The organism is Achromobacter sp. GbtcB20 (assembly GCF_019091095.1).
Classification (GTDB): Bacteria; Pseudomonadota; Gammaproteobacteria; order Burkholderiales; family Burkholderiaceae_B; genus Achromobacter; species Achromobacter mucicolens.
In genome coordinates, this window is the sequence record NZ_JAGXJZ010000007.1 from 1 (window position 1) to 111,336 (window position 111,336).

Annotated in this window: 106 protein-coding genes and 1 tRNA gene; 31 read left to right on the forward strand and 76 right to left on the reverse strand. The window is 65.9% G+C overall.

Annotated features, from left to right (window positions below; genetic code table 11):
- Positions 1-202: 202 nt before the first annotated feature.
- Positions 203-278: transfer RNA gene (locus tag KVT32_RS11455), tRNA-Phe, on the reverse strand.
- A gap of 324 nt (positions 279-602) precedes the next feature.
- Between KVT32_RS11455 and hemA the strand changes: the two genes are divergently transcribed.
- The 5 genes from hemA (at position 603) to KVT32_RS11480 (ending at position 5,059) form a co-directional block, all read left to right on the forward strand.
- Complete coding sequence (hemA, locus tag KVT32_RS11460) at positions 603-1,877, forward strand: glutamyl-tRNA reductase (RefSeq protein ID WP_056319920.1); 1,275 nt, start codon at positions 603-605, stop codon at positions 1,875-1,877.
- A gap of 85 nt (positions 1,878-1,962) precedes the next feature.
- Positions 1,963-3,045 (forward strand): peptide chain release factor 1, encoded by a 1,083-nt coding sequence (prfA, locus tag KVT32_RS11465; RefSeq protein WP_056319917.1) that lies wholly within the window; start codon positions 1,963-1,965, stop codon positions 3,043-3,045.
- A gap of 10 nt (positions 3,046-3,055) precedes the next feature.
- The gene (gene prmC, locus KVT32_RS11470; protein WP_152382830.1) at positions 3,056-3,889 is read left to right on the forward strand and encodes a peptide chain release factor N(5)-glutamine methyltransferase; all 834 of its coding nucleotides are present in this window, start codon (positions 3,056-3,058) and stop codon (positions 3,887-3,889) included.
- Positions 3,890-4,165: 276 nt separating this feature from the next.
- Positions 4,166-4,492 (forward strand): Grx4 family monothiol glutaredoxin, encoded by a 327-nt coding sequence (gene grxD, locus KVT32_RS11475; protein WP_056319914.1) that lies wholly within the window; start codon positions 4,166-4,168, stop codon positions 4,490-4,492.
- A 6-nt stretch (positions 4,493-4,498) separates the two neighbouring features.
- Positions 4,499-5,059, forward strand: coding sequence for a UbiX family flavin prenyltransferase (locus tag KVT32_RS11480; RefSeq protein ID WP_056319911.1), 561 nt, complete (start codon positions 4,499-4,501; stop codon positions 5,057-5,059).
- A 44-nt stretch (positions 5,060-5,103) separates the two neighbouring features.
- Here KVT32_RS11480 and KVT32_RS11485 read toward each other — a convergent pair whose 3' ends face one another.
- Complete coding sequence (locus KVT32_RS11485) at positions 5,104-6,177, reverse strand: tetratricopeptide repeat protein (protein ID WP_152382829.1); 1,074 nt, start codon at positions 6,175-6,177, stop codon at positions 5,104-5,106.
- Between the two features lie 171 nt (positions 6,178-6,348).
- Here KVT32_RS11485 and KVT32_RS11490 point away from each other — a divergent pair, with 171 nt between their 5' ends.
- Positions 6,349-7,143, forward strand: coding sequence for a MetQ/NlpA family ABC transporter substrate-binding protein (locus tag KVT32_RS11490; RefSeq protein ID WP_152382828.1), 795 nt, complete (start codon positions 6,349-6,351; stop codon positions 7,141-7,143).
- Between the two features lie 15 nt (positions 7,144-7,158).
- On the opposite strand, the gene KVT32_RS11495 is transcribed toward KVT32_RS11490, so the two are convergent.
- Positions 7,159-8,121 carry a LysR family transcriptional regulator gene (locus KVT32_RS11495; protein ID WP_142052555.1) on the reverse strand — a complete coding sequence of 321 codons (963 nt, stop codon included), beginning with the start codon at positions 8,119-8,121 and terminating at the stop codon, positions 7,159-7,161.
- A gap of 101 nt (positions 8,122-8,222) precedes the next feature.
- On the opposite strand from KVT32_RS11495, the gene KVT32_RS11500 reads away from it, so the two are divergent.
- Together KVT32_RS11500 and KVT32_RS11505 are read left to right on the forward strand one after the other, a co-directional pair.
- Entirely contained in the window at positions 8,223-9,320 is a 1,098-nt protein-coding gene (locus KVT32_RS11500; protein ID WP_217618225.1) for a mandelate racemase/muconate lactonizing enzyme family protein, read from the forward strand.
- A gap of 100 nt (positions 9,321-9,420) precedes the next feature.
- Complete coding sequence (locus KVT32_RS11505) at positions 9,421-10,413, forward strand: tripartite tricarboxylate transporter substrate binding protein (protein WP_217618226.1); 993 nt, start codon at positions 9,421-9,423, stop codon at positions 10,411-10,413.
- A gap of 22 nt (positions 10,414-10,435) precedes the next feature.
- Here the strand turns inward: KVT32_RS11505 and KVT32_RS11510 are convergent, their stop codons facing one another.
- From KVT32_RS11510 to KVT32_RS11525, 4 genes are read right to left on the reverse strand one after another with little or no spacing between them, the layout of a single operon-like run.
- A complete protein-coding gene (locus tag KVT32_RS11510) occupies positions 10,436-11,248 on the reverse strand; it encodes an SDR family NAD(P)-dependent oxidoreductase (protein ID WP_152382825.1) in 813 nt (270 codons plus the stop codon).
- On the reverse strand, positions 11,245-12,033 hold the full coding sequence (locus tag KVT32_RS11515; RefSeq protein ID WP_217618227.1) for a citryl-CoA lyase: 789 nt from the start codon (positions 12,031-12,033) through the stop codon (positions 11,245-11,247). The genes KVT32_RS11510 and KVT32_RS11515 overlap by 4 nt, the downstream gene beginning before the upstream one ends.
- Positions 12,030-13,535, reverse strand: coding sequence for an AMP-binding protein (locus KVT32_RS11520; protein WP_217618228.1), 1,506 nt, complete (start codon positions 13,533-13,535; stop codon positions 12,030-12,032). Before KVT32_RS11520 ends, KVT32_RS11515 begins: the two co-directional genes overlap by 4 nt.
- 17 nt (positions 13,536-13,552) lie before the next feature.
- A complete protein-coding gene (locus tag KVT32_RS11525; protein WP_217618229.1) occupies positions 13,553-14,542 on the reverse strand; it encodes a tripartite tricarboxylate transporter substrate binding protein in 990 nt (329 codons plus the stop codon).
- A 102-nt stretch (positions 14,543-14,644) separates the two neighbouring features.
- On the opposite strand from KVT32_RS11525, the gene KVT32_RS11530 reads away from it, so the two are divergent.
- On the forward strand, positions 14,645-15,439 hold the full coding sequence (locus KVT32_RS11530) for an IclR family transcriptional regulator (RefSeq protein WP_056319887.1): 795 nt from the start codon (positions 14,645-14,647) through the stop codon (positions 15,437-15,439).
- Positions 15,440-15,549: 110 nt separating this feature from the next.
- Here KVT32_RS11530 and KVT32_RS11535 read toward each other — a convergent pair whose 3' ends face one another.
- From KVT32_RS11535 to KVT32_RS11550, 4 genes are all read right to left on the reverse strand, one after another.
- Positions 15,550-16,095 carry a DUF934 domain-containing protein gene (locus KVT32_RS11535; RefSeq protein WP_056319884.1) on the reverse strand — a complete coding sequence of 182 codons (546 nt, stop codon included), beginning with the start codon at positions 16,093-16,095 and terminating at the stop codon, positions 15,550-15,552.
- A complete protein-coding gene (locus KVT32_RS11540) occupies positions 16,088-17,830 on the reverse strand; it encodes a nitrite/sulfite reductase (RefSeq protein WP_217618230.1) in 1,743 nt (580 codons plus the stop codon). The genes KVT32_RS11535 and KVT32_RS11540 overlap by 8 nt, the downstream gene beginning before the upstream one ends.
- 307 nt (positions 17,831-18,137) lie before the next feature.
- On the reverse strand, positions 18,138-18,329 hold the full coding sequence (locus tag KVT32_RS11545; RefSeq protein WP_217618231.1) for a DUF2970 domain-containing protein: 192 nt from the start codon (positions 18,327-18,329) through the stop codon (positions 18,138-18,140).
- 73 nt (positions 18,330-18,402) lie between these two features.
- The gene (locus KVT32_RS11550; protein ID WP_217618232.1) at positions 18,403-19,338 is read right to left on the reverse strand and encodes a LysR family transcriptional regulator; all 936 of its coding nucleotides are present in this window, start codon (positions 19,336-19,338) and stop codon (positions 18,403-18,405) included.
- 231 nt (positions 19,339-19,569) lie between these two features.
- Between KVT32_RS11550 and KVT32_RS11555 the strand changes: the two genes are divergently transcribed.
- Complete coding sequence (locus KVT32_RS11555; protein WP_128829098.1) at positions 19,570-20,904, forward strand: DUF3100 domain-containing protein; 1,335 nt, start codon at positions 19,570-19,572, stop codon at positions 20,902-20,904.
- Between the two features lie 181 nt (positions 20,905-21,085).
- On the opposite strand, the gene KVT32_RS11560 is transcribed toward KVT32_RS11555, so the two are convergent.
- Together KVT32_RS11560 and KVT32_RS11565 are read right to left on the reverse strand one after the other, a co-directional pair.
- Positions 21,086-21,667 carry a hypothetical protein gene (locus KVT32_RS11560; protein ID WP_217618233.1) on the reverse strand — a complete coding sequence of 194 codons (582 nt, stop codon included), beginning with the start codon at positions 21,665-21,667 and terminating at the stop codon, positions 21,086-21,088.
- A gap of 87 nt (positions 21,668-21,754) precedes the next feature.
- Positions 21,755-22,588: an oxidoreductase gene (locus KVT32_RS11565; RefSeq protein WP_217618234.1), complete on the reverse strand. Its 834-nt coding sequence runs from the start codon at positions 22,586-22,588 to the stop codon at positions 21,755-21,757.
- Between the two features lie 151 nt (positions 22,589-22,739).
- Here KVT32_RS11565 and KVT32_RS11570 point away from each other — a divergent pair, with 151 nt between their 5' ends.
- Positions 22,740-23,648 (forward strand): AraC family transcriptional regulator, encoded by a 909-nt coding sequence (locus KVT32_RS11570; RefSeq protein ID WP_217618292.1) that lies wholly within the window; start codon positions 22,740-22,742, stop codon positions 23,646-23,648.
- Positions 23,649-23,687: 39 nt separating this feature from the next.
- On the opposite strand, the gene KVT32_RS11575 is transcribed toward KVT32_RS11570, so the two are convergent.
- The 10 genes from KVT32_RS11575 to KVT32_RS11620 form a co-directional block, all read right to left on the reverse strand.
- Positions 23,688-24,287 carry a glutathione S-transferase gene (locus KVT32_RS11575; RefSeq protein ID WP_056319865.1) on the reverse strand — a complete coding sequence of 200 codons (600 nt, stop codon included), beginning with the start codon at positions 24,285-24,287 and terminating at the stop codon, positions 23,688-23,690.
- 24 nt (positions 24,288-24,311) lie between these two features.
- The gene (locus tag KVT32_RS11580) at positions 24,312-26,018 is read right to left on the reverse strand and encodes an FAD-dependent oxidoreductase (protein WP_217618235.1); all 1,707 of its coding nucleotides are present in this window, start codon (positions 26,016-26,018) and stop codon (positions 24,312-24,314) included.
- 5 nt (positions 26,019-26,023) lie between these two features.
- Complete coding sequence (locus KVT32_RS11585; protein WP_056319860.1) at positions 26,024-26,752, reverse strand: SDR family NAD(P)-dependent oxidoreductase; 729 nt, start codon at positions 26,750-26,752, stop codon at positions 26,024-26,026.
- Positions 26,753-26,761: 9 nt separating this feature from the next.
- Positions 26,762-27,514: an SDR family NAD(P)-dependent oxidoreductase gene (locus KVT32_RS11590; RefSeq protein ID WP_063955923.1), complete on the reverse strand. Its 753-nt coding sequence runs from the start codon at positions 27,512-27,514 to the stop codon at positions 26,762-26,764.
- A gap of 19 nt (positions 27,515-27,533) precedes the next feature.
- Entirely contained in the window at positions 27,534-28,253 is a 720-nt protein-coding gene (locus KVT32_RS11595; RefSeq protein WP_062839023.1) for an ABC transporter ATP-binding protein, read from the reverse strand.
- Complete coding sequence (locus KVT32_RS11600; RefSeq protein WP_217618236.1) at positions 28,246-29,010, reverse strand: ABC transporter ATP-binding protein; 765 nt, start codon at positions 29,008-29,010, stop codon at positions 28,246-28,248. The genes KVT32_RS11595 and KVT32_RS11600 overlap by 8 nt, the downstream gene beginning before the upstream one ends.
- Complete coding sequence (locus tag KVT32_RS11605; protein WP_056319852.1) at positions 29,007-30,008, reverse strand: branched-chain amino acid ABC transporter permease; 1,002 nt, start codon at positions 30,006-30,008, stop codon at positions 29,007-29,009. The genes KVT32_RS11600 and KVT32_RS11605 overlap by 4 nt, the downstream gene beginning before the upstream one ends.
- Positions 30,005-30,907: a branched-chain amino acid ABC transporter permease gene (locus KVT32_RS11610; RefSeq protein ID WP_217618237.1), complete on the reverse strand. Its 903-nt coding sequence runs from the start codon at positions 30,905-30,907 to the stop codon at positions 30,005-30,007. The genes KVT32_RS11605 and KVT32_RS11610 overlap by 4 nt, the downstream gene beginning before the upstream one ends.
- 67 nt (positions 30,908-30,974) lie before the next feature.
- Entirely contained in the window at positions 30,975-32,189 is a 1,215-nt protein-coding gene (locus KVT32_RS11615) for an ABC transporter substrate-binding protein (protein ID WP_217618238.1), read from the reverse strand.
- Between the two features lie 83 nt (positions 32,190-32,272).
- The gene (locus KVT32_RS11620; protein ID WP_217618239.1) at positions 32,273-33,067 is read right to left on the reverse strand and encodes an SDR family NAD(P)-dependent oxidoreductase; all 795 of its coding nucleotides are present in this window, start codon (positions 33,065-33,067) and stop codon (positions 32,273-32,275) included.
- 205 nt (positions 33,068-33,272) lie between these two features.
- Between KVT32_RS11620 and KVT32_RS11625 the strand changes: the two genes are divergently transcribed.
- Positions 33,273-33,950: a GntR family transcriptional regulator gene (locus KVT32_RS11625; protein ID WP_056319843.1), complete on the forward strand. Its 678-nt coding sequence runs from the start codon at positions 33,273-33,275 to the stop codon at positions 33,948-33,950.
- A gap of 54 nt (positions 33,951-34,004) precedes the next feature.
- Here the strand turns inward: KVT32_RS11625 and KVT32_RS11630 are convergent, their stop codons facing one another.
- Together KVT32_RS11630 and KVT32_RS11635 are read right to left on the reverse strand one after the other, a co-directional pair.
- The gene (locus tag KVT32_RS11630; RefSeq protein WP_152382816.1) at positions 34,005-34,655 is read right to left on the reverse strand and encodes a carbonic anhydrase; all 651 of its coding nucleotides are present in this window, start codon (positions 34,653-34,655) and stop codon (positions 34,005-34,007) included.
- A 187-nt stretch (positions 34,656-34,842) separates the two neighbouring features.
- Complete coding sequence (locus KVT32_RS11635; protein WP_152382815.1) at positions 34,843-35,187, reverse strand: FxLYD domain-containing protein; 345 nt, start codon at positions 35,185-35,187, stop codon at positions 34,843-34,845.
- Positions 35,188-35,404: 217 nt separating this feature from the next.
- Between KVT32_RS11635 and KVT32_RS11640 the strand changes: the two genes are divergently transcribed.
- On the forward strand, positions 35,405-35,731 hold the full coding sequence (locus KVT32_RS11640; protein WP_062839027.1) for a PsiF family protein: 327 nt from the start codon (positions 35,405-35,407) through the stop codon (positions 35,729-35,731).
- A gap of 72 nt (positions 35,732-35,803) precedes the next feature.
- On the opposite strand, the gene KVT32_RS11645 is transcribed toward KVT32_RS11640, so the two are convergent.
- Genes KVT32_RS11645 through KVT32_RS11670 form a run of 6 tightly spaced genes read right to left on the reverse strand, consistent with a single transcriptional unit; the run spans position 35,804 to position 39,662 of the window.
- A complete protein-coding gene (locus KVT32_RS11645; RefSeq protein ID WP_193725334.1) occupies positions 35,804-36,844 on the reverse strand; it encodes a cyclase family protein in 1,041 nt (346 codons plus the stop codon).
- Positions 36,845-36,849: 5 nt separating this feature from the next.
- A complete protein-coding gene (gene pcaD / locus KVT32_RS11650) occupies positions 36,850-37,629 on the reverse strand; it encodes a 3-oxoadipate enol-lactonase (protein WP_056319832.1) in 780 nt (259 codons plus the stop codon).
- Between the two features lie 57 nt (positions 37,630-37,686).
- A complete protein-coding gene (locus KVT32_RS11655) occupies positions 37,687-37,983 on the reverse strand; it encodes a YciI family protein (protein WP_056319830.1) in 297 nt (98 codons plus the stop codon).
- Between the two features lie 12 nt (positions 37,984-37,995).
- The gene (gene catC, locus KVT32_RS11660) at positions 37,996-38,271 is read right to left on the reverse strand and encodes a muconolactone Delta-isomerase (RefSeq protein WP_056319828.1); all 276 of its coding nucleotides are present in this window, start codon (positions 38,269-38,271) and stop codon (positions 37,996-37,998) included.
- 60 nt (positions 38,272-38,331) lie between these two features.
- On the reverse strand, positions 38,332-38,976 hold the full coding sequence (locus KVT32_RS11665; RefSeq protein WP_056319825.1) for a 3-oxoacid CoA-transferase subunit B: 645 nt from the start codon (positions 38,974-38,976) through the stop codon (positions 38,332-38,334).
- The gene (locus KVT32_RS11670; protein ID WP_056319823.1) at positions 38,973-39,662 is read right to left on the reverse strand and encodes a 3-oxoacid CoA-transferase subunit A; all 690 of its coding nucleotides are present in this window, start codon (positions 39,660-39,662) and stop codon (positions 38,973-38,975) included. The genes KVT32_RS11665 and KVT32_RS11670 overlap by 4 nt, the downstream gene beginning before the upstream one ends.
- Positions 39,663-39,857: 195 nt before the next feature.
- Here KVT32_RS11670 and KVT32_RS11675 point away from each other — a divergent pair, with 195 nt between their 5' ends.
- Entirely contained in the window at positions 39,858-40,640 is a 783-nt protein-coding gene (locus KVT32_RS11675; protein ID WP_142052616.1) for an IclR family transcriptional regulator, read from the forward strand.
- 50 nt (positions 40,641-40,690) lie between these two features.
- Here the strand turns inward: KVT32_RS11675 and KVT32_RS11680 are convergent, their stop codons facing one another.
- The 4 genes from KVT32_RS11680 to ppc all read right to left on the reverse strand — a co-directional run bounded on the left by KVT32_RS11680 (position 40,691) and on the right by ppc (position 47,816).
- Positions 40,691-41,419 (reverse strand): SDR family NAD(P)-dependent oxidoreductase, encoded by a 729-nt coding sequence (locus tag KVT32_RS11680; RefSeq protein ID WP_152382811.1) that lies wholly within the window; start codon positions 41,417-41,419, stop codon positions 40,691-40,693.
- 142 nt (positions 41,420-41,561) lie between these two features.
- Positions 41,562-42,902, reverse strand: a complete 1,341-nt coding sequence (locus KVT32_RS11685) for a short-chain fatty acid transporter (RefSeq protein WP_056319815.1) — start codon at positions 42,900-42,902, stop codon at positions 41,562-41,564.
- A gap of 170 nt (positions 42,903-43,072) precedes the next feature.
- Positions 43,073-44,008, reverse strand: coding sequence for a 3-hydroxyacyl-CoA dehydrogenase family protein (locus KVT32_RS11690; RefSeq protein ID WP_152382810.1), 936 nt, complete (start codon positions 44,006-44,008; stop codon positions 43,073-43,075).
- Between the two features lie 958 nt (positions 44,009-44,966).
- Positions 44,967-47,816: a phosphoenolpyruvate carboxylase gene (gene ppc, locus KVT32_RS11695; RefSeq protein WP_152382809.1), complete on the reverse strand. Its 2,850-nt coding sequence runs from the start codon at positions 47,814-47,816 to the stop codon at positions 44,967-44,969.
- Between the two features lie 166 nt (positions 47,817-47,982).
- Here ppc and queC point away from each other — a divergent pair, with 166 nt between their 5' ends.
- On the forward strand, positions 47,983-48,702 hold the full coding sequence (queC, locus tag KVT32_RS11700) for a 7-cyano-7-deazaguanine synthase QueC (protein ID WP_152382808.1): 720 nt from the start codon (positions 47,983-47,985) through the stop codon (positions 48,700-48,702).
- Positions 48,703-49,263: 561 nt separating this feature from the next.
- Here queC and KVT32_RS11705 read toward each other — a convergent pair.
- Both KVT32_RS11705 and KVT32_RS11710 read right to left on the reverse strand, forming a co-directional pair.
- Positions 49,264-50,505 carry an MFS transporter gene (locus KVT32_RS11705; RefSeq protein WP_152382807.1) on the reverse strand — a complete coding sequence of 414 codons (1,242 nt, stop codon included), beginning with the start codon at positions 50,503-50,505 and terminating at the stop codon, positions 49,264-49,266.
- A complete protein-coding gene (locus KVT32_RS11710) occupies positions 50,502-51,047 on the reverse strand; it encodes a GNAT family N-acetyltransferase (protein WP_062841295.1) in 546 nt (181 codons plus the stop codon). Before KVT32_RS11710 ends, KVT32_RS11705 begins: the two co-directional genes overlap by 4 nt.
- A 156-nt stretch (positions 51,048-51,203) precedes the next feature.
- Between KVT32_RS11710 and KVT32_RS11715 the strand changes: the two genes are divergently transcribed.
- From KVT32_RS11715 to KVT32_RS11740, 6 genes are all read left to right on the forward strand, one after another.
- Positions 51,204-52,103 (forward strand): LysR family transcriptional regulator, encoded by a 900-nt coding sequence (locus KVT32_RS11715; RefSeq protein ID WP_152382806.1) that lies wholly within the window; start codon positions 51,204-51,206, stop codon positions 52,101-52,103.
- On the forward strand, positions 52,100-52,909 hold the full coding sequence (locus KVT32_RS11720; RefSeq protein WP_056319794.1) for a helix-turn-helix domain-containing protein: 810 nt from the start codon (positions 52,100-52,102) through the stop codon (positions 52,907-52,909). The genes KVT32_RS11715 and KVT32_RS11720 overlap by 4 nt, the downstream gene beginning before the upstream one ends.
- 106 nt (positions 52,910-53,015) lie before the next feature.
- A complete protein-coding gene (ilvD, locus tag KVT32_RS11725) occupies positions 53,016-54,884 on the forward strand; it encodes a dihydroxy-acid dehydratase (RefSeq protein ID WP_063954592.1) in 1,869 nt (622 codons plus the stop codon).
- Between the two features lie 230 nt (positions 54,885-55,114).
- Positions 55,115-55,375 (forward strand): helix-turn-helix transcriptional regulator, encoded by a 261-nt coding sequence (locus tag KVT32_RS11730; protein ID WP_152382803.1) that lies wholly within the window; start codon positions 55,115-55,117, stop codon positions 55,373-55,375.
- Positions 55,376-55,377: 2 nt separating this feature from the next.
- Positions 55,378-56,733, forward strand: coding sequence for a type II toxin-antitoxin system HipA family toxin (locus tag KVT32_RS11735; protein WP_152382802.1), 1,356 nt, complete (start codon positions 55,378-55,380; stop codon positions 56,731-56,733).
- 19 nt (positions 56,734-56,752) lie between these two features.
- On the forward strand, positions 56,753-57,634 hold the full coding sequence (locus KVT32_RS11740) for a LysR family transcriptional regulator (protein WP_217618240.1): 882 nt from the start codon (positions 56,753-56,755) through the stop codon (positions 57,632-57,634).
- Between the two features lie 80 nt (positions 57,635-57,714).
- Here KVT32_RS11740 and lpdA read toward each other — a convergent pair whose 3' ends face one another.
- From lpdA to KVT32_RS11790, 10 genes are all read right to left on the reverse strand, one after another.
- Positions 57,715-59,112 carry a dihydrolipoyl dehydrogenase gene (gene lpdA, locus KVT32_RS11745; RefSeq protein ID WP_152382800.1) on the reverse strand — a complete coding sequence of 466 codons (1,398 nt, stop codon included), beginning with the start codon at positions 59,110-59,112 and terminating at the stop codon, positions 57,715-57,717.
- A gap of 8 nt (positions 59,113-59,120) precedes the next feature.
- Complete coding sequence (locus tag KVT32_RS11750; RefSeq protein ID WP_152382799.1) at positions 59,121-60,479, reverse strand: pyruvate dehydrogenase complex dihydrolipoamide acetyltransferase; 1,359 nt, start codon at positions 60,477-60,479, stop codon at positions 59,121-59,123.
- A gap of 10 nt (positions 60,480-60,489) precedes the next feature.
- Complete coding sequence (locus tag KVT32_RS11755; RefSeq protein ID WP_180097422.1) at positions 60,490-60,978, reverse strand: VOC family protein; 489 nt, start codon at positions 60,976-60,978, stop codon at positions 60,490-60,492.
- Positions 60,975-63,158 carry a thiamine pyrophosphate-dependent enzyme gene (locus KVT32_RS11760; RefSeq protein WP_180097425.1) on the reverse strand — a complete coding sequence of 728 codons (2,184 nt, stop codon included), beginning with the start codon at positions 63,156-63,158 and terminating at the stop codon, positions 60,975-60,977. Before KVT32_RS11760 ends, KVT32_RS11755 begins: the two co-directional genes overlap by 4 nt.
- Before the next feature lie 39 nt (positions 63,159-63,197).
- On the reverse strand, positions 63,198-63,986 hold the full coding sequence (locus tag KVT32_RS11765) for an SDR family NAD(P)-dependent oxidoreductase (protein WP_152382796.1): 789 nt from the start codon (positions 63,984-63,986) through the stop codon (positions 63,198-63,200).
- A 36-nt stretch (positions 63,987-64,022) separates the two neighbouring features.
- Entirely contained in the window at positions 64,023-64,742 is a 720-nt protein-coding gene (locus tag KVT32_RS11770; RefSeq protein ID WP_152382795.1) for an ABC transporter ATP-binding protein, read from the reverse strand.
- Positions 64,739-65,491, reverse strand: a complete 753-nt coding sequence (locus KVT32_RS11775; protein ID WP_142052660.1) for an ABC transporter ATP-binding protein — start codon at positions 65,489-65,491, stop codon at positions 64,739-64,741. Before KVT32_RS11775 ends, KVT32_RS11770 begins: the two co-directional genes overlap by 4 nt.
- Positions 65,488-66,768 carry a branched-chain amino acid ABC transporter permease gene (locus KVT32_RS11780; RefSeq protein WP_217618241.1) on the reverse strand — a complete coding sequence of 427 codons (1,281 nt, stop codon included), beginning with the start codon at positions 66,766-66,768 and terminating at the stop codon, positions 65,488-65,490. The genes KVT32_RS11775 and KVT32_RS11780 overlap by 4 nt, the downstream gene beginning before the upstream one ends.
- Entirely contained in the window at positions 66,765-67,706 is a 942-nt protein-coding gene (locus KVT32_RS11785; protein ID WP_217618242.1) for a branched-chain amino acid ABC transporter permease, read from the reverse strand. Before KVT32_RS11785 ends, KVT32_RS11780 begins: the two co-directional genes overlap by 4 nt.
- A 146-nt stretch (positions 67,707-67,852) precedes the next feature.
- On the reverse strand, positions 67,853-69,088 hold the full coding sequence (locus KVT32_RS11790) for a branched-chain amino acid ABC transporter substrate-binding protein (RefSeq protein ID WP_217618243.1): 1,236 nt from the start codon (positions 69,086-69,088) through the stop codon (positions 67,853-67,855).
- A 493-nt stretch (positions 69,089-69,581) separates the two neighbouring features.
- Between KVT32_RS11790 and KVT32_RS11795 the strand changes: the two genes are divergently transcribed.
- Together KVT32_RS11795 and KVT32_RS11800 are read left to right on the forward strand one after the other, a co-directional pair.
- Positions 69,582-70,319, forward strand: a complete 738-nt coding sequence (locus KVT32_RS11795; protein WP_217618244.1) for an SDR family NAD(P)-dependent oxidoreductase — start codon at positions 69,582-69,584, stop codon at positions 70,317-70,319.
- A gap of 152 nt (positions 70,320-70,471) precedes the next feature.
- Complete coding sequence (locus KVT32_RS11800; protein ID WP_056320473.1) at positions 70,472-71,218, forward strand: FadR/GntR family transcriptional regulator; 747 nt, start codon at positions 70,472-70,474, stop codon at positions 71,216-71,218.
- Positions 71,219-71,232: 14 nt separating this feature from the next.
- Here the strand turns inward: KVT32_RS11800 and KVT32_RS11805 are convergent, their stop codons facing one another.
- From KVT32_RS11805 to KVT32_RS11830, 6 genes are all read right to left on the reverse strand, one after another.
- Positions 71,233-72,570, reverse strand: a complete 1,338-nt coding sequence (locus KVT32_RS11805) for an NAD(P)H-dependent oxidoreductase (protein ID WP_175234831.1) — start codon at positions 72,568-72,570, stop codon at positions 71,233-71,235.
- An 81-nt stretch (positions 72,571-72,651) separates the two neighbouring features.
- Entirely contained in the window at positions 72,652-73,212 is a 561-nt protein-coding gene (locus KVT32_RS11810; protein ID WP_056320478.1) for a 5'-3'-deoxyribonucleotidase, read from the reverse strand.
- A 36-nt stretch (positions 73,213-73,248) separates the two neighbouring features.
- Entirely contained in the window at positions 73,249-73,779 is a 531-nt protein-coding gene (gene thpR, locus KVT32_RS11815) for an RNA 2',3'-cyclic phosphodiesterase (RefSeq protein ID WP_175156464.1), read from the reverse strand.
- A 64-nt stretch (positions 73,780-73,843) separates the two neighbouring features.
- On the reverse strand, positions 73,844-74,725 hold the full coding sequence (gene cheD / locus KVT32_RS11820; RefSeq protein ID WP_175156463.1) for a chemoreceptor glutamine deamidase CheD: 882 nt from the start codon (positions 74,723-74,725) through the stop codon (positions 73,844-73,846).
- A gap of 363 nt (positions 74,726-75,088) precedes the next feature.
- Positions 75,089-75,997, reverse strand: coding sequence for an ABC transporter permease (locus KVT32_RS11825; protein ID WP_063954607.1), 909 nt, complete (start codon positions 75,995-75,997; stop codon positions 75,089-75,091).
- Positions 75,994-76,749: a cell division ATP-binding protein FtsE gene (locus KVT32_RS11830; protein WP_056320486.1), complete on the reverse strand. Its 756-nt coding sequence runs from the start codon at positions 76,747-76,749 to the stop codon at positions 75,994-75,996. Before KVT32_RS11830 ends, KVT32_RS11825 begins: the two co-directional genes overlap by 4 nt.
- Before the next feature lie 292 nt (positions 76,750-77,041).
- Here KVT32_RS11830 and KVT32_RS11835 point away from each other — a divergent pair, with 292 nt between their 5' ends.
- From KVT32_RS11835 to KVT32_RS11855, 5 genes are all read left to right on the forward strand, one after another.
- A complete protein-coding gene (locus KVT32_RS11835) occupies positions 77,042-78,058 on the forward strand; it encodes an amino acid ABC transporter substrate-binding protein (RefSeq protein WP_062841275.1) in 1,017 nt (338 codons plus the stop codon).
- A 168-nt stretch (positions 78,059-78,226) separates the two neighbouring features.
- Entirely contained in the window at positions 78,227-79,417 is a 1,191-nt protein-coding gene (locus tag KVT32_RS11840) for an amino acid ABC transporter permease (protein WP_142052683.1), read from the forward strand.
- Between the two features lies 1 nt (position 79,418).
- Positions 79,419-80,519: an amino acid ABC transporter permease gene (locus tag KVT32_RS11845; RefSeq protein WP_063954610.1), complete on the forward strand. Its 1,101-nt coding sequence runs from the start codon at positions 79,419-79,421 to the stop codon at positions 80,517-80,519.
- Positions 80,520-80,580: 61 nt separating this feature from the next.
- Positions 80,581-81,321: an amino acid ABC transporter ATP-binding protein gene (locus KVT32_RS11850; RefSeq protein WP_056320495.1), complete on the forward strand. Its 741-nt coding sequence runs from the start codon at positions 80,581-80,583 to the stop codon at positions 81,319-81,321.
- 164 nt (positions 81,322-81,485) lie between these two features.
- Complete coding sequence (locus KVT32_RS11855) at positions 81,486-82,502, forward strand: tripartite tricarboxylate transporter substrate binding protein (RefSeq protein WP_056320497.1); 1,017 nt, start codon at positions 81,486-81,488, stop codon at positions 82,500-82,502.
- A gap of 638 nt (positions 82,503-83,140) precedes the next feature.
- On the opposite strand, the gene KVT32_RS11860 is transcribed toward KVT32_RS11855, so the two are convergent.
- Positions 83,141-83,500 (reverse strand): hypothetical protein, encoded by a 360-nt coding sequence (locus KVT32_RS11860; protein ID WP_217618245.1) that lies wholly within the window; start codon positions 83,498-83,500, stop codon positions 83,141-83,143.
- A gap of 52 nt (positions 83,501-83,552) precedes the next feature.
- On the opposite strand from KVT32_RS11860, the gene KVT32_RS11865 reads away from it, so the two are divergent.
- On the forward strand, positions 83,553-83,915 hold the full coding sequence (locus KVT32_RS11865) for a glyoxalase superfamily protein (RefSeq protein ID WP_217618293.1): 363 nt from the start codon (positions 83,553-83,555) through the stop codon (positions 83,913-83,915).
- A 9-nt stretch (positions 83,916-83,924) separates the two neighbouring features.
- On the opposite strand, the gene KVT32_RS11870 is transcribed toward KVT32_RS11865, so the two are convergent.
- The 12 genes from KVT32_RS11870 to gtdA all read right to left on the reverse strand — a co-directional run bounded on the left by KVT32_RS11870 (position 83,925) and on the right by gtdA (position 95,278).
- Entirely contained in the window at positions 83,925-84,617 is a 693-nt protein-coding gene (locus KVT32_RS11870; RefSeq protein ID WP_056320504.1) for an ABC transporter ATP-binding protein, read from the reverse strand.
- Positions 84,617-85,369 (reverse strand): ABC transporter ATP-binding protein, encoded by a 753-nt coding sequence (locus tag KVT32_RS11875; protein ID WP_152382788.1) that lies wholly within the window; start codon positions 85,367-85,369, stop codon positions 84,617-84,619. Before KVT32_RS11875 ends, KVT32_RS11870 begins: the two co-directional genes overlap by 1 nt.
- A complete protein-coding gene (locus KVT32_RS11880) occupies positions 85,366-86,328 on the reverse strand; it encodes a branched-chain amino acid ABC transporter permease (RefSeq protein ID WP_152385372.1) in 963 nt (320 codons plus the stop codon). Before KVT32_RS11880 ends, KVT32_RS11875 begins: the two co-directional genes overlap by 4 nt.
- A gap of 134 nt (positions 86,329-86,462) precedes the next feature.
- Complete coding sequence (locus KVT32_RS11885) at positions 86,463-87,377, reverse strand: branched-chain amino acid ABC transporter permease (RefSeq protein WP_152382787.1); 915 nt, start codon at positions 87,375-87,377, stop codon at positions 86,463-86,465.
- A 79-nt stretch (positions 87,378-87,456) separates the two neighbouring features.
- The gene (locus tag KVT32_RS11890; RefSeq protein ID WP_217618246.1) at positions 87,457-88,635 is read right to left on the reverse strand and encodes an ABC transporter substrate-binding protein; all 1,179 of its coding nucleotides are present in this window, start codon (positions 88,633-88,635) and stop codon (positions 87,457-87,459) included.
- Positions 88,636-88,739: 104 nt separating this feature from the next.
- A complete protein-coding gene (locus KVT32_RS11895) occupies positions 88,740-89,963 on the reverse strand; it encodes a 3-hydroxybenzoate 6-monooxygenase (protein ID WP_175156214.1) in 1,224 nt (407 codons plus the stop codon).
- A 17-nt stretch (positions 89,964-89,980) separates the two neighbouring features.
- On the reverse strand, positions 89,981-91,333 hold the full coding sequence (locus tag KVT32_RS11900) for an FAD-dependent oxidoreductase (RefSeq protein WP_152382784.1): 1,353 nt from the start codon (positions 91,331-91,333) through the stop codon (positions 89,981-89,983).
- Positions 91,334-91,385: 52 nt separating this feature from the next.
- Positions 91,386-92,411: a tripartite tricarboxylate transporter substrate binding protein gene (locus KVT32_RS11905; RefSeq protein WP_227741317.1), complete on the reverse strand. Its 1,026-nt coding sequence runs from the start codon at positions 92,409-92,411 to the stop codon at positions 91,386-91,388.
- Positions 92,404-92,787 carry a chorismate mutase gene (locus KVT32_RS11910; protein ID WP_152382783.1) on the reverse strand — a complete coding sequence of 128 codons (384 nt, stop codon included), beginning with the start codon at positions 92,785-92,787 and terminating at the stop codon, positions 92,404-92,406. The genes KVT32_RS11905 and KVT32_RS11910 overlap by 8 nt, the downstream gene beginning before the upstream one ends.
- Complete coding sequence (gene maiA, locus KVT32_RS11915; protein ID WP_152382782.1) at positions 92,784-93,422, reverse strand: maleylacetoacetate isomerase; 639 nt, start codon at positions 93,420-93,422, stop codon at positions 92,784-92,786. Before maiA ends, KVT32_RS11910 begins: the two co-directional genes overlap by 4 nt.
- Positions 93,423-93,437: 15 nt before the next feature.
- Positions 93,438-94,136: a fumarylacetoacetate hydrolase family protein gene (locus tag KVT32_RS11920; RefSeq protein WP_152382781.1), complete on the reverse strand. Its 699-nt coding sequence runs from the start codon at positions 94,134-94,136 to the stop codon at positions 93,438-93,440.
- A 74-nt stretch (positions 94,137-94,210) separates the two neighbouring features.
- Entirely contained in the window at positions 94,211-95,278 is a 1,068-nt protein-coding gene (gtdA, locus tag KVT32_RS11925) for a gentisate 1,2-dioxygenase (protein ID WP_180097463.1), read from the reverse strand.
- A gap of 184 nt (positions 95,279-95,462) precedes the next feature.
- Between gtdA and KVT32_RS11930 the strand changes: the two genes are divergently transcribed.
- Together KVT32_RS11930 and KVT32_RS11935 are read left to right on the forward strand one after the other, a co-directional pair.
- A complete protein-coding gene (locus tag KVT32_RS11930) occupies positions 95,463-96,398 on the forward strand; it encodes a LysR family transcriptional regulator (RefSeq protein ID WP_217618247.1) in 936 nt (311 codons plus the stop codon).
- A complete protein-coding gene (locus KVT32_RS11935) occupies positions 96,395-96,943 on the forward strand; it encodes a hypothetical protein (RefSeq protein ID WP_217618248.1) in 549 nt (182 codons plus the stop codon). Before KVT32_RS11930 ends, KVT32_RS11935 begins: the two co-directional genes overlap by 4 nt.
- A 55-nt stretch (positions 96,944-96,998) precedes the next feature.
- Here KVT32_RS11935 and KVT32_RS11940 read toward each other — a convergent pair whose 3' ends face one another.
- The 10 genes from KVT32_RS11940 to tssF all read right to left on the reverse strand — a co-directional run bounded on the left by KVT32_RS11940 (position 96,999) and on the right by tssF (position 111,311).
- A complete protein-coding gene (locus KVT32_RS11940; RefSeq protein WP_193725333.1) occupies positions 96,999-97,874 on the reverse strand; it encodes a DUF6708 domain-containing protein in 876 nt (291 codons plus the stop codon).
- A 3-nt stretch (positions 97,875-97,877) separates the two neighbouring features.
- Positions 97,878-100,889, reverse strand: coding sequence for a T6SS effector BTH_I2691 family protein (locus KVT32_RS11945; protein WP_152382778.1), 3,012 nt, complete (start codon positions 100,887-100,889; stop codon positions 97,878-97,880).
- 89 nt (positions 100,890-100,978) lie between these two features.
- Positions 100,979-101,794, reverse strand: a complete 816-nt coding sequence (locus KVT32_RS11950) for a DUF4123 domain-containing protein (RefSeq protein ID WP_217618249.1) — start codon at positions 101,792-101,794, stop codon at positions 100,979-100,981.
- Positions 101,795-101,826: 32 nt separating this feature from the next.
- The gene (locus KVT32_RS11955; RefSeq protein ID WP_152382776.1) at positions 101,827-103,953 is read right to left on the reverse strand and encodes a type VI secretion system Vgr family protein; all 2,127 of its coding nucleotides are present in this window, start codon (positions 103,951-103,953) and stop codon (positions 101,827-101,829) included.
- A gap of 32 nt (positions 103,954-103,985) precedes the next feature.
- Complete coding sequence (gene icmH, locus KVT32_RS11960) at positions 103,986-104,861, reverse strand: type IVB secretion system protein IcmH/DotU (RefSeq protein ID WP_152382775.1); 876 nt, start codon at positions 104,859-104,861, stop codon at positions 103,986-103,988.
- A gap of 1 nt (position 104,862) precedes the next feature.
- A complete protein-coding gene (tssK, locus tag KVT32_RS11965) occupies positions 104,863-106,200 on the reverse strand; it encodes a type VI secretion system baseplate subunit TssK (RefSeq protein ID WP_152382774.1) in 1,338 nt (445 codons plus the stop codon).
- Positions 106,197-107,204 (reverse strand): type VI secretion system lipoprotein TssJ, encoded by a 1,008-nt coding sequence (gene tssJ, locus KVT32_RS11970; protein WP_152382773.1) that lies wholly within the window; start codon positions 107,202-107,204, stop codon positions 106,197-106,199. The genes tssK and tssJ overlap by 4 nt, the downstream gene beginning before the upstream one ends.
- Positions 107,201-108,565 carry a type VI secretion system-associated FHA domain protein TagH gene (gene tagH, locus KVT32_RS11975; protein WP_152382772.1) on the reverse strand — a complete coding sequence of 455 codons (1,365 nt, stop codon included), beginning with the start codon at positions 108,563-108,565 and terminating at the stop codon, positions 107,201-107,203. The genes tssJ and tagH overlap by 4 nt, the downstream gene beginning before the upstream one ends.
- A complete protein-coding gene (gene tssG, locus KVT32_RS11980; RefSeq protein WP_217618250.1) occupies positions 108,562-109,581 on the reverse strand; it encodes a type VI secretion system baseplate subunit TssG in 1,020 nt (339 codons plus the stop codon). The genes tagH and tssG overlap by 4 nt, the downstream gene beginning before the upstream one ends.
- Complete coding sequence (gene tssF, locus KVT32_RS11985) at positions 109,545-111,311, reverse strand: type VI secretion system baseplate subunit TssF (RefSeq protein WP_152382770.1); 1,767 nt, start codon at positions 111,309-111,311, stop codon at positions 109,545-109,547. Before tssF ends, tssG begins: the two co-directional genes overlap by 37 nt.
- Positions 111,312-111,336: the final 25 nt, after the last annotated feature.

The window sequence follows — 111,336 nt, forward strand, 5'->3', positions numbered from 1 at the left end:
CCTGGGGCGGAATCGAACCACCGACACAAGGATTTTCAATCCTCTGCTCTACCGACTGAGCTACCAGGCCAACGAAGCCCGCCACTATACACAAAATGTCGGGACAGGTGGAGGCGCACACGCCGCCGCCCACAAAAAACTCAACAAAAAACCCAGCGCGAGGGCTGGGTTTTTCGTGGGAACCGAAGTTCCCGAATGCTTTTGGTGGCCTGGGGCGGAATCGAACCACCGACACAAGGATTTTCAATCCTCTGCTCTACCGACTGAGCTACCAGGCCAACGAAGTCCGCAACTATACACAATTTTTCAGGCTTGTGCCAGCCGGGCGGGCGTTGTGCCACTTTTTTCTGCGCAACTCGGTTTCGCTGCCCGGGCGTTACCGCAGACTGTTGGCTTCACGGCACGAAAAGGCGTCAACTGACGGCAATCGGGGGCAGAAGTGGCCTGGGGATAACCCGCAGGAGTATAATCGTCAGCGGTTTTGTTGTTACAGCCGGATGCTTTCCCGCCTTTGACGCGAGACAAGCGGGCTGCGACACATTGTTCTTATAGTGGCAGTTCTTAACGCTTAGCCGCGGGTGGCTTTCCGCCATCCCTCACACATGTCGGTAGCTGTCCTTGCCTTCGGTCTGAATCACACGTCCGCGCCGGTATCGGTCCGCGAGCGCGTGTCCATGCCCGTCGATCTGGTCAAGCCCGCCCTCGAAGGCTTGCGTTCGGCGTTCGGCGGCTCTGTCCGCGAAGCCGCCATCCTGTCCACCTGTAATCGCACCGAGATCTACTGCGCGGCCGACGGCCACGTGGCGGATCAGTTGCCCGCCTGGCTGGCCGAACACAACCGCCTGGACGCCGGCACGCTGCGCCCGCACCTGTATCGCCATCATCAAGACGACGCCGTGCGTCACGCCTTCCGCGTGGCGAGCGGCCTGGATTCCATGGTGTTGGGCGAAACCCAGATCGTGGGCCAGATGAAGGACGCGGTGCGTGCCGCCGGCGAAGCCGGTTCCCTGGGCACCTTGCTGCATCAGATGTTCCAGCGCACCTTCTCGGTCGCCAAGGAAGTCCGTTCGCAGACCGCCATCGGCGCCGAGTCTGTCTCCATGGCCGCCGCCGCGGTGCGCCTGGCCGAGCGTGTGTTCGGCAATCTGGACCAGGCCCGCACGCTGTTCATCGGCGCGGGCGAAATGATCGAATTGTGCGCCACGCACTTTGCCGCGCAGCGTCCGCGCAGCATGGTGGTGGCCAACCGCACGGCCGAACGCGCCGAACTGCTGGCCAACCGCTTCTCGGCCAGCACGATGAAGCTGTCCGACCTGACCGAGCGGCTGTCCGAATTCGACGTCGTCGTTTCCTGTACGGCAAGCTCCCTGCCCATCCTCGGCCTGGGGATGGTGGAACGGGCCACGCGCCTGCGCCGTCACCGCCCGATGGTCATGATCGATCTGGCCGTGCCGCGCGACATCGAACCCGAAGTCGGGCGCCTGGACGACGTGTACCTGTACTCCGTCGACGATCTGGGCCGGCTGGTGCAGACCGGCACCGACGCCCGACGCGCCGCGGTGGTGCAAGCCGAAGCCATCATCGAAACCCGCGTCCAGGGCTTCATGCACTGGATGCAATCCCGCGAAGTGGTGCCCGTCATCCGCGACCTGCACCAGGCCGCCGAAGACGTCCGCGCCGCCGAACTGGAACGCGCCCGCCGCCTGCTCGCGCGGGGCGAATCGCCCGAAGCCGTGCTCGAACAACTGGCGCACGGCCTGACGCAAAAGTACCTGCACGGCCCGCTCGCGGCGCTGAACCGCAGCGAAGGCGACGACCGCAAGCAACTGCTTGCCTGGATGCCGCGCCTCTTCCCCGGCCGCGATTCCCGCCGTTAGCGGCTCTGCCCCACGCCCCGCCTCATGGCGGGCGTTCGCTTTGTGGGCGCCCGCTTTTTCTGTCTTCTCCTTGGGTCTTCCCCTCATGAAATCTTCCATGCGCAGCCGGCTGGAGCATTTGTGTCATCGCCTGATCGAGGTCGATGCCTTGCTCGCCGAACCGGAAACCGCGTCCGACATGGACCGCTTTCGCAAGCTTTCCCGCGAGCGCGCCGAACTGGAACCGGTGGTCGAAGCCTTCACCGCGTTCGCCCGCACCGAGGAAGACATTGCGACGGCGCAGGAGATGCTGTCCGAGCCCGACATGAAGGCGATGGCCGAAGAAGAGATCAAGACCGGACGCGGCAAGCTGGAAACGCTGGAAGCGGCGCTGCAACTGCTGCTCTTGCCGCGTGACCCCAACGACGGGCGCAGCGTGTTCCTGGAAATCCGCGCGGGCACGGGGGGCGACGAAAGCGCGCTGTTCTCGGGCGACCTCTTGCGCATGTACACGCGCTACGCGGAACAGCGCGGCTGGCGCGTGGAGCTGATGTCCGAAAGCCCGTCCGAGCTGGGCGGCTACAAGGAAGTGATCGCGCGCATCGACGGCGACGGCGCGTATGGCCGTCTGAAGTTCGAATCGGGGGCGCACCGGGTGCAGCGCGTGCCGGCCACCGAGGCGCAGGGCCGCATCCACACGTCGGCCTGCACGGTCGCCATCATGGCCGAAGCCGACGCCATGTCCGAGATCGTCATCAATCCCAGCGACCTGCGCATCGACACCTTCCGCGCCAGCGGCGCGGGCGGCCAGCACATCAACAAGACGGATTCGGCGGTGCGCATCACCCACTTGCCGACCGGGCTGGTGGTCGAATGCCAGGACGACCGTTCGCAGCACCGCAACAAGGACAAGGCCATGCAGGTGCTGGCCGCGCGCCTGAAGGACAAGGAAGAACGCGAGCGCCAGAGCAAGGAAGCGGCCGAGCGCAAGAGCCTCATCGGCACGGGCGACCGCTCCGAGCGCATCCGCACCTACAACTATCCGCAGGGCCGCGTGACCGATCACCGCATCAACCTGACGCTGTACAAGCTGCAGCAGATCATGGAAGGCGACCTCGAGGAACTGACCGGCGCGCTGATCGCCGAGCACCAGGCCGAGCAGCTTGCCGCGCTGGGCGACGACATCTGAGGCCGACGCGATGACCGCGCCCCAGATCAAGAGCCTGCTGCTGGACACGCGCCTGCCGCGCCTGGAAGTGCGCATGCTGCTGGAGCACGTGCTGGACAAGCCGCGCGCCTGGCTGCTGGCGCACGACACCGATGCGCTGGCGCCCGAGGTGGCGGCGGCGTACGAGGCCCTGGCGCTGCGCCGGCTGGCGGGCGAACCCATGGCTTACCTGCTGGGCCATCGCGAGTTCATGGGGCACCGGTTCCGCGTGACGCCCGACGTGCTGATTCCCCGGCCCGACACGGAAGTGCTGGTCGAAACCGCGCTGGAGTGCATTGCTGGCGTCACCGGGCCGATGGTGCTGGACCTGGGCACGGGCAGCGGCGCGATCGCGGTGTCGATCGCGCTGGCGCGGCGCGACGCGCGCGTGATGGCGTCGGACGTCAGCGCGGCCGCGCTGGCCGTGGCTGCCGCGAACGCGTGGGAGTTGACCGCTGCCGTGCGCTTTGTCGAAGGCAGTTGGTACGAGGCCGTGCCGGCTGGCGAGGGCTTTGACCTGATCGTGTCCAATCCGCCGTATGTGGCCAGCGACGATCCGCATCTGGACCAGGGCGACCTGCGCTTTGAGCCGCGCGGCGCGTTGACCGATGGCGCGGGCGGGCTGGAGGATCTGGCGCGCATTGTCGAAGGCGCCAGCGCCCACCTGAAGCCCGGCGGCTCGCTCTGGATGGAACACGGCTGGGATCAGGCGGAACAGGTACGCGGCATGCTGCGCCAGGCCGGGTTTGCAGACGTGCACAGCCGGCAGGATCTGGCGGGGATCGAGCGGATCTCGGGCGGGCGTTTGCAGGTCGCAGGTGTCTGACACCCGCGATGCGCCCGTTCAAGGCATAGAACCTCTCGTCGGGGTGTCAGACACCCGGGCCTCTGGTGTCTGACACCCTGGATATGCCCGTTCAGGTTGCCGCGCCGCCACCCGGGTGTCGGACACCTTCCCGACACCTTCCCGCGCAGCTCGCCCGGTCCGACACGTGTTGTTGCGTTTGCCCGGATATACCGGCCCCGCGCCGGGGTAATCGGGCGGTTTTCCCGGCTGTACCTATAATTGAGCAATTCCGTTTTGCCAGTCCAAGAGACCACCATGAGCGACGTTCAAGAATTCATCCGTGAAACCGTTACCCAGCACCCCGTCGTGCTGTTCATGAAGGGCACCGCCCAGTTCCCGCAATGCGGGTTCTCCGGCAAGGCCATTCAGATCCTGAAAGGCTGTGGCGTGAAGAAGCTCGTCACGGTCAATGTGCTGGAGGACGACGAAGTCCGCCAGGGCATCAAGGAATTTTCCAGCTGGCCCACCATTCCGCAGCTGTACGTGTCCGGCGAGTTCATCGGCGGCTCGGACATCATGAATGAGATGAACGAGTCCGGCGAACTGAAGACGCTGCTGGAGCAATCCGGCGCCACGGCCTGACGCATCATGCGGCGGCTCGTCGTCGGCATCACGGGCGCCACCGGCGCGCTCTACGCGGTGCGCATGCTGCAGGCGCTGCGCAACGTCGAAGACGTCGAGACGCACCTGGTGGTGTCCGCCTCGGGCGTGCTGAACATCAAGCATGAGCTCGATGTCAGCCGCCACGACGTCTATGCGCTGGCCGATCATGTGCACAGCGTGCGCGACGTGGGCGCCACGCTGGCCAGCGGCGCGTTCCAGACCGCGGGCATGGTGATCGTGCCGTGCTCCATGCGCACGCTGGCGGCCGTGGCCCACGGCCTGTCCGACAACCTGATCACCCGCGCCGCCGACGTCACGTTGAAAGAGCGCCGCCGCCTCGTGATGATGGTGCGCGAGACGCCGTTCAATCTGGCGCATCTGCGCAACATGACGGCGGTGACTGAAATGGGCGGCATCGTGTTTCCGCCGCTGCCGGCGTTCTATCACCGTCCCGCGTCCATCGAAGAGATGGTGGATCACACCGTGGCGCGCGTGCTGGAGCTGTTTGACATCGTCGTGCCCGGGCCGCATTGGGAAGGCACGTAGGCGCTAGCCTCCCGTCCTGTCCAAGCGGGCAAGCCCCGCCGGCGCTACTCCACCAAGCCCAGCCCGTTCAACGCCGCCAGGTTTTCCGGCCATTTGCGCGCGCGCGCGTTCTGCAGTTCGATGCGCGCCCAGGCCATCCATCCGGCCCACTCGATGCGCTTGTCCCACGCCGTGCCCCAGGCCTGCAGCGCGGCCAGGCCGGCGGCGGCATGCTGTTCCGCGGCCTCGAATTCTCCTGACGTCAACGCCAGTTGCGCCAGCAGCAGGCGCGGTTCGCCGACCCACGGGTTGTGCTCCACCGCGGCTTCCAGCATGTGGCGGGCGCTGTCCATTTCGGTCAGGGGATGCATGCGCGTGATGACCTGCCAGTACAGCGCGCTGGCCGCCGCTTCGTCGCGCGGGCTGAGCGTGACGCGGCAATTGTCGAAGGCGGGCGGCAGCGGAATGCCGGTGTCCTGCGGCATGCGCGACAGCGGCGCCAGCAGATGCGACAGCATCGACAGGATGTTCGACGGCGGCTTGAGCGGGCCGGGCCACAGCGACGAGGCCCAGTTGGTCTTCAAGTCGCGGCGCTGCTGCTGCGGATAGCAGGCAAAGATCTCGTCCTGCCAGCTATGCCATTGCTCGCCCATGTCGGCGGCGGACACCACCGTGAATGCGGCGACCTGGCGCGGCGTGAACGTGAACACCTGCCCGTCGGCGCCTTCCAGCGTCAGGCCTTCCGGTCCCGTGCCCTGGCCCTGCAGGATGGCCTGCACGAATCGCGTGCGCGGCATGGCGCAAAAGAGGCTGACCCATTCTTCGGCTTCGGCGCCGAGCACATCGCGCAACGTGTTGCGCTCGCGTTCACGGTCAAAGAGCGTGAGGTCCACGTATTCGTTGCCGTACACGCTGTGAAACAGGCCCAGCAGGCGGACCTCGCGCGGCTGGTTCCACAGCGCCAGCGTGCGGTAGACGCCCAGCAGGTGATGCTTGAACGTGCCGGCCTTGTGCCAGTCTTCGCCGGCGCTGCGCGCAAACAGCAGGTCGAGCAGGGCGGGAAGGTCGGCGTCGACGGCGGCGTAATGGTCAGCCAGCAGCGCGCGCGCATGCGGATGGAGTTCGGTAGTCGTGGACATGGAGGCGGGTGGGTTGATGAAAGCAGGCTCTATTGTGTCCGCATGCGCCGGCGCTGTCATCGCGGTCTTTATATTGAAATCCACATATCAATATGAATATTCATCGCTTCCGGTTTTGAGGCGGCGTCTCTAGAATCCGGGGTCTCATTACGACTACCTCTAGAGATCCTCATGCGCCTTCGTCATTCCCTGGCCGTTCTTGCCACCCTTATCGGTTTTGCCGGCACCTCGGCGATGGCGCAGGACGGCGAGCTGAAGGTGGGCGTCACCGTCGGCCCGCACGCGCAGATCGGTGAAGTCGTGCAGCAGGTGGCCGCCAAGGAAGGCCTGAAGGTCAAGCTGATCGAATTCAGCGACTTCATCCAGCCTAATGCCGCGCTGGACGCCAAGGAGCTGGACGTGAACATCTACCAGCACAAGCCTTTCCTGGAATCGCAGAACAAGGCGCGCGGCTACAAGCTGGTGCCGGTGGCGACGGCCGTCGTGCAGCAGATGGGCATCTATTCCAAACGCGTGAAGTCGCTGGACGATCTGCCGCAGGGCGGCAAGGTGGCCATTCCGAACGATCCGACCAACGGCGCCCGCGCGCTGCTGGTGCTGCAGGCCGCCAAGCTGATCAAGCTGAAGGACGGCGTGACGGTGACGGCGTCGATCTTCGACATCGCCGAGAACCCCAAGAACCTGAAGTTCGTCGAGATCGAGGCCGCGCAGCTGCCGCACTCGCTCAAGGACGTGGATGCCGCCGCCGTGAATTCCGCCTACGCCATCCCCGCCGGCCTGTCGCCCGCCAAGGACGCGCTGGTGCTGGAGAGCAAGGACGCGCCGTTTGCGGCCGTCGTGATCGCCGCGCGCGAGGACAACAAGAACGATCCGCGCATCGCGCGCTTCATCAAGGCCTACCAGTCCGACGAAGTGAAGGCTTTCGTGGCCAAGCAGTTCCCCGGCGCTTACACGACCTCCTGGTAAGTCGTCCCGTCTGGTTCATGCGGCCGGGCGCGTGCGCGTCCGGCCTCGCGCCGTCTGGCGTTCGTCAGCCGCGGCCTCCCCGCGCGACAGCCACATGCGCGCCTCGTTTGCCAAGCCTTCCTGCAGCACCTGCGCCGGCGCGCTCATCGCGCGGTCGCGCGACCACACCACCGCCAGCACCGGGTCTTCCAGCGCCAAGAGGCGCCGCGCGGCCAGGCCCTGCCGCTCGGCGTAATGCGCGCCCAGGCTTTCCACGATGGCCACACCCAGGCCTTGCGCGGCCAGCGCGCACGCCGCCGATGATTGCGCCGCCTCGATGATGGGGCGATAGGGCAGGCCGCGTGCCTCCAGCGCCTGACGCGTCGCGCGCCCGGCGGGCAGGGCGGGGGCCAGCACGATCGGACCGGCTTCGGCGACTTCGTCGAGCGTCAACGTGGCCTTTCTTGCCCACGGATGGTCCTTCGGCATGACGGCATGCAGCCCCAGGGGCGCCAGCCGCAGGCTGGACACGCGGTCGATGTCCGGCGGCGAACCGATGATGATGCCCAGGTCGATGCGATGGTCCACCGCCATCTCGATGATTTCCAGGGCGGTGCCGGCGCGCACGGTCACGGCCACGGACGGATGGGCGCGGCGCACGCCGGCCAGGGCCGGCGGCAGCAGACTGGACGCCGCAATGGCGACGGCAGCGACATCCAGCCGTGCCAGCGCGCCCTGGCGGATGTCGACGGCCAGCCGGTCCACGGCCTCGATGCCGGCCAGCGCATTGAGGACTTCCGGGATCAGCGCACGGCCCTGGCTGGTCAGGTGCAGCCGCCGGTTCTCGCGGCTGAAGAGCGCAAAGCCCAGCCGCGTTTCCATGTCGCGCAAAAGCGCGCTGGCGGCGGGCTGCGTCATGTTGACCGATGCCGCCGCGGCGGTGACGGTGTCGTGCCGGTACATGGCGCGCAGCAGCAGGAGTTCTCGTCGGTTGAACATATGAAATTCATATGGAAATAGTCAATTCATCTATTTGACCATATGAACCGGCGGCCGCCAGAATAGCCCATCGCATTTTGCATCCCGACCTCCGCGCCGCCATGCCCGCCAACACCATCGTTTCCGTCACCTGCATTCCCTTGCGCCTGCCGTTTCATCACTGGAGCCCGTCGCCGCTGTTCGCCGGCCGGCCGCGCGACAAGCTCGACAGCGCGCTGGTGCGCGTGCAGACGGAAGACGGCACGGTGGCGTGGGGCGAGTCGTACTGCGTGGAGCCGCGCGCCTTGCCCGCCATCTTCGAAACGCTGATTGCCCCGCTGGCCTGCGGGCGGGACGCGGACGACGAAACCTTGCTGCCGGGCATGCAGCGCACGCTGCACAACCTGGGGCGGTCCGGCCCCGTGGTGCACGCGCTGGCCGGGCTGGACATCGCGCTGTGGGACCTGCGCGCCAAACGCGCGGGCGTGCCGTTGTACGAACTGCTGGGCGGCAAACGCCGCGAACGGGTGCGCGTGTATGCGTCGCTGCTGCAGTACTACGGCAACGCCGAGCGCCTGGACGCGGTGACCACGCGCGCGCTGAACGAAGGCTATACCGAGATCAAGCTGCACGAGCGCACGGCCGATGCGCTGGCTGCCGCGCGCCGCAGCACGGGGCCGGGCGTGCCCATCATGGTGGACACGAACTGCGCCTGGCTGCCCGGCGAGGCCGAAGCCGCCATCGAGGCGATGCGCCCGCACGATCCGTTCTGGATCGAGGAACCCTTGTGGCCGCCGGAAGACGACCGCGCGCTGGCCCGCTTGAAGGATGCCTGCGGCATTCCCCTGGCGGTGGGCGAGAACGCCGCCAGCGCGACCGACCTGGAACGCGTGGTGGACACGGAAGCGGCGCAGTATGTGCAGCCCAGCGTCATCAAGCTGGGCCTGACCGCCGCGTGGCGCATCGCGCAAAAGTGCGCGGACACGCGCGTCGTGTGCGCGCCGCAGGTGGCGTTCTTCGGTCCCGGATATCTTGCCAGCCTGCACCTGATCGCCGCACAGCAGGCCGAGGTATCGCTGGAACGCCTGTACGTCGAACTGGCGCACGTGCCCTACGGGCGCAGCGTGCCCATCCAGGACGGCTGGGTCGACGTGCCGGACGCGCCGGGATTGGGCGCGGACCCGGAGGCGGAACTAGCCGAGGGCCGCTACAGCAGCTGAAGCACACGCATCCGCGCCCACGCATCAGCTACGAAAGACACACCGAAATACGAACCGGCCCTCAAGAGGCCGCACCGCACATGAACCTGGAGACACCCCCATGCACCCCTCACGCAGAGCGTTCCTGATCAATGGCGCGGCCCTGGCCGCCGGCGCCGCCGTGTTGCCGTGGTCTTTCGCGGCGCGCGCCGCGCAGTATCCGGACAAGGCGGTCCGCCTGACCATCCCGTATCCGCCGGGCGCGGCCACGGACACGCTGGGCCGCATGGCGGGCCAAGTGTTTGCCGAGGCGCTGGGCCAGCCCTTCGTCGTGGAGAACCGTGGCGGCGGTGGCACCACGATCGGCACGCGCGCCCTCGCGGTGTCGGCGCCCGATGGCTACACCATCGGCATGGTCGACTCCACGTTCACGATCAATCCCGCGCTGCTGGGTGATCGTCAACCGTACGACGCCATCAAGGACTTCGCGCCGATCTCGCTGATGGCGACGGCGCCTTTCGTCATGGTGGTGCACCCCTCGGTCAAGGCGACGGACATCGCGTCCTTTGTGGCGCTGGCCAAGGCGCAGCCGGGCACGTTGTCGTTCGGGTCGGCGGGCGTGGGCAGCGGTCCGCATCTGGCCGGCGAGCAACTGCGCCAGCAGGCGGGCGTGGACGTGCTGCACGTGCCGTACCGCGGCGGCGGCACTGTGATCACCGACCTCCTGGGCGGCCAGGTGCAGTTCGGGTTTGCCACCGTGCCCACGATGCTTGAACACATCAAGGGCGGCAAGCTGCGGGCGCTGGCGGTCACCAGCCCGCAGCGCGTGAGCCAGCTGCCCGACGTGCCCACCTTTGCGGAAGCGGGCCTGCCGGGCGTGGACATCTCGCCGTTGTTCGGCCTGGTTGCGCCGGCCGGCGTGCCCGCGCCGATCATCGAGCGCCTGTCGCAGACGCTGGCCGAATCCGTGCAGCGCGGCGCGTTGCGGGACAAGCTGACGGGGATGGGCTTTCAGCCCGTCGGCAGCACACCGGCGCAATTCGCGCAGCGCATCCAGGACGACGTGGCCAAGTGGACGGGCGTGATCCAGCGCGGCAACATCAAGGCCGAGTAGGCGCGTCAGGCGTACTTGCCCTTCAGGCGTACTTGCCCGTCAGGCCGCCATCGACCAGCAGTTCGGTGCCCGTGATGTAAGACGCGTCGTCGGAAGCCAGAAAGGCCACCGCGTTGGCGACCTCCCAGGGCGTGCCCATGCGGCCCATCGGCACCTGCCTGTCGCGCGCCGCGCGGGCGGCGTCCAGGTCGTTGGCATCGAACATCCTGGCGACGTTGCTGGCCACGCGCGGGGTGTCGATCAGCCCGGGAATCACCGTGTTCACGCGGATGCGGTCGGCGGCATATTGCTGCGCGGCCATGCGCGCGAAGTGGATGACGGCGGCCTTGCTGACGCTGTAGGCCAGATGCGGATAGCCGGTGTACCGGATTCCCGCGATCGACGACACCGCGACGATGGCCCCGCCGCCTTGCGCGCGCATCAGCGGGACCACCAGCCGTGTCGCGATCAGCAGGCTGGTCACGTTCACCTGCTGGATGCGGTCCCAGTCTTGCAGCGAGATGTCTTCGGGGCCGCCCACCTTGCCGATGCCCGCGTTGGCCTGCAGGACGTCGATGCGGCCGAAGCGGCCCAGCGCCGCATCCACCGCGGCCTGCATCGCAGCGGGGTCGGCCACGTCGGCCTGCACCGGCAGCGCGCTGCCGCCGGCCGATTCGACTTCGTGCGCCGCTTCTTCGGCAGCGGTCAGGTTGGCGTCCAGCGCAATGACGGCCGCGCCGTGGCGCGCCAGCGTCACGCAACTGGCCTTGCCGATACTCCAGCCGGGCGCCGACGTGCCCGCGCCCGCCACCAGCGCGACCTTGCCGGCCAGGCGCCCGCCGGATGCCGCCGTCATGATTGCCCGCCGTCTTGCTGATGGGACTTGCCCTTGCCCACGTACGGAATGGCGTGGTCGATGGTTTCCCAGATAAACCGCCCGGAAGGGCTTTGCTGCTCTTCGGCAACGTGCGACACCAGGCCCGCCGCGCGCGAGATGACGGCAAAGCCGCGCATCAGGTCGGTGGGCACGCCGATTTCGCTGAGCAGCGCGGCCACGGCGCCCGTCGCATTGATGGTGATGTGCTTGCCGTACGTCTCGTCAATGGCGCTGGCCAGCCAGCGCAGGGCCTGCACGGACTCGCCGCTCAGCTCGCTTTCCGCCTCGGCCAGCGCCAGCAGCTTGATCGCGCGCGGATCGTCCGGCTTGTGCAGGTGATGCCCGAAGCCGGGCAGCGGGCTGCGCGAGGCGCGGTGCTCGCGTGCGATCGCCAGCGCCTCTGCGGGGCCGTCGGCAGCCTGCCGGATGCGGTCCAGCAGGCGCGAGCAGTTCTCCATGGTGCCGACGAACTGGCTGCCCACGGCCATCAGCCCGGACGCCACAGCGCCCTGCAGGTTCTCGGGGGCGCTCATGTAGATCAGGCGCGTGGCGATCGCGCTGGGCGTCATGCCGTGTTCCATCAGCGTGACCAGCACGGCGTCCACGATGCGCATGTCCACCGGGTGCGCATCGCGTCCCAGGATCTGCATGATCATCACCTCGGTGAAGGACTTCTTGCCGATCAGGTCTTCGACCAGGTCGACGTCGCGGTACGACATGCCGGTCAGGTGGTGGGCGCACAGGCGGGTTTCGGGCGTGTTCATGGCGTCTCCTTCATTGCGGCGTCGCGCACCGCGTTCTTCAGCACCTTGCCCACGCTCGAGCGCGGCAGGCTGTCGTGGAAATGGATCTGCTTGGGCGTGGCCACCGGGCCCAGCAGCGTGCGCACGTGCGCCTTCAGTTCATCGTCGCTCGCTTGCGCGCCGGGTTGAAGCTGAACGGCCGCGTGCACCGCCTCGCCCCATTTGTCGTCGGGCACGCCGAATACCGAGCACTCGTAGACGGCCGGATGCGCGGACAGCGCGTTCTCGACGTCCACCGGGTAGATGTTGAAACCGCCGGTGATGATGACGTCGCGCAGCCGGTCCTTCAGGAACAGATAGCCGCGCGCATCGATGAGGCCGGTGTCCCCGGTGTGCAGCCAGCCGTCGACCACGGTCTCGGCCGTTTTCTCGGGCAGCCGCCAGTAGCCGGTCATGACCAGGTCGCCCTGGACCACCACTTCGCCGATCTCGCCGCGCGGCAAGAGCGTGCCGTCGGGCGCCATGATCGCCACGTCCGACAGCGGCGTGACCCGGCCGACCGACGCGCGGTTCTCAGGCGCTTCGAGGTCGGCGGGACGCAGCACGGTGACGATCTGCGGCGCCTCGGTCTGGCCGTAGGTCGTACCCAGCACCGGACCGAAGAACGCGCGCGCACGCTCGATTTTTTCGACAGGCATGGGCGCGCCGCCGTAGATCAGGTTGCGCAGGCGCGGGAAGTCCGCGCGCGACACGCCAGGCTGCGCCATCAGCATGTAGATCAGTGTGGGCGGCATGAAGCTCAGCGTGCCGCCCCGCTCGCGAAACGCCGCCGTGATGGTGGCGGGCGACACGCTATCCAGCAGCAGATGCGCGCCGCCTTGCGCCAGCACCGGCAACAGATACGTGCCCGTGCCGTGCGTGATGGGCGCGGACACGACATAGCGGTCGTCGGCCGTGAGGCCCCAGTTGAGGATCTGGTTGACGATGCCGGCGTTCCACGCGTGATACGGCTGCATCACGCCCTTGGGCAGCCCGGTGGTGCCGCCCGTGAACTTGATGGCCTGGGTGGCATCGCGGGGCAGCGCGTGCCGCAGCGGCGCACGGCCCGCGAAACCGGCCAACAGGCCATCCAGCGTCAGGTCTGCCGCCGCGTCTTCCAGCTCGACGCGACGCGCCGGGCCCACGGGCACAAGCGGCCCGCCCACGCCGTCCACGATCACGATGGTCGGCTCGGTGGCATCCAGGATGCGGCCGATCTCGCGCGCGGTGCTGCGGTAGTTGAGCGGCACCCACACCTTGCCGCTGGCCAGCACCGCCAGCAGCGCCAGGATGTGGCGCGCCGAGTTGCCGGCGCAGATGGCCACGCGCGTCTGCGGCGCCGGGTCCAGGTCCTGCAGGGCGGCGGCCAGCGCGCGGGTGTCGGCCGCCAGCCGCGCGTAGGTGACCTGCCCGTCGGGACCATCAAGCGCCACGCGGTCCGGATGCAGCTCGGCCGCGCGGAAGAAAAAATCAATCGGGTACACCGTGGCTCCTTGGATCGCTAGTTGGCCTTGAGGTTGGCGCTTTTCACGACCGCACCCCATTTGTCGATTTCGCTGGCGATCTTCTTGGCAAAGGTCTCCGGCGTGTTGGGCGGCTGCGGCGGGAAGAATCCGCCCTGCTTGTACGACGCCTGCAGGGCGGGGCTGGCCAGCGCCTTGTTCACTGCCTGATTCAGGCGGTCGATGACGGGCTTGGGCGTGCCGGCCGGCGCCACCAGGCCAAACCACGATTCCACGTCGAAGCCCGGCAGGCCGGATTCGGCCAGCGTGGGCACATCGGGCGTGGCGGGCAGGCGCTCGGGCGAGGTCACACCAATGGCGCGCAGCTTGCCCGCCTGCACGTGGGGCAGGGACGAGGGCAGGTTGTCGAACATGGAATCCACCTGGCCGCCCAGCAGGTCCGCCACCGCGGGGCCGCTGCCGCGATAGGGCACGTGCAGGATGTCGGTGCCGGTCTTCATCTTGAAGAGTTCGCACGACAGGTGAATGGACGATCCGCTGCCGGACGAGGCGCAGGTCAGCTTGCCGGGGTTCTTCTTGGCATACGCGATGTATTCCTGCACGGACTTGATCGGCAGCTTGGGATTGACCACCAGGATGTTCGGAATGGTCGCCAGCAGGCCGACCGGCTCGAAGCCTTTGACGAAGTCGTAGTTCAGCTGGCTGTACAGCGTGCGGTTGATGGTGTTGGCGATGGACCCGACGTACAGCGTGTAGCCGTCGGGCGCGGCGCGCGAGACGATTTCTGCGCCGATGTTGCTGTTGGCGCCGGTCTTGTTCTCGACCACGACCGTCTGTCCCAGCTCTTCGGACAGCGATTTGGCCATCAGGCGCGCCACGATGTCGGTGGCGCCGCCGGCGGCGTAGCCGACGACGAGGGTGATGGGGCGTTCGGGATAGGGTTTGGCCGCCCAAGCGGGGGCGGCGGCCACGAGGGCGCCGCTCAAGGCCACCGCCGCAGCGGTCCAGCGCTTGCCGAATGTCTTCATTGTTGTCTCCGTCCTGTTTGTCTAATAATTGGACAGCTCTCCGTCTGTCCGCCTTCATATTCGGCTTTGATGGAGGCCCTATCAACGCAAGGTGTCCAGAAATTGAACAAACCGGATTCCGAGGGTTCCGGTCCGCGCATCCTGCGGCGCGGGCTGAAGGTGCTGGGCGTGTTGCGCCAGGCCGGCGCGGCCGGCATGCACGTGGTGGACATCGCGCGGGCCGCCGGCATGCAGCGGTCCACGGTGTACCGCTACCTGGATGTGCTGGTCGAAGAGGGCTATGCCCTGCGCGAATCGGGCGCGCCGCGCTGGCGCGTCGCCGAACTGGGCGTGATGATGGCCGGCGATCCGCACGCGCAGGCCGTGCGCAGCCTGCGGCCGTTGCTGCGCCAGATCAGTGATGTCAGCGGCGATTCGGCGTTTCTCATCTGCCGGGCGGCGAACGATTCGCTCTGCCTGCACCGCGAGGTCGGCAACTATCCGGTGCAGGTGCTGGCCGTGACGGTCGGGCATCGCCAGCCGCTGGGCGTGGGCGCGGCGGGTCTGGCGCTGCTGGGCGCATTGCCCGCTGCCGAAGCCGACGAGGTCGTGGCGCAGAACGAGCAGGCGCTACGCGCTTATGGCGGCATGACGGTGGCGCAGATGCGGCGGCTGGTCGAGAACACGCGCGGGCGCGGCTGGGCCGTGGTGGGCAACGCGGCGGTGCCGGGGGTGTTGGGCGTGGGGGTGGCGCTGTGCGATGCCGGCGGGTATCCGCGGCTGGCGGTCAGCGTATCCAGCCTGATCAGCCGGATGCAGGCGCCGCGCCAGCGCAGCATTGCCGATCTGATCCGTGCGCAACTGGCGCAGAGCGGGTTCGGCATGCAGCTGGGGGCGGCGCCCGGCGAAGGGGACTGAGGCCGCAGGGGGCCTCGTTCTGGCGGCCTCGTTCAGGCGGCCCGTTTTTGCGACCCGTTTTTGCGACCCGTTTTTGCGGCCCGTTTATGCGACCCGTTTTTGCGACCCGTTTATGCGGCCGCGGGCGTGGGGACGCGGTACGTTTTCTGGTAGTGCACCGTGAACGTCTTGAAGGCGGCCAGCGCCTTGTGCGGATCGTGTCCAGGCTTGACGAGAAAGCTGTCAAAGCCCACGCGCGCCTGGTAGTGGATGGTGTCGATCATCACGTCGCCGACCGCGCGCAGCTCGCCCTGCCACTGGTAGCGCGTGCGCAGCAATTGGGCCAGCGAGTAGCCGCGGCCATCGGTGTAGACCGGAAAGTCCACGGCGATGAAGGCAATGCCTTCGGGATGCAGCACGCCGTCTGCGTCCGCCAGATCGGTCAGGTCGGCATCGGGGCCCAGCAATACCGCCACGGGGTGCTTGTGGCGGCGCAGCGTGGCGCGCGATGTTTTCCAGACGGACAGCGGGACGATCCAGCCGGGCTCGTCGGCGGGCACCTGGCCTTCGGCCGGCACTTCGGGTTCGGGCACGAAGGGGCGCGACGTGTCGGCCTCCAGCTTGCCGTTGCGGATCAGGTGCGGGCCGGGCGCGTCATGGGCGTAGATCTCAGACATGGGCGGGCTCCGCGTGCTGCATGGGTTTGGCGAAGGCAGGGTCCGCGTACACGTCCTGCTTGAAGGGGTCGATGCCGACGCGGTCGACCACGTCGATGAAGCGCTCGGCCTCGCTGTCGCGCAGGCCCAGGTAGGTGCGGATCAGGCGGTCGACCACGCCGGGCACCTGATGGCGCGCGAACGACGGGCCGATGATGCGGCCAATGGCCGCGCCGCCGCCGTGCGTGGATTCAAGGTCGGGCAGCGGCTTGGCGGCGCCGTTCTGGCGGCCGCCCACCGTGACCTGGTACCACTCCTCGCCGGCCTTATCGACGCCGAGGATGCCGATGTGCCCGACGTGATGGTGGCCGCAAGAGTTGATGCAGCCCGAGATGTTCAGGTCCAGTTCGCCGATTTCGAACAGGTAGTCCAGGTCGTCGAACTGGCGCTGGATGGCTTCGGCCACGGGAATGGAGACGGCATTGGCCAGCGCGCAGAAGTCTCCGCCCGGACAGGCGATGATGTTGGTCAGCAGGCCGACGTTGGGCGTGGCGAGGTTCAGGGCCTCCAGCTTTTGCCACAGTTCATGCAGGCGCGAACGGCGCACGTCGGCCAGGATCAGGTTCTGTTCGTGCGACACGCGCAGTTCGCCATAACCGAAGTCGTCGGCCAGGTCGGCCACGGCGTCCATCTGGTCCGCGGTGATGTCGCCCGGCGGCACGCCGGTGGGCTTGAGCGACACCGTGACCGCCGCGTAGCCGGCGACCTTGTGCGCATGCACGTTGGTGCGCAGCCAGCGCGCAAAACGCTTGTCGCCCGCGGCCAGCGCGGCGGTGTTGTCGACGTCCGCCGCGGCGGCGGCATCGTGCTGCGGCCAGACGAAGCGCGACTTGATGCGGTCCACGAATTCCTGCGTGATGGTGTCGGGGCCGCCCTTGATGCGCTGCCATTCTTCATCGACCTGCTGCGCGTAGACCTCGGGCGTCAGGTCCTTGACCAGGATCTTGATGCGCGCCTTGTACTTGTTGTCGCGGCGGCCATGCAGGTTGTACACGCGCAGCGCGGCTTGCAGATAGGTCAGCAGGTGCTGCCATTCGACGAACGGATTGATCAGCTTGCCGACGATGGGCGTGCGGCCCAGGCCGCCGCCGATCCACACGCGGAAACCCAGCTTGCCGTCGCGTTCGACCGCCTGCAGGCCGATGTCGTGCACGCCCACGGCGGCGCGGTCTTCCACGGCGCCGCTGACCGCGATCTTGAACTTGCGCGGCAAAAAGGCGAATTCAGGATGCAGCGTGGACCACTGGCGGATGATCTCGCACCAGATCAGCGGATCAACGAGCTCGTCCGGCGCGACGCCGGCAAAGTGATCCGTAGTGGTGTTGCGGATGCAGTTGCCGCTGGTCTGGATGGCGTGCATCTGCACCGTGGCGAGTTCCGCCAGGATGTCCGGCACGTCTTCGAGCTTGGGCCAGTTGAACTGGATGTTCTGACGGGTGCTGAAATGCCCGTAGCCGCGGTCCCATTTGCGCGCGATGTGAGCCAGGGTGCGCAACTGGCGCGACGCCAGCAGGCCATACGGAATCGCAACGCGCAGCATGGGAGCGTGGCGCTGGATATACAGGCCGTTCTGCAGGCGCAGGACGCGGAAATCGTCCTCGGTAAGCTGGCCGTCGAGAAAGCGGCGCGTCTGATCGGCAAACTGCGCGACACGCTGCTCGACAAGCTGTTGATCGACGGGGTCATACACGTACATGTCTACTGCCCTTGAAATCTTCTCGGTCTGAACCCCGGAACGGGGCAGGCGCACGGCGCCGGAAAAACGGGATTCATAACCGTAACAGGCAGCCGTAAAGACCGTCTAAGTCATTCTGGTAATAAAGAAATAAGAGCCCCCACGCCGCGCGCGCTCCGCGCGCTAGCTGCCCCCCCGAGGGGGCTGCCCCGCCTTCGGGCGGCCGCGCGGCGGGGCGGCTGTTTTTGCGGAGGGCGTGCGCGGCGAATCGATAGCCTACGCGTGCAAAGGAAAACCTGGCTTGCCCCAGGACAAGCTTTCAGCGCAGCTACAACGCCGCGTTCACTGCCCACCGCGCCACGAACACCAGAATGATGACCAGGCAGGCCGCGAGCAGCAGGCCGGTGGCGATGAGGGGGCCGGGTTTGTTGCGGGCAATGTCGGCGTCGTAGCCGCGGCCGCGCCGCACGCCGAAAAAGGCCCACAGCACGGAGCGGACCGTGCGCAGGAAACCGAGCATATGCGCCTCCGGGCAGATTCTTGACCGTCCACTGTAGACGTTGGACTGCGGCGCAGACAGAGGCAGATCCGGTTCAACCGACCGTATCAGTTGGCGCGGCGGCATGCGCGCCGATGCCGCGCACGATGTGGTCCAGCAGTTCGCGCGCGGCGGGCGAAATGTGGCGGCCGGCGCGGCTCAGGACGTGCAGGCTGCCCTGATTCAGGATGGGATTGGCCAGCGGCAGGCTGGCCAGCCGCTGTGCCTGCATGTCGGCGGTGACGGCGATGGGAGGCGTGAGCGCGTAGCCGATGCCGGCGGCCGCGAATTGCCACAGCGCCTTGAAGGACGAGGTGGTCAGCACGTTGTGCAGCCGCACCTGCTCGCTGATCTCGGCGGCCTGGATGTGCTGGCGCACGCCAAAGCCTTCCTGCATGGACGCGCCGGGGTAGTCGGCCAGGTCGGTCAAGAGCAGGGGGCGGCGCAGCCGCGTCAGCGGATGATCCTGGCGCACGATGGCGCGTATCGGTTCGGGCCGCGAGTAATGCGTGCGCAGCCGCGCGTCGTTGGGCGGCTGGAACACCGGCCCGATGTAGGCGCGGTCATCGACGATGCGCTGCACGATCTCGGAGGTGCGGGCCACGTCGATGTCTAGCGTGACTTCCGGGTGGCTACGCCAGTAACCCGGCAGGACGCGGTCGAACATGAGTTCGACAAAGCCCTCGCCCAGCACCAGATCGATGTGGCCGCGCTCGGCCTTGCGCAGGCTGTCGATCTCGGAAAAGAAGCTTTCCTGGATGTCCTGCTGGCGCTTCACGTAACGGGCAAGGATGTGGCCGGCATCGGTGGGCACCAGCCCGCGGCCGCGGCGCTCGAACAGCGCCATGCCGCAGTCGCGTTCCAGCGCGGCGATGGCACGGCTGACGGCGGACGGATCCATTTCCAGCGCTTCGGCCGCGCCGCGCACCGAGCCCCGGCTCATGACCTGCATGAAGTAGTGCGTGCGGCGGGCGTCGAGTTGTTCATCCATGGCGGCGGCTCCGGGCGGGAATGCGGCGGATTTTCCACGCGCACAATTAAGGGTTTACCCTTAACGAACGCTGTCCCGTGCAAAAATTTCCCAGGAAAAGGCAATTCGTTGCATTTTACGCAACGTTTCTCGGCGGCGGGTGTCATGGTTGCCCGCCAACGGGCAGAGCGAAAATTGCGCAGTCCGAACCGGCGCGCCCGTTGCGCGCCGTTCGTCATCAGGGGAAAAACAATGTCTCATGCCAGCGCCAGCCTGGCCTTGCCTTCCATGCCGCTATCGGGGCGCGTGCGCATGCTCGCCGCCATCCTGCTGGTGGTCGTCATCTCCGAAGCGATCGGCAGCGTGACCTTCTCGGTCGGTCCCGGCAAGATCGTCCTGCAACCCATGCTGTGGGCCATTTTCATCGGCGCGGTCGTGGCGGCTTTCGGTCAGCGGCTGCCGTCCGGCATCGGCATCGACAAGGCCATGCAGACCCGCATCAGTGGCTACCTGCAATATGCGTTGCTGCCGTTCCTGGCCAAGCTGGGCCTGATGGTCGGCGGCGCCTTGCCGCAGGTGCGCGAGGCCGGCTGGGCGCTGGTGTTCCAGGAGTTCGGCCACTTCTTCGGCACCATGGCCATCGGCCTGCCGCTGGCGCTGCTGCTGGGCATCAAGCGCGAAGCGATCGGCGCTACGTTCTCGGTGGGCCGTGAGCCCAGCCTGGCGATCATCGGCGAGCGCTACGGCATGAATTCGCCCGAAGGCCGCGGCGTCATGGCCGAATACATCACCGGCACCGTGATCGGCGCGCTGTTCGTGGCGCTGATGGCCGGCTTCATCACTAGCCTGAACATCTTCGATCCGCGCTCGCTCGCCATGGGTGCAGGCGTGGGCTCGGGCAGCATGATGGCCGCCGGCGTGGGCGCGATCGCCTCGCAGCAGACGCCTGAAATGGCGCATCAGGTGGCTGCGCTGGCTGCTGCCGCCAACCTGCTGACCACCGTGGTGGGCGTGTACTTCACCCTCTTCATCTCGCTGCCCACGACGATCTTCCTGTACGGCAAGCTGGAGCCCGTGCTGGGCCGCTTCTCGCGCGGCAAGAACGAGGCCGTGGTCGACGACAGCGTGTCGGAAGACGTGCCCGCGCACGGCGCGAAGATGGGCTTTGGCGACCGCCTGACCGCCTACGTCATCTGTGGCCTGTTTGCGTTGGTGGGCAACCGCCTGGGCTACAACGTGCCGTTCGCGGACGCGCTGCCCGGCATGGGCATCATCGTGCTGCTGGTCGTCATCACTGACCTCATCCTGCGCGTCGTGCCCAAGCTGCCGGCGGTGTTCGTGCTGTCGCTGATCGCCATGACGGCCGGTTGCCCCGGCGTGCTGCCGTACTCGGACCAGATCATCGCAATGGTCGGCAAGGTCAACTTCCTGCCGTTCACGACGGTCATCCTGGCCATGGCCGGCCTGTCGATCCTGAAAGACCTGCCCGCCTTCCGCAAGCTGGGCTGGAAGATCGTGGTGGTGTCGCTGGCCGCCAACGCCGGCACCTTCATGGGCGCCACGATGATCGCGGAATTCTTCCACTGATCGTCTTCGCGCCACGAGAAAGCCGCCTTTTCAGGCGGCTTTTTTCATGGACCGGCTTGGGGGCGGTGTCAGACACCCGTCGAGACGCCGTCGCCAATTGACGGGTGTCTCATTTGGGTGTCTGACACCTGGGTCAGCGCAAGGATCCTTCGGCTGCCTGACACCTGGGTCAGCGCGGGAATCAGGGCGCGGCGCCGGGCCGGTAGCGCGCGTTGTCGGTCACGTTCTCGGTGGGGCCGATGTTGGCCACCGCCGGAACGACAGCACTGGCTGCCTTCATGACAGCCGCGGCCTGCAATTCGACTTGCGGATTGCCCATGGCGACACGATAAGGTTGCAGCGGCGCCAGGCCTTCGATGGTGCCCCAGTCGTTCGCGGCCTGGGCGCGTTGGGCCACCGGGTCGGGCCGCGCGGCAAAGTCTTCGACCGCGCGCCGCATGCGGGCGTCCGCGTACAGGTCGCGCAATTCATCGATGTTGAGGGCGGGGGCGGCAAGAGCAAGGGGCGCGGCCGCGGGGTCAGCGTTTTCTCTGACGCGCGGGGCGTTTTGCTCGGCCCTGGCCAATTTGTCGGCCTGGGCGCGTTCCAGGCGCTGGGCTTCGCGGGCGGCCTGGGCCTGGGCGGTGCGCTGCGCCTGGCGGGCCGCGAAGTTCTGCGCGGCGCGTTCGGCTTCCCCGGCGGGGCGGTTCTCATCCAGCATCGATACGCGCGCCGGAAAAGGCGCGGCGACGTGGGGGATGGCGGAGATCGCAGAAATGGCCATGCGGGCGCTCCTTGTCGTGATTGACCTTTGGGTTGGTCTGTCAGGGGAGATGCACGTTCACTGTAGCAAAGCCTTCTGCGCAGGGGTTTATCCATCTGTGGATTTCGTAACCGTCTCCCACGCCGCCAATTCCTCCTGCAAGGCGGCCAGCTTGCCCCGGACCAACCCGAGCGCATCGCTGCCCAGCAGCAGGTGCGCGGGCGGATGATCGGCGGCGATGGCCGCCAGCATGGCGCGCGCCGCCTTGCGCGGGTCCCCCAGCTGTCGGCCGCTTTTCTCTTCGCGCGCCTTGCGGATGGGATCGAAGATGGCGTCGTAGTCTGCAATCGCGCGTGGGGTACGTGTCATGGATCGGCCCGCCCAGTCAGTGCGGAACGATCCCGGCGCCACGGCGGTCACGGCGATACCCAGCGGCTGCACTTCCTTGCCCAGGGCTTCGGAAATCCCCTCCAGCGCGAACTTGCTGCCGCAGTAGTACGCGATACCCGGCATGGTGATGTGGCCGCCCATGGACGTGATGTTCAGGATGTGGCCGCGCCGGCGCTGGCGCATGAACGGCAGGACCGCTTTCATCATCGCGACCGCGCCAAAGACGTTCACGTCGAACTGGCGGCGCATTTCCGACAGCGGCGACTCTTCCATCACGCCTTCGTGACCGTAGCCCGCGTTGTTGACCAGCACATCGATGGCCCCGACGCTGGTTTCGATATCGGCCACGACGCCGTCGATGGCGTCGAAGTCGGTGACGTCCAGGACGCGCCCGATGGCCGCGCCTGGGGACAAGGCCTCGAAGGCGATCCGCGCGGGGTCGCTGCGCACGGTTCCAACCACGCGATGGCCGGCGGCCAGGGCCTCCTCGGCCAATGCGCGGCCGAAGCCGCTGCTGACGCCGGTGATGAGCAGGGTTTTGGGGGAGGTCATGGAGTCCGCTCCAAAGTCAGTGGAGAATGCATGGTAGTCTCGCAAAAACGCGCGGATAAGCCGTACTCCGCTACTTATATTGCATAAAACTATGAATGGAATTTCCCCGGGCGTAGACGGCGCGGCAGGCCGCGCTCTTGCCGAGAGCCGCATGGCCGAGCTGCTGCGCGGCTTGGCGCCCCATGAGGGCTACAACCTGACGGCGTTGCCCAGCGTGCGCGTGCTGCGCGCCAACCGCGCGCTGGCGCGCACGCCCGTGCTGTATGACCCCGGGATCGTGATCGTGTGCCAGGGCCGTAAGCGCGGATATTTCGGCGATCGGCTTTACCTGTATGACGAGCAGCACTACCTGGCCGTCTCCGTCCCAGTTCCTTTCAGCATGGAGACTGAAGCCACGTCCGAGCGGCCGCTGCTGGCGCTGTACCTGCACCTGGATTTTGTGTTGGCGGCGGAGTTGGCGTCGCAGATCGACGGCGCCGGGCACGCGGCGCCTGCGCAGGCGCCGCAAAGCATGATGTCGACCCCGATGGATGAAGCGATGCGTGCATCGGTGCTGCGCTTCATCGAGGCGATGGCAAAGCCGTTGGAAGCCGCAGTGCTGGGAGCGGGCCTGCTGCGCGAACTCTATTTCCGCGTGCTGACCGGCCCGCAGGGCAGTTCGATGCGGGAAGCGCTATCGCTGCGTGGGCAGTTTGGCCGTATTGGCAAATCCCTGCGTGTCATCCATGCGGAGTATGCCCAGCCGCTGGATGTCACCAGGCTGGCGAATGAGGCGGGCATGAGCGTGCCGAGCTTTCACAGCCATTTCAAGGCGGTGACGCAGGTTTCCCCGATGCAGTACGTGAAATCGACCCGCCTGCACCAGGCGCGCCTCTTGATGGTGCGGCAGGACCTGACGGCCGAGACGGCGAGCCAGGCGGTGGGCTACACGAGCCCGTCCCAGTTCAGCCGCGAGTTCAAGCGCCTATTTGGCCTGACGCCAGCGGCAGAGGCGCGGCGCATGCGTGAAGGCTTCGCCATGCCAGCCTTCGCGCAAGCCGCGTTCGTGTCGTCGCATTGATGCCGTCGCACTTACCGGCGCAAACCGCCGGCGGCCAGATCAGGGCTTGGTGGCCTGCATCGAGGGGCGCTGGCTGAAATCCTCGTACCAGGCAGCCGTGGCCGGGTGCGAGGCGCGCCAGTCCAGGTCAGGGAAGCGGAAGTCCAGGTAACCCAGCGCGCAGCCGATGGTGACGGTGCCGATGTCCAGGCGGCCCGCGAGGCCCGCGGCGTTCTTCTCGATGAGCGCAAGGCCATCGCGCACCTTGCCCAACTGGCCCTCGACCCAGCCATCCCAGCGCAAGGCCTCGGGACGCAGCACGGTCTCGTAGCGCGCCAGCAGCGCCGCGCCCAGCATGCCGTCGGCCATTGCCTGTTCGGTCAGCACGGGCCAGCGGGCCTTGCCGGCAGGAAAGAACGATCCGCCGCCCAGATCGTTCAGGTACTCGCAGACAACGCGGCTGTCGAACAGCGCCTGGCCTTCATCGGTGATGAAGGTGGGCACCTGGCCCAGCGGATTGCTCGGGATGATGGTCTGGTCGCGGGCGACGGGACCGGCGGCGCTGGGCAGCTTTTCAATCCGGTCGGCCAGCCCGAGTTCGTGGGCGATGACCATGCACTTGCGTACGAAGGGCGAAGCGGGCGAGAAGAAGATTTTCATGGGGTTCCCTGTCGGTGAGAGGCGTCAGTGTTGCGCATGGGCCAGGTGCTGTCCAGCCACCCAGCCAAAGGTCAAGGCGGGGCCGAGCGTGATGCCCGGCGCGGGGTACGCGCCGCCCATCACGGACTGCATGTCGTTGCCCGCCACGTAAAGGCCGGGGATCGGCGCGCCGGCGGCATCCAGCGCCTGCGCATGGGCGTTGGCGGCAATGCCGCAGGCGGTGCCGATGTCGCCCGGGTACACCTTGACGGCGTAATAAGGCCCATCGCCAAGCGGCGCGAGGCATGGATTCGGCTGGTGCTGCGGATCGCCCAGATAGCGGTTGTAGGCCGTGCTGCCCTTGCCAAAATCGGGATCGGTTCCTTGCTCGGCGTGACGGTTATAGCGTTGGACGGTGGCCTGCAGCGCGTCGGCGGGTACGCCGAGCCGGCCGGCCAGCGCCGCCAGCGTGGACGCCTGCAAAAGGTAGCCCTGGTCGATCAGGTGTTGGCGGGGCCGGCCGCCAGGCAGGGCCAGCCCAAGGCCCCACGTGTCGATGAACCGCTGGTCGCAGACCAGGAACGCCGGGATGCTTGGCACGGACTCGTTGCTGCGGTACATGGCCTGCACGAACTCGTGGTACGAGGTCGATTCGTTGACGAACCGGTTGCCCGCGCCATTCACGGCGATCAGGCCGGGCTTGGCGCGGTCCCAGACCAGATGCGGGTAATTGAGCGGCGTGCCGGTGCCGGTATCCAGCACGGAGACCGGCGCCCAGAACGCCGGACTGGCATGGCCGCTGCCGAACGCCGCGCCGGCCTGTTCCGACAGCCGGATGCCATCACCGGTATTGCCGCGCGGGGACATCGACCAGCCGCCGGTCGGCTGCGGGTAGGTTCGCGCGCGCCGTTCCGGATCCCACGGGAATCCGCCCGTTGCCATCACGACGCCACGGCGTGCGCGCACGTTGACCGTCTTGCCGTCCCGCGACAGGGCGGCGCCCAGCACGCGCCCCGCGGCGTCGCGGTGTAGCGACAGCGCGGGCGTTTGCAGCCAGAAGTCGATGTTGCGGGTCAAGAGCCCGTGAAACAACTGGGCCGCCAGCGCATTGCCCAGCAGCAGCCGCGTGCCGCGGTGATACCCGCGCGCGCGGTCCGAGGCGTAACGCAACACCAGCTTCATGCTGTGGCGCCAGGCCGCGAACGAACGCGTGGCGCCAAGCAGGTGCCGCACGTCGGTGATGTTGACCATCATGCCGCCGAGCACGGTGAATTCCTTGAGCGGGTCGCGCAGGAGCCGCATGCGGCTGCCCAGCTTGCGGCCGTCGAATTCGACCGGGTCGAGCGAGCGGCCGCCCATTGCGGCGCCGGGCCGGTCAGGGTAGTAATCCGGCGAGGCGGTGCGCGCGGCAAGCTGCAAGAGGCCGCGCGACACCAGGTAATCCATCATGCGCGGGCCTGCCTCCAGATAGGCCCGCTTCATGTGTTCGGGGGCCGCCGCGCCCACCGTCTGGTCCAGATAGGTCCAGACGCTGTCCATGCTGTCCGCATGGCCCGCCGCTTCAGTCTGCGCGTTCAGGGGGATCCACACCGCGCCGCCGGAGATCGCCGTCGATCCGCCGATGCGGTCGGTCTTTTCGACCAGCAGTACGTCCAGCCCTTCCTCGTGCGCGGTCAGCGCCGCGGCCATGCCGCCCGCGCCGGAACCCACGACGAGCGCATCCACTTCCTTGTCCCATGCAATCTGGTCCATGCCGCCTACGCTCCCGAGCCGCCCAGCGACTTGCCGCCGTCCACGAAGATGACCTGCCCCGTGATGAAGTCCATGTGCGGCGCGGCCAGGAAGGACACCGCATTGGCGATGTCTTCAGGCCGCCCCGCGCGCCCGGTCGGCTGCAAGGCCAGTTGCGCGGCCATGCGCTCGGGCGTCAGGTTGCGCAGCAATGGCGTATCGATGAGGCCGGGCGCAATGGCGTTGACCAGGATGCCGCGTCCGGCCAGTTCCATCGCGCTGGCGCGGGTGTAGCCAACCAGCGCCGCCTTCGAGGCCACGTAATGCGGATGGTTCTTCGCGCCCAGATACGCGCGCGACGCGATGTTCACGATCTTTGCGCCCGGCTGCATGGTCCGCGCCGCTTCCTGGGTCAGGGTGGCGACCGCCAGCAGGTTCACGTCGAAGGCGCGCCGGTAGTCATCGCTCGTCACGTCGAAGAACGTGCGCTCGTCAAAGAGGCCAGCGTTGTTCACCAGCGCGGCCAGCGGCGGCAATGCGCTCGCCAGCGCGCGCGTGGCGGCTTCGTCGGCCAGGTCCACGACGCGGTGGCTGACATCCAGTCCCCGGTCGGCCAGCGCCCGTGATTCCTTCTCCGCCAGCGCCCCGTTGCGATCGGCCATCACGACGCGAAATCCATCCCGCGCCAGCCGCTCCACGATCGCCAGGCCCATGCCGCTTGCGCCGCCCGTGACCAACGCCGTTCCCAGACTCATGATTTCTCCTTAGACAGCCAGATAGCCGCCGTCCACCGGCAGTACCACGCCATTGACATAGCTGGCCAGGTCCGAGGCCAGAAACAGAATGGGGCCGACGATCTCGTCAGCGCGCCCCGCGCGCGCCATGGGGGCGCGCCCCATGTACCAGTCGGTGCCGCTGGCCTGGGCGCGCTGGCCGGCGGTCATCTCGGTTTCCATCAGGCCCGGCGCCACCGCGTTGACCCGCACGCCGTGGGGCGCCAGGTCGCGGGCCAGCACTTCCGTGAACGAGCGCACGCCGCCCTTGGACACCACGTAGCCCGCGGTCGAAATGCCGCAGCCGTAAGCCACGATGGAACACAGGTTGACGATGGCGCCGCGCGAGGCCTTGAGCTGTTCCACGAAGGCATGCGTGACGTTGAACGTGCCTTGCAGGTTCACCCGCATCACGCGGTCCCAGATCTCGGGGGTGCGCGGATCGTCGAACGGCGCGCGCGCCGAAATGCCGGCGTTGTTGACGAGGATATCCAGCGGACCGTGACGCGCCGCGCAGTCGGCGGCAAAGGCGCGCACGGCCTGCTCATGGGTCACGTCCAGTTCGGCATGCGCGGCATGGCCGCCGGCCGCGACGATGGCCTGCGCCGACGCGGCGGCAAGGGCCGCGTCCACGTCGGTCACGATCACGCGGGCGCCTTGCCGGGCAAAGCCCTGTGCGATGGCGGCGCCCAGGCCGCGCCCGGCGCCCGTCACCAGGACGCGCTTGTCTTGCATTGAGATCATGGCTTTTTCCTTGCGGCGCCTATGCGCCCAGATAGGCGCGCTGCACGCCTTCGTCGCTGGCGAGCGCGGCGGATTGCCCATCCAGCGCGATCTCGCCGTTCTCCAGGATGTAGGCGTGACTGGACACCGACAGCGCGAGTTTGACGTTCTGTTCGACCAGCAGAATCGTGATGCCCTGTTCGCGGTTCAGCCGCAGGATGATGTCGAAGATCTGCTCGACCACCAGCGGCGACAACCCCATGGACGGTTCGTCCAACAGGATCATGCGTGGCCGCGCCATCATGGCGCGGCCGGTCGCCAGCATCTGCTGCTCGCCGCCAGAAAGCGTGGCGGCCTTTTGTTCGAAGCGTTCTCGCAGACGTGGAAAGGTGTCGCACACCATGTCCATGTCCTGCCGGACAGCGTTGCGGTCCCGGCGCAGGTAGGCGCCCATTTCCAGGTTTTCGCGCACGCTCATCTCGCGGAAGATCTCGCGGCCTTCCGGCACCTGCACGATGCCGCGTCCCACGACCGCATCGGCGGACAGGCGGTGGATGGGTTCGCCCGCGAAACGCACGCTGCCCGCCGTGGGCGAGACCAGACGCGAAATCACGTTCAACGTGGTCGACTTGCCCGCGCCATTGGCGCCCAGCAGCGCCACGATGGCGCCTTGCGGCACCTTCAGCGACACGTCCTGCAATGCGCGGATGTTGCCGTAGGCGGCCGACACCGCATCGACTTCCAGCAGAATCTCAGCCACCAGCTGCTCCCTTGCCCAGATAGGCCTCGATGACACGGGGGTTGTTGCGCACCTCGGCGGGCGTGCCCTCGGCGATCTTTTCGCCAAACGACATGACGGTGATGCGATCCGATATGGACATCACCAGTTGCATCACGTGTTCCACCAGCAATACCGTGATGCCGTCCCGCTCGCACAATTCGGTCAACAGGCGGTCCAGCGTCTCGATCTCGCGGTTGCGCAGGCCCGCCGCCGGTTCGTCCAGCAACAGCAGGCGCGGAGAAATGGCCAGCGCGCGCGCCAGCTCCAGCATCTTCTGGCGTCCGAAGTCCAGACTGCAGGCGGGGGTGTCCAGGAAGTCTGCGAGGCCGACGCGCTCGAGCAGATGCTCCACCCGCTCGCGGGCCTCGGCCGCCGCCGGGCGCAACAGCTTGCGCGGGCTGTTCGCGCCGTGCGCGTACGTCCCCAGCAGCGCGTTCTCCCGCACGCTGAGCGCGCCGAAGAGCTCCAGGTTCTGGAATGTGCGCGCCACGCCCAGCGCCGCCATTTCGTGTGGCTTCTTGCCCGTGATGTCGGCGCCATCGAAGGTGATGCTGCCGCTCGTGGGGCGGTAATAACGCGATATGCAATTGAACGTCGTCGACTTGCCGGCGCCGTTCGGACCGATCAACGCGTGAATGCGGCCGCGTTCCACCTGCATGGACAGCCCGTTGATCGCCGTCAGGCCGCCGAATTTCACCGTCAGTCCCTGCACGTCCAGATAAGGATGTGTGCTCATGCTGCGCTCCTTTGCGGGGATTTGGAGGCGGTGGCCGCCGCGCGCGAGGCCGCGGGCAAAGGCGCTGCCGGCGGGGGCGCGCGCCGCGCCGCACGGCCCGCAAACAGGCCCTTGGGCGCGAACATCATGAAGCCCATCAGAATGACGCCGTAGATGATTTCCTGGAACGACAGCGCCTGGCGCAGCAGTTCGGAGATGAGGCCGAAGGCCAAAGCCCCCGCGATGGCGCCGCGTACCGATCCGATGCCGCCCACCACGACCATGGTCAGGATCAGGATGGTGGTCTGAAAGCCCAGGCTTTCGGGATGGATGAACGACGCGAAGAGCGTGTACATGCCGCCCGCGATGCCGGCGTAGGCGGCCGACAGGGTGAACGCGGTTCGCTTGATGGCATTGACGTTCACGCCCATCGCCTGCGCCGCGACATCGCTCTCGCGCACGGCCCGGAAGGCCGATCCCAGTTGCGAGCGCGACAACGCCACGGTGGCCCACAACAGCAGCGCGGCAATCAGCACGACAAAGGGGTAGGCCTTCATGTCCGACACCAGTTCGTACCCGAAGAGCGAGGCGGGCGAGATGCGGAATCCGTTGGATCCGTTGGTGACCGACTGCCAGTTCAGGAACACCCATTGCATGGCTTCCCCGAAGGCGAACGTGGACAGCGCCAGATAGATGTCGCGCATGCGCAGCGCGAGCGCGCCGATCACGTAGCCCAGCGCCGCGGCCAGCAGCCCGCCCGCCAGAATGGAGACAAAGAAGGGCGGATGCCACAGGTTGTTGATGAGCCCGGCGGTGTAGATGCCCACGCCATAGAAGGCCGCGTGCGACAGCGCAAACTGCCCGGTTTCGCCGATGACCAGGTGCAGGCCCAACGCCAGCACGACGAACACCATCAGCAGGTTGACGACGTAGACGACATAGCCGCTAGCCATGAAGGGCAGCGCCACCAGCACGACGGCCATGAGCGCCAGCAGGACGCGATCGATCTTGTTGCTCATACTTTCTTCACCTGCAGTTTGCCGCCCAGCAGTCCTTGCGGGCGCACCAGCAGCACGACCATGATGGCCACGAAGGGCGCCACCACGATGGCATTGGTCGAAATGAACAGCCCCACCAGGTTCTCGGCAACGCCGATCACAAAGCCCCCGACCACCGCGCCGGGCAGGCTGGTGATGCCGCCCACGATGGCGGCGGCATAGGCCAGGATGGCGATGTGGCCGATGTCCGGGGTGATGAGGATCTTGGGCGTGATGAGCAGCGCCGCGACGGCCGATATCAGGCCTGACAACGCCCACACCATCATGCGGATGCGGGTGAGGTTCACGCCCGTCAGCCGCGCTGCCTTCGGATTCATTCCCACCGCGCGCATGGCCCGGCCAACGCGCGTGTAGGCGAACATCCCGAACAGCAGCAGCATGACGATGACCGCGACGGCGAAGATCAGCAGGTCAAGCCGGGTCAGCACGGCGTCGCCGATGATGACGGCGTCCGTGGACGCAAGCGGCGGCAGCGAGCGCGGGGTATCGCCCAGGCCCGATGTGCGCACCAGCCCCTTCAGGGCGTACGCCAGTCCCAGCGTGGCGATGACCATCTGCACGCCCACGCCCTTGGAAGCGATGACCCGTTCCATGACGACGCGCTGGAACAGGCCCGACAGCAGGGCCACCGCGGCCAGCGTGACCGGAATGACCGCCATATAAGGCCATCCCATCACCAGGATGAGGAACAGCGCAATGTAGCCGCCCACCATGAAGATCTCGCCCTGGGCGAAATTCGGCACATCGGTGGTCTTGAAAATGATGACGACGGCGACGGCCAGCAACGCGTATACGCTGCCCGTCACCAGCCCCGACAGCACCCCCTGCTGCAGGAACAACCAGGTATCGGCAAAGCTCATGATGTTCTCCGGCGGCCCGCGCGATGCTGCGCCATCGCGCGGGCGTGGCCCCTGACGGGCCGCGGGTTTACTTCTGGTATTGCCAGGTGCTCTTGAAGGCGCCAGGCACGAGCGTCATGTTCGTTCCATCGAACTTGATGTAGATGGCGGCCTCCTGCGCGGCGCGGTCACCCGGGCCGAACTCGATGGGGCCTGCCATGACGCCCGAGTCGAACTTCATGGTTTCCAGCGCCTGCAGCACCTTTTCACGCGTGGGCTGCGGGCCGGAGGCCTTCAGCGCGTTCACGACCGCCATGGCGGGCGGAATGCCGTAAGGCATGTAGGACTGCGGGTGCCCGGGCTTGGCCGCCAGGTCGGGATACGACTGCTTGTACATGTCGTACACCCACGTCAGCTTCGGCCCGCCCGGCAGATCGGCCAGCACGTCCTGGATGTACACGTTTTTGAACGCATCCTTGTTGCCCACGTTCTCCACGAGCTGCTTGAGATCCGCCGTGCCATTGACCGCCAGCACGATGGGCTTGTTCCAGCCCAGTTCGTGCGCCTTCTTGATGATGAGGGCGGCGGGGCGCGCATACGTTGTCAGCAGCAGCACATCGGGATTGCCCGAGCGGATCTTCAGCATGGGCGCGGTCACGTCGGTGATGCTCGGGTTGACCGACTGCACCTGCAGCGCCGGGTCGCCAAGCTGTTTTGCCTGCGACTGCGCCGCCTCCAGGTTCCAGCCGCCGTAGGCGTCGTCATGATTGATGTAGCCGATCTTCTTGGCCTTCAGGTGTTCCGATGCGAACTGCACCATCGAGCCGCCGACGGCGTGCTGCGAGATCGAGAAGGCGCCGTAGATGTACTTGGACGGCGGGTAAAGCGCGCCGTCGCCCGAGGCATTCAGCATGACCAGCGGCACTTTTTCGCGCTCGATATATTCGCGCGACGCGACGACGGCCGCCGAACACGATCCCCCGTTCAGCAGGAAGACCTTGTCCTGCTCGTTGAGCTTCTTGACGGCGGCGACCAGATCGTTGGCGTTGCAGCGGTCGTCTTCCACGACCAGTTCGATCTGGCGGCCGTTGACGCCGCCTTCCTTGTTGACCTTGGCGTACCACATCTTGGCGGCGTTCAGCACGTCAAAGCCGTAGGCCATGCCGCTGCCCGACAGCGGCGCAAAGACGCCGATCTTGATGGTCTTGTCCGTGATCCCCGGTTCCTGCTGCGCCTGCGCGGCGGCCGAAAAGGCCAGGGCGCACAGCGCGGCAGCGGCCGCGTAGCGACTACGTTGGTTCATGCTTGGTCTCCCGTTCTTTTTTGGATGCGCGTCTTTGGTGGATGACGCTTTGATGCGTTGACGGCGGTGCCGCCGGGTAAGTCTTACTGCATGCGGTAGCCGCCGTTCACGTCGATGACGCTGCCGGTGATGTAGCCCGCATCTTCCGAGGCAAGGAACCGCACGGCCGCGGCCACTTCCTCGGCGGTGCCGATGCGGCCCAGCGGGATGGCCTGTGCAGCCGCGGCCAGCGCGCCGCTGCTGGTGACGGTGCTGCGCAGCATGTCGGTGTCGATCAATCCGGGCGCGATGCCGTTGACTGTGATGCCAAGATGGGCGGCCTCGCGCGCCATGGCCTTGGTCAGGCCCAGCACGGCCGACTTGGCGGCGATGTAAGAGGCGCTGGACCGGTAGCCGCCCAGTTGCGCGGCGACCGACGTGAAGGTGACGACCCTGCCATGCGCCAGCGGCTTGGCTTCGCGCCGGCGCAGGTAGGCGCGTCCGCAAAGGAACACGCCGCGCGCATTCACGGCAAAGCTGCGTTCCCAGATATCGAGCGACGTGTCCTTGATGAGCGGCCGCTCGCCGTTCTCCTGGAACAGCAGCAGTCCGGCCGCGCTGACCAGCACCGCGATGGGGCCGTGCTGGCTTTCGATCTGCTCGAATGCGCTGTCGACGGCCGCTTCGTCGCTGACGTCAAAGGCATGCGCGGCGTGGGGCGCGCCCAGCTCGTCGGCCACCCGGCGCGCACGGTCGCTGTCCACGTCGGACACCACCACGCGCAGTCCGGCCTGTGCGAGTTCCCGGCAGATCGTGGCGCCGATGCCGCCGCCGCCGCCGGTCACGAGGGCGAGGCGGAACTCCGGGCCGGCCGTGGCGGGCTTGGATACATTGGTCATGCTGTCTCCTCCGTGGCGTGTCGTCCATCCTTGGGATTGGATCGGCCGCCAGTCTGATTTTTTGCGATTATGTATACATGGTCGTAGGGCAGGTATAGGGGCTTACCCTGAACGACGTTTGATTTACGACAGAAGCACTATGGAAAGCCCTGAGATAGGGCTAGAGCACACTGCCGCATGTATTCTTCATGTATACAATTGCCGCATGGATACGCTATCTCAACACGTCACCGATACGCTGCGGGACTGGGTGCTGCACGGCAAGTTCAGTCCCGGCGCCCGGCTGGAAGAAATCCCGCTGGCCGAAAAACTGGGCGTGTCGCGCACGCCGGTACGCGCGGCGCTCGCCACGTTGGGCAACGAAGGCCTGCTCGAACATTTGCCCAAGCGCGGCTACACCGTGCGGGCTTACGACATCGGGGAGATTGTGGCGGCGTATGAAGTGCGAGCCGCCCTGGAGGGCCTGGCCTGCCGGCAGGCGGCGCTGCGCGGCCTCTCGAATGACGCGGTCGCGGTGCTGAAGAACTGCCTGGACGAGGGCGACCGGATTCTTGCCAAGGGCGTGTTGCTGCCGGAAGACCATCTGCCGTACCAGCAGGTCAACATCACCTTGCACAACGGCATTCTTGAAGCGGCGGGCAATCCATGGGTGAAGCGGTTCGCGACGCAGGCGCAGGCGATTCCGTATGCGTCGGACCGGATCATCCTGTGGGAAGACCACGGGATCATCCTGCGCTCGCACGATGACCATCATCGGATCGTGAGCGCCATCATCGCCCGCGACGGCGCGCGGGCCGAGGACCTGATGCGCGAACACGTGTACTACGCGGGCATCATCCTGAAGAACAACTACGAGCGGCTGGCCCAGGCGTACCGGGTTTGAACGGCCCGGCGCGCCTGTCGCAAGCCAGTGGCGCGGGCGCAAGGCCCGCGCCACTTATTCCGTGACGCCCGTTTCCAGGCAGGGCTTGAACTCGCCGGATTCCGGATCGCGCAGGAACAGGACGCCGGTGGCCACGCCAAAGTAGGCGCCGTGCAGTTCCAGTTCGCCCTTTTCGACGCGGCGGCGGATCGACGGGAACGTCATCAGGTTGTTCAGGCTGTGCGCGACGGTGGCCAGTTCCAGGCGCTTCAGGTTGGCCTGGCGATCACCGGTCTCGGGGGACATGCCCTTGGCGACGGGTTCGATCTGCGACATCCATTTGCCGATGAAATCGCTCTTGCTGAGCGGCGTGGCGTCGTCGAAGAAGAAGCGGATGCCGCCGCAGGAGGCGTGGCCCAGCACGACGATGTGCTTGACGTTCAGGCCGTTGACCGCGAATTCGATGGCGGCGCTGGTGCCGTGGTACGACGATTCCGAGTCGGGATCACAGGGCGGTACGAGGTTGGCCACGTTGCGCACCACAAACATTTCACCGGGGCCTGCGTCGAAGATCACTTCGGGCGATACGCGCGAGTCGCAACAGCCAATGATCAGGATTTCCGGGCTTTGGCCGATTTCGGCCAGCTTTTGATAGCGGCTGCTTTCCGTCTGGAAGCGGCCGTCAAGGAAGGATTGGTAGCCTTCGGAGAGTCTTTTGGGAAACATGATCTTCAGTTCCTAATATCGAGGCCAGGCTTGCTGGCGCGCCGGCATACGCACGAAGGGGCTTCGTGTGGAAGCCCCTTTTATCGAGTCGGCAGTCGGGATTTTCCCATAATTGGGCTGATAGCCACCTGTCTAAACCCTGATATTGAAAGGGTTTTTTTGCGGCGGGTCGAAGCCCTGGGCGGCCTTAGCGGGCCGCTACGTCCAGCGGGGTCACGCGAGCGAATTCAAGCGGCGTGATGGCCTTGACCACCTTGATCTGGCCGGGGGCGAGAGGGCCCACGATGTCTTCGCTGACCCGGCCGACCTCGCGGTTCTGGGCGTCGTACAGGACGTACGTCAGAAGGACGCTATTGACGGGGCGTTCGGACTGGTTGGCCAGGAAACCGGTGATGGTCGAGACGTTGCGGGTGCTGTCGCGCACGGCCTGGACGTTGCCCAAAGTGACGCCGTAGGCAAGGCTTTGCGCGCCGGCGGTGGTGGCGCAGGCGCTGGCCAGCACGGCAATCGAGGCGAGGATGATTTTTTTCATGGGCGTCTCCTGGGGCTCGCGGCGCGGGTTTTGCCTATCTCACTCCTTTCCGGCCGGGGATACAACGGGTCAGATGGATGAATGGGTAACAGGTTGCGGCGGAAGTTGCCATCGCTGTGGGTTTGTCCGATGATGACCGGGCCGGCGCCTTGGCCGGCGGACCGTGCCGCCCGCGTCGCGCGTGCCATTGCGCGAGGGGCGCTCAAGGGAGGAACTCATGCTTTCCCGTACCACCCAGCTGGCCTCGGCCATCCTGTTGTCCGCATGTTTTGCCGGCGCGCAGGCCCAGACCCCCGCCGCGCCCTCAACCGCCAAGACGCCCACGCCGCAGCAGCAGCGCATGTCGGACTGCAACAAGGCCGCCGAGGGCAAGAAGGGCGACGACCGCAAGACCTTCATGAGCAGCTGCCTGAAGGGCGAGGAGCCCGCCAAGCAACTGACGCCGCAGCAGCAGAAGATGAAGGACTGCAACGCCAAGGCCGGCGAGCAAAAGCTGACGGGCGAGGCCCGCAAGACTTTCATGAGCACCTGCCTGAAGGGCTGACCGCCCGGCAAGCAAAAACGCCAGACGAGGTCTGGCGTTTTCTTTGGCCCGCTGACAGCGGCGCTACGCGCGTCACGCCGTGGCAATCGGCGTGACCGGCGACCCAATGGCATGCGGCAGGCGCAGCGGGGGCGCGGTCAGCATGAAGTGGTGGCGGCCGTTGGCATGCAGGAAATCCGCCAGGTCCTTCAAATACCAAAGCTCGGCCAGCGGCAGGCCCAACTTGAACAGGCAGTGGTGATGCAGCGGGAGCATGGGACGCGGGCCGGACTTTTCGCGGGCGGGGTAGGCCTCGACCGCGTAGTTGTCGGCGCAGATGGCGGCGATGCCGCTGTCGGTGATCCATTGCAGCAGCGCGTCGTCGGTGCCGTCCAGCGCGGCGCCGTAGGTGTGCAGCACCTCGGGGTCCGGGGCGCCGTTCATGGCGACCACGGCTTCGGCGTAGCCGGTGCGCAGCACCAGCATGTCGCCGGGCTCCACGGCGATGCCGTCCGCGTCCAGCACGTGCATCAGTTCGGCGTGGCCGATCAGCGTGCGGCCCGGGCCGTAATGGCGGAACAGGTCCACCAGCACCCCGCGGCCCTGCATGCCCTTTTGCGCCAGGTTCTCGACGCCCAGCTTCAGCGCGGCGGACGGGCCGCCGCTGTTGCAGCCGCAGCCGGTGTGGTCGCCGTCGGCGGGGCCCACAACGTCAACGCCGGCCTGAAAGCCGTTGTAGTAGCGCAGTTCCGGCGTGCCGTCGCCATCGGCGTCAAACAGCGCGCCCACGTGCGCCAGCGCGTCCCACTGCGTCGAATACTGCATGGACAGCAGCACCTGGTCGTCGCTCAGCACATCGAGCGCGTCCGGGTTCACGTTCTTGAGCGGGAAGTTCAGGTACGGCGTGTCCTTGAGCTTCGTCGGGCTTAGCTGCGGCGGATGGCGGCGCGGGTTGAGCACGTTGCCGCCCGGCAGGTCCAGCGGCAGCGACAGGCAGAAGGTCTTGCCGGCGCGGATCTCGCGCGCGCCCTTCAGAACCTGCTCTTCGGTGATGAGGTTCAGGCGCCCGAGTTGGTCGTCGGGCCCGAAGTCCCCCCAGTTGGAGCCTTCGGGCCGGTGCTTCCAGCGTTGCATGCGGCTCACCCCGTCAGGAAGTCGACGACCACGCGGGTGAAGGCTTCCGGTTGCTCCCAGTTCGAGATGTGGGAGGTGTTCAGTTCGACATAGCGCGCGCCGGGAATGGCGGCGGCCAGTTCCTGGCCTTGCGCGGGCGTGGCGGCCAGGTCGTGCGTGCTGCTGATGACGAGTGTGGGCGCGGTGATCGAAGACACCTGTTCGCGGAAGTCGGCGTCGCGCAGCGCGGCGCAGTTGCCCGCGTAGCCCGCGTCCGGCGTGCGGCGCAGCATGTCGATCAGGACCTGCGTGAGGCCGGGTTCGGCGGCGCGGTAGCCGTCGGTCAGCCAGCGCTCGACCAGCGTGGGGGCCATCTTTTCCAGCGTCTGCTCAGCGACGGCGGCGATGCGGGCGCTCCAGCCTTCCGTCGAACCGATGCGCGCGGCGGTGTTGCACAGGACCAGCTTGCCGACGAGTTCGGGGCGCGCCAGCGCCAGCCACAGGCCGGTCGGGCCGCCCATCGACAGGCCGCAGAAGTGTGCGCGCTTGATGTCCAGGTGCGCCAGCAGTTCGGCGACGTCGTTGCCCAGCTGCTCGAAGCTGTATTCGCCTTCGGGGACCGAGGACTTGCCGTGGCCGCGGGTGTCGTAACGCAGCACGCGGAAGTGGCGGGTCAGTTCGGGGATCTGGCGGGCCCACATGTCGGCGCAGGTGCCCAGCGAATTGGAGAGCACGAGCACCGGCGCGTCGGCGGGGCCATCGATGACGTAGAACAGCCGTGCCTGGCTGAGATCGGCATAAGACATGTGGGATTCCTTCCGGGAAAGCCGCGGCCGGGCGTCGTTGACGGCGGCCGCGCGGGATTACAGGTGGCAGACGCCGTCGACGTAGGCTTTGCGCCAGCGGGTGATGGTCACGCGGTCGAACAGGTCGGCCTGCGCGAAGGGGTCGGCATCGATGAACTGCTGCGCGGCTTCGCGCGTGTCGACGTCAACGATGTACAGGCCGCCGCCGGCATCCTTGCCGTCATCCTGCAGCTTGGCGCCGCACGCCAACAGGAGCTGCTTGTTGGCGTCCAGGTATTCCAGGTGCTTGGCGCGATGCTGCTGGCGCATGTCCTGGTGGTTGGGCTTGTCGAAGGTTTCGATGATGTAGGGCATGCAAGGCTCCTGTCAGATCGCCGAGGGATGGCGCGCAAGCGCCGTGACTTCGATATCCATGTACGGGAAGAGCGGCAGGGACGACAGCAGCGCATGCAGTTCGTCGTTGCTTTCGACGTCGAAGATGCTGACGTTGGCGTAGCGGCCGACAACGCGCCACAGGCTCTTCCACTTGCCGTCGCGCTGAAGCTGCTGCGCCAGGGCCTTTTCGTCGGCCTTCAGTTTGTCGGCGCGGTCGGCAGGCATGTCGACGGGCAGATTGACTTGCATTTGAACCATGAACAACATGATGGACTCTCCATGATGCCGCCCCGGCTGGCGGGGCGGCGTATCGGCAATTAAGGGACTTCAGTTCGCAAACTTGAGCGGCAGGCCGGTCAGGCGCAGCAGCTCATCGGCGGTCATGTCGCCAAAGATGTCGGTGACGGTCACGCCGTCCTTGTTGATGTCGAACACCGCGACATCGGTGTACACGCGCGATACGCAGCGCACGCCGGTCAGCGGATAGGTGCACGTCTCGACCAGCTTGCTCTGGCCTTCGCGGGTCTGCAGTTCCATCATCACGAAAACGTCCTTCGCGCCGATGGCCAGATCCATCGCGCCGCCCACGGCGGGGATGGCGTCGGGCGCGCCGGTGTGCCAGTTGGCCAGGTCGCCGTGCTGCGAGACCTGAAAGGCGCCCAGCACGCAGATGTCCAGATGGCCGCCGCGCATCATCGCGAACGAATCGGCATGATGAAAGAACGAGCAGCCGGGCAGTTCGGTGACGGGCTGCTTGCCGGCGTTGATGAGGTCGTAGTCTTCCTCGCCCTTGGCGGGCGCCGGGCCCATGCCCAGCATGCCGTTTTCGGTGTGCAGGATGACTTCGCGGCCGGCCGGCAGGTGGTTGGCGACGAGCGTGGGCAGGCCAATGCCCAGGTTCACGTAGGCGCCTTCGGGAATGTCCTGCGCGACGCGGGCGGCGATCTGGTCGCGGGTCAGTTTGGTGCTCATTGCTGCTCCTTGGCGGCCGCTTGGCCTGCGATCTGCACGACGCGCTTGACGAAGATGCCGGGGGTCACGACGGTTTCGGGGTCCAGCTCGCCCAGTTCGACGATTTCGCGCACTTGGGCCACGGCGACGCGCGCGGCGCTGGCCATGATGGGGCCGAAGTTGCGGGCGGTCTTGCGGTAGACCAGGTTGCCCCAGCGGTCGCCGCGTTCGGCCTTGATGAGCGCGTAGTCGGCGTGCAGCGGGTACTCCAGCACGTACTGGCGGCCGTTGATTTCGCGGGTTTCCTTGCCGTCGGCCAGCGGCGTGCCGTAGCCGGTGGGCGTGAAGAACGCGCCGATGCCGGCGCCGGCGGCGCGGATGCGCTCGGCCAGGTTGCCTTGGGGCACCAGTTCCAGTTCCAGCTTGCCGCTGCGGTACAGGCCGTCGAAGATCTGCGAGTCCGCCTGACGCGGAAACGAGCAGATGATCTTGCGCACGCGGTTGGCGCCCAGCAGCGCGGCGAGGCCGGTGGTGCCGTTGCCGGCGTTGTTGTTGATGATGACCAGGTCCTTGGCGCCCTGTTCAAGCAGGGCGTCGATCAGTTCCATGGGCTGGCCGGCGGTGCCAAAGCCGCCGATCATGACGGTGGCGCCATCGGGGACGTCCGCCAGGGCGGCGGCAGCGCTTGCAACAAGCTTAGAGATCATGATGTTCGCTCATAGGTGGCGTGTCATAATTTGTTCTTCTTTCGAACTTTCGTTCTTCTGAAGAACATCGTTTCATGGGGACTGCGAAGGCGTCAAGGCATGCCCGCACGCCGCACTCTCCATCGTTCGGAGTCGCCCGCAAGGGGCAACGCAGGGCTCGCCGGCGGCGGGCCTTTTACTCTTGGAACCAGACGGATGGCCGAGCAAGATCCCCAGCAACCCAGCGACAGTTACGTGCAATCCTTCGCGCGCGGCCTGTCGGTGATCCGGGCCTTCGGCCCCGACCGTTCGCAGATGACGCTGTCCGAAGTCGCGGCCGTGACGGGCCTGACCCGCGCGGGCGCGCGCCGCATTCTGCTGACGCTGGAACATTTGGGCTACGTCACCGTCGACGACCGCAAGTTCTCGCTGACGCCGCGCATCCTGGAGCTCGGTTACGCCTACCTGTCGGGCACGCCGCTGTGGAACCTGGCGCTGCCCTACATGGAAGAAGTCGCCGAGCTGACGCGCGAATCGTGTTCCGTGTCGGTGCTGGAAGGCGCCGACATCGTCTACATCCTGCGGCTGTCGACCCATAAGGTGATGACGATCAACCTGGCCGTGGGCAGCCGCTTGCCGGCCTGGGTGACGTCGATGGGCCGCGTGCTGCTGGCGGGCCTGCCGCCGGCCGAACTGGACCGCGTGCTGGCGATGAGCCAGATCCAGCGCTACACGGCGGATACCGTTACCGACATCGATGAGATCAAGCGCGTGCTGGCCGGCGTGCGCGCCGATGGCTACGCGTGCGTGGCGCAGGAACTGGAGCCCGGCCTGCAGTCGGTGGCGGTGCCCATCATCGACCGCAGCGGCCGCGTGATCGCCGCGATGAACGTCAGCGGCCATGCCAACCGGTTTTCGCGCGAGGCGATGCTGGAGGCCTTTCTGCCGCCGCTGCGCCGCGCCGCCGACCAGATCAACCACGCGCTGCTGCGCCGCTAGGCGGCGCGGGCGGATGGCGAGGTCGGTCGGCAGGGACATGGCGGCCGCGTTCAGATGGGTGCGACGCCAAGCGTCGTGCCGCCGCAGACATACAGCATCTGGCCGGTGACGAACCCGTTGTCGGGCGACAAAAAGAACATCGCGGCGCGTGCGACGTCTTCAGGGGTGCCCAGGCGCTTGACGACGATGCTGTTGATGATGCGCTCGGTCTGCGGCGCGCCCGCGGGATTGCTCTTGGTGAAAAGGTCGGTGGCGATGGGGCCGGGGCCGATGGCGTTGACGGTGATGCCGTCGCCGCCCAGTTCCATGGCCAGCGTGCGGGTCATGCCCACCAGTCCGGCCTTCGTGGCCGAATAGACGACGCGATCCGGCTTGCCCAGCGCCGCGCGCGAGGACATGTTGACGATGCGGCCGAAGCCGGCTTCGCGCATGGCGGGCAGCGTGGCCTGCACCAGGATGAGCGCGGTGCGCAGGTGCAGATTAACGACGTAGTCCAGGTCGGCCAGCGTGGCGGTGTCGGCGGTGCCGGGCCGCGTGGCGCCGGCGTTGTTCACGAGGCCGACAATGTTGAACGCGCTGGTGACTTCGCGGGCCACTTCCTGCGTGCGCGCTTCATCGGTCAGATCGGCCTGATACGAGACCAGACCCGCCGGCGGATTCTCGGGCAGCTTGTAGTCGATGTTGACGACCTTGTGGCCGGCATCGAGCAGCATGCGGACGATGGCCGCGCCGATCCCGGCGCTGCCGCCGGTGACGAGATATGCGGTGGGTTTGGTCATATCAATTCCCGTTCGGTTCAAAAAAACACGGCTCTGACAATAGCCCTAGTTCCACCCCAGATCGGGGACACCGCCAGATCCGGCTCCGCCGGTCTGCAGGTGTCGCCCCCTGGGGGGCGCGCGCGAGCGCGTACGGGGGGGCTCAATGCGTCAGGTAGCCCCAGGCGAGGACGGCGGTGATGTGGATCACGCCGACCCACAGCATCATGATGACGGTATAGCCCATCACGTCGCGCAGCTTGAGCTTGGACAGGGCCAGCGCGGGCAGGATCCAGAAGGGTTGCACGAGGTCGTTCCAGGCGTTGCCCAGCATGACGGCCATGGTGGTCTGGTTGAGCGCGCTGCCGATTTCCTTGGCGGCGTCGATCATGAACGGACCCTGGATGACCCAGTGGCCGCCGGCGGACGGCGCAAAGAAGTTGATGACGAACGAGCTGATCAGGCCCCAGAACGGCAGCGTTTCAGGCGTGGCGACGTCGACAAAGACCTTGGAGATCGATGTGACCAGACCCGAGGCGGCCATGATGGCCATGATGCCGGCGTAGAACGGGTACTGCAGGATGATCCCGGAAATGGTCTTGATGCCTTCGGTCAGCTTGGCGACGTAGGCGGCGGGGGTGCCGAGCAGGATGATGCCGAGGAACAGGATGATGAAGTTGATGAGGTTCAGGTCCAGCGAACCGCCGTCCATGAAGTGAAAGACGACGTAGGCCACGCCGAGCGCGCCGATGAGCAGGCTGAGCAGGCGGCTGTTGTTGAGCTTGGAGGCGAGCGTGCCCTTTTCGAGCATGTCTTCGGCGGCGCTGGACGCGTTGGCGTCGCGGTCGATGTTGGGATCGACTTCGACGATGGCTTCACCCTTCTTGGGGTGCAGCCAGGCGTTGAGCAGCGGCAGGGTGATGATGATGACCAGGCTGGTGATCAGCATGGGCACGGAGAAGATGGTTTGGGACAGGGGGATGGTGCCCATCTGCGCGGCGGTGGGGTGACCGGGCGTGGCGACGAGCACGGGGATGCTGGCCGACAGGCCAAGACCGTACATGGTGAAGCCGCTGTAGGCGGCGGCGATGATCAGGGGGTAGTGCACGCCCTTGACCTTCAGGGCCAGCTTCTTGGCGACGATGCCGCCGATGACCAGGCCAAAGCCCCAGTTCAGGTAGCTGCCGATGCCGCCGACGAGGGTGGCGACGATGATGGCGGTGTGCGGCTTGTGGACGTGGCTGACGATGCGGTTGAGCATTCGGTCGGTCAGCGGCGCGGTGGCCAGCACGTAGCCCATGGCCAGGATGACGGCCATCTGGGTGGTGAAGGCCAAGAGGCTCCAGAAGCCTTTGCCCCAGGCGCGGGTGACATCGCCGATGCTCTGGCCTTCGATGCCCATGGCCAGCAGCACGGTGAGCAAGGTGAGCGCGATCGCAAAGACAAAGGGATCGGGCAGATACTTGCGCATCAGCTCGGTAAAGAATGAAGCCAATTTATTCATGGTGCCTCCAACAACTCCGTAAGGCGGTTCTCTGATGTCCGGCGGCGCGCGTCATCGGGTGACGATGCGGGCGCGCGGGACGATTGCTTTTCTTTGTGTGGGTGGGCTCGTGGCCCGATGGCGCGGTCGGTCTTGGCCGCCGCGCTTTTTTGTGAATGTTTGAGAACGGCTCAGGAGCCGCCGGCCTTGCCGTTCAGCCAGGCAGCCAGTTCGCCAAGGGCGGCGCTTTTCTCGCGCAGGACGCGTTCGCGGCGTTCGGGGCTCCAGGTGTAGAAGCCCTGGCTGCTCTTGGCGCCGAGGTGGCCGCTGTCGACTTTGCTCTTGAGCAGGTCGGACGGTTCGGTGCGGTTCTCGAGGTCTTTGTAGAGGTAGCTGGCGATGGCGTAATGAACGTCGATGCCGTTCATGTCGCGCTGTTCCAGTGGGCCGGACAGGGCGAGGCGAATGCCGAGGCTCCACTTGACGACTTCGTCGATGTCTTCGGCGCTGGCAACGCCCTTTTCCAGCAGGGAGATGGCTTCGCGCGCAAGCGCATGCTGGATGCGGTTGGCGATGAAGCCGGGGATGTCCTGCCGCACGAGGACGGGGCGTTTGCCGCCGAAGCGCAGGGTGGCCATGACTTTGGCAACGGTGTCCTCGGAGGTGTCGTCGTTACGGACGACCTCGACGAGGGGGATGACGTCGGCGGGGGTGAAGAAGTGGGCGCCCACGAAGCGGTCGCGGCGCTGGACGGCGCTGGCGATAGCGTTGATGGACAGGCCGGAGGTGTTGGTGGCGAAGATCGTGTGCGCGGGGCACAGGGTGTCGAGCTTGGCGAAGATGCCGCGCTTGAGATCCAGGTTCTCCGGGACGGCCTCGATGACGAGGTCGCTGGCGGCGGCAGCTTCGAGGCCTTGCTCCATGCGGATGCGCTGGATGACCTGCTGGACTTCGCCGGGCGCGTAGACGTTCAACTGCCGTTCGATGGTCTTGAGGGCTCGGTCCAGGGCGCCGTCGACCGGATCGATCAAAACGACATTGAGTCCCTTCGAGGCGAACAGCGCGGCAATGCCGCTGCCCATGGCGCCTGCGCCGATGACGGCGAGATTTCTGAGGGGAGTGTCCATATGGCTCGCTTGGTGCTTGCGGCTGCTGCTTGCACGCGGGCACGCGGGGACCAGGAGGAACGCTGTCTCGTCCGAGGGTGCCTTTCTGTGCGCGGCTGGCCAGAAAAATCTTTGTGTTCTATATACGAACATTTGTGCGTGTATAGAATTTCTGTGGGGGATAGTACTAAAAGTTGCTGGGGGTGGACAAATGGGGGATGGGGGGTGTTCGGTGGGTGGACGGTGGTGCGCGCTTGGACATCGGGCTGGGGTATGTGGGCGGAGGATTGTCTGGCCAGGTGATGGCTTGTGAAGTTGTGACGTGTGCTGGTCGTGTCCGCTGGCTGCTGTCTTTGCGGATGGGGGAGTGTTTGGATTGTTGTGTGCAGGCCTATGAGGGAGTGCCCGGATTTTTGTGTGCAGGCCTTTGATGGTTTTCAAGGAGACTGAGGCAGTGTTCTTTTGGCGCCCGGCGCGTCGTCGGCCTGGGGCGCGCGGGGCTACGATTGCGGTCCGGAGCCTTCGCTCCGGACTGCCCCGTCGTCATCGTCGTTGTCGCCTCCGGCGACTGCCTTCCGATTCCCTCGGGCGCATCTACACGCCCCGCGCACCCCAGGCCGCCGCCACGCCGGGCTCGGGTGGATTCAGCTTGGCGGGCTCTGGGGAGGGTGGGGTTCTTGAGGTTCTTGCTTGCGGTCGTGCGGGTTTGAAGCGTCTTGCGGTGCCCGCCCCGCGGCGGCCGCGCGGGCGGCCTGGCGGGGCTTACGCGATGTCTTGCGTTGGCGTGATGACGCTTCGCGGTCGCGCGGACTTCTTGGTATCTGATGGCGGTCTAGATGCAGATGCTCTTAGGTGTCTGACACCCTTAAGCACTGTCGTTTGAATCTGCGGATCGTGTTGCCGGGTGTCTGACACCGGCCGCAAGCGGCAATCCTGGTGGCGCCATCGACATCCGCGGTTCCGGTTCCCGCCAGCGTTTCTACCCCGAATTCCGCAGTCCCGCCGCGATTCCGTTGATCGTCAGATGGATCGCGCGCTGCACGCGCTTGTCGACCTCTGCGGCGGGCTTTTTCTGCGCCGCGCGGTGGCGGCGGATGAGGTCGATCTGCAGATAGTTCAGCGGGTCGATATACGCGAAGCGTTCGCGCAGCAGGATTTGCAGCGTGGGGTTGTCGGCGAGCAGTTCGCGTTGGGTCAGCAGTTTGAGCATGGCGAGCGTGCGGCCGTGTTCGGCGCTGATGGCGCCGAAGATGCGTTCGCGCAGGGCGCGCTGGGGGACGAGTTGGGCGTAGCGGGCGGCGATGGCGAGGTCGGATTTGGCCAGCACCATTTCCATGTTGGAGAGCAGGGTGCGGAAGGCGGGCCAGTCGCGGGCCATTTCGCGTAGTTGGGCGAGGCGGCCGCGGCGGGAGCGGGGGGCGTCGGGGGCGCCGGTTTCGAGGTAGGCCTCGATGGCCGAACCCATGCCGTACCAGCCGGTGAGCATGAGGCGGCATTGGGCCCAGGAGAAGCCCCAGGGGATGGCGCGCAGGTCTTCGATGCGTTGGCCCTTTTTGCGGGAGGCGGGACGCGAGCCGATGTTCAGGCCGGCGATTTCGCTGATGGGCGTGGCGGCGAAGAAGTATTCGGCGAAGCCGGGGGTGTCGTAGACGAGGCCGCGGTAGGTGCGTTGCGCGGTGTCGGACATGACGGACATGGCGGGGCCGTGGTGGGCCATGTGGGCATCTTCGGCGCTGGTGGCTTCGGCGCGCGGGGCGAGGCTGGATTCGAGGGTGGCGGCGACGAGGAGTTCAAGGTGCCAGCGGCCGACTTCGGCGTCCTTGTACTTGCTTTGGATGACTTCGCCTTGCTCGGTGAGGCGGATCTGGCCGGCGACGGTGCCGGGAGGCTGGGCAAGGATGGCGTCGAAGCTGGAACCGCCGCCGCGGCCGACGGAGCCGCCGCGGCCGTGAAAGAGGCGCAGGCGGACGTTGCGGCTGGAGAAGACATCGACCAGCGCGCGTTCGGCCTGGTAGAGCGACCAGTTGGAGGTCAGGAAGCCGCCGTCCTTGTTGCTGTCGGAGTAGCCCAGCATGACTTCCTGCGCGCCGTTTTGCGCGCGCTTCACGCGTTGGCGGATTTCGGGCAGGTCGAGCCAGGCGGCCATGATGTCGGCGCCGCGTTGCAGGTCGGGGATGGTTTCAAAGAGCGGCACGACCATGAGGCCGTCTTCGGGAAGGATGTCCTGGCCGGCGGGCGCGATGAGGCCGGCCTCTTTCTGCAGGACCATGACTTCGAGCAGGTCGCTGAGCGTTTCGGTGTGCGAGACGATGGTCTGGCGCACGGCCTGTTTGCCGTAGCGCGCGCGGCCGGCGGCGGCGGCGCGCAGGACGGCGAGCTCGCGGGTGGTGTCTTCGGAGTAGGCGATCCAGGGCGACGCGAGCGGGCGCGCCTGGGCGAGTTCGGCGCGCAGGAGTTCGACGCGTTCGTCTTCGGTCAGGGCCAGGTAGTCGAGAGGCTTGCCGTTGTGCGTGACGCCGGCGCGCGAGAAGAGTTCGGCAAGCGCGCCTTCGTGGACGTCGGAGCTTTGGCGCAGGTCGACGGTGGCCAGGTGAAAGCCGAAGACTTCGAGGGCCTGCTGCAGGCCGGAGAGGCGCAGCTTGGCGAGGGGGGCGCCGTGGTGCGCGGCGAGGGATGCGGCGATGACGGCGAGGTCGGCGGCGAATTCCTGGGGGGCGTCGTAGGCGGGGGCGGCGACAGTGCTGCGGCGGGCAAGGTTCTGGCCGGTCAGGCGCAGCGCGGTGGCGGCCAGCCGGGCGTAGACGCCGACGAGGGCGCGCCGGTAGGGTTCGTCGCGGCGGTGCGGGGAGTCGTCGCCGCTGCGCTCGGCGAGCGCGAGCAGTTCGGGGTCTGCGGCGATGAGCAGGGTGGTGATGGACAGTTCAGCGCCCAGCGCGTGGACTTCCTGCAGGTAGTGTTCAAAGAGGACGGTGGCCTGGCGCAGCAGGGCGCGTTCGAGCGTGGCGGCGTCGACGTTGGGATTGCCGTCGCGGTCGCCGCCGATCCAGCTGCCCATGCGCAGGAAGGGTTCAAGCGGTGGGGGCGGCGCGGCGAAGGGCTTGGCGGACTCGCGGTTGAGCAGTTTGGAGAGGTCGCCGTACAGGCGCGGGATGACCTGCAAAAAGGTGCTGCGATAGTACGAGAGCGCGTTTTCGATTTCATCGGCGACGGTCAGGCGCGTGTAGCGCAGCATGCGGGTCTGCCACAGGGTGGCGACGCGGCCGAGCAATGCGGTGTCGAGTTCGGCCAGTTCGTCGGGCGTGAGCTGGGCGTCGCGCTGCGCGAGCGCGCTGGCGATTTCGCGGTGGACGTCGAGCGTGCTTTTGCGCTGCACTTCAGTGGGGTGCGCGGTGAGGACGGGCATGACGCAGGCTTCGGCCAGCAGTCGGCGGATGCGCGCCACGCCGACGCCCTGGCCGCCAAGCACCTGGATGGCTTCGCGCAGGCTGCCACGCGCGGGCGTGCCGTCGGTGAGGGCGCGGGCGCGCTGGCGGCGGTTCTGGTCGCGGTCTTCGGCGATGTTGGCCAGATGCAGAAAGTAGCTGAAGGCGCGTGCGACGGAGTTGGGGTCGCTGCCTTGCAGGCGCTTGACGCGTTGTTCGAGCAGTTTGCTGTCGGCGTCGTCGCCTTCGCGGCGGAATTTGACGGCGGTGCGGCGCAAGGTTTCGATGGTGTCGAAGACGCGCTTGCCTTCGCATTCTTCGATGACTTCTCCTAACAGTCGGCCTAACAGCCGGATATCGTGACGCAAGGGTTCTGCGGAATCTGACTGCGTGCGCTTGGCATTCATCGTGCGGGGATCCGTCTGACGGCTGTTGGAAGAGGAAAAGTCGAAGCGGGCGTTGCGGGCAAACCTTGAAAATGATGGGTCGATTTTACGCAGCGTTCCTTACGGGGAAGGCGGTTTGCTCGGTTAAAGTGCGAGGTATCCCTTCGTTATTCCAGAAGCCCCCTTTATGCAAAATCATCAACGTCGCGCGCTCGTGCTGTTTTCGGGCGGCCAGGATTCCACCACTTGCCTCGCCTGGGCGCTTGACCGCTATGCGCATGTGGAGACGGTGGCGTTCGATTACGGGCAGCGCCATCACATCGAACTGTCTGCGCGGCTGAATGTGCTGCGTGAGATCCGGGCCAATTTTCCGGACTGGGCGGCGCGGTTGGGCGAGGATCATCTGCTGGACCTGAAGGTGCTGGGTCAGGTGGGCGATACGGCGATGACGAGCGAACGCGCGATCGAGATGCAGGCCAATGGACTGCCGAATACGTTTGTGCCGGGGCGCAATCTGTTGTTCCTGACGTTGGCGGCGGCGCTGGGGTATCGGCGTCAGCTGGACGTGCTGGTGGGCGGGATGTGCGAGACGGATTTCTCGGGGTATCCGGATTGCCGGGACGACACGATCAAGGCGCAGCAGGTGGCGTTGGGGCTGGGACTTGGGTCACGGGTGACGATCGAGACGCCGCTGATGTGGATCGACAAATCTGAGACCTGGGCGCTGGCCTATGCGCTGGGCGGTGATGCGTTGGTGGAGACGATCGTCGAGGAAAGCCATACGTGTTATCTGGGAGAGCGGGGGGCTCGGCATGATTGGGGGTATGGGTGCGGGGAGTGTCCGGCTTGCAAGTTGAGGAAGATCGGGTGGGAGAAATGGGTGGTGGCTTCGGCGGCAGAGGGGTGAGTGGCTGGTCAGCTCGGCAATGGCCTGGGGCTGGTTCTTGGGACGCTCGGTGTTTCGGCGGCCTAGCGCTGGTTCCTAAGACGGTCGGTGTTTCGGCGGACTGGATCTGGTTCTTGAGACGCCCGGCGCGTCGTCGGCCTGGGGCGCGCGGGGCTACGATTGCGGTCCGGAGCCTTCGCTCCGGACTGCCCCTTCGTCATCTTCGTTGTCGCCTTCGGCGACTGCCTTCAGATTCCCTCGGGCGCATCTACACGCCCCGCGCACCCCAGGCCGACGACACGCCGAGCTCTGGTGGTTTCAGCTTGGCGGGCGCTGGGGCGAATCGAGTTCTTGAGGTTCTTGCCTGCTGTCGTGAGGGGTTGAAGCATCTTGCGGCGCCCGCCCCACGACGGCCGCGCGGGCGGCCTGGCGGGGCTTACGCGGTGTCTTGCGTTTGGTGATGACGCTTCGCGCGTTGCTGCGGTGTGTTTCGCACTAGGTGTCTGACACCCTACAGAAACGCCCTCCCATCTAGCGCCACCGCCTCCTGGGTGTCTGACACCGTCCCAAGAACGCCAGCGCTCAAACACCATCCCGCGCCGTCGGTACAACGGCAGGTGTGGCGGCCGCCATCACTGCCGCTTCATTCACCCGCCCGATGAACCTCCATCTCAGCATCAGCGCTGCCGCAGCAATGACGGCTGCCAGCGCTGCGGACGCCATCATTGCTGCTTTCGCGCCTTGCCACTCGATGACATACGCATACGCAACCGGTGCGGCGGCGGTCAGCAGAAAGCTGGAGATCAGCAACGCTCCGACCAGCGCGCCGTAGCTTCGGAAGTCGAAGAGCGCCAGCGGCAGGGTGCCGCGGGTGATGGTCATGAGGCCGTTGCAGGCGCCGTAGAGCAGGGTGTAGGCGGCGGTGGTGTAGAGGTTGCCGCCGGGAACGAGGGCGAGCAGGAAGCATAGGGGGAGGGCGAGGCCCACCGCCAGGTTGAGGGTCAGGGGATGCAGGCGGGCACCGACGAGGACGTCGCCGAGGCGCGCGGCGAATTGGCCGATGCCCCATAGGGCGGCGACGCTGACGGCGGCGGCGGTGGCCAGGCCCAGGCCGGTCAGCAGGGAGAAGAGGTGGGCGGCGTTGCCGGCGGCCAGGAAGTTGGTCAGCATCGCCATGACGGCGTACAGGGTGCCGGCCAGGCGGCGTTCGGCGGCGGTGCGGGTCAGGGCGGTGGCGGCCTTGCCGGGGTCGGTGTGGGTGGCGGCGGTGTAGCGGCGGCGGGGCAGGGCCAGGTAGAGGGGGACGGTGGCGAGCGCCAGGGCGGCGTAGCACCAGGCGGCGCCGCGCCAGCCCAGCCATTCGGCAAGAAAGTGGCCGACGGGCCACATGACGGTGGATGCCAGGCCGCCGAAGAGGGTGATCTGGGACATGGGCCGGCGCGCGGCGAGGCCGGCGGCGCGGGCCAGGGCGGCGAAGGCGGCGTCGTACAGGCACAGGCGCATACCGACGCCCAGCGTGGCCCAGGCCGCGAAGTAGAGGGCGTGGGCGTGCGTGACGGCGAGCAGGGCGCAGCCCAGCGCGGACAGCACGGCGCCGGCAGGCATGACGCGGTGGCCGCCCCAACGGTCCACGGCGGCGCCGGCGGCGGGCGATACCAGGGCCATGACGACAATGGCGGCGGAGAAGCCGCCGTAGATGGTGGCGGCGTTCCAGCCCAGGTCTGCGGTCATGGCCGGGCCGAGGGCGCCGATGAGGTAGAAGGTGACGCCCCAGCCGACAAGCTGGGTGAGCCCCAGGCAGATGACGGCGCGGGGGCGGATCATGGGCGTTGCGGGGGCGTGGTGTCGCCGTCGCCCAGGCTGCGCTGCATGAGTACGGTGTCACGCCATTCGCCGTGCTTGTGACCGACGGAGCGCAGGGTGCCGACGGGGTGAAAGCCCTGGCTGGCGTGCAGCGCCAGCGAGGCGGCGTTGCGGCTGTCGCCCACGACGGCCAGCATCTGGCGCCAGCCGGCGGCGGTGCAGCGTTCGATCAGGGCGGCGAGCAGCTTGCCGCCGATGCCCAGTCCGGCGCGGCCGGCCTTGACGTAGACGGAGTCTTCGACGGTGTGCCGGTACGCGGGGCGCGGGCGGTAGGGCGTGACGTAGGCGTAGCCGACGACTTCGCCGTTGATCTCGGCGACGAGGTAGGGCATTTCCTTTTCCAGGACGCCGGCGCGGCGCTGGCGCATTTCGGCGATGGAGGGCGGGTCGAGCTCGAACGAGGCGGTGCCGTGCTGCACGTGGTGCGCATAGATGGTCTTGATGGCGGGCAGATCGGCTTCCGCGCTGTCGCGGATGAGGACGGTGGGCGAATGGGGCGACATGGAAATGGCCGGAAATTTAGGGGGCGATCGGGTGCGCAAGGAGCCGCAAGAATGGACGCGTGGTTGGGCAATGAAAACGTCAGTGTGGGCCAAGCGCTTTCATTAATAAAGCTTTGGTCTATTATGATTTTCATAAGTAAAACTTTGGTGTGAGCCATGCGCGGCTTGAATCTGGACCACCTGCGCACGTTTGCGCAGGTCATCGAACTGGGCAGTTTTTCCGCCGCCGCCGAGCGCGGGGGCGTGACGCAGCCGGCGGTCAGCCTGCAGATCCGTCAATTGGAGCGGCGCTTCGGCCTGAAGCTGGTCGAGCGCGTGGGTCGGCGCGCGGGGCCGACGGCGGCGGGGCGGGAGCTGCTGGCGCACATCCGCGTGATCGACGGCGCGATTGCGCAGGCCGAGCAGGCGATGAGCGCCCATGCGTCGCAGGTGTCGGGGCGGATTCGGCTGGGCACGGGCGCGACGGCGTGCACCTATCTGCTGCCGCCGGTGCTGGCGGACCTGCGTCAGCGGTTTCCGGCGCTGGACGTCGTGGCCAGCACGGGCAACACGGCGGACATGCTGCGCGGGCTGGAGGCCAATACGCTGGATATCGTGCTGATCACGCTGCCCGCGCCGGGCCGCATGTTCCAGGCGACGCCGTTGATGGAGGACGAATTCGTGGCGATCTTTCCGGCGCGCGATGCGGCCGCCATCCCCGAGGCGGTGACGCCGCAGGCGCTGGCGCGGATGCCGCTGGTGCTGTTCGAGCCGGGCGCGCGTACGCGGCGGCTGGTGGACGACTGGTTCGGGGCGGCGGGCGTGGCGGCCAAGCCGATCATGGAACTGGGCAGCACGGAGGCGATGAAGGAGATCGTGGGGGCGGGCCTGGGCTGCGCGGTGTTGCCCCGCTTGGCGGTGTCGGGCGCGGGCCGGCGCGAGGCGCTGGAGGTACGCTCGCTGACGCCGCGCCTGTCGCGCGACCTGGCGATTGTCCTGCGGCGCGACAAGCCGCTCAGCCGCGGGCTGCGGCATCTGCAGGATGCGCTGCTGGCGCTGCGAGGGGATACGCCATGACGGCGTCCTCCGTGCCGCGCACGCCGGCCGAACTGGATCTTTATCCCTATGAGTCGTCGCGCCGTCCGGTGGCGGGGCTGGCCGTGGACTACCCGGACGGGCATCGCGTCAAGCGCCATCGCCATCGGCGCGGACAGCTGGTCTATGCGATCTCGGGCGTGATGGTGGTGGATACGGACGCGGGTATCTGGGTGGTGCCGCCGACGCGCGGCGTGTGGGTGCCGGCGTGGGTGACGCACGGCATCCGCATGAGCGGCGAACCGCGCATGCGCACCGTGTTTGTGGAACCCGGCGCGGCGGCGCATCTGCCCGCGCAGTGCTGCGTGTTGTCGGTGTCGCCCTTGCTGCGCGAGTTGATGGCGGCCGCCGCCCAGGTGCCGCTGGACTGGGCGCCGGACACGCGCGACGGCCGGCTGATGATGCTGCTGCTGGACGAGCTGCGCCAGGAGCCCGCGCTGCCGCTGCATCTGCCGCAGCCGTCGGAGCCGCGCCTTGCCCGGATCTGCCGGGCCATCGTGCGGCATCCGGAACGTCAGGACGGGGCGGCCGACTGGGCGCGGGCGTTGGGGGTGGATCCCAAGACGGTGCATCGGCTTTTTCTGCGGCATACGGGCATGACGTTCGGCCGCTGGCGCCAGCAGGCGCGGCTGCTGGCGGCGATGGAGCGGCTGGCGCGGGGCGATCGGGTATTGGATGTGGCGCTGGACCTGGGGTACGAAAGCCCCAGCGCGTTCGCGGCCATGTTCCGCAAGGCGCTGGGGGAGTCGCCCAGCGCCTTTGCGGCGCGCAGCGTGGCGTCCGCCTGACGGCCGCGTGTCCGTTTCAGCACGGCCTCGGGGCGGCCGGGGGCGGAACCAGCGTATTATTTACCGTTTTGCCGCCCACGCTAACAGCTACAGCCTGAGACAGATCATGCCGCACTACCGCTCCCGCACTTCGACCCACGGCCGCAACATGGCCGGCGCCCGCGCCTTGTGGCGCGCCACCGGCATGAAGGATGGCGACTTCGGCAAGCCGATCATCGCCGTGGTGAACTCGTTCACGCAGTTCGTCCCCGGCCACGTGCACCTGCGCGACCTGGGCGCGCTGGTGGCCAAGGAAATCGAAGCCGCCGGCGGCGTCGCCAAGGAATTCAACACCATCGCCGTGGACGACGGCATCGCCATGGGTCACGGCGGCATGCTGTATTCGCTGCCGTCGCGCGAACTCATCGCGGACTCGGTGGAATACATGGTCAACGCGCACTGCGCCGACGCCATGGTCTGCATCTCGAACTGCGACAAGATCACCCCGGGGATGCTGATGGCCGCGATGCGCCTGAACATCCCGGTCGTGTTCGTGTCCGGCGGCCCGATGGAAGCGGGCAAGGTCAAGTCGCCCACCGACGGCAAGGTCATCGCCAAGATCGACCTGGTCGACGCCATGATCAAGGCCGCCGATCCCAACGTGTCGGACGCGGAAGTCGCCGAAGTCGAACGCAGCGCCTGCCCGACCTGCGGCTCCTGTTCCGGCATGTTCACCGCCAACTCGATGAACTGCCTGACCGAAGCCATCGGCTTGGCGCTGCCGGGCAACGGCACCATCGTCGCCACGCACGCCTGGCGCAAGGGGCTGTTCGAACAGGCCGGCCGCTTGGTCGTTGACCTGTGCCGCCGCTACTACGTCGAAGAAGACGAATCCGTCCTGCCGCGCAACATCGCCACCAAGAGCGCGTTCCAGAACGCGATGGCGCTGGACGTGGCGATGGGCGGTTCGACCAACACCGTGCTGCACTTGCTGGCCGCGGCGCAGGAAGCCGGTGTGGACTTCACCATGGCCGATATCGACCGCATCTCGCGCAAGGTGCCGTGCCTGTGCAAGGCGGCGCCCGCCACCGACAAGTACCACATCGAAGACGTGCACCGCGCCGGTGGCATCCTGGGCATCCTGGGTGAACTGGCGCGCGCCGATCTGCTGGACCTGTCCTGCGGCAACGTGCACAGCGGCACGCTGGGCAACGCCATCCAGCAATGGGACGTGGCCGGCAACGCCAGCGAAGAAGCCAAAAAGTTCTACCGCGCGGCGCCCGGCGGCATCCCGACCACGGTCGCCTTCAGCCAGGACGCCACGTTCCTGACGCTGGACACCGACCGCAAGACGGGCTGCATCCGCAGCAAGGAAAGCGCCTATTCCAAGGACGGCGGCCTGGCCGTGCTGTACGGCAACCTGGCGGAAAAGGGTTGCATCGTGAAGACGGCCGGCGTGGACGAGTCGCAATGGGTCTTCACGGGCCGCGCACGCGTCTTCGAAAGCCAGGACGACGCCGTTGAAGGCATCCTGGGCGACAAGGTCGTCGCGGGCGACGTGGTGGTGATCCGCTACGAAGGCCCCAAGGGCGGCCCCGGCATGCAGGAAATGCTGTACCCCACGTCCTACCTGAAGTCCAAGGGCCTGGGCAAGACCTGCGCGCTCTTTACCGACGGCCGTTTCTCGGGCGGCTCGTCCGGTCTGGTGATCGGCCACGCCTCGCCGGAAGCGGCCGAAGGCGGCACCATCGGCCTGGTCGAAGAAGGCGACACGATCGAGATCGACATCCCCAACCGTAAGATCCACCTGGCCGTGTCCGACGACGAACTGGCCCGCCGCCGCGCCGCGATGGATGCGCGCGCCGACGGCTGGGAGCCGGTGGGCCGCGAACGCGTGGTGTCGCAGGCACTGCAGGCCTACGCCGCGCTGGCCACGTCGGCCGATCGCGGTGCGGTGCGCGATCTGTCGCAGCTCAAGCTGAAAGGCAAGCGGTGATCGGTTGATGGTCGGTTGCTGAGAAAGGCGGCGCTTCGGGCGCCGCCTTTTTATTGTGCAGTGAGGCACGACGCGTATTAGTAGACGCCATCCAGCAATGTCTGAAATACAATATTCAAGCTGTATTTAGAATAAACAGTTTAAAAGCTGTTTTTCGGAAATACAGCTTGAATTGCGTATTCGAAATTTACAGCCTAGAATCTGTAAACCTTCATCTGCGCGAGTTTCGCATGCCCGACTTCACCGTCCACACGGCGGACCAGCTCCCCGCTTTGCTGCGGGCATTCCGCAAGCAGGCCGGCATGACCCAGGCTGCGGCGGCGCTACGTCTGGGCGTGACGCAGCAGACGCTATCGGCGTTCGAGCGCAATGCGGGCAAGCTCGGCGCCGACCGGTTGCTGGAAATTCTCGGCATCCTGGGCGTGGACGTCGTGTTGCGGCAGCGCACGGCGCCGTCCGCGACCGAGTCATCGACCACACCGGATTGGTAACCATGGGCCGACGATCCCAGCACCGCGCCCTGGATCTCTGGATGAACGGGGATTTTGTGGGCGTCTGGAGCGTCCAGCCCCAGACCGGAGAGATGCTCCACTACGACGAGACGTGGATCGCCTCCGAACGCGGCCGGCCATTGTCGTTGTCACTTCCATTCACGCCGGGCAACCCGCCGCATCGCGGCGAAGCCGTGCGTAATTACTTCGAAAATCTGCTGCCCGACAGCCAGAACTTGCGCGAGCGCGTCGCGCGGCGGTTTCAGACGGGATCCACCGATGCGTTCTCGTTGCTGGCTGAAATTGGCCGGGATTGCGTCGGCGCGGTGCAGGTCATGCCCCACGGCCAGGCGCCGGAGCATGTGACGCGGGTTGACGCCACGGCCCTCAGCGACGCGCAAGTAGCCCAGGCGCTGCGCACGACCCTGACGCCGGGGCCGTGGGCGGGGCGCAATGTGGATGACGATGACGAATTTCGCATCTCGATCGCCGGCGCACAGGAAAAGACGGCCATGCTGTGGTTCGATGGCCGCTGGTGCAGGCCTCACGGCGCCACGCCAACCACGCATATCTTCAAGATGCCGCTTGGCCTCGTTGGAAACTTGAAGTTCGACATGAGCGACTCGGTAGAGAACGAGTGGCTATGTTCCGAGATCCTCCACGCTTATGGAATGCCGGTGGCCCGCACCCGGCCTTTGATGTTCGAGGATATGAAGGTGCTCGCGGTCGAGCGCTTCGACCGCATGTGGTGGCGCAACGACGACGGCAAGCGCTGGCTGATCCGGCGGCCGCAGGAAGACATGTGTCAGGCGACGGCCACGCCGCCGCATCTGAAGTACGAATCCGATGGCGGGCCGGGCGTACGCACCATCATGAAGCTGCTGGCCACTTCGCGCGAGCCCGATGTTGATCGGCGCACGTTTTTTCAGGCGCAGGTCTTGTTCTGGATGTTGCGCGCCACGGACGGCCACGCAAAGAACTTCAGCATTTTTATGCGTCCGGGCGGCGCATACGCACTGACGCCGCTGTACGACGTGCTGTCTGCTTATCCCGTTATCGGGACCGGCGCCAATCAGCTTTCGCCCTTCAAGGCGCGCATGGCCATGGCAGTGCGCACCAGGAATCCCCACTGGATCATGCGCGATATCCTGCGGCGTCATTGGCTCGCGATGGGGGCGGAACACGGTGTGGTGGCGCCTGACGGCCGGGGCGTGGAGGCGGTGGTCGACGACTTGGTCTCACGCACGCCGGAAGTCGTGCGCGTGGTGCGCGACTTACTGTCACCCGCATTTCCGGACCACGTGGCCACTCCCATCCTGAATGGCCTGCAGGCCGCGGCAGACAGACTAGCGGGTTAGCCAGAAGGAGTCCAAACCCATGCCCCTGAACTCCGAAGCCTTGCGCCTGTTCCTCGGCGTGGTCGACGCCGGTTCCCTCAGCGCCGCGGCCGAAATGCTCGGCCAGACGGCGTCGGGCGTCAGCCGGGGCCTGCAGCGGCTGGAGGAAGACCTGGGCGTCACGCTGCTGAACCGCACCACACGCCGCATGGAACTGACCGAGGAAGGCCTGCATTTCCTGCCCAAGGCGCGCCAGATCGTGGCCGCATTGGAAGAGGCCGAGGAGTGCATGCGGATGGTGCACCAACGGCCGGCCGGGCGATTGCGCGTGGATGCGTCGGTGCCGGTGATGCTGCATTGCGTGGTGCCGCACGTGGCCGAGTTCCGGCGCGCATATCCGGAGATCTCGCTGGAGCTCACCAGCAACGACCGCATCGTGGACCTGATGGAGCATCGCACCGATGTCGCGCTGCGCATGGGGCCGCTGACCGATTCGACGCTGCACGCCCGCGCGCTACGGCCGTCGCCGCGCTGGATGATGGCCAGTCCCGACTACATCGCCCGCCGTGGCGCGCCGCGCACGGTGGAGGATCTGGCGGACCACGAATTGCTGGGCTTTACCCAGCCGGAAAGCCTGAATCTCTGGCCGCTGCGCCATGCGGGCGGTTCGAGCTTTCAGGCGACGCCGACGCTGGCGACCTCCAGCGGCGAAACGCAGCGGCAACTGGCGCTGCGCGGCGTGGGCATCGCCTGCCTGTCGGACTTTGTCGTGCGCGAGGACATCGCGGCCGGGCGGCTGGTGAAGGTGCTGGAAAGCGAATACACCGATTACCTGCAACCGATGCACGCGGTGTACCACCGCAATACGCAGCTATCGCGGCGCATTGCGTGCTTCCTGGATTTTTACGCGGGCCGGATTTGATGCGCGCAGGTGTCTGACACCCCGCGGACGTGCTCTGGGCATGTCGCCTGTCTCACGAGGGTGTCAGACACCGACATTGGCTACGCGTGCAATGCCCGTCCAAACGCCGCCAGCACCGATTCGTGCAGCGTTTCCGATAGCGTCGGATGCGCAAACACGGTGTGCATCAGGTCTTCTTCGGTGGCTTCCAACGATGCGGCCACGCCATAGCCCGTGATCAGCTCGGACGCCTCGGGGTGGATGATGTGCGCGCCCAGCAGTTCGCCCGATTTGGCGTCAAAGACCGTCTTGACGAGTCCCTGGTCCTCTCCCATCGCAATCGCCTTGCCGTTGCCGGCGAAGGTGAATTTGCCAACGCGAATGTCGCCGCCGTGACGGGTGGCGTGTTCGCGCGCGCGGGCTTCGGTCATGCCGATGCTGGCGACCTGCGGGTAGGAGTAGGTGCAGGCGGGAATGCGCAGCGGGTCGATGGCGTGCACGGGCAGGCCGGCGATGGCTTCCACGCACAGCACGGCTTCGTGGCTGGCCTTGTGGGCAAGCCACGGCGCGCCGGCCACGTCGCCGATCGCGTAGACGCCCGGCTCGCCGGTGCGGCACAGGCCGTCGGTGACGATGTGCGTCTTTTCGACTTTGACGCGCGTCTTTTCCAGGCCAAGATTCTCGACATTGCCGACGATGCCGGCGGCGACGATGACGCGGTCGAACGTCTGTTCGATCTTTTTGCCGTCGTGCTCCAGCGTGACCTTGACGCCGTCGGCGGTGGTAGACGAGGCCGTCACCGCGCAGCGGGTCAGGACGCGGATACCTTGCTTCTCGAAGGCCTTGCGCGCCAACTGCGAAATCTCGGCGTCTTCCTGAGGCAGGATCTCCGGCGTCATGTCGATCAGCGTGACCTCGGCGCCCACCGCGCGATAGAAGCTGGCGAACTCGGCGCCGATGGCGCCTGCGCCCACCACCAGCAGCGATGTCGGGATCGCGTCGGCAACCAGGGCCTGCCGGTAGGCCCAGATGCGTTCGCCCACGGGCAGCGCCGGCAACTCGCGGGCGCGCGCGCCGGTGGCCAGAATGATGTGCTTGGCCGACAGTGTGGCGCCGTTGTCCAGCGCCAGCTTGCCGGACCCGGCAAGCCGGGCGCTGGCGGCAAACACCGTCACCCCGTTCTTCTTCATCAGGTGCGCGACACCCTGGCCCAGCCGGCCGGCGACCTTGCGCGACCGGGCGACCATGGCGGCCAGATCGGGACGGGCCTCACCCGCGCCCGTCACGCCGTAATGCGCGGCCTCGCGGCAGGCGCGCAGCACGGTGGCGCTATGCAGCAGCGCCTTGGTGGGAATGCAGCCCCAGTTCAGGCAGATGCCGCCCAGTTCGGCGCGCTCGACCAGCGCGACCGACATGCCCAACTGCGCGCCGCGGATCGCGGCGACGTAGCCGCCCGGGCCACCGCCCACCACCACCAGATCAAAACTCGTCTTCGTCATGGCGGGGCTCACAGCAGGATGCGCACGGGGTTTTCGATCAGGGTGCGGAAGGCCGCCAGCCAGCGTGCGCCGACTGCGCCGTCCACGACGCGATGGTCCGCCGATAGCGTCACCGTCATCACGGTGGCGGCGGCGAGTTGACCCTCGGCGTCGACCACCGGGCGGCGTTCGGCCGCGCCCACGGCCAGGATGGCGGCCTGCGGCGGGTTGATGATGGCGGCGAACTGGCTGATGCCGTACATGCCCAGGTTGCTGACGGTCAGCGAGCCGCCCGTGAACTCCTCGGGCTTCAGGCGGTTGACCTTGGCGCGCCCGGCCAGCTCGGCGATCTCGCCCGAGATGGCGGACAGCGGCTTGACGTCGGCATCGCGCACGATGGGCGTCACCAGGCCACCGTCGGTGGCCACCGCCACCGAGACGTCGGCGCCAGCGTGGTACTCGATGTCATCGTCGTGCCAGGACGCGTTGACCTCGGGCACCTCGCGCAGCGCCAGCGCGGCGGCGCGCACGATGAAGTCATTGACCGACAGTTTGACGGCGCCGCCTTGGTTGGCCTGCGCGCGCAGCGCCAGCAGCGCGTCCATGCGGCAGTCGACCGTCAGGTAGAAGTGCGGCACGTGCTGCTTGCTTTCGGTGAGGCGGCGCGCGATGGCGCGGCGCATGCCGGTGTGCGGCACGCGGCGCGCGGCCGGCCGGCCAGCCAGCGGCGCGGCAGCGGGGGCAGCGGCCGGCGCACGGTCGCGCGCGGCTTCAACGTCCCGCCGCACGATGCGGCCATGCGGGCCGGTGCCGGTGACGCCCAGCAGGTCGACGTGCCATTGCGCGGCAAGGCGCCGGGCGACAGGGCTGGCGAAGAGGCGGCCGCCGGGGACGGACGCGGTCGCGGATGCGGATGGGGAATGCGCGGCGGACGCGGGCGCGTTGCCGGCTTGTTGCGAGGCAGAGGCAGAGGCAGAGGCAGCGCCAGCGGATGCCGAGGCAGCCGACGCTTCGGGAGCCGATGCTCCGGGAGCCGACGCTCCGGAAGCCGACGCGCCATCTGCCGACGCGCCAGCAGCCGACCCGGCAGCCACCGCCGCACCACCGTGCTCGGCCAACGCACGATCGATCGCCGCTGCATCTTCGCCATCCGCGACCAGCACGCCGATCACGGTGTTGATGGGCACCGAGGCCGGCCCGGCCTGCACGACGATGCGGCCCAGCACGCCTGCCTGTTCGGCGTTGATCTCGACGATGGCCTTTTCGGTTTCGACTTCCGCCAGTGCCTCGCCCACGGCGACGCGATCGCCTTCCTGCTTGAGCCACTGGTGCAGCACGCCGCCGGAGGCGTCGGCGGCAACGGAGGGGAGCTTGATAAGGTATGCCACGATGTTGTTCCTATTCAGCGGCGCGGGCCAGGTCGGGCCGGTACGCGGCGGGGTCGTCGTATTCGACGAGTTCGAGCACATTGCCTTCGGGGTCGCGGAAGAAGGCGAGCCACGTGCCCGGCCGCACTTCCATGGGCGCGGGCGCGCTGTCAAAGACCACGCCCTTTGATTGCAGATCGCGCACCACACCGCGCAGGTCACGCACGATGAAGGTCAGGTAGGCGGCGCCCTGGCGGTCCAGAATGGCCTTGCCGCGTACGGCCGGTTCGGGCGCCACGGCCGGCTGCAGCAGCTTGATGCGCTCGCCATAAGGCGTCTGCAGACGCGCCACGTCGTAGCCGTGCGGCGTGAGCCCCGTGGCCTGCGCCTTGCCGGCCGGCACGGTCACGCGATTCACCAGCGTCAGGCCCATCACATCGGTGTAGAACGCGGCCAGCGCATCGAGATCCGCGCAGCAGATGCCGACTTCCATCGGCACGGTCATGTGCAGGGCAGTCATGGCTGTTCCCCCAGGTCGGCCAGCACGTCGGCCAGGCCCGCCACCACTTCATCGGTATCGGCGAACGCCGCGCGCTCCAGCACCTTGGAGATGCTGGGCGAGGCCTCGCCGCCCGTGACGCGCTTGACCGGCTGGTCCAGCCAGTCGAAGTAGCGGCGCTGGATCTCGTCGGCCAGCATGGCGCCGTAGGACGTGCCGCGCGCGCCTTGTTCCACGATCAGCACGTTGTTGGTCTTTTTGATGCTGGCGCCGATGGTGTCCCAGTCCAGGCTGGCGCGGTCCAGCGTGCGCAGGTCGATGACTTCCGCATCCACGCCGGCCGCTTCGGCCGCCGCCAGCGCGCGGCTGACCATGGACAGGTACGTCAGGATGGTGACCTTGCCACCCTCGCGCCGCACTTGCGCGCGGCCGAACGGAATGGCGTAGTCCAGGTCATTCTCGGGGACCTCGCCCGAAGACGCGTACAGATCGACGTGCTCGATGACCAGCACCGGGTCCTTGGAGGCCAGCGCCGTGTTCATCAGGCCGACGTAATCGTGCGGCGTGGACGGGGCGACGATGCGCCAGCCGGGCGCGGTGGCGAAGATGCCGGCCGGGTCCATCGAATGCTGCGAGCCGTAGCCCGTGCCCATCGCGACCTTGGTACGCAGCACGAAGGGCACGTCGATGTCGCCGCCGAACATGTGGCGCGCCTTGCCGATCTGGTTGAAGATCTGGTCGGCCGCGACCCACATGAAGTCCGGGTACATGAATTCCACGACGGGCTTGTAGCGGCCATCCATCGCCAGCCCGCCGCCCAGTCCTGCAAAGGCGTTTTCGGAAATGGGCGTGCCCAGCACGCGGTCCGGATACTTGTCCTTCAGGCCGCGCGTGGCGCCGTTGGTGCCGCCCTTCAGGCGGTGCACGTCTTCGCCCAGCACCACGACGCCGGGGTCGGTTTCCATGCGGCGGTCCAGCACGTCGGCCACCGCATCGACGAACTTGCGCGTGACGGTGGCGCCGGTGTGGTCCGCCGCCTCCTGGTAGCGCAGGCCGGCCAGTTCCGAGCCATCGCTGCGCAGGCCCACGTCGCGGAAATCCGGGCTGGGCCACAGGTCGGCGCGCACGCGGCGCTTGCCGCCGTCAGCCGCTTCGGTCAGGCGGCCGGACACTTCCTTCATCACGTCCTTGCAGCGCTGGCGCAGCGCGTCCACCTCGGCCTGCGTGACCAGCTTGCGGCCGATCATCTCGGCCGCGATGCGGTCCAGCGGATCGCGCAGGCGCCATTGCGCCTCTTCGTCCTTGGTGCGATAGCCGAAGGCGCTGCCGGGGAAGGGGCCGTTCTGGTGGAAGAACCGGTAGACGTCCACCTCGACGATGGTGGGCCCCTTGCCCGCGCGCATGTGCGCCACGGCTTCCGACATGGCCAGGTGCACGGCCAGCGGGTCCATGCCGTCGACCTTCCACGCGGGAATGTTGAAGGCCAGGCCGCGCGCGGACAGGCGCGGCTCGGCGGTGGACTCTTCCACGGTCGTGGACACGGCGTAGCGGTTGTTCTCGATGAAAAAGCACAGCGGCGTCTTCCACGCGGCGGTCAGGTTCATCGTTTCCAGCACCGAGCCGATGTTCACCGCGCCGTCGCCGAAGTACGTCACGGCCACGCGATCCGTGCCCGCGTGCTTGTGCGCCCAGCCCGCGCCGGCGGCCAGCGGCACGCCGCCGCCGACGATCGCGTTGGTGCCCAGCGCGCCCGCTTCCAGCCAGCGCAGGTGCATGCTGCCCCCACGGCCGCGGCAGTAGCCGTTTGCCAATCCCATGATCTCGGCCAGCGTCTTGTGCAGGACCTCGTCGATGGCGGGCGTGAGCGGGTTGCGCGGATCCAGTCCCTGCGGCGCCACGTGCTGCAGCGCTTTGGCCAGGAACTGGTGGTGGCCGCGGTGCGAGCCGTTGATCTGGTCGCCGGCGCCCAGGGCCAGCACCGAGCCGACGGCGCCGCCTTCCTGCCCGACCGACGAGTGCGCGGGACCGTGCACCAGGCCTTCGGCGGCCAGTTCCAGCACGGCTTCCTCGAATGCGCGGATCCAGTGCAGTTGGGTCAGCATCGTGCCGAGCAGCGCGGGGTCCGCCTGCTGCCAGTCCGAGGCCTCGGCCGTCAGTTGCCGCCAGGGCGCCTGGGGCTCGAGCGGTTGGTAGGTGGCCATGAATGAATCTCCAGTGTGTTTTTTTAAGCGTCGGGGCAATCAGAGGTAGCTGTAGCGGCTCCAGCCGCCGTCTGCCACCAGGGTGTGTCCGGTGATGTAGGCGGCCTGGCGCGAAGCCAGGAAAACCGCCAGGTCGGCCATTTCGGCCGGCTGCGCCATGCGGCGCAGGGGCGTGCGTTGCTTGAGGCGTTCGGGGTCAAGCCGGCCGCGCGCGGCCAGGTCGCGCACCAGGTCGGTTTCGACATAGCCTGGCGCCAGCGCATTGACGCGCACGCCCGCCGGGCCCCATTCGACGGCCAGCGTCTCGGTCAGCAGCACCACCGCGCCCTTGGTGGCGCAGTAGGCGGCGCGGTCGGGAGCGGCCACCACGCCGTACATGGACGCCAGGTTGATGATGCTGCCCGAGCCGGCGGGCACCATGCGCCGTCCGGCTGCCTGCGCGCACAGGAAGACTCCGGTCAGGTTGATGTCGACGGCGCGGCGCCATTCGTCCACGGTGACTTCCAGCGTGGGCTTGTTGGCCGAGATGCCGGCGTTGTTGACCAGCACGTCGATGCCGCCCCAGGTGTCCGCAACCTGCGCAAAGGCGCGCTCGACGGCGTCGGCATCCGTGACGGACGCCTGCACCGCCATGGCCTGCGCGCCGTCGGCGGTCAGGGCCGCGACGGCGGCGTCCAGCGCGCCGGCATCCATGTCCAGCAGCGCGACGCGCGCGCCCTGGCGTGCAAAGGCCTGCGCCGTGCTGTAGCCGATGCCCTTCGCGCCGCCGGTGATGACGACCGCCTGGCCGCGCAACTCGGCATGAATGACTTCAGTGGTGTTGTCCACGATGTGTGCCTGTGTAAGGTGAGTACGTAAGGCGGCTCAGACCGCCAGCCATTCCTGGACGACGTCCTGGCGCTCATGCAGCTGCGCGGGCGGTCCTTCGAACACGATGCGGCCGTGGCCCATGACGCTGACGCGGGTGGACACCTTCAGCGCGATCGTCAGTTTCTGTTCGACCAGCACGACCGACACGCCCTGCTTGTGGATATCCCGGATGACGTCGGCGATCACCTCGACGATCTTGGGCGCCAGCCCTTCGGTGGGCTCGTCGATCAGGATGACCTTGGGATTGCCCAGCAGCGAGCGGCACATGGTCAGCATCTGCTGTTCGCCGCCCGACAGGTTGCCGGCGCGGGTATTGCTGCGTTCCTTCAGACGCGGGAAGTAGTCGAACATCTGTGCCAAGGTCCAGTACGGCGCATCGTCACGCCGGGGCTGCTCGCCCATGCGCAGGTTCTCGTCCACCGTCAGGTTGGCGAACACCTCGCGCTCCTCGGGCACGAAGGCCAGGCCCGCGCGGGCGATCTCGAAGGGACGCTTGTTGGTGATGTCGCGGCCTTCCATGGCGATCTGGCCGCCGGTCACGTCCACCAGGCCCATGATGCTTTTCATGGTGGTCGAGCGGCCCGCGCCGTTGCGGCCCAGCAGGCTGACGACTTCGCCGCGCCCGATCGACAGGTCGATGCCGTGCAGGATGTGGCTCTTGCCGTAATGGGCATGCACGCCCTGCAGCGACAAGAGGGGGGATTGCGTCGTCATACCGTTTCCTCTCCCAGGTAGGCCTCGCGCACGCGGGCATCGCCGCGGATCTCGGCGGGCGTGCCGGTGGCCAGGATCTCACCGTAGACCAGCACGCTGATGCGGTCGGCCAGCGAGAACACCACCTGCATGTCGTGCTCGACGATCAGCAGGGTGCAGTCGCGCGTCACGTCCTTGATGAGTTCGACCGTGTAGTCGACCTCGTGCTGCGACATGCCCGCCATGGGCTCGTCCAGCAGGATCACCTTGGGCCGCGACGCCAGCGTCATGCCGATTTCCAGCGAGCGCTGCTCGGAATAGTTCAGGTCGCCGGCTGCCGTGTCCTGGCGCGCCGTCAGCCGCACTTTCTCCAGCAGGCGGTCCACGTCCTCGTTGACGGCGCGGTTGCGTGCGATGGGCCGCCAGAAGTTGTAGACCAGGCCGTGCATGCGCAGCACCGCCAGTCGCAGGTTTTCGCGCACCGGCAGGCGCGGGAACACGTTGGTGATCTGGAACGAGCGCGCCAGGCCGAGCCGGTTGATGGCTTCGGGCGCCAGGCCGCCGATGGGGCGCGAGCGCAGGCTGATGTCGCCCGACGTGGGCGCGAACGAGCCCGACATCAGGTGAAACAGCGTGGACTTGCCCGCGCCGTTCGGGCCGATGACGGCGTGGCGTTCGCCGGCTTCGACCGCCAGGTTCACGCCGCGGATGATCTGCGCTTCACCAAAGGATTTGCGCACGTCGGTCAGGGTCAGGATCTCGTGGCTCATTGGGCGGGCTCCAGCAGGGGGGCGGCGTCGCCCGTGTCGCGCCACAGGGCCAGCGCCCAGCGGCAGGCGGCAAGGCCCGCGGCAAACAATGCCAGCGGCACCAGCCAGGTCGATACCGCAAGCGGCGCCCAGTCCTGGCCGAACAGCGGGATGGCGGGCCAGCCGGCCTCGGGGTTCATGGCGAGGAGGGCGCGGTAATCGCGCGCGAACATGCGTTGCAGCAGTTCCACCGTGAAGACGGTGGCGCCGGTGAGCAGCAGCCCTCCGGCCACAGACACCGCGGCGCGCGGCAGCCAGTTGGCCAGCCCGCGCTCGCGCAGCGACTTGGCCGCGCGCTGCACCAGGCCCACCAGGCCGTCCGGCACGAACAGCATCACCAGCGCGAAGAGAATGCCCTGGTACAACAGCCACGACCGCGTGATGTCGGCCAGCGTCTGCGACAGGAAGGTCAGGATGGACGCGCCCAGCACCGGTCCCAGGAACGCATTGACGCCGCCGATGTAGGCAAACAGCACGGCGTCGGTGGACAGCTTGACCTCGAACAGCACGTAGTTGCCGGCTTCGATGTTCAGCGCCTGCAAGCCGCCCGCGATGCCGGCAAACATGGCCGACAGCGCAAACACCATGGTCTTGAGCGCATGCGGGCGGTAGCCCAGGTAGCGCAGACGGTTGGCGTTTTCGCGCAGGCCCAGCGTCAGCCGGCCCAGCGGCGTGCGCGTCAGGCCATACAGCGCGGCCAGCGACACCAGCACCCACGCCAGCACCAGGTAGTACACCTCGATGTCCGAGCCGAAGGTAAAGCCCCATGCCGGCATGCGCATCGCGGACACGCCGGCCTCGCCGCCGAAGACGCTTTTCAGGTGCGGCGCCAGCGCGTGCAGCAGCTCGGCCAGCGCCAGCGTGATCATCGAAAAATACACGCCCGATCGCATGGTGGCGAACCAGCCGGCGACCAGGCCGAACAGCAGCCCGGCCACGCCGCCCACCAGTGGCATCAGCGGCGTGGGCAATAGGCCCGCGCCGCCCAGTGCATTCATCGCGTGGATGGTGGCGAAGGTGCCGACGCCAAAGTAGGCGGCATGACCAAAGGACAGCATGCCGCCCTGGCCGGCCAGCAGGTTGAAGGCGCAGGCGAACAGCGCGGCGATCAGCATCTGCACGGCCGCCACGAGCTGGCCGGCAGGCAGCAGCCACGGCAGCGCGCACAGCGCGGCCACGCACAGGATCAACAGCAGCGCGCCCGTGGCGCGGCGGGTGGAAGTCGCGGTATGGCTCATGCCTGCTCTCCCTTCAGTCCCGACGGCTTGACCAGCAGCACCACCAGCATCAAGAGAAACGGCAGCGTTGCGGCCAGGCTGGAGATCTTCACCGTCATCAGCCCGCCCACGCTTTCGGCCCACTCACGCGCGCCGAACAGACCAAACAGCGTCGCCAGGCTGGCGTCGATGCCGACCGAGAACGAGCTGATCAGGCCGATCAGAAGCGACGCGATCATCGCGCCTTCCAGCGAGCCCAGGCCGCCCACCACGACAACCACGAACACCAGCACGCCCAGTTCCAGCGCCATGTTCGGGTTGGTGGTGTAGAAGGCGCCCGCGACCGCGCCGGCCAGGCCCGCCATCCCCGCGCCCACGCCGAACACGCTCATGAAGACCAGCGGCACGTTATGGCCCAGCGCCTCGGCCATGCGCGGCCGGTAGATGGCCGAGCGCACCACGATGCCGACGCGGGTACGCGACAAGAGCAGGTAGATCACGGCGAACATCGCCAGCGACACGCCGCCCATCAGCAGGCGGTAGAACGGATAGTCCGCGTCGAACACGCGGAATGCCGCGAAGTTCAGGAACGGCGGCACGCGGTAGTCGACGGGAAAGTCGCCGTAGAACAGCTTGATCAGCTCGGCGACGATGAACGCCAGCCCGAAGGTCACCAGCAGTTCCTGCGCGTGGCCGAACTTGTGCACGCGGCGCAGGAAGAAGCGTTCGACGCCCATGCCCAGCACGCCCGCGATGATCGTGGCCAGCACCAGCGCCGTCCAGAAGCCCGTGACGGGCGTGAGGGTGTAGGCGGCATACGCGCCGATCATGTAGAACGATGCGTGCGCGAAGTTCAGCACACCCATCATCCCGAAAATCAGTGTCAGGCCTGCCGACACCATGAATAGCAGCAGGCCGTAGATCACGCCGTTCAACAGCGAGACGGTAAAGTATTCCATGTCCGCTCCAGGATTCTTGCGCGGGACGCCAGGCGTCCCGCGAGCGATTGCGCACGTTGTTTTTGCCCGGCCCGCGCCGGGAGTGCGCTTGTCATGTGCCGGCGGCGGCCCGCGCGCATTTCAGCGCACAGCCCGCCGCGCGGGCATCACTTCGGACGTTGCATCTTGCAGGTGCCCTGCACCGGCGCGGACACGTCCCCCGCGGCCAGCACCTTCACGGGTTCAAAGCCCATGTCGGTGCCATCGGCCTTGTACTTGGCGTTCTTGCCCACCTTGGACACCACCATCGGCAACTGCACCTGATGGTCTTCGGCGCGCATGGTGTATTCGCCCAGCGCCGATTTGTAGGTGACCTTCTCCAGCGCCAGCGCCAGTTCGGGCACCGGCAGCTTGCCGTCCTGCGGCTTGACCTGCTTCAAGGCCTCGCCCAGGAAGCGCACGCCGATCACGGTCTGCGGCTCGGTGTAGCTGGGGTAGTGGCCGGTCTTGGACTTGTAGTCCTCGGCGAACGCCGCGCCTTCCTCGCCGGCGGCCTCGATGTTGTACGGGTGCGCGATGTAATGGCCCAGCGCGACCTCGCCGGCGTTGGCCAGGTTGCCGACCTGGTCCAGGAACACCGTGGCAAAGCGCACCTTCAGACCGGCGGCCTGCGTGGCCTTCATGAGCAGCAGCAGGTCGTTGGACCAGTTGCCGGTGACCACGGTGTCGGGCGTGGCCGAGCGGATGCGCGCGACATAGGGCGCGAAGTCCTGGATCTTGTTGACCTCGTGCAGCGTCTTGCCCACGACCTCGTAGCCGTACTCCTTGGCAAAGCGCTCGGTCGCGCCTTCCATGTCCTGGCCCCACGAGTAGTTCTGGTTGATGGCGTACACGCGCTTGCCCAGCGTGCCGTCGGCGGACATGACGGATGCCAGCGCCTTCACGCGCAGGTCGGCGTTGGTGGTGAAGCGGAAGTGGTAGAAGTGGCACTTTTGGCCGGTCAGCTCCAGCGCTTCGCCGCCCACGTTCAGGAACACGATCTCCTTGCCCGGGTTGCGCAGGTTGTGCTTGCGCACGTCTTCCGTGAGCTGGCCGGAAATGGCGGACGACGATCCCTGCACCAGCACCTGCACGCCCTCGGCGGCCGCGGCTCGGAAACGGTCCGAGGCGCCCACGGGGCCGCCCTGGTTGTCGAACTCCACCAGCTCCAGCGGCTGGCCATTCCAGCCGCCGGCGGCGTTGATGCGGTCCAGCTCGTATTTGACGGCGGCGCGGAACATCAGGCCGGTCGAGGCCTGCGGGCCCGACAGCGTTTCGATCAGGCCGATCTTGACGGGTGCGGCGTGGGCGGTGGCGGCGAGTCCGGCCAGGCACAGCAGACCGGTGGTGAAAGCCAATTTCATGCGTGTCTCCTCCGTGGAACGGGAGTGTGTTGATTTGCGTGGGTCAGGCAGGTGCGAACGCCGCATCGCCCGCGCGCCGCGAGGGCGGGCAGGCGATGCGGAGCGAAGACGGGGCAATGACGCCGGCCGTGGACGCGCGGGGCGCCAGGGCGAGGCGCCGGCCGGGCAGGGCATGAAGCCGCCGGGGCGTCTGAGGATGCGCCGTCGGACGTGCCGAGGGCGCGGATGCGGTCATGCTGCCGGTGAAGTTCACCTGGTTGTCCCCTGCCTGTTTATGCGGCGTGACGCCGTGTTTTTCTGACTGACTTGCCTGAAAGCGGCAGTTGATTTACGCTTTGGCGAACAAGTTGTCAGGCAACTTTATTAAGTTGTCCGATAAATCATAGGGCAAGCGTTTTTCTCGTGTCAAGCAACCGATTCAGGCGTTCAATCTGAATTCGAGCCGCTGCCGCGAACGCGACGCGGGCCGCCAAAAACAGCTTCAGGAGACAGGATGATTTCGTTCGAGGGGCAGGTTGCCGCGATCACCGGCGCGGGCAATGGCATCGGCTTGGCCACGGCGCGCCTCATGGCCGCGCATGGCGCGCGGCTGGTGCTGACCGACATCGACAACGCGCGGTTGCAGGAAGTGGCGGCCGAGCTCGATCCCAGCGGGCAGCGCGTCTACATGCACGCGCTGGACGTGTCGGTGTCGCACGACTGCGAACGGGTGTTCGAGGCCGCGGCCCGGCACTTTGGCGGGCTTGACCATCTGGTCCACTGCGCGGGCATCTACCCCGAGCAGCTCGTCAAGGACACCAGCGACGAGTCCTGGCGCACGCTGATGCGCGTGAACCTGGACGGCACGTTCTACGTGTGCCGCGCCGCCCAACGCCATCTGCGCCACGACGGTTCGATCGTCCTCCTGACGTCGCTGGCTGCGCAGCGCGGCAGCTACGCGCACGCCGCCTACGCCGCGTCCAAGGGCGCGGTGCAAAGCTTCACCCGCAGCCTGGCGCTGGAGCTGGCCCCGCAGATCCGCGTGAACGCGGTGGCGCCCGGCATCATCGCCACCTCCATGACGCACGACCTGATCGGGCAGAAGGGCGCGCAGCTGCTGGAAAGCACGCCGCTGCGCCGCTTTGGCACGGCCGAGGAAATCGCCGGGACCATCGCGTTCCTGTGTTCGCCGCTGGCGGCCTTCGTGACGGGCGAGGTCATGCAGGTCAATGGCGGGATCTATATCGCGTAAAGTGCCAGAACGCGGCGCGCCGGAAAAAAAACCGGCAAACCTATAATTTCCAGGGCGCTGCCGCGAACCAGCCTGTCGGGACCACCACGCGAGACATTCCTATAACCATGGCCGACGCGCCCGCGCGCCGCCCTCACGTTCGAACGATCCACATGCAGCCAAGTCAAGAACCCGATCCGGCGCGCGCCGCGCCCCGCAGCTCGCTATCGGCGGCGGTGGCGGACGCCCTGGCCGACCAGATACGCCAAGGCGTGCTGGCCCCCGGCGATCGCCTGCCGACCGAAAAGCAACTGACGGAGATGCACTCAGTCAGCCGCGCGGTCGTGCGCGAGGCCCTGGCTCGCCTCAAGTCCGAAGGGCTGGTCACGTCGCAGCAGGGCAGCGGCGTCTTCGTTGACCCGAATTTCCAGAAGAACGCGTTTCGCATCGCCGCGCCCACGCCGGGCGACAACCAGGACCTGGAGCACATCCTGGAACTGATGCTGTCGATCGAAGTCACGGCCGCGCGCTATGCGGCGCAGCGGCGCACCGAGCCCGACCTGAAGAAGATGCGGCAGGCGCTGGTGGGCATGGAGTACGCGCTCATCAACGACAAGCTGGGCGACGAGGAAGACTATCAATTCCACCAGGCCATCGTGCAGGCCACGCACAACCCGCACCTGGTGGCGCTGAACGACTACCTGGAAGCCAACGTGCGCCGCGTCATCCGCAGCGCGCGCCACAACACGGCCCGCAGGTATGCCGAGCGCATGGCCGCCGTGCAGAGCGAGCATCAGGCGATCTTTGCCGCCATTGAAGCCGGTGATTCCGACGCCGCGGGCCGCGCCGCCGAAGAGCACCTGCGCAACGCGGCGGACCGGCTGCGGTTGTTTCAGGCGGAGCGCCCCGCGCCCGTGTGACCGCGGGGCCGCGCCTACGCGAAAGTCTGCTCCATCTCGCGGCGGAACTGCACCGCGGTCGAGCGTTCGTCGTACTCCACGTCGCGCCAGCGGATCGCCTGCGACTGGCGCACGGGGTTCTTCAGCTTGACCTTGTTCGACAAGCCCAGCGGCAGATAGCCTTCCTCGACCGAATCGGGGGCAGGCATCAGGCGCCCGTACACCGTGTAGCCGCCTTCGCCGTCCAGGATCTGGCCGGCCTGCAGGTCGCGCTTGGCGGTGGCCACGACGTCGCCGTGCCAGCCTGCGGGTGCGCCGGTGGGCTCGCGCCGCAGGCCCACGCTGGCCACGCTGATGCCCAGTTCCAGGCCGATTAGGTGGTAGGGCTTGTACATGGCGGTGAAGTTGCCGCTGGGATCGGTGACCAGGCCATATTCCTGAAAGCAGCGCCGCACGTAGTCGCTGTCGGCCGCAAGCGTGACATACACGCCCCAGCGCAGATCCCGGAACACCGGCCGGCCGTCGCGTTCCAGCGACGAGATCACCTCGACCTGGCCGCGATGATGCAGCATGCCGCCGTCCTCGCGGGGACGCAGCACACGCGCCAGATCATCCACGCCGCACGGCGGAAAGTGCAGGCCCGAGGGCGACGGCAAAAGACCCGTGGCATTGGAGACGGCCGCCATCTCGATGGCGCTCTTGGTGCCGTCCAGAAAGCTGTTGAACATCTGCGCGTTGAAGTCGCCCGCCGCCACCATTTCGGCGGTGAAGCCGTAGTACGGCCAGACGGTGTCGGGGGTGGAGGTGTGGAATTCGGGCAGATACTTGGTGCCCTTGCCCGCGGCCATGACCTCGAAGCCGCTGGCGCGGGCCCAGTCGACCATTTCGCAGATCAGGGCAGGCTGGTCGCCGTAGGCCAGCGAATAGACGATGCCCGCTTCGCGCGCGCGGCGCGCCAGCAGCGGGCCGGCCAGGGCGTCGGCCTCCACGTTGACCATGATGATGTGCTTGCCGTATTCGCAGCAGGTGAGCACGTGGGTGATGCCGGCCGAGGCATGGCCGGTCGCGTCGATGACGATGTCGACGTCGGGGCTGGCGATGACGGTGCGCGCGTCGTCGCAGAAATAGACCTTGCCGTTCTTGTAGGCGTCATTGATGCTGCTGGCGTTGAGCGCGCCTGCCGGCCAGCCGACACGGGTCAGCGCGGCGCGGGCCCGATCCGGCACCAGGTCCGCCACCGCCACCAGGCGGATGCCCGGCGTGCGCGGGGCCTGGCTCATGAACATGGCGCCGAATTTTCCGGCGCCCAACAATGCGACTCGCAGAGGCTTGTGGTCGGCTTCTCGCTGCTTGAGCAGGCGGTACAGATTCATGGCGCGGGCTCCTCCCGGGTGGGGCGTACGACTCCACAGGATAGTCCCAAACGATGACGCCTGAACAGGATTCAGCCGGAGTCAGGCGTCTGCCGTATAGAGCTCGCCGGCCAGCACGTTACGCCAGTTCTGCCAGTTGATGCGCGGGCGGTCCGTCACCTCGCGGTTATAGGGCGCATCGAACAGAATGTGCTTCCAGCGCGGCCGCGCGGCGCCTTCGATATGCGGCTTGTCGTCGATCAGCAGATGGCCCTGCACCAGCGTCTTGTCCTTGGTCAGGATCAGCCGGTTGGTGGCCTCGCGGCCCAGGTTCTTTTCCACCCACAGGTATTTCTCGGCGACGCAGTTTTCAAACTGGGACAGCGGCGACGAGCAGATCCGCACGTCCATGCCCAGCGCCAGCAACTCCTTGAAGGCCGCGAGCGCGCCCGGGACCGGCGGCAGGTTGCGGATGAAACCCGGCGCTGTGTAGATGGCCTCGGCCATCCCGCGTAGTTCGGGGGCGTAATCCTCGCGGATGTAGAAGGACTTGCGGTTCTCGAACGCCACGGGCGCGACGTCAGGGTGGCGCGCGCGCCAGGCGTCAATGAAGGCGTGTTCAAAATCGGCCAGCACGCCGTCTTGATCCAGCAGGATGATCATGGGGGTCCCAGGAATTGGCAACCGTACGATTGTGCCCTAGCCGCCGAGCGGCCGGGATTGCGCCACGATGCGGTAGCGGCTGCCGCCGGTCAGCGACTCGGACGCGACCAGCACCATGCGGTCGTAATGCCAGTCCAGCGGCGCGGGCGCGTCGTCGGGCGGCTCGGCCTGCGTGATGTTGCGCAGCAGCGTGACGTGCGGGCGGAAAGGCTGGGTGGGCGGGGTGAGCCCGTAGCCGGACAGCCACTGCCAGAGATCGTCGTGGGCTTGCTGCAGGCCGAATGGCGTTTCGGACGGGCCCGCCCACAGGATGCGCTGGCGGCTGAACACCCCATAGCGTTCCAGCGGCACGTCGCCCGGCGCGAGCCCGCGGCCGGGCGTGGCGGCGGCCAGTTCATCGGCCAGGGCGCTGTCGACCGGCCCCAGGAATGCCAGCGTCAGATGCAGCGTCTCGGTGCGCATGGCGCGTCCGCCGCATGTCAGCCTGGCCTGCTCCGCCCAACCGGCAAGTGACGCCGCCAGCGAAGGGGACGGCCATAGCGCATAGAAGAGGCGAAGGGTGGACATGCGCAGATTGTAGGACGCCCACCCGCTATTGCACTCTGCCGCCCTGCGCGGCGGGCCGGCCGGGTTACGGCTTGGGACGCCGGGTCAGTCCGGTATCGAAGCGCTCCACGCCGGGACGCGCCGCGCTGGGTCGGGCCGCTTGCGCGGGGGCGGCGTCGGCCGGCGCGGGCCGGTCAAAGCGCTCGACGCCAGGCCGGGCAGGGCGGTCAAAGCGTTCCACGCCGGGGCGGGCGGCAGGACGGTCGAAACGCTCGACGCCGGGGCGGTTCAGCCGGTCGACGCCGGGACGATCCAGCCGTTCCACGCCTGGACGGTCGAAACGTTCGACGCCCGGCCGCGTAAAGCGCTCGACCCGTTGCGGCGTGGCGGTCTTGGCCGCCGCGCTTTGCGCGGCTTCCTGTTCGCGCTTGGCGATGATCTCTTCGGCGCGCTGGTGGTGCGGCGCCATCTTGCGCACCATCACCCGGCCGTCGCGCGGGAAGTAATTGATGCGGCGCGCATGCACGTCGCCCAGATCCTGCGCCTTGACGGGGATGCCTTCGGTCTTCAGGTAGTTCAGGACGAATTGGCCGTTGCGCTCGCCGATGTTCATCTGCTGCATGGCCGCCAGCACCGCGCCGCCGCCGAACACCTTGGCTTCCAGGCGGTCGCGCGAGGCGCCGGCCTTGAGCAGCTCGTTGATCAGCACTTCCATCGCAAAGGCGCCATAGCGCATGGTGGCCGATGCGGGGGACTGCATGTCGCCCTCGGGCAGCATGAAGTGGTTCATGCCGCCCACGCCCGTCACCGGATCGTGGATGCACGCCGCCACACAGGACCCCAGCACGGTCGAGATCATCATGTTCTCGTTGGTGACGTAGTACTCGTTGGGGAGCACTTTCACTGCCTGAGATTGGAACGCGCTGTCGTAGTAATGACGTGTTGCGCGGGCTTCAAGAGCGGCCATGGGACGGATATCTGGGCAAAAACGGCGATTGAGACACTGAAATGCGAGCGGAAGCGGTAATTGTGACAAAAAATGTACAAAAATGTCGCTTTATTCTTGCATATCCCGGCAGCGCTTGGAAGAAAACTGTGTAAATACGACCAAAGCGTCGTTTATTGGAACTCGTACCTGTCCCCCGCACGCAAAACGGCCCGCACGGATGGCAGGCAGTCATCGTACACAGGGCATTTGGGGGTCTTTCCCCGGATCACGGGGAGGAAGGGGCTTCAAACGGACCTTTAGACCCGCCGGCAGATAAGACACAGACGGCGGGCCGGGCGCGGACGGCAGTACCTGAGGGGGCGGGCCCCCCTCGCGGCGGGGTCAGAACCGGGTACTGCGCGTGACCGACCAGCGGGCAGACAGCGCGCCGAGCGCGGCGGAGGCGACGACCGCGCCGATCAGGACGGGGGCGCCCGGCAGGTGCAGGGCGAACTCCGCCCCGTAGCTACGCGCCAGTCCCAGCAGGGCCTCGTTCAGGGGCGACAGCGCGACCGCCGCGACCCCGATGGCCAGCAAGGAGGCCAGGGCGCCGGACAGCGCACCCAAGTAAAGGAACGGCCGGCGCACAAACGATTCGGTGGCGCCGACCAGCCGCGCCACGCCGATTTCCTCGCGTTGCGACAGCGCCTGCATGCGCACGGTGTTAAAGACCGTGGCCAGCACCACGACCGCCACGCACGCGGCCAAAAATCCCAGCCCGATCCGCGCAAAGCGCAGGATGGCTTCCAGCCGCTGGACCCAGGCGCTGTCCAGCTGGACGAGGTCCACGTGGTTCCATTGCTTCCAGGCCGAGGCCAGCGTATCGGCGCGTCCGGCCAGGTTGTCGCCATCGGCCAGCGTGACGACGACCGCATCGGGCAGCGGATTGCCGGGCAGCACGGCCAGCGCCTCCTGCCAGGCGGGGTTGGCGCGCAGGTCGGCCAGCGCGCTTTCGCGGCCCACCACGCGCACGGCGCGCACGTCCTGCGGGTAGTCGTCCTTGATGCGCTTGGCCACGTCCGCGGCGGCGCCCGCCGGGGCGTCCACACGCATGAAGACGGTGACCTCCGGCGTGACGGACATTTCCCGCGCCACGGGTTGCACCGACACCAGGATGGCGCTGCCCAAGAGCGGCAGCGCCAGCGCCAGCGCCATGACCAGCAGGTTGGCGAGCGAGGAGAAGGGTTGTTTGATCAGCCGGCGCAGCGTGACCAGCAGCGCGTAGCGATGTTGCCGCAGCCAGGCGTTCATGCGGACTCTCCCGGATGACCAAGGCCTGGCTCGGTGCGGGCGGCGCGTGCCGGCGCAGCCTGTGCGGCCATGCCGTCCGTGGGGGTGGCGGGGCCGTGGGAGTCGGCAAACTTGCCCGGCTCGATCCGCAGGGTGCGGGTGGCGTAGCGCGCCATGAGTTCCTGGTCGTGCGAGGCGATCAGCGTGGTGACGCCGACGCGGTTGAAGTCGCGGAACACGTTCATGATGCGTTGCGCGTTGTCGTGGTCGAGGTTGGCGGTGGGTTCGTCCGCAATCAGGATGGCGGGCCGGTTGACGATGGCCCGGGCGATGGCCAGGCGCTGCTGTTCGCCGCCCGAAAGCTCGATGGGGTTGAGGTCTTCCTTGCCCGACAGGCCGACCTTGTCCAGGGCGGCGCGCGCGCGCGACGCGGCGGAATCCCAGGGGTGGCCCTGGACCGCCAGCGGCAGCATCACGTTTTCGAACGCGCTTCGATCGAACAGCAGGTGCGTGTCCTGCAGGATGACGCCGACCGCGCGGCGCAGGTAGGGCCGGGCGCGGGCCGGCAGCTTGTCCAGCCGCTGCCCGTTCACCTGGATGGACCCCCGGCTGGCGGGCTCAAGACCGCCGATCAGCTTGAGCAGCGTGGACTTGCCGGCGCCGGATGGCCCCGATACGAAAACGAATTCTCCCGCGCTCACGCGGAAGTTGATGTCGGCCAGAATATTGCGGCCGCGACCATACGATTTGAATACGTGCTGGAATTCGATCATGGCGGCTGTCAGATGAAGCCGCCATAGTAACTCGGGGACAGTAAGGTGGCCTACATCTCTTGGCGCGGTCAGAGCCTACGCGCATCATTCGGCCGGCTGAAACACAGGTTCGTAAGTCTGAAAGCGCGTCCCTGTTTTTAGTCAAAAACAGCGTTTCATTTCATCCAGTGTCCCTATATTTCAAGGGAATTCCCGGATGCGCCGCGTGCTTTTCGGACGCTACCATCCGCCCCATGCGTGGGCCCAACCCGGCCTTTGCTTTGGATTCGCTTCATCCCACACGGAGATCACGATGAAAGTACTGAAACTCGCTGCCATTGGCGCTGCCCTGTTCGCTGCATCCTCGGCTGCCAATGCGGGCGCAACCTTCGATAACGTCAAGAAGAAAGGGTTTGTCCAGTGTGGGGTTTCGACGGGCATTCCGGGGTTCTCCATCGCCGACAGCAAGGGCGAATACAAGGGTATCGACGTGGACATGTGCCGCGCCATCGCCTCGACCATGTTCGGCGACGCGACCAAGGTCAAGTTCACGCCCTTGAACACCCAGCAACGCTTCACCGCGCTGCAGTCCGGCGAAGTCGACGTGCTGACCCGCAACACCACCGTCACGCTGACCCGTGACACGACGCTGGGCCTGATCGGCGTGGGCGTGAACTACTACGACAGCCAGGGCGTCATGGTCTCCAAGGACCTGAACGTCAAGAGCGCCAAGGAACTGAACGGCGCCACCATCTGCGTGCAGCCGGGCACCACCACCGAACTGAACCTCGCCGACTGGTTCCGCAGCCAGAAGATCGAATTCAAGCCGGTCGTGATCGACAAGTACGACGAAATCATCCGCGCCTTCTCGGCCGGCCGTTGCGACGCGTTCACGACCGACAAGTCGCAGCTCGCCTCGACCCGCACGACGCTCGAGAATCCGGACAAGTTCGTCATCCTGCCGGAAGACTTCTCGAAGGAACCGCTGGGTCCCATGGTGCGCCAGGGCGACGAGCAGTGGTTCAACATCGTGCGCTGGTCGCTGAACGCCATGCTGGAAGCCGAGGAATACGGCATCACCAAGGCCAACGTCGACGAAATGCTCAAGAGCCCCAACCCCAACATCCAGCGCATCCTGGGCGTGACCCCGGGCATGGGCAAGAACCTGGGCGTGGACGACAAGTGGGCCTACAACATCATCAAGAACGTGGGTAACTACGGCGAAAGCTTCGAAGCCACGCTGGGCAAGAACAGCGCGATGAAGCTGGAGCGCGGCTTGAACGCTTCGTACAAGCAAGGTGGCTTGATGTACGGCTGGCCGGTGCGCTGACGCGCGGCTGCCTGGCATGGCGGAGCACGGCTCTCCGTCATGCCTAGGGCCTGTCTGCACAGGACGTGTATTCTGGACAGGCCCTAACCCGCCTTCGGGCGGGCGGCAGAAGTGGGTGGCGCGGCTTTCCGGGCCTGCCACCCGGTGTCCGACTTCTGTAGATTCATCATGATGACTCCCAACAAAAACGCCCCGATTTCGGCACCCCCACGGCGTCTGAACTGGAACGATCCCGGCGTACGCTCCGTGGTCTACCAGGTAATTGCGCTGACCGCGGTAGCCTGGGCCGTGTGGTTCCTGGTTTCAAACACGCTCCACAACCTGTCCGTGCGCAACATCGCCACGGGCTTCGGCTTCCTGAACCGCGAGGCGGGCTTTGCCATCGGCGAAACCGCCATCGCCTATTCCCCCTCTGACACATACGGCCGAGCCATCGTGATCGGCCTGCTCAACACGCTGCGCGTCGCCGTCCTTGGCATCGTGCTGGCGACCATCCTGGGCACGCTCATCGGCATCGGCCGCCTGTCCAAGAACTGGCTCGTGGCCAAGATCACCTCTGTGTATGTCGAGGTGATGCGCAACGTGCCGCTGCTGCTGCAGCTCTTCTTCTGGTATGCGCTGATCACCGAGAACATGCCGGGTCCGCGCCAGGCGCACAATCCGCTGCCGGGCGTGTTCATTTCCAACCGCGGCCTGAAAGTGCCGGCGCTGGAAGGCAACTCGCTCGACTGGATGCTGGCCGGGCTGGGACTGGCGATCGTCGCGATCATCATCCTGGGCCACTATGGCAAGAAGCGCCATGAGGCCACCGGCCACATGTTCCCGCTCGGGCGCTGGGCCATTGGCCTCTTGATCGGGCTGCCGTTCATCGGCTGGCTGGTCAGCGGCGCGTCGCTGACGCTGGACATGCCTGAGCTCAAGGGCTTTAACTTCTCGGGTGGCCTGACGCTGTCGCCGGAATTCGCCGCGCTGCTGGCAGGTCTGGTGATCTACACGTCGGCGTTCATTGCCGAAGTGGTGCGCTCGGGCATCCAGGCGGTCAGCAACGGCCAATGGGAAGCCGCGGGCTCGCTGGGCCTGCCGCGCTCGAAGGTGCTGCGCCTGGTGATCCTGCCGCAGGCGCTGCGCGTCATCATCCCCCCGATGACCAGCCAGTACCTGAACCTGACGAAGAACAGCTCGCTGGCCGTGGCCATCGGGTACCCCGACATCGTGTCGGTCGTGAACACGACACTGAACCAGACAGGCCAGGCCATCGAGGGCATTCTCATCATCATGGGCGCGTACCTCACGGTCAGCCTGTCGATCTCGATCTTCATGAACTGGTACAACAAGCGCATCGCGCTGGTGGAGCGTTGATATGAGCAGCACTACGCATACCCCCAGCGAAGCCCTGCCGCCGCCCAGCAACCAGACCGGAGCCTGGGCGTGGCTCAGGACGCGTCTGTTCTCGTCGCCGCTGAACATCCTCATCACGGTGCTGCTCGCGTGGTTCCTGCTGATGGCGGTTCCGGCGCTGGTGGAATGGGCCTTCATCAAGGCCAACTTCACCGCGTCCAACGCACAGGAGTGCCGTGCCTCGGGCGGCGCCTGCTGGGCGTTCATCATTGAAAAGCACCGGCTGATCCTGTTCGGCACCTATCCCTACGATGAACAATGGCGGCCGCTGATCGCCACCGTCATCCTGGTGGGCGTGATCGTCTGCAGCGGCATCCGCCGTTTCTGGAACTGGAAGCTTGCCGTCATCTGGACCGTGGGCCTGACCGCCGTGGCGCTGCTGATGTGGGGCGGCGTGTTCGGCCTGACCTACGTGGAAAACGCGCGCTGGGGCGGCCTGCCGCTGACGCTCATCCTGTCCACGTTCGGCATCGCCTTCGCGTTTCCGATCGGCGTGCTGCTGGCCTTGGGCCGGCGCTCGAAGATGCCGGCGATCAAGGCGCTGTGCGTCGTGTACATCGAGCTGATCCGCGGCGTGCCGCTCATCAGCCTGCTGTTCATGTCGTCGGTAATGCTGCCGCTGTTCCTGCCGGAAGGCTTTTCGATCGACAAGCTGCTGCGCGCGCAGATCGCCATCATCATGTTCGCCGCGGCCTACATCGCGGAAACGGTGCGGGGCGGTTTGCAGGCGATTCCGAAGGGACAGTACGAGGGCGCGGATTCGCTGGGCCTGAACTACTGGCAGCAGATGCGCAAGATCATCCTGCCGCAGGCGCTCAAGATCGTGATTCCGCCGCTGGTCAGCATCTTCATCGCGCTGTTCAAGGACACGTCGCTGGTGGTGATCATCGGCATTTTCGACCTGACGCTGGCGGCCAAGGCAGCCTTGTCCGATGCGGCATGGCGCGGATTCGGGGTGGAAGCGTACCTGTTCATTTCGCTGATCTACTTCGTCTTCTGCTTCTCCATGTCCAAATACAGCCAGGCGCTGGAAAAACGCCTGGCCACGGGTCACGCACGCTAGCAATTTGCCGCGCGTCCGCCGCCAGGCGGGCGCGCACCGCGATACTTACGGGAGTACAGGCATGTCGGATGCCATTATTCGTTTGCAGGACGTGAACAAGTGGTACGGCCAGTTCCACGTGTTGCGCAACATCAACCTGGACGTGGCGCCAGGCGAGCGCATCGTGGTGTGCGGACCTTCGGGTTCGGGCAAGTCCACGATGATCCGCTGCATCAACCGCCTTGAAGAGCACCAGAAGGGCCACATCATCGTGGACGGCACGGAGCTCACCAATGACCTGAAGCACATCGAGACGATCCGCAAGGACGTGGGCATGGTGTTCCAGCATTTCAATCTTTTCCCGCATCTGACGGTGCTGGAAAACCTGACGCTGGGACCCATGTGGGTGCTCAAGAAGCCGCGCGCGGAAGCGGAAGCCACCGCAATGAAGTACCTGGAGCGCGTGCGCATTCCGGAGCAGGCCAAGAAGTTTCCGGGCCAGCTGTCGGGCGGCCAGCAGCAGCGCGTGGCGATCGCGCGGTCGCTGTGCATGAACCCCAAGATCATGCTGTTCGATGAGCCGACGTCGGCGCTGGATCCGGAAATGGTGAAGGAAGTGCTGGACGTGATGGTGAGCCTGGCCCAGGAAAGCGGCATGACGATGATCTGCGTGACGCACGAAATGGGTTTTGCGCGCAAGGTCGCGAACCGCGTGATCTTCATGGACCGCGGCGAGATCATCGAACAGAACACCCCGGACGAGTTCTTCGACAACCCGCAGAACGAACGGACCAAGCTCTTCCTGAGCCAGATCCTGCACTGATCGCGCGCTGATCCGCCAAACCGCCTTCGGGCGGTTTTTCTTTGGGTGGCGTTCGGCAAACCCGGGAAGTCGGGGGGATATTCCAGGTATCCCTTTGTTACGGCAGCCACGTGCGTGGGGTATGCTACTGACCGCCATTGATTACGGAGTGAGGAGAACACACCATGACGAATACCCCCCGCAGCGCCGTGCGCCGCGCCCTGTTGCAAGGCGCCGTGGCGCTGGCCGCCACCCTGCCTTTCGGCGCCCCGGCGCTGGCGCAGGCCGCTGACTTCCCGACCAAGCCGATCCGCTTCGTGGTGCCTTACCCGCCCGGCGGCCCGCTGGATACGATGGCGCGCATGCTGGCCGAGAAGGTGCGCGGTTCGCTGGGTCAGCCGGTGATCGTGGAAAACCGTTCGGGTGCGGGCGGCAATATCGGCGCGGACCTGGTGGCCAAGGCGCAGCCTGACGGCTACACGCTGGTGATGGGCGCGGTGGCGACGCACGCGATCAATCCGTGGCTGTTCGCCAACCTGCCGTACGACCCGGTGAAGGATTTTGCGCCGGTGACGATCGTGGCGGCGGTGCCGAACGTGCTGGTGATGAATCTGGAGTTCGCGCAGAAGAACAAGATCGAGACGCTGGCGGACTTGATCGAATATGCGAAGAAGAATCCGGGCAAGCTGAATTACGGTTCGGGCGGCAATGGCAGCGCGGGCCACCTGTCGGGCGAGCTGCTCAAAGCGCGGGCCGGCATCAATGTGGAGCACATCCCCTACCAGGGCGCGGCGCCGGCGCAGTTGGCGCTGCTGTCGGGCCAGTCGGACTTCATGTTCGACAATCTGGCGGCGTCGGCGCCGCTGATCAAGGACGGCAAGGTGAAGGCGCTGGCCGTGACGACGGCCAAGCGCTCGTCGTTGCTGGCTGATGTGCCGACCGTCGAGGAATCGGGCGTGAAGGGTTTTGACCTGGGCACGTGGTTCGGCGTGTTCACGACGGGCGGCACGCCGGCGCCGGTGGTGGCGAAGCTGAACAAGGCCTATGCCGAGGCGATGGGGCAGGCGGATGTGAAGCAGCGTCTGCTGACGATGGGCTCCGAAGCGGGCCCGATGACGCCTGAAGCGTTTGCTGATTTTGTGAAGGCCGAGAAGGCGAAGTATCAGGAGATCGTGAAGATCTCGGGTGCTAGCTTGAATTGATGGCGCTGGCAACGGGCATCTTTTTTACGGGATGCCTGTTGCGATGCAGTTTTGCGGCCCGCCGGGATGCTTTCCTGGCGGGCGTTTTGTTTTCTGATGGTGCGTGGATGCTTTCCGGTCGGGGGCTTTGCTTTCTGGTGACACCTGGATGCTTTCCGGTCGGGAGCTTTGCTTTCTAGTGACGCCCGGCGCGTCGCCGGCCTGTGGCGCGCGGGGCTACGATTGCGGTCCGGAGCCTTCGCTCCGGACTGCCCCTTCGTCATCTTCGTCCAGGCCTTCGGCCTTCCCTTCAGATTCCCTCGGGCGCATCTACACGCCCCGCGCACCACAGGCCGCCGCCACACCGGGCTCGGGTGAATTCAGCTTGGCGGGCGCTGGGGCGGGTGGGGTTCTTGAGGTTCTTGCCGGCGTCGACTGGGTTTGAAGCGTCTTGCGGTGCCCGCCCCGCCTCGGCCGCGCGGGCGGCCTGGCGGGGCATACGCAGTGTCTTGCGTCGGGGCGATGACGCTGCGCGCTGTTGCGCCAGGTGTCTGACACCCTCAGAGACGCCGCTCCGAGCCAGGGCATAGGCGACCCGCGTGTCTGACACCCATCGAAGCGCAAACCCATGCACGGCGCGAAACGCCCATGCGCCTACCTCAAACCGCCGGTCCCTTGATCAGCCACTGCAACATCCTTTGCAGCGAAGCCCGGTCATATTCCGCATCGGTCAACCGGTATTGCTCCGGATCACGGTTCGCCCACGAATCAGTCACCGTCCACGCATCGCCGTCCTGCTCCAGCCGCAGCGCGTAGATCCAGTTTCCGGTCCAGCTGCGATGCAAACGCAGCCAGCCGTCATGCAGGTAGATGAACCATTTGTCTTCCATCTTCTGCGGAATCACGCCGTGCTGCAAGCGGGCGTACTCGTCGGCGGTATAACGCCCCTGAAAATGCAGCGGTTCACGTTGAGCGGGCGCGGGCAGGTGTTTCCAGGAGTCTTGGGTGGCAATGGGCATGAATGGGCTTCTGTTCTATGCTGGTTTTTTCGCATCCTACCAAGGACCCGCCCTGCACCTGCAAGCCGCGATTCCGATTCTGCGCATTTTCTCCGTTGAAAAGGCGCGCGATTTCTATCTGGATTTTCTGGGGTTCACCTGGGATTGGGAGCATCGCTTCGAAGCGGGCTTTCCGCTGTATGCGCAGGTGCATCGGGACGATCTGGTGCTGCACCTGTCGGAGCATCATGGCGATGCGACGCCGGGGTCGGCGGTGTTTGTGCGGATGCAGGGCGTGGATGCGTTTCACGCTGAGGTCAGCGCGAAGCAGTACGCCTACATGCGGCCTTGCGTGGAAGAAATGCCGTGGGGGCGCGTGTTGGCGGTGATCGATCCGTTTAGCAACCGGTTGAGCTTTTGCGAGTCGCAGGATTAGCGGTGGGCGCTACACGCCGAGGTAGCGGTGCGCCAGTTCGGGTTGCGCGGCCAGTTCGGCGGGGCTGCCTTGCCAGACGACGCGGCCCTTTTCCAGGACGTGGTGGCGGTCGACCAGGGTGGCCATTTCCTTGAGGTTCTTGTCGATCACCAGAATGGTCTGGCCTTCTTCCTTCAAGCGGCGCAGGCAGTTCCAGATTTCCTGGCGGATGAGCGGCGCGAGGCCTTCGGTGGCTTCGTCCAGGATGAGCAGGCGCGGGTTGATGAGGAGGGCGCGGCCGACGGCGAGCATCTGTTGTTCGCCGCCCGAGAGCGTGCGGGCCGATTGGGTGCGGCGCTCTTTCAGGCGCGGAAAGAGGTCGAAGACGCGGCCGACGTGCCAACCGGCGCGGGTGTTGCGGGCGGTGGCGATGAGGTTTTCTTCGACCGATAGTGATCCGAAGACGCGGCGGCCTTCGGGGACAAGGCCGATGCCCAATTGGGCGATGCGGTGCGGGGCCATGCCGTTGATGGGTTTGCCGTCGAGCAGGATGCTGCCGCCCTGTGCGGGCAGCATGCCCATGAGGGTTTTGACGGTGGTGCTCTTGCCCATGCCGTTGCGGCCGATCAGGGAGACGACCTGGCGCGGCGCGATGTCCAGGTCGACGCCGAAAAGCACTTTGCTGGCACCGTAGCCGCCTTGCAGTTGTTTGACTTGCAGCATCAGTTTTCCTCGCCCAGGTAGGCGGCGCGCACGTCGGGATGGCGGCGCACCTCGTCGGGCGTGCCGGTGAAGATCGTCTTGCCGTAGACCAGCACGGTGACGCGATCTGCCAGCGCGAAGACGGCGTCCATGTCGTGTTCGACCAGCAAGATGGCGTAGCGGCCCTTCAGGGTCTGGAGCAGGGCGGTCATGCGCTGCGATTCCTCGGCGCCCATGCCGGCCATGGGCTCGTCCAGCAGCAGGACGGACGCGTCAAGCGACAGCGCCATGGCCAGTTCAAGCTGGCGCTTTTCGCCGTGTGCCAGCGCCGAGACGCGCACGCCGGCGCGGTCGCCCAGGCCAACGCGTTCGAGGGCGTCGCGCGCGGGCTCGCGCAGCCGCGCCATGCGCCGGGCGTTGCGCCAGAGGTTGAAGCCGCCGGGGCTATGCGCCTGCACGGCCATGGCGACGTTGTCTTCGGCGGTGAAGTCGGGATAGAGCTGGCTGATCTGAAAGGAACGGGCCAGTCCGGCGGCTGGGCGCTTGTGGGCGGGCATGCGCGTGATGTCGCCGCCGTCGAGCCAGATACTGCCGGCGTCGGGCAGGATCTCGCCGCTGATCTGTGACAGCAGGGTGGTCTTGCCCGCGCCGTTGGGACCGATGAGGGCGTGCAGTTCACCGGGCCGCACGGCCAGGTTGACGTCCTGCGTGGCGTGCACGGCGCCAAAGGATTTCTGCAGGCCGCGGATTTCCAGTTTGGGTTGCGACGTCATTGCTTGCCTCCCGCCAGCCAGCCGTATACGCCACGCTTGCCAAAGAGCACGACCAGGACCAGCACGGGCCCCAGGATCAGCATCCAGTGCTCGGTCCAACCGGTGGCGACCTGTTCCAGGCCCAGGTAAACGGCCACGCCGAGCACGGGACCGAAGATGGAGCCCATGCCGCCCAGGATGACCATGGCCATGAGTTCGCCCGACTTCTGCCAGGCCGACATGTCGGGGCTGACGAAAAGCGCGTAGTTGGCCCACAGCGCGCCCGCCAGTCCGGTGCCGGCTGCCGACAGCACGAATGCAGTGAGGCGGTAGCGCAGCGGGGCGAGACCCAGCCCGATGCTGCGGCGCGGGTTCTGCTTGATGCTCTGCAGGGCCATGCCGAAGGGCGAGTTGACGATGCGCCGGCACACGATGATCCACGCGGTCATGAGCGCCAGGCAGACGTAGTAGAAGGTGGACGGATCGTTCAGGTTCAGGCCGGGCAGCGTGTTGCGCGCGTCGATCGACAGGCCGTCGTCACCGCCGTAGATCATGAGCCCGACGAGGATGAAGTACAGCATCTGTCCGAACGCCAGCGTGATCATGATGAACTGCACCCCCGAGGTGCGCAGCGACAGAAAGCCGACCACCAGGCCCAGAAGGCCTGCGACGGCGACGGCCAGGGGCCACATGACCAGCGCGGCGTTACTGCCGCTCCAGCCGAACAGCGTCTCGCCCTGGTTCACGTGGAAGGCGGCGATGCCGATGACGTAGCCGCCCAGGCCAAAGAACGCGGCATGGCCGAAGCTGACCATGGCGCCGTAGCCCAGGATGAGGTCCAGGCTGACGGCGGCGATGGCGTAGATGAGAAAGCGCGTCATGAGGTTGACGAGAAAGCTCTCGCCGGTGGCCGACGCGATGGCCGGCACCAGCACGAAGAGCAGCAGCCCGATGGTGTTGACGATGACGCTGCGGTTGATGCGCGGCCTGCCTGTGGAGCAGGTGTCTGACACCCCCGATGCACGGTCGTGCCGTGCGGCGTTTGCGTGCTGGGTGTCAGACACCGGGGCAATCGCGGCAGACGGTGGAATTGATCTGGTCATGAATATCGTTCCTAGCGCTGGGCCGGCACCAGTCCGCGCGGCTTGAACAGCAGCACGATGGCCATCAGGATGTAGATGCTGGCGGACACGAGACTGGAACTGGCCGAGTCCGACAATTCAGGCGGCAGCAGGCGCGACATCCAGAAGGGGATGTAGGCGCGCCCCAGCGCGTCGGTCATGCCGATCATCAGCGAGCCCACCAGCGCGCCGCGCACGGAGCCCACGCCGCCCACCACGATGACGACGAAGGTGGTGATGAGGATGCGTTCGCCCATGCCGATCTCCACGGCCAGCAGGGGCGCGGCCATGACACCGGCAAAGCCGCAGAGCAACGCGCCCAGCGTGAAGATCAGGGTGAACAGACGCTGGATGTTCACGCCCAGCGCATCGACCATTTCGCCGTCGTCGGCGCCCGCGCGCACCAGCATGCCGACCCGCGTGCGCGAGATCAGCAGCCACAACCCCAGCGCGACGAGCGCGCCGGCGCCAATGAAGGCCAGCCGCATGATGGGATAGTTCAGGCCGGGCAGGAGCGCGATGGACCCGGACAAGAAGGGAGGGATGTCCATGAACGGCGGGCTGCGGCCAAACAGCACGGTGACCAGTTCATTGGTGAAGAGCGTCAGCCCCAGCGTGGCCAGCACCTGATCCAGGTGATCGCGCCGGTACAGATGACGGATGACCAGCAGCTCGATCACCAGGCCGTACAGCGCCGCGCCCGCCAGCGCGGCCAGCAGGGAAGCTGCGAACGACCCGGTGGACGCCGCCGCGCTGGCGGCGCAGAACGCGCCCACCATGTAGAAAGAGCCGTGCGTCAGGTTGATGACGTTCATGATGCCGAACACCAGCGTCAATCCCGCCGACAACAGAAACAGCAAGGCGCTGTATTGCAGGCCGTTCAGGACCTGCTCCAGGAACATCAGCATTGCGACTCCTTCTTGGGAGCGTCTGTGTAGTGAGGCTGCGCGGCGCCGGCGAGCCCGGCGCCGCGCAGCCTGTGCCGCGTCATTGCATCTTGCAGTCGGCCGCGTGCACGTCGGTGTGGTCGCGCGCCAGCACCTTCAGGTTTTTATAGACGAGCTTGCCGTCGGGACCCGCTTCGATGTGCAGCAGATACCAGTCCTGGATGGGGTGCTGGTTCGAGCCGAACTTGAACTTGCCCCGCACGCTGGGAAAGTCGGCGCGACGCAGGGCGTTGCGAAAGTCGTCGGGCTTGCCGGTGATGTCGCCATTCACGGCTTTCAATGCGGAGCCGATCAGGTTGGCGGTGTCGTAGGCCTGGGCCGCGTACGCGGTGGGCGGGCGGTTGTAGGCCTTGGTGAAAGCGTCGACGAAGTGCTTGCTCTGCGGATTGTCCAGGTCGGCGCTCCACAGCGAGCTCAGGTAAAAGCCCTTGCCGGCGGTGCCGGTGGCTGCCAGCATGCGGTCATCCATCGAGTAGATGGGCGTGATCATCTTGATCTTGTCGGCCAACCCGGAATTGGCGAATTGCTTGGTCAGGTTGATGCCCGCGCCGCCCGGATGAAACTGAAAGATGGCATCGGGGTTGAGCGAGCGGATGCGCGCCAGTTCCACCGAGAAGTCGGCCTGTTCGAGCTTGGTGTAGATCTCGTCGGCGATCTCGCCTTTGTGGGTGCGCTTGAATCCGGCAATGGCGTCGCGCCCGGCCTGGTAGTTCGGGGCCATGATGACGACGCGCTTGGCGCCCAGTTCGTTGGCGGCCATGCCGGCGGTGTCGGCGTACGAGTCGTTCTGGAACGCCACGGCGAAGTAGTTGGGATTGCAGGCCTTGCCGGCGTAGTTGGAGGGGCCGGCGTTCAGGCTGACGTAGAAGGCGCCCGCGTTCAGCACGGTGGGGCCAACGGCGGCCATCACGTTCGAGAAGTTGATGCCGGTGAAAAGGCGCACGCCGCCCTGCACCATCTTGTCGGCGATCTGCTTGGCGTTGGCGGGCTTGAGCGCGTCATCTTCCACGCGCACGTTGACCGGCACGCCGCCCAGCTTGCCGCCGCCTTCCTTGACGGCCAGCATGAAGGCGTCGCGCTCGTCCTCGCCGATGTAGCCGGCAGGCGTGGACAGGGTGCCGATGAAACCGATGTCCACCGGTTTGGGCTGCGCGCTGGCCGCGTACGAGGCCAATGACAGCATGACGGCGGCGGCGCCGCGGATGGTGCTTTTGTGCATCGTTGTCTCCTCTGGTGCTTTTCTTGCACTCGTGCTTGTTGTGCTGCGCTGTGTTGATACCGCTTGCCCTGCTGTTTCCTGTCCTGCTGTTTGGCTATCGGTTGTTATTGCGGCGGCTTGGCCGCCAGGCAGTTCTCCACTTTCCACCCGTACAGCCACTGCAACGCGTCGTAGAACTGGGACTGGCTGCGCCCCGTCCACAGCATGTTGCGCACGGTGCGCTCCACGCCGCGCGCGTGGTAGAGCCTGCCCATCTCTCGCGTTGACCACACCACGCGCGCGCTGCGCGGAATGCGCACCGATTCGTACAGCCGGAAGGCGGCCGGCAGGTCGTGATCGCACTGCCGGATCGCCTCGCCCAGCGTCACGGCGTCTTCCAGCGCCATGCAGGCGCCCTGGGCCATGTATTGCGTCATGGGGTGGGCGGCGTCGCCCAGGATCGTGACGCGTCCCTGGCCCCACTGCTCCACGGGTTCGCGATCGGCGGTGGCCCAGCGTTTCCACGAGGTCGGCCGGTCCAGCATCTGGTGCGGTGTCGGATGGATGCCCTGGAAGTAGGACAGCACCTCGTCCTTGCTGCCTTCGCGCACGCCCCATTCCTCTTTCTCGCGGCTATGGAAGGTGACGACCAGGTTGTATTGCTGGCCGCCGCGCAAGGGGTAGTGCACCAGATGGCAGTGTGGACCGGCCCACAGCACGGGCGCGTTGATGCGCAGCTCTCGCGGCATGTTGTCCTGTTCGACCACGGCGCGATAGACGACGTGGCCCGTTACGCGCGCCGGGTCACCCACCATGCGCTCGCGGATCACGGACTTCACGCCGTCCGCGCCCACCACGGCGTCGGCGCGGTAGCGGTTGCCCTGCGTGTCCACCACCTCCACGCCGTGTTCGTCCTGCGACATGCTGGCGATCTGCGTGGACGTGCGGAACTGGATCAGCGGGTCCTGCTGCACGGCCTCCAGGATCGACAGATGAATGTCGGCACGATGGATGACCGCGTAAGGGCCGCCAAACCGCGCGCGGAACGCCTCGCCGGTGTCGATGCGCACGACCTCCTTGGCGTCCACGGCATCCATCATGATGATGTGATCGGTGAAGACGGCTCGCTCGCGCGCCTTGCGGCCCACGCCCAGGGCGTCGAGCGCCGCGAACGCGTTGGGCCCGAGCTGGATGCCGGCGCCGATCTCGCCGATATGCGCTGCCTGCTCCAGCAGTTGAACCGCGATGCCTTGCCGCGTCAGCGCCAGCGCGGCGGCCAGGCCGCCGATGCCGCCGCCCACGACGATCACGGTTTGCGTTTTGGCCTTTGCAGCCTGGTTTTGCGTCATGTCGGAATCCCCCGGGATCAGTCCTGGCCGCCCAGGAAGGCGCCCTGCTTTTTCAATTGCGCCTGCAGCGCGGGGATGGATACGTCGCCGGGTGCAATGCCCTCGCGCAACGCCATCGCGGATGCCGTGCCCGCCGCCTCGCCCATGACAAAGCAGCTGCCGCTCACGCGGGCGGCAGATTGGCCTTCGTGCGTCATGGAGGCGCAGCGGCCCGCCACCAGCACATTGTCGGCCACGCCCGGGCCGCGCCGGGGCACCATCATGCGAAAGGGCAGCTGGTTGTAGCCGCGCGATTCCGGAATCGGCGGCCAGACCCATTTGACGTCGCCGGCGGTGTGCATCTCCAGCGGCCAGCCATTGACGCCGATGCTGTCGGGAAAGTCGGCGCAACCCAGCACGTCGTCCTTGCTGAGCACCGCCTCGCCGACGATGCGGCGGGTCTCGCGAATGCCAAGCTGCGGCGCGATGTCCAGCACATAGGCCTGTTCGAAGCCCGGCACCTTGCCGCGCAGGAAAGCCAGGTAGTTCATGATCTGCCGGCGGCCTTCCAGTTCGCCTGCCGACAGCGAATCCGCGTTGGTGCCGTCCGCGGCGCTGCCGTCGGCGTTGGCCAGCTGCGTGACGTTCACGCGCCATTCGTAATCGTGCTTTTGCGGGCGCACGATGGCGCCCTTGCGGGGAAAGGTGAATTCGCCGCTGGCTGTGGCCTCGTCCATCAGCGCCGGAATGGTCTTCCAGGCTTCCTGCGCCCGCGCGCCGTCGACATTGCCCACCTTGAACATCAGCGTGGGATACAGCATGTGGCCGAGCGCATCGCCCTTTTCAAACGGCAGGCCGCCCCATTGCGCGATATCGGCATCGCCCGAGCAGTCGATGAAGATCTTTGCGCGCACGGCGCAGCGGCCGGACTTGGTTTCCAGGAACAGGGCGTCCACGCGGCCCTGGTCGTCACGCGCGACACCGGTGGCCAGCGCGTGAAACAACACCTGCGCACCGCTGGCCTGCACCAGGCCGTCGGCAGCGCATTTGAACGCCGAAATGTCGTAGGCCTGCGCGTGGATCTTGCCCAGGATCAGATGCGGGTCGTTCAGCCCGTCCATCGCGCGCATGCGGTCGAGCAGGTCGTCGGTCATGCCGTGCACCACCTGCCGGATGTCGCCATGGATGTTGGCGTGCAGGCCGCAGAAGTTGGACACGCCGGCAGCGGTGCCCATGCCGCCCAGAAATCCATAGCGCTCCACCAGCAGCACACTGGCGCCATTGCGCGCGGCGCTGGCGGCCGCCAGCACGCCGGCCGGGCCGCCGCCCAGGACGACGACCTCGTACTCGCCATAAAGCGGCACCTGGCGGGCGGGTTCGGTGATGACCATCTGACTCTCCTTGCTTGTTGCTGTCGGCGCGCGGCCGGGCCGCGCGACGTCCTTACTGGCCCTTGATGCCCAGCTTCTTGATCAACGGCTCCCAGCGCTTCAACTCGTCGTCCATGTAGCTGCGAAACTGCGCGGGCGTATCGCCGACGGGGTCCATGAACTGCGCCTGCAGCCGCTTGGCGACCTCGGGGTCGTGAATGGCCTGGATCAGCGCGTCGGACAGCTTCTTCTGCACGTCCGCCGGCGTCTTGGACGACACCACGAAGCCGATCCACGCGGAACCTTCGATCCCTTGCACGCCGACTTCGGCCAGCGTCGGGATGTCGGGCAGCAGGGCGGAGCGCTTGGACGAGGTCACCGCCAGTGCCTTGAGCCGGCCGTCCTTGACCATGGGCATCACGGCTATGGGCGGCAGCGCGGCAAACTGCGTGTCGCCCGACAGCAGCGAGGTCAGCGCCGCCGGCGACGACGGGTAGGGCACATGCGTGGCGCGCGCGCCGATCTGCTGCAACAGCAACTCCACAGCCAGATGCGAGACCGTGCCCGCGCCCGGCGACGGGAAGTTGTACTTGTCCGGATTCTTCTTCAATGCCTCCAGCAGCTGGCCGATGTTGTCGATGCCGGCCGCGGACGGCACCACCAGCACATTGGGCTGGTGCACCGCCAACGTCAGCGGCGACAGGTCCTTGGCGGGCGCGTAGGGCAGCTTGTCGAACAGCAGCGTGTTGTTCACCAGCGGACCGGTGATCGACACGCCGAACGTGTAGCCGTCTGGCTTGGCATTGGCGATGGCGAACGTGCCGATGTTGCCGCTGGCGCCGGGCTTGTTCTCGACGACGATGGTCTGGCCCAGGATCGCGCTGGCCTTCTCGCTGACGATGCGCGCGACCTGGTCGGGGCTGGAGCCCGGGCCGAACGGCACCACGGCCTTGAGCGGCTGCGTGGGCCACGCGTCGGCGGCGGTGGCGGCCAACGGCGCCAGCAAGGCCAGGCCAAACGCCGCGGCACGGGTCGTAAAACGGCGTGCAAAACGGCGTGCAAGGCAGCGGCCCGGTTGCGAGGTCGAAGAATCAAGCATGCGTGTCTCCCACGTTCTTCATGGTGTCGAAATAGGTCTGTTCATTGGCGATGAAGGCGGCCACCATCGCGCGGTAGGTGGCGTCCACCACCTGCTCCAGATTCGTGAATCCCTGGTTGTGGCGCTGGGCCAGCGCCCGGGCCTTCTCGAAGACCTGCGCCTGGCGCGCGGGCGCGCTCACCTGAAAGGCGTCGCGCTTGAAGCGCGCGGCGTCCTTCACGTACATCGCCCGCTCGGCAATCAGCCGCACGATCTCGTCGTCCAGCCGGTCGATATTGGCGCGCACGTCCGCCAGGGTGGCGCACAGCGGGCGGTAGGCCGGGTCGGTGTACTCGCGCAGCGGGGCGCCTTGCGTGTCGGGTTCTTGCTTGCTCACTTGGTGTAGTCCGGTTGTTGCGCGGGCGCGGCCTCTTGGAAGGCCGGTTGCGCGTTGCAGTGTTCGACGACGCGCAGAATGCGCGGGTAGGGCGACAGATCGCAGCCCATGCGCTGCGCGTTGGCCACCTGCGGCACCAGGCAGCAGTCCGCCAGCGTGGGCGCATCGCCAAAGCAGTACGCGCCGTGTCCATGACGCGCCAGCAGCGCTTCCACCGCCGTCAGGCCTTCGCGGATCCAGTGGTGGTACCAGGCGTTCTTCTGCGCTTCGCTGGCGCCCAGCACTTCCTGCAGGTAGCGCAGGATGCGCATGTTGTTGACCGGGTGGATGTCGCACGAGATGGCGTGCGACAGCTCCAGCACGCGGGCGCGCGCCTGCGTGTCGGCGGGAATCAGGCGCGGCTCGGGATGCGTGGCGTCCAGGTAGTCGATGATGGCAAGCGACTGCGACAGCGCAACGTCGCCGTCGATCAGCAGCGGCACGCCGGCCGACGGGTTGCGCGCCACGTAGTCCGGCGCCCGCTGCTCCTGCTTGCGCAGGTTTACGGGCAGGTATTCATAGGACAGGCCCTTGAGCGCGAGCGCGATGCGCACGCGGTAGGACGTGGAGCTGTTGAAGAAGTTGTGCAGTTGCATGCGGGTCTCCCGGCCTCAAGCCATCTGCACGCTGAGCGTGCCCAGTCCGTCCACGCCGCCGACCATTCTGTCGCCGCGCACCACGGGGCCGACGCCTTCGGGCGTTCCGGTGTAGATCAGGTCGCCGGCCTCCAGGCGGAAGTACTTCGAGAGATACGCAATGGTTTCCGCGATGGACCAGATCAGCTTGCCGATGTCGCTGCGCTGGCGGTCGGCGCCGTTGACCTGCAGCCAGATGCCGGCCTGCTCGATGCCGCTGACCGATTGGGCCGGATGCAGCGGGCCGATCGGCGCGCTCTGGTCGAACGCCTTGCCCAGTTCCCACGGGCGGCCGGCTTCGCGCATCTTCATCTGCAGATCGCGGCGCGTCATATCCAGGCCGACGGCGTATCCCCACACGTGCTGCAGGGCCTCGTCGACGCTGATCTTGGCACCGCCCTTGCCGATGGCGGCGACCAATTCGACCTCGTAGTGCAGGTTGGCCGTTTCGGGCGGATAGGGCAGAGAGAGCGTGCTGCCTTGCGCGACCGGCACGACGGCGTCGGCCGGCTTGCAGAAGAAGAACGGCGGTTCGCGGTCGGGGTCAAAACCCATCTCGCGCGCGTGGGCGGCGTAATTGCGGCCCACGCAGTACACGCGGCGCACGGGGAAACTGTCCTGGCTGCCGGCGATGGGCACGGCAACGGGAGCGGCGGGAGCAAACACAAACGACATGGGTCACCCTTTGAAAGCGGAGGGAAATTTAAAAAGCGGCCGTGCGGCGGTGCCGCCGTCAGGCCATCAGGCCGTCAGTCGACGCGTTCTTCGCGCCACAGGCCCAGCGCGTCCTGCACCGGCCGATCGGAATAGCTGAAGAGTGTCGCGTCTTCCAGCGCGGCAAGCTGCACCGGCATCCAGGAGGGCGCGACGAACACATCGCGCGGCCCAAAATGAAACTCCTGGTCGCCGATGCGCGCCGTGCCTCGGCCCTCGACCACGCTGTACACCGTGGAGTCGGTCGTGCGCGTGGTCTTGCCCTGAAAGCCTGCCGGCAGGAACTGCATGAAGGTGGCCATCGTCGGCATGGGATAGCCGCCCGTGGCCGGATTCAGGTAGCGCAGCTTGACGCCGTCCCACGGGTCGAGCTCGCCGTGCCGGTAGAGCGCATCCAGCGCCTCGCGGCTGCGTTCGTAGGGGTAGTTGAAGATGGGCGAGGTGCCGCTGGAAACGTGATGCCGCACGGGCGCCATGTTGTGGCCAAAGCGCGCCATGCTGTCGCCTTCGGGCCGCGTGACCGGCTGCGTGGCGGACGGATAGTTCTCGGCAAAGCCGGCATCCAGGAAGCGCAGCAGCGGAATGTCCAGGCCGTCCAACCAGACCACCGGCTCGCCGCCTTCCACCGTTTCGGCGTTGCCGTGGTCGTGCCAGGTCCACGAGGGCGTAATGATGAAGTCGCCGGGGTGCATCGTGGTGCGCTCGCCGTTGACGGCGGTGTACGCGCCGCGGCCCTCGACGATGAAGCGCAGGGCCGATTGCGTGTGGCGGTGGCTGGGCGCGATTTCGCCGGGCAGGATGAGCTGCAGTCCCGCGTACAGGCTTTGCGTGATGCTGGCCTGGCCGGGCAGGCCCGGGTTTTCCAGGATCAGCACGCGGCGCACGGCTTCTTCCGCGGTGATCAGCGATCCGGACGCCATCACGTCGTCGCGCACGTCGTCGTACTTCCAGAGGGCGGGCACGCAGCGCGGTGCGGGTTGGCGCGGCACCAGGTTGTGCAGCGATTCCCACAGCGGGGCCATGTGTTTCTTGGCGATGCGCGCGTAATAACGGGCGCGGTCCGAAGCGGCGCTGTCCGCGCCGGCGCAATGACCGTCGTGCATGGTTGTCTCCTGTATGTCCGGCTGGTGCCGGCTTCTACGGGCGGCCGCCGCGTAAGTTCGCGGCTGGTCCTGATATGGAGACGATTATGCGAGCAGGAGCTATGTGGTTTGAAATGAAATTATCTTATTATCCATACCAATAACCATATACATACGAGACAAACCTCCCACCAAAAGGGCCTGCATGGACTGGACCCATCGCTTGCGGCTGCGCAATCTGAAGATGCTGCTCAGCCTGGCCCAGACCCGCAACATCAGCCACTCGGCCGCGATGCTCAACACGACGCAACCGGGCCTGTCGAAATGGCTGAAGGATCTGGAAGACGATATTGGCTTGTCGCTCTTCGAGCGTCACGCGCGCGGCCTGCGCCCGACGCCGCATGGCGACGTGCTGATCGCGCACGCGCAGCGCGTGGAGTCGCAACTGGATCGCGCCAGCGCGGACATGGCGGCCCTGCGCGAGGGCGGCGGCGGGCGCGTCGTGATCGGCGCATCCGGCGCGTCGGCCTCCGACACCGTGCCGCTGGCGGTGATGAAGCTGCTGGAACGCATGCCGCAGGCGCGCGTGAAACTGGTCGAGGGAACGACCGATCGTCTGCTGGCCCAACTGGCGCAAGGGGAACTGGATATCGTCGTGGGACGGTCGGCGCCGGAGCACCACGATCCCGCGATCCGCTTCGAGGCGCTGTACCTGGAACCCATCCATCTGGTGGCGCGGCCTCGCCATCCGCTCTTCGCAGTGGAGCAGCCAAGCTGGCAGGACCTGCTGTCCTACCGCTGGATCCTGTGGCCCAAAGGCACGCCCATCCGAAACGCGGTCGACGCCGCGTTGGCCGCGGCCGGACAGGCGCCGCCGCCCGACCATATCGAATCCAATTCCGTCACCGTCAACCTGACCCTCATCAACAACAGCGACATGATCGGCGTCGCGTCGCACCGCGCCGCGCTGCGCTTTTCGCAGATGCGGGCGATGCGCATCATTCCGGTGCGGCTGTCGGGGTTCGGGTCGGTCGCGATGTATTGGCGGGAGGATGCGTTCCGGCCCGTGGCGGTGGAAGAGGCAATGGCGGCGCTGCGAAGCACCGTAGCCGAACATGCCCCCGGCGTGACACGGCTATGACTCCCGAGCCCGCCTCCGGCCTGAACGCCCTGATTGATCAGTGCCGCAAGCTGGAAGCGGCATTGGAGGCGGGCAACGCCCCTTCCTCGTCCGCGGCGATGCACCGCTTCGTGGCCCACATGGACGAGGGCCGCACGCCGCCGGGCATGTGGTCGCCCTTGGTGCTGTCCGTGCTGGTGATGGCGGGTGGGCTGGGCGTCGGGATCGAATTGCTGAGCCTGCTGCTGCGATTTGCAGGCCCCGCGATGGCCGCGTTCGCGCTGGTCGCGGTGTGCGCGGGGACTGCGCTGGGCCTGTCGATCGGGATGGTCCTGATGATGGCGGGGCGGGTGCAGGGGGTGGTGCTGCTCAAGCGCCTGTCGATCGGTCTGATCGCCGTGGGCGCACTCGGCGGCATCGCCTGGACGCAGGGCGACGTCAGGGCGGTGGGGCCGGTGGTGGCGGTGCTCGGCGGGTTGGGGGCTTGGCTGGTGATGAATTCTGGCGGGTTTTATGTGTTTGTGGGGTATCGGGTGGCTTTGCGGTGTTTGGCGCGCCGGGCATAGCGATCACGTGCCGTCCGCGGGTACTTGAAGGGCACCTTGCAATTCGCGGCATGTCCTAGCGCCCCAGAGCTTCCGGCGGTGGCGGCGCACCTCGAACGTTGAAGGCGCGGCACACCGCGTACCAGCACAACGCGGAAAACATGTTGTAGGGGAAGAGCACGAGCCACATCGGCAGCAGCCAATTCTTTTTGCCTTGCATTTCGCCGGGTTCGCCTGAGCGCCAGGGCGCGTAGTGGCGCCAAGCTTCGGCGGGCGTCAGGCAAATCCGGTGGAGCGGGGCGTACCACCAATTGGGTTCGCCTGGCGCTGGCAACCTGTCGGGACCTTCTTCCATAAACTGCCGGATGTATTCCCACACCTGCGCGACGTATCGGGGGTCTGGGTCGTTGGAGTGGTTGCTGTCGACCCAGAGGACGATACGGTTCTTCTCTTGACCGGCCGTAGGCTTGGGGCCGAAGGCGAGGGCAAAGTTGGTGGTAAATCCAGCACCGCCAAATTCATTGCGCACGAATACGCCTCCCTCGGTCTGCGCCCAGTCGAACTGGATGAGGGTCTTGTTGCGTTGGTAATAAACTTTTTTGAGCCTGCGGTTGAAGTAGAAATTAGATAGGCGGGTAATGTAGAAAACTCGATACCAAGTCAGCAAGGCAAAAAAAGTGAACAGAACCACGCCGCCCGATACATACACTAGGACAAAGAGCTGCCTTTCCGATGAGTCTGTAGAAGCCGTTGGAATTTCGAAGTACATCCAAATCAAAAATAGCGATGCAAGTGCGTTAAAGGCCACATACAGCTTTCCCATGAAGACGGAATCCACTGCCCACGGATTGCGCAGCGAGAGGACCTCTTCGTCCATGTCCGCTAGTTGGTCGTTGATAACAGGAACTGATATTGATTTCTCGTGTTGCGAAAACAGCCAGGTGATTGCCATGAATCAGCTCATCAATTTAAAAGTGGTGAATACGACGGCGCTCTCATCAAGTCCTTGATTGGGCTGGTATTCAATTTTTAGTTCGACGCCGGACTTGCTCTTTGCTTGAATCTTGAAGTTAATTACCAGCTCGCCAGATGCGAGATGAAAGGCTGTTTTGGCAGCATTGACATCGCTCTCCTGACCAGCGTCCGGAGCGGACAGTTTGTACTTCCAGTCACTTTGTCCAGTGATATAGCCTCGAAGCAATACGGTGAATTCGGCGACGCTAGGTTCTGTCGGTACGCTATCGGTTGTAATCTGCCCCCAGTTCGGTATCGACCAAGCGGTGTTTTCATGCCAACGACTGTCTACGTTGGTGATTCCCAGCGACTTTGCCTGATGATCGTCAAGTAATACGGGTGCGAAATTGGCGGAATACCAAGCCTTGATCTCATCTCGTACCTCGGGATAAGGCGGTAGCCGATCGTTTGGATCTAGATTGATTCCCTTCCTTTTTTCCCCGTCGTTTTGCCTGGTGCCGAACACGCCTCGCACGGCCCATAATTCAAAAGGTTGATGGACGCGATCCTTTGCGTGGGCATGCAGTTCAAGGCCTATCGCAAGAACGCCGGCGCCAAGTAGCGCGAATGCTGCGGCAGCCCAGCCGGCGAAAGGGATGACAGCGGTTGCTCCGGCGATAGCGAGGGTTCCTTCCAAGAGCGCGACTCCTCCGAGGGTTGATGCAATCCCCCCTGCGAATGTGAGGCTGGCTGCTGCCATGTCTCCTTGTTTCGCTTGGCGAATGGCCTTCAGAGCGTCGGCCGAAAATCCGAGAAAGATGGCCGGATAACCCACCAACCGAGTAAACAAATTGCTGCTGATAAACCGAATGTGCCCATTCCCAAAAGTCATTCCCGGAACAGTCGCACTGACTCGCAACATAATGATCTTGTGAGAAGCCCGCGCGCTGACCAGCACAGCCGCTGCGGCGCCCGCCAGTCCGAAAAGCGCGGACGCGAAGCCAGCCGCGTATTCGAAAGACGGATCGCTCCGCAAGTTGGCGTAGGCGGTCCGAAGGCTCACGATGTTGAACCAGAGCATGCCTACGTTTAACGCTCCTCCGCCCGTCGTGTTGAGCAGCGATGCAATATTCGGCTTCACACGCCGCGTCAGGGTTTCCTCGATGGTCACTGTGCGGCTGCCGTGGACGCGTACCTTCTTTATCTCTTCGACCTTCGCCATGCCAGAATTGATGAGGTTGTCGACTTCTCTGCTGAAGGCATCCGGGCGTACAGCCTCGTCGGTGATTCGGTAGCGAGCGCTCAACAAGCCCATGGCCTTGCTTGCGTTGGCCTCATCGGCGGCGGCAAGTACCTGCTGCCGCAGGGTGCGGCTGGCATCCCAGCGAGTCTTTCCGCGCATGCGTTTGAGCACCACGGTGGTCACAGTGTGCGCTGTCAGGTCCGTGACGCCGGCTGTGGCGGGAAAGCGCCCCGCCAGATCCTCAATGATGTAATCCGCGGCACCCAGCAAAGACCCCACCGCATCGGCCTTTTCCTTGAAGGGATTGAATGGCGCCAACGCCGTGTAGATCGGGCTGTCATCCTCGTCGAGCCAAGCATTCAACCGCGTGAAGCGAGGGTCGTCGTCCTCGGTGCCGGGCAACGATTGGCTCATGGGATGAATCAGCATCGACAGGGACACTTCCAGCCCTATCGCTGATACTCGGTTGTTGCGATCGTAAGCGGTTAGGGGCGCCGCTAGGCTGTTCGGATCGTTCCCGCATGCGGTTTCGGCAGTGGCAAGCCACTGATCGTGATCTTCGCTCGCCTTGGCCACGATGGCGTGGAGACGTCGCAATCGGCTCTCAACCTCGTCGCGCTCGGCCAGGAATTGGTGATACTTGGCCTTGTCGATACGCTCTCCTAAACGACCGCCTGCGGGCGAAACGTGCTCGTTCGTAAGCACCTCGAAGACCATCTCGGAGGACGTGAAGCGACGGTGGTGACCAACCTGCTTTTGCTGATATTCATAGCGCAACTTGGCCAAATGTTCTGGCGCAAGCTTGTCGCGCGGGTACATGTTTCGCAAGGTCTTTTCAAGGAGTAACGCCACCAAATTGCGGTGATGGTAGCTTTGGCTCTTAGCGCTCAAGACCTCCACGTCCTGCCGGAATGCCCTCGGGAAATCCTTCGCGCCGAGCTCGGCGTTGTCCGTGCCGGAGGCCGAATGAATCTGTTCGGAGGGCATCAGGTCGCGTGTCTGATGCTGATACGCGGCGACGGACAGGCCGAGATCATGGCACAGTCCCTCCGCGTCATTGAGAACCACGACCGCCGGCACTCGCGCTTGCGTAAACCGATAGTGATTTCGTTGAGCTAGAAACGTGCCAACGGGCAGATCATCCTTGCTTGCATGGCTGCTCCAATCCAGCGGCAGACGCTCCTGGCGCGGCTTGAAGTCCTCGACCCACTGTGTCAATGCAACCGCCGGCAGCACGTGGGGCTGGCCAGAAGGCGATTTGACACCCGAGGTCAGTTCGGCCATGTCCAGGGGCCGCATATGAAGCCGCCGCACCGTGGCATCTGCGGAGATCCTGGCCGTCATGTCGTTGGTCCAGAGGTGCGGGCTATAGCCGACCCACACCTCCTTGGCAGTCTCGGGACTGGTGTCTGCCCACACCCACCCCATGCGTGCGCCCGCTTTGTACCTGTCCTTCCTGTCGTAGTTCTCCAGCCCGGTGTATGTCAATTCCTGATAATGACCTTCACCGTCGTACTCATGAATGACGAGCTTCTCGCCCTTTGGGCCTTTCATGAAGACATAGACATAGCCCGGACGAATGGCACGCAAGGTATACGAAGACAACTGCAGAAACGGAAAGCCCATTTCCAGGCTGAAGCCGGACTTGGCGTACCGATACTGGGCGGAGCCGTCCGAATTCGGAACAATCGCATATCGGATGGGAAGAATGGGAATGCGTGGGCAGCACGCCGGTGCGGACTTTGCGCCGCCTGCTGTGGTCTTAGTCATCAGCGGATTCCTGTGCGCGAACGAGCGCGTCCAGTTGACGCAGACGAGCCTGAGGCGACTCGGTCAAGTCATTGAGAATTTCGCGTACCTCATCTCTGGAGCAGCCACGGATGATGGGCGAACAGGTTTATGTATTGAGCCGTGACGGTTTCTTCGTGAAAATTCAGACGGTCGGCCAATTGAAGGAGTTGCTCTATCCAGTCGCGAATCTCTTCGAAGCTGCGACCGGTGTGATCGGGAATCGAATGCACCTCGTAGATGCGACTGTGCATGAAGTGCTCACGGATGTTTGCGTCGAAGCGTTCGAGCTCGTGAGGGCGCAGCATCAGTACACTCGTCTTGCCGTCAACATTTCCGGAAACGTCGCGATCCACGCGGCGCCAGTCGTGAACTGGACCCCAGCTAGCGCGCCAGAGCAAAGCGCTGATCGGACCAAGCCACGCATCGCGGTGGTCCTCGTCCAACGCCTCGAGCCAGGCGGCGAGGTGATGTGGTTGAACGTTCAAGGTGGCTTCGCCCTCACAAGACAGATCAAGCTGCACTAGACCTCTGAGGTGTGCCGCCATATCACCGAGATCGGCCGCCGCACCGATGAACATTGCGCCACCTGCGGGCGCCCAGTGCGTGAGAGCCTCTTGCATCAGCCCAGGCTGGCTCGTCGCGTCAACTAGCAGCGGGCCGCGGTCAAATTGCTCATCCAGTGGCGTGCCTTGCCAGACCCAAGCATGCCAGGGTAAGGGATCGAATTCTTTCACCATGTCCAACACGCCAGGCGCATAGGCGGGGCGGTATTCGCCCTCTTGCGGCACAGGGCGGTAGGCCCAGTTTTGTAGTGGCACGGTCATCAGCAACAGATAGCGGAACGGCGTGCGAGGAAGCGCATCCTGGGTGATGTCCTTACCCATGGATGTGATCCAAGGCGGAGCTTTGGGAAGTGTCATCGAGCGAGCCCTCCAAGACAGCGGCAGTCGGATAACGGGCAGGTACCGTCCGGACGGCGCCCGCACAGGCGGTCGATGGGTTTGCCCGTGGCCGGGTCACTCCGGATCGCAAATGGGTTGCCAGCCCCACCGCCCTTCTGGCTCATCGGCCCCTTGATCAAAATGGCGGTCCCCTCAAGCGTGATCCCCGACCCATCAATACGAATCGTCCCCCCAGGCCCTTTCAAAATCACGCTCTCCGCCGCCTGAAGCTCATACACCTTCGTGCGCTGCCGAATCGCCTGACCCGCCTGAAGCTCCGCGTGCCCCTCCACGCTCTGCTCCTGGTGCCCGCCAATACTCACCCAATGATTCGCCACAGTCTTGTCGCGGCGGTTGTTGCCCACTTCCTCGGTGCGGTCCTTGCCGGTGTAGATCGTGTGATTACGCCCCACCGTCAGAAAGTCGTCCCGCCCAATGTCGTGCCGCCGGTCCTGGCCGATGTTCACCTGTTCGTCATTGCCCACGGTCTCCCTGCGGTCGTGGCCAATGGTGATGGTTTCGTCGTTCTCGACCTGCTCGCTGCGGTCGTGACCCACGAACGTCGACTCGTCGTGGTTGACGTGGATGTTCTGGTCCTTCTGCGCGTGGACGTAGATTTCTTCCTGATCCTTCTCGTCCTCAAAGCGCAGTTCGTTGTACCCCTCGCCTTTGTGGGTCTTGGTCTTGATGGTCATCCGCGTCTTGTGGCGCGGCAGGTCGTAAGGCGGCAATTGCAGGCGGTTGTAGACTCGGCCGGTGATCACGGGTTGGTCGGGATCGCCGTCGAAGTACGAGACGATGACCTCTTGTCCGATGCGGGGAATGGCCATGTGGCCCCACGTGGCGCCAGCGATGTTCTGGGATACGCGTATCCAGCAGGAGCTGTGTTCGTCCTCCTTGCCGAGACGGTCCCAGGCGAACTGGACCTTCACGCGGCCGTATTCGTCGGTGTAGATCTCTTCATTGGGTGGGCCGACCACCACGGCGTTCTGTGGTCCCTCGATGCGCGGCCGGGGCAGCGGTTGTGCACGCCACTCGGCGTCGTCCGGAACTAGCTCGGCCTCGTAGCGATAATGCGTGCCGTGCGAGGCATCGGCGCTTTCCTCGGCTTGGCTTGTGTGTTGGATGCCGCGGTGGACAATGCGGACGGGGCGCCAGCCGCGGTTGAGATCTTCGCGAGGATGCCCGGCCAGGGTGAACGAAATACCCGGCTGCAGGCGCGGGTCATCGCCTTCAACAAAAGCGACCCGCGCATCGCGTCGGTGTCCGCGCAGCCGATTCTCGGCGAAGGGCTTGCCGGCCTCGTCGAACTTGGCGCGGGCCGGGTAGTCGTAGCGCTCGTAGCGGCGTCCCTGGTGGTCAAGATCCCGCCCATCTCGACTGTGCTGGTGGGTATAGCGCGGATGGTGAAAGGTGTAGTCGCGCTGGGTCTGGCGCGCGGTGCGCACGTTCTCGGTGTAGGCGAAGCGACGCAGCGCAGGCTGCGGCTGGTCGCCGCCGGGTGTCGGGTTGTACTGCACCGGCGCGTCGCCGACGCGGCCGTGGATGAAGAGGCGATCGCTGTGGACAAGTTGATGTCCTTCGGCGCCATGACGGAAGGAATAGAAGAAACCTTCCTCGCGCATGATGCGTTCGACAAAGTGGTAATCCGTGTCACCGGCCTGCACGCAGTATTCGCGAGCCTGGTGCTCGGCAGTGCTGCGCTGCTCGTAGTCCTGATTCAGGCCATGCGCCTTGAACACCGCCTCGGCGATCTGTGGAACGGTCAGCGCCTGGAAGATTCGCCAATCGGAACTGAGCTTCAGGCGCGCCAAGCGTGGCTCGACGATCGCCGAATACCGCGTGCGGCGAAAGCCGGTTTCGCCCTGGACGAATGAAGATACCGCGCCGTGCACGTGGCGAACCGGATTCTGTCCCTGCCAGATCGTGAGCAGCGCGGCTCGGTCCAGAACACTGCCAAAGTCGACGGCCGCATTGGCGCTGGCCAGTTCGATTTGCAGCACGTAAGTTTCGGAGAGGCCTTCCTGCAAGATGAACTCGACGACGTCGAAAGACGCGTCGCCGACGGTGAAGGTGAAGTGCAGATCGGATTGCGTGGGCATGATGTCTTATCTCCAGTTCAAAACTAGCCGCTTCACTGTTTGAGAATGCTCTCGAGCGAATCCAGCACCATCTGCGTGGCGGCGCCCAGTTTCAGGGAGAAGTACAGAAACGCTGCGGCCACCACAACCGCGGCTAGCGCCCAAGGCGTCCAAAGCGGCCACTGCCGGTCCAGCCTGTGACGGAGCGTGGAGATGTTCGCAGGAGCGTCGACCAAACGTTCGGGCACGTCTCCCCGCAGCTGGCGCAGTTGCTCATGCAGCCGGGTAATAAGGGCGTTCAGCGTGTCTTTGTTGTTGTGCTGTTGGCCATACTTGCCCTGATAGCCCAGACACAGGCAGAGGTACTTGAACTCGAGGGCGTCGCGGTACTTGACGGCGTCCATCTGCATTCGCGCCAGCACCGTGAAGAACTTCTCGCCACCCCAGGTTTCGTTGTGGTGATAGCTCAGGAGAGACCGTCCTTTCCATCGCGAACCCACACCCCATGGCGTCGCCATCACTGCTTCATCGATGAAGGCGCACAGGGCGTAGCGGAAGGACAGCTGCGTCGCCCCGTCGTATCCAAGCTGCCGAACCTCTTCCGAGAGCGCGGTGATATGGTCCCGGACGTTCTCATATAGCCGATTCACATCGTCTTCCGGCAGGTCCTTCATGCGGCGCACCCGCATCACCAGGCCGAACAGCGGCTGGGCGATGTCGACCAAGGGGTTGATGCTGTGGCCGCGCAACTGAAATTGCAGATCCTCGTCCGCATTGATGCGGTCCACCCCTTCGTAGAGCACCCGATCCGCGTCACGGATACTGGGTTCCCGAGGGGTACGCATGAAGTCGTCCGGCACCTTGGGCAGAACGGAAGGAGAGGGACTGGTCTCAATGCGGTCGTTGCCGACCATCACGTTATGGCTCATCTCATTGACTCCGAATGGCCCAGAACTGCAGCTCCAGCTCGGGGAAGTCCCCGGTGATGTGGAAGCCGAATCCGGTTGTCCCCTGCGGCATCAGGCGCTGCCAATGGGGATGCGACCGGTCCAGCTGAAAATAGGTGAAACCGGCGTGGAAAGGCAGATGGCGCGGCGCAACCGGCAGTGTCATCAATGGAATTCCCGGCAACTGCAATCGGATCAGTTCCTGCAGCAACTGATGCGAGGCCATCTTCGCCTGGCGCACAAACTGTTGCCGCATTTGCTCCAAGGGCATTCGCGCGCGAACGGCGAGGATGAACTCGGCGCTTTGCAGCAGGCTGGGATCGTGGACTTGCGCCGTGAATACACCATGGCCTTGCTTGTCCAGCGGCAGCGACACGGCGCGCGGCTGCAGCACCGTGCTCAGCACGCGGCGCAGCGTCTCCTTCAGCATGCGGAAAGAGGTCTGTGGCGTGTCGTGCTGATAGGCGGGGTAGTCCTGCGGTAAACGTCCCTCGTCGGTAAAGGTGGTCAGTTCGCCGCAGGCTTGGCCGCACGCCAGATAGGCATCGACCGGTCGCACATCGGCGTCGCGCGCCAGGTGCCGGAACAGATGCTGCCATCGGTTGAGCGCTTGCAGCAGGTTGAAGTCTGTAATGTCTGCGACGCCGGACTGGCCGGGCGACCCGATCCGCTGCGCGATGCTTTTCGCGCGCTCGTGCATCAGCGCGGCAATCTCTTCCATGAAGTGCGCCAGCGGGCGGATGGCCTGCAGGTACATGCCCGTGATGTGAAAGTCGCTGTCCAGCAGCAGGCTTCCGTCGGGCCGCCTGTCCAGGATCCGGCTCAATGCCAAGCCCGTGAAGGCGCTTCGATCGTCTCGTTCCAATGCCAGTTGCAGATTGGGCACGGCCAAGGCGATGGGCGTGTGATTGCCTTGATGGCTGTGCGTGTCGCGGATGTCTTCGGTGTGATGAAGGTAGCGGGCGTTGCCCAGGGTGTCCGGCCAACGAACCTCGGATGTCCCGTCCGAGCGCAGCGGCAGCGTCAGGTATACCGTCTGATTGGCGGCAGTTGCATCAGGAATCGACAGGGGCTCGGGCGGCGGCTGGTCGTGGGGGATGTTGAAGGCGGTACCGTCCGGCATGATGCCGCGTGCACGCACGATGGAGATCTTGCCGAACGACAGAAACTCCTGATTCAACTCCAGCTCCGAGAAGCCATAACAGTACCTGCTGCCCATGCGCACATTGACGTAGTGCTCGAGGTATCGGTCGGTCTGCTGGAAGTGCTGGGGTTTGACGAATTGCCCTTCGCCCCAAACGACGGGATTGCGGCTGGTCATTGTTGTTCTCTCGCTTGATTGCTGGCAAGTTGAGCGGTCTTGGCTGGCCGGTAGCTCTCGTCGGTGATGGCGACCCGAGTGTCTTGCAAGGTCACCAGCAAGGCATACTTGCGGCTGCGCGGCTCCACCCGGAACACGTCGTACCAACGCTGGGCGTCGGGCGCATGAAAGACCGCCACGACCGCGACGTAATGGGTGTCCTCGTCCAGGTCGCGATAGTTGATGAACTTGAATTGGCCGGGCGCGAGCAGGTAGTCGTCGGCTGTGATGTAGGTGCTTCCAAGCGCCTTTTTGGGGGCACTGCGGACCAGATCGGGATCGGCGTTTTCCAGCAGCGAATCGTCCTTGAGCTGGATCACGCGAAAGGAGACAGGCGTGGCATTGGCATGATCCTGGGCCGCCAGCGGCGCGGGCGCCAGGGGAACGCCATCGCGGTACTGGCCAAGCGCCACGTCCTCTCCACGGGGGCTGGCAGCATGGCCAGCCGCGGGGGCTGAATCTTGCTCGTCTTCACCTTGGCGCAGTTGCCACTGCACCGGAAAGGGAGCCTGGTTCGTCGCCACGCTGTCCGTCCACAGGCTTTCAGAAGAGGGGTTCATGACGATGGAGCGAGACTTGAAGACTTTGGTCAGCGCGGACCTGACGGCCTTACTCGTGCCGTCTTCTGACGGCGCCGCCGGCGATTCCGCTTGATGCAGGTGTTCAAGCAAGGCTTGCAGACGATGCACTAGGTCTTCGCGGGTTTCACCCTGCACATTGACCGAGAACGACCGTTCATTCACCGGCGCCGTCGTCGGATCCGAGTCCGGTTCGGCAACCGGATTGGGATTCACGTCCTTGGCGGCGTACAGGCTCAACGCCACCTGCGTTGGCTGATCCTCTGGCGGGCCCACCTGGATGTCTGGATCCATCAGGATCTGCCCCGTCTTGGTGAGGACGTTGCCCACGGTGCCGCATCCGGACAGCAAGGATGCGGCGCACAGAAGTGCAACGGCTGGCCTCATGGCTCTTCCTTGCGCAGCGACTGGTCGTAGGCTTGGTCGAAGACCTCCCAAAACAGTTTGTCGAAGCCTTGCTGGCGGCTGGATCTGAGTTCTTCGTAGTAATGCCGGTACATCTGCCAGGCCCCGTCACCAGGTAACGCTTCGTGCTGCTGGCCGGACCGGTAGCGGGCAAACCGGCGTTCAAGCTGGTCCGGCGAGAACGCTTGCAACAGCGCACTCAGACCGGCGGTGATGGCGTCTAGCATCGCGCGATGCTGTTCGGCTATCTGCTCGAGCGATTCCTCGACGGCGGCGGTGGGAGACAGGTGGACCATGCTGCGGTCCCGGGAAAAGAGAGCGCGCACGGTGTCTGGATAGGTCTGCGGGAGGCGCAGCGGATTGTCTTCGATGGGCTGCAGTGTGCGTTTGGCGAGTGCCAGCCGTGCGCCCTGAGGTGCGCGATTCAATGCGGCGAGGCCGCGAATGAGCGCGGCTAGCGTGGTCCCCGCCTCGAACAGCAGGATGTACGCATCGTGCGGGTCCACTGCGCCCACAGGCGCGCCTAGCCCTTCGACCAAGGGCGCCACAAGGCCCGCCGCATCGCCGCCGTGGTTGAACTGATTCTGGATCCATTGATCGGATGCTCGGGGGACTGCAGAAGAAGAGGGGTGTCCCGACATGGGGGGATCTCCGAAGGCATGCAAAGGGGAGCCGGAAACGGCTTCGAATCGGGTCGTGGACAGGTCGGCCTGCGCGGCCAACTGCGTCTGGCCGTAATGCCTGGAATCCAGCGAAGCGGCGTTGTCGGCTGACGCGGGGGCCGGACGGATGGCTTCTTGGAGCGCCAGCAAAGGGTCCAGCTGTCCTTGCGTCGAGGGCTCCGACAAGGCGTTGAACTCGCGCCAGCCACGTTCTGACGGCGGGTTTGGCGCCGGCGCTCCGTCGCCGTGGGGCAGGGCCCCGATATGTTCGTTCGATGTGCCAAGCAGCTCGGCGACCTCATGCTCGGCGAGATGCCGGGCTGGGTCGGGCAAGGCGTATGTCTCGTCATCCAGGTTGACGGTCAGGCGATAGGGCCCTACGTGCAGGATGTCTCCCCCGCGCAGTCGAACGCTGACAAGCGCGCCAAGCGGGTCCATTTGGTCGTTCACACGCGTCTGTCCGCAGCGATCGATGACGAAGTAGCCGCCATCTTCGTAGCGGACCTCGCAGTGGATGGACTGGACGCGGCCCGACCTGTCATGCAGGATCCAGTCCGCCCCGTGCGCGCCGATCGTGCCGCCTGCGATATCGAACAGGCACCGGGGCTGGCTGCCTTTCTGCAGGGCCTGAGGGTTGTCGACCACGAGAGCAAGGCGATGATGAGAGGATGTCGGGATCATGTGCGCAGGGAAACTCTGACGGGCGGCGGGAGGGTCGAGGCCGGCTGTTCAAGAAAACTGGTCCAACCCAGTTGCGTGCCGCCGGCAAGCCGAAGATTGAAGGGAAGCACTTCGTCTTGCCGTAGGCCAAGCTCGAGGTCGCAGGGAATCGGGTCGCGCAGCAGAAAAACGACGAGCTGGCGCAGGCGCTCGAAGTTTTCGCCGTGGGGCAGAAACTCGCGAAATCGCGCCTGGCTCAAGTGCGATATCACGATGACGAAGCTGCTGTGCCGCGTGCGTATGCTGTCGCCGATCTGGAAGCTGTGGCTAAGCTGACCGTTGTTCACGCCAAGCCTGATTCGATCGGAATCGTCGATGACGGCGTGCCGAAGCGCGAAGTCGCGAATCTGCACATCCTCCAGGTCGAAGCAATGCGCGATCAGCCCGGCCAGCATCGCGGGCGAGCGGCTGCGCAGAACCACCGCGCCAGCAAAGCTCAGCAGCCGGCTCCAGGCGATTGGCGTGTCGCCCCGGGTCGCGTCATGCTGCAGACCGATAAGCGCGAAGATTCGGCGAGAGAACTGGTCATCCGCGCCACGCCGGAAGCGGATGTGATAGCGATACTTGCGCCAGGCCTGGTGCAACAACGTCAACAGGCGATGGTTAAAGAAGTCCAGGAACGCGGGGCGGATGCCCACGCCTTGGCCGGCCTCGTAGGCTAGGCGGTCAAGGTAGTAGCTCGGCAGGGGAGAATCCGTGCCGTGCATCCCGAAGAACGTGGCTTGCACCCGGTACTGATGCGGAACCTGACTTTCAAGGCGTTCGGCCAGCGCGACGTCGGACGCCGGAAAACCCAGCCCCGCGTGATTGCTCAGGAGAATGCGCTGGTGATCCGCGTCGAAGGTGTCGGATGATTCCAGGTCGTCATCGTGCAGCCCATGCAGCCGCTCCAGCAGGCAGAAGAAGTCATGTCTCTTGGCCTCGGCCAACAATGAATCGCTCAGATCAGGGGCTGGGTTCCGCTGCGCATCGGCCATGCGTAGTGCTCCTGATTGGTCATGTTGATCGCTTCCAGTACGTGGAACGACGACAGGCTGGCGTACAGCGACAGGAAGTGGCTGAGCACTGTCCCGAAAAGATAAAGGTCGCCTTCGCAGGAAAATCCTTCCTGATCGAGCTTCAAGAGGGTGCGGGTGCCTCGGATGGGAAGACCCTTGTACATGCGGTCGATGGGCTCACTGACCACGGCCTTCAAGCCGTCCAGGCGCTTTTGCGTCGTTCGGGCACGCTGGATGTCGTGATGAGCCGAGAAGTCGTAGTTGCCAAGAATGGCTTTGAGGGGTTCGGCCGACAGCAGCGAAAGGTAGGTGGGTGAAAGGTTGGAGATCAGACTCCAATGCAGATCGCCAGCCAGTACGGGACGGTATGGCGGCGTGGGTGTCGTCAGGTTCTTGAAGCGAACGAATGCGGGGGTGTCGCGCGACCCTTCGCGGATATCGCCGACGCCCAACGCAAGCGGGTAATCGCGGTTGGTGCAGGTCAGCGAGAGCGACACCGTTTCCTCTCGGCCAATGTAGTGGCGGTCATCGCCCCGCACGAACGCAATGCGGTGGTCGATGCCCGAGTCGGAGGGTGACGGCGACAACCGCGTGCGGTAGTACAGTGTGGTCCGCCCGCGTTCGTGTTCGATCTGATGACGCAGCGACTCAAAAGGTTCGTAGGTACGTAGCCATTCTCCCGGCTGATCGCTGTCGCCGTTCTTCCATCCATCGACCTTGTCGATACTGAAGATCTCGAACGCATCAGGCCGGTGGCCGCCGGGTTGGAGCCGGTATTCGGCGGCCCTTCCGGTCAGGCGAATAGGCTCGGCGTCGTGTTCGAACAGGTTGACGGCCGGCGTGCAGTAAAGCGCGATGTCTGCCTTGCGTACCCGCACGTCCGCCGGCATGGGGCGCGTGAAGTGAAACTCAATGCGTATGTTTGTCGTGGGAAGGTCGGGCCACAGCCCAAGCAGGTGCGTCAGTGAAAAAAAGTAGAAGCGCCTAGGAAAGAGAAAGTACTCCTGGAGGATGCGGTATCCATCCATGGCGTTCTTGGGGTAGGGCAGCAGGGCAGAGTCGGGGGTGAATCCGGAAAATTCGATTTGGCCGACCGGAATGTGGCGAACCCGGCCAGCGGACTCCATGCGGATCTCGCCCAGGTACTTGGCCAGCCATAGATACAGTGTCTGTGCGGTGTAATCGCTGCCGCTCAGGTAGAACTCTAGTTGGTCACAGCCAAACGTACTGGGCGGGTTTTGGCTCAGGGTGGCGAGGTCAATGCGGACAATCGACTTTTCCAGTGAATGGCCATCATCGACCCCTGCGACCTCGAAGGGGAAGATCGACACGTCCTGACTCGTGCGGAACTGGCATTGCACGCCGTCCACGGCCCGCGACTGGATGCTGGTTCCACGCGGCACGGTCTGGCGGCCGGTGATGGAGTGGTCGGTGGGTTCGAACTGCATGATCGTGGCGCTGGGTAGGGGCCGCAGATAGTTGGGCCACAGCATTTGCAGCAGCGAGTGCGTCAGTTCGGGAAAGTCGTCTTCGATCTTCAGACGCAGTTTTGCCGTGAGGAAGGCAAAGCCCTCGAGCAGTCGCTCCACATCGGGGTCCGTGGCTTCCTCGCCCAGAAACGGGGCCAGCTGCGGGTTATTGCGTGCGAAGACGCGCCGCAAGCGGCGCAAGTAATCCAGTTCCTCTCGGAATTTTCCCTTCAGTGGCATCCGGTCAGCCTCCCTTGGCTACTTG

What these genes read in the sequence shown, in the direction of transcription:
- hemA (WP_056319920.1), top strand. Translation starts at nt 603, where the DNA reads ATGTCGGTAGCTGTCCTTGCCTTCGGTCTGAATCACACGTCCGCGCCG.
- prfA (WP_056319917.1), top strand. Translation starts at nt 1,963, where the DNA reads ATGAAATCTTCCATGCGCAGCCGGCTGGAGCATTTGTGTCATCGCCTG.
- prmC (WP_152382830.1), top strand. Translation starts at nt 3,056, where the DNA reads ATGACCGCGCCCCAGATCAAGAGCCTGCTGCTGGACACGCGCCTGCCG.
- grxD (WP_056319914.1), top strand. Translation starts at nt 4,166, where the DNA reads ATGAGCGACGTTCAAGAATTCATCCGTGAAACCGTTACCCAGCACCCC.
- KVT32_RS11480 (WP_056319911.1), top strand. Translation starts at nt 4,499, where the DNA reads ATGCGGCGGCTCGTCGTCGGCATCACGGGCGCCACCGGCGCGCTCTAC.
- KVT32_RS11485 (WP_152382829.1), bottom strand. Translation starts at nt 6,177, where the DNA reads ATGTCCACGACTACCGAACTCCATCCGCATGCGCGCGCGCTGCTGGCT.
- KVT32_RS11490 (WP_152382828.1), top strand. Translation starts at nt 6,349, where the DNA reads ATGCGCCTTCGTCATTCCCTGGCCGTTCTTGCCACCCTTATCGGTTTT.
- KVT32_RS11495 (WP_142052555.1), bottom strand. Translation starts at nt 8,121, where the DNA reads ATGTTCAACCGACGAGAACTCCTGCTGCTGCGCGCCATGTACCGGCAC.
- KVT32_RS11500 (WP_217618225.1), top strand. Translation starts at nt 8,223, where the DNA reads ATGCCCGCCAACACCATCGTTTCCGTCACCTGCATTCCCTTGCGCCTG.
- KVT32_RS11505 (WP_217618226.1), top strand. Translation starts at nt 9,421, where the DNA reads ATGCACCCCTCACGCAGAGCGTTCCTGATCAATGGCGCGGCCCTGGCC.
- KVT32_RS11510 (WP_152382825.1), bottom strand. Translation starts at nt 11,248, where the DNA reads ATGACGGCGGCATCCGGCGGGCGCCTGGCCGGCAAGGTCGCGCTGGTG.
- KVT32_RS11515 (WP_217618227.1), bottom strand. Translation starts at nt 12,033, where the DNA reads ATGAACACGCCCGAAACCCGCCTGTGCGCCCACCACCTGACCGGCATG.
- KVT32_RS11525 (WP_217618229.1), bottom strand. Translation starts at nt 14,542, where the DNA reads ATGAAGACATTCGGCAAGCGCTGGACCGCTGCGGCGGTGGCCTTGAGC.
- KVT32_RS11535 (WP_056319884.1), bottom strand. Translation starts at nt 16,095, where the DNA reads ATGTCTGAGATCTACGCCCATGACGCGCCCGGCCCGCACCTGATCCGC.
- KVT32_RS11540 (WP_217618230.1), bottom strand. Translation starts at nt 17,830, where the DNA reads ATGTACGTGTATGACCCCGTCGATCAACAGCTTGTCGAGCAGCGTGTC.
- KVT32_RS11545 (WP_217618231.1), bottom strand. Translation starts at nt 18,329, where the DNA reads ATGCTCGGTTTCCTGCGCACGGTCCGCTCCGTGCTGTGGGCCTTTTTC.
- KVT32_RS11550 (WP_217618232.1), bottom strand. Translation starts at nt 19,338, where the DNA reads ATGGATGAACAACTCGACGCCCGCCGCACGCACTACTTCATGCAGGTC.
- KVT32_RS11555 (WP_128829098.1), top strand. Translation starts at nt 19,570, where the DNA reads ATGTCTCATGCCAGCGCCAGCCTGGCCTTGCCTTCCATGCCGCTATCG.
- KVT32_RS11560 (WP_217618233.1), bottom strand. Translation starts at nt 21,667, where the DNA reads ATGGCCATTTCTGCGATCTCCGCCATCCCCCACGTCGCCGCGCCTTTT.
- KVT32_RS11565 (WP_217618234.1), bottom strand. Translation starts at nt 22,588, where the DNA reads ATGACCTCCCCCAAAACCCTGCTCATCACCGGCGTCAGCAGCGGCTTC.
- KVT32_RS11570 (WP_217618292.1), top strand. Translation starts at nt 22,740, where the DNA reads ATGGCCGAGCTGCTGCGCGGCTTGGCGCCCCATGAGGGCTACAACCTG.
- KVT32_RS11575 (WP_056319865.1), bottom strand. Translation starts at nt 24,287, where the DNA reads ATGAAAATCTTCTTCTCGCCCGCTTCGCCCTTCGTACGCAAGTGCATG.
- KVT32_RS11580 (WP_217618235.1), bottom strand. Translation starts at nt 26,018, where the DNA reads ATGGACCAGATTGCATGGGACAAGGAAGTGGATGCGCTCGTCGTGGGT.
- KVT32_RS11585 (WP_056319860.1), bottom strand. Translation starts at nt 26,752, where the DNA reads ATGAGTCTGGGAACGGCGTTGGTCACGGGCGGCGCAAGCGGCATGGGC.
- KVT32_RS11590 (WP_063955923.1), bottom strand. Translation starts at nt 27,514, where the DNA reads ATGATCTCAATGCAAGACAAGCGCGTCCTGGTGACGGGCGCCGGGCGC.
- KVT32_RS11600 (WP_217618236.1), bottom strand. Translation starts at nt 29,010, where the DNA reads ATGAGCACACATCCTTATCTGGACGTGCAGGGACTGACGGTGAAATTC.
- KVT32_RS11605 (WP_056319852.1), bottom strand. Translation starts at nt 30,008, where the DNA reads ATGAGCAACAAGATCGATCGCGTCCTGCTGGCGCTCATGGCCGTCGTG.
- KVT32_RS11610 (WP_217618237.1), bottom strand. Translation starts at nt 30,907, where the DNA reads ATGAGCTTTGCCGATACCTGGTTGTTCCTGCAGCAGGGGGTGCTGTCG.
- KVT32_RS11615 (WP_217618238.1), bottom strand. Translation starts at nt 32,189, where the DNA reads ATGAACCAACGTAGTCGCTACGCGGCCGCTGCCGCGCTGTGCGCCCTG.
- KVT32_RS11620 (WP_217618239.1), bottom strand. Translation starts at nt 33,067, where the DNA reads ATGACCAATGTATCCAAGCCCGCCACGGCCGGCCCGGAGTTCCGCCTC.
- KVT32_RS11625 (WP_056319843.1), top strand. Translation starts at nt 33,273, where the DNA reads ATGGATACGCTATCTCAACACGTCACCGATACGCTGCGGGACTGGGTG.
- KVT32_RS11630 (WP_152382816.1), bottom strand. Translation starts at nt 34,655, where the DNA reads ATGTTTCCCAAAAGACTCTCCGAAGGCTACCAATCCTTCCTTGACGGC.
- KVT32_RS11635 (WP_152382815.1), bottom strand. Translation starts at nt 35,187, where the DNA reads ATGAAAAAAATCATCCTCGCCTCGATTGCCGTGCTGGCCAGCGCCTGC.
- KVT32_RS11640 (WP_062839027.1), top strand. Translation starts at nt 35,405, where the DNA reads ATGCTTTCCCGTACCACCCAGCTGGCCTCGGCCATCCTGTTGTCCGCA.
- KVT32_RS11645 (WP_193725334.1), bottom strand. Translation starts at nt 36,844, where the DNA reads ATGCAACGCTGGAAGCACCGGCCCGAAGGCTCCAACTGGGGGGACTTC.
- pcaD (WP_056319832.1), bottom strand. Translation starts at nt 37,629, where the DNA reads ATGTCTTATGCCGATCTCAGCCAGGCACGGCTGTTCTACGTCATCGAT.
- KVT32_RS11655 (WP_056319830.1), bottom strand. Translation starts at nt 37,983, where the DNA reads ATGCCCTACATCATCGAAACCTTCGACAAGCCCAACCACCAGGACATG.
- catC (WP_056319828.1), bottom strand. Translation starts at nt 38,271, where the DNA reads ATGTTGTTCATGGTTCAAATGCAAGTCAATCTGCCCGTCGACATGCCT.
- KVT32_RS11665 (WP_056319825.1), bottom strand. Translation starts at nt 38,976, where the DNA reads ATGAGCACCAAACTGACCCGCGACCAGATCGCCGCCCGCGTCGCGCAG.
- KVT32_RS11670 (WP_056319823.1), bottom strand. Translation starts at nt 39,662, where the DNA reads ATGATCTCTAAGCTTGTTGCAAGCGCTGCCGCCGCCCTGGCGGACGTC.
- KVT32_RS11675 (WP_142052616.1), top strand. Translation starts at nt 39,858, where the DNA reads ATGGCCGAGCAAGATCCCCAGCAACCCAGCGACAGTTACGTGCAATCC.
- KVT32_RS11680 (WP_152382811.1), bottom strand. Translation starts at nt 41,419, where the DNA reads ATGACCAAACCCACCGCATATCTCGTCACCGGCGGCAGCGCCGGGATC.
- KVT32_RS11685 (WP_056319815.1), bottom strand. Translation starts at nt 42,902, where the DNA reads ATGAATAAATTGGCTTCATTCTTTACCGAGCTGATGCGCAAGTATCTG.
- KVT32_RS11690 (WP_152382810.1), bottom strand. Translation starts at nt 44,008, where the DNA reads ATGGACACTCCCCTCAGAAATCTCGCCGTCATCGGCGCAGGCGCCATG.
- ppc (WP_152382809.1), bottom strand. Translation starts at nt 47,816, where the DNA reads ATGAATGCCAAGCGCACGCAGTCAGATTCCGCAGAACCCTTGCGTCAC.
- queC (WP_152382808.1), top strand. Translation starts at nt 47,983, where the DNA reads ATGCAAAATCATCAACGTCGCGCGCTCGTGCTGTTTTCGGGCGGCCAG.
- KVT32_RS11705 (WP_152382807.1), bottom strand. Translation starts at nt 50,505, where the DNA reads ATGATCCGCCCCCGCGCCGTCATCTGCCTGGGGCTCACCCAGCTTGTC.
- KVT32_RS11710 (WP_062841295.1), bottom strand. Translation starts at nt 51,047, where the DNA reads ATGTCGCCCCATTCGCCCACCGTCCTCATCCGCGACAGCGCGGAAGCC.
- KVT32_RS11715 (WP_152382806.1), top strand. Translation starts at nt 51,204, where the DNA reads ATGCGCGGCTTGAATCTGGACCACCTGCGCACGTTTGCGCAGGTCATC.
- KVT32_RS11720 (WP_056319794.1), top strand. Translation starts at nt 52,100, where the DNA reads ATGACGGCGTCCTCCGTGCCGCGCACGCCGGCCGAACTGGATCTTTAT.
- ilvD (WP_063954592.1), top strand. Translation starts at nt 53,016, where the DNA reads ATGCCGCACTACCGCTCCCGCACTTCGACCCACGGCCGCAACATGGCC.
- KVT32_RS11730 (WP_152382803.1), top strand. Translation starts at nt 55,115, where the DNA reads ATGCCCGACTTCACCGTCCACACGGCGGACCAGCTCCCCGCTTTGCTG.
- KVT32_RS11735 (WP_152382802.1), top strand. Translation starts at nt 55,378, where the DNA reads ATGGGCCGACGATCCCAGCACCGCGCCCTGGATCTCTGGATGAACGGG.
- KVT32_RS11740 (WP_217618240.1), top strand. Translation starts at nt 56,753, where the DNA reads ATGCCCCTGAACTCCGAAGCCTTGCGCCTGTTCCTCGGCGTGGTCGAC.
- lpdA (WP_152382800.1), bottom strand. Translation starts at nt 59,112, where the DNA reads ATGACGAAGACGAGTTTTGATCTGGTGGTGGTGGGCGGTGGCCCGGGC.
- KVT32_RS11755 (WP_180097422.1), bottom strand. Translation starts at nt 60,978, where the DNA reads ATGACTGCCCTGCACATGACCGTGCCGATGGAAGTCGGCATCTGCTGC.
- KVT32_RS11760 (WP_180097425.1), bottom strand. Translation starts at nt 63,158, where the DNA reads ATGGCCACCTACCAACCGCTCGAGCCCCAGGCGCCCTGGCGGCAACTG.
- KVT32_RS11770 (WP_152382795.1), bottom strand. Translation starts at nt 64,742, where the DNA reads ATGACGACGCAATCCCCCCTCTTGTCGCTGCAGGGCGTGCATGCCCAT.
- KVT32_RS11775 (WP_142052660.1), bottom strand. Translation starts at nt 65,491, where the DNA reads ATGAGCCACGAGATCCTGACCCTGACCGACGTGCGCAAATCCTTTGGT.
- KVT32_RS11780 (WP_217618241.1), bottom strand. Translation starts at nt 66,768, where the DNA reads ATGAGCCATACCGCGACTTCCACCCGCCGCGCCACGGGCGCGCTGCTG.
- KVT32_RS11785 (WP_217618242.1), bottom strand. Translation starts at nt 67,706, where the DNA reads ATGGAATACTTTACCGTCTCGCTGTTGAACGGCGTGATCTACGGCCTG.
- KVT32_RS11790 (WP_217618243.1), bottom strand. Translation starts at nt 69,088, where the DNA reads ATGAAATTGGCTTTCACCACCGGTCTGCTGTGCCTGGCCGGACTCGCC.
- KVT32_RS11795 (WP_217618244.1), top strand. Translation starts at nt 69,582, where the DNA reads ATGATTTCGTTCGAGGGGCAGGTTGCCGCGATCACCGGCGCGGGCAAT.
- KVT32_RS11800 (WP_056320473.1), top strand. Translation starts at nt 70,472, where the DNA reads ATGCAGCCAAGTCAAGAACCCGATCCGGCGCGCGCCGCGCCCCGCAGC.
- KVT32_RS11805 (WP_175234831.1), bottom strand. Translation starts at nt 72,570, where the DNA reads ATGAATCTGTACCGCCTGCTCAAGCAGCGAGAAGCCGACCACAAGCCT.
- KVT32_RS11810 (WP_056320478.1), bottom strand. Translation starts at nt 73,212, where the DNA reads ATGATCATCCTGCTGGATCAAGACGGCGTGCTGGCCGATTTTGAACAC.
- thpR (WP_175156464.1), bottom strand. Translation starts at nt 73,779, where the DNA reads ATGTCCACCCTTCGCCTCTTCTATGCGCTATGGCCGTCCCCTTCGCTG.
- cheD (WP_175156463.1), bottom strand. Translation starts at nt 74,725, where the DNA reads ATGGCCGCTCTTGAAGCCCGCGCAACACGTCATTACTACGACAGCGCG.
- KVT32_RS11825 (WP_063954607.1), bottom strand. Translation starts at nt 75,997, where the DNA reads ATGAACGCCTGGCTGCGGCAACATCGCTACGCGCTGCTGGTCACGCTG.
- KVT32_RS11830 (WP_056320486.1), bottom strand. Translation starts at nt 76,749, where the DNA reads ATGATCGAATTCCAGCACGTATTCAAATCGTATGGTCGCGGCCGCAAT.
- KVT32_RS11835 (WP_062841275.1), top strand. Translation starts at nt 77,042, where the DNA reads ATGAAAGTACTGAAACTCGCTGCCATTGGCGCTGCCCTGTTCGCTGCA.
- KVT32_RS11840 (WP_142052683.1), top strand. Translation starts at nt 78,227, where the DNA reads ATGATGACTCCCAACAAAAACGCCCCGATTTCGGCACCCCCACGGCGT.
- KVT32_RS11845 (WP_063954610.1), top strand. Translation starts at nt 79,419, where the DNA reads ATGAGCAGCACTACGCATACCCCCAGCGAAGCCCTGCCGCCGCCCAGC.
- KVT32_RS11850 (WP_056320495.1), top strand. Translation starts at nt 80,581, where the DNA reads ATGTCGGATGCCATTATTCGTTTGCAGGACGTGAACAAGTGGTACGGC.
- KVT32_RS11855 (WP_056320497.1), top strand. Translation starts at nt 81,486, where the DNA reads ATGACGAATACCCCCCGCAGCGCCGTGCGCCGCGCCCTGTTGCAAGGC.
- KVT32_RS11860 (WP_217618245.1), bottom strand. Translation starts at nt 83,500, where the DNA reads ATGCCCATTGCCACCCAAGACTCCTGGAAACACCTGCCCGCGCCCGCT.
- KVT32_RS11870 (WP_056320504.1), bottom strand. Translation starts at nt 84,617, where the DNA reads ATGCTGCAAGTCAAACAACTGCAAGGCGGCTACGGTGCCAGCAAAGTG.
- KVT32_RS11875 (WP_152382788.1), bottom strand. Translation starts at nt 85,369, where the DNA reads ATGACGTCGCAACCCAAACTGGAAATCCGCGGCCTGCAGAAATCCTTT.
- KVT32_RS11885 (WP_152382787.1), bottom strand. Translation starts at nt 87,377, where the DNA reads ATGCTGATGTTCCTGGAGCAGGTCCTGAACGGCCTGCAATACAGCGCC.
- KVT32_RS11890 (WP_217618246.1), bottom strand. Translation starts at nt 88,635, where the DNA reads ATGCACAAAAGCACCATCCGCGGCGCCGCCGCCGTCATGCTGTCATTG.
- KVT32_RS11895 (WP_175156214.1), bottom strand. Translation starts at nt 89,963, where the DNA reads ATGACGCAAAACCAGGCTGCAAAGGCCAAAACGCAAACCGTGATCGTC.
- KVT32_RS11900 (WP_152382784.1), bottom strand. Translation starts at nt 91,333, where the DNA reads ATGGTCATCACCGAACCCGCCCGCCAGGTGCCGCTTTATGGCGAGTAC.
- KVT32_RS11905 (WP_227741317.1), bottom strand. Translation starts at nt 92,411, where the DNA reads ATGCTTGATTCTTCGACCTCGCAACCGGGCCGCTGCCTTGCACGCCGT.
- maiA (WP_152382782.1), bottom strand. Translation starts at nt 93,422, where the DNA reads ATGCAACTGCACAACTTCTTCAACAGCTCCACGTCCTACCGCGTGCGC.
- KVT32_RS11920 (WP_152382781.1), bottom strand. Translation starts at nt 94,136, where the DNA reads ATGTCGTTTGTGTTTGCTCCCGCCGCTCCCGTTGCCGTGCCCATCGCC.
- gtdA (WP_180097463.1), bottom strand. Translation starts at nt 95,278, where the DNA reads ATGCACGACGGTCATTGCGCCGGCGCGGACAGCGCCGCTTCGGACCGC.
- KVT32_RS11930 (WP_217618247.1), top strand. Translation starts at nt 95,463, where the DNA reads ATGGACTGGACCCATCGCTTGCGGCTGCGCAATCTGAAGATGCTGCTC.
- KVT32_RS11935 (WP_217618248.1), top strand. Translation starts at nt 96,395, where the DNA reads ATGACTCCCGAGCCCGCCTCCGGCCTGAACGCCCTGATTGATCAGTGC.
- KVT32_RS11940 (WP_193725333.1), bottom strand. Translation starts at nt 97,874, where the DNA reads ATGGCAATCACCTGGCTGTTTTCGCAACACGAGAAATCAATATCAGTT.
- KVT32_RS11945 (WP_152382778.1), bottom strand. Translation starts at nt 100,889, where the DNA reads ATGACTAAGACCACAGCAGGCGGCGCAAAGTCCGCACCGGCGTGCTGC.
- KVT32_RS11950 (WP_217618249.1), bottom strand. Translation starts at nt 101,794, where the DNA reads ATGGGTAAGGACATCACCCAGGATGCGCTTCCTCGCACGCCGTTCCGC.
- KVT32_RS11955 (WP_152382776.1), bottom strand. Translation starts at nt 103,953, where the DNA reads ATGCCCACGCAATCCGATCTGCACTTCACCTTCACCGTCGGCGACGCG.
- icmH (WP_152382775.1), bottom strand. Translation starts at nt 104,861, where the DNA reads ATGAGCCATAACGTGATGGTCGGCAACGACCGCATTGAGACCAGTCCC.
- tssK (WP_152382774.1), bottom strand. Translation starts at nt 106,200, where the DNA reads ATGACCAGCCGCAATCCCGTCGTTTGGGGCGAAGGGCAATTCGTCAAA.
- tssJ (WP_152382773.1), bottom strand. Translation starts at nt 107,204, where the DNA reads ATGAGGCCAGCCGTTGCACTTCTGTGCGCCGCATCCTTGCTGTCCGGA.
- tagH (WP_152382772.1), bottom strand. Translation starts at nt 108,565, where the DNA reads ATGATCCCGACATCCTCTCATCATCGCCTTGCTCTCGTGGTCGACAAC.
- tssG (WP_217618250.1), bottom strand. Translation starts at nt 109,581, where the DNA reads ATGGCCGATGCGCAGCGGAACCCAGCCCCTGATCTGAGCGATTCATTG.
- tssF (WP_152382770.1), bottom strand. Translation starts at nt 111,311, where the DNA reads ATGCCACTGAAGGGAAAATTCCGAGAGGAACTGGATTACTTGCGCCGC.